Source organism: Enterococcus salsurae (assembly GCF_054784955.1).
Genome location: NZ_BAAHWY010000002.1, coordinates 114,562 through 229,904 on the forward strand (window position 1 = coordinate 114,562; position 115,343 = coordinate 229,904).

The following is a 115,343-nucleotide window of genomic DNA, read 5'->3' on the forward strand; positions in this document are numbered from 1 at the left end:
ACTATTTTCTCACGTCTATCGTATTTTAGCACATATCGCTTCGGATAAAAATACGTTTCTTGCATTCATAAGAAAAAGCCAAAGTGGTGACTTTGGCTTTTTCACAAACAGCGATTATTTATCGTCACCGTCTACTTCTTCGAAATCGGCGTCAACCACATCGTCTGCGCCGCCTTGTGCAGCTTCTGGATTTTCTTGTGCTTGTTGTTGTGCTGCTTGTTCATATAATTTGACCGTCAAGTTTTGGACGATTTCATTCAATGAATCACGTTTGGTTTTCATTTCTTCCAAATTATTGGCTTCAACAGCAGCTTTCAATTCGTCACGGGCTTCTTCAGCTTTTTTGACTTCGTCTGCATCTACTTTGCCTTCAAGCTCTTTCAATGTTTTATCAACAGTGAACAACAAAGCATCGACATCGTTGCGCAAGTCAACTTCTTCTTTACGTTGTTTGTCTGCTTCCGCATTGGCTTCTGCATCTTTCACCATGCGTTCGATTTCTTCATCTGATAAGCCTGAAGATGATTTGATGGTGATTTTTTGTTCTTTTTGGGTACCTAGATCTTTTGCAGAAACATTGACGATCCCGTTTTTATCAATATCGAATGTGACTTCGATTTGAGGAATCCCACGAGGTGCTGGTGGAATATCCGTTAATTGGAATCTACCTAGAGTCTTGTTATCAGAAGCCATTGGCCGTTCACCTTGCAAGACATGGATGTCTACAGCAGGTTGATTGTCAGCAGCTGTTGAGAAGACTTGAGATTTACTTGTTGGGATCGTTGTATTGCGATCGATCAATTTCGTGAAGACTGAACCCATTGTTTCGATACCTAAAGATAGTGGTGTTACGTCTAGTAACACGACATCTTTAACATCACCGGTGATCACGCCACCTTGGATCGCTGCACCCATGGCAACAACTTCATCCGGGTTAACTGATTTGTTTGGTTCTTTATTGGTTTCTTTACGCACAGCGTCAACGACCGCTGGAATACGTGTTGAGCCACCGACCAAAATTACTTCGTCGATTTCTGATTGAGATAAACCAGCATCTTTCAATGCTTGACGTACTGGAATTTTTGTCCGTTCTACGAGATCAGCAGTCAATTCATCAAATTTTGCACGCGTCAATGTCATTTCCATATGCAATGGACCTGCATCACCTGCTGTGATAAATGGTAAGCTGATTTGTGTGCTTGTTACGCCTGACAAATCTTTTTTGGCTTTTTCCGCAGCGTCTTTCAAACGTTGCAAGGCCATTTTGTCTTTGCCTAAGTCAATGCCGTTTTCTTTTTTGAATTCAGCAACCATGTGATCAATGATTTTGTTATCAAAGTCATCCCCACCTAAGTTGTTGTCGCCGGCAGTAGATAATACATCAAATACACCATCGCCTAATTCAAGGATGGATACGTCAAATGTACCACCACCTAAGTCAAATACTAGGATTTTTTCGTCTTTGTCTGTTTTGTCTAAACCATATGCCAATGCTGCAGCTGTTGGTTCATTGACGATCCGCTCAACTTCCAACCCAGCGATTTTACCCGCATCTTTGGTTGCTTGACGTTGTGCATCGTTGAAATATGCAGGAACAGTGATGACTGCTTTTTCAACTTTTTCGCCTAAATAGTCTTCAGCAAAGCCTTTGATGTATTGCAGTACCATTGCTGAAACTTCTTGCGGTGTATAGGTTTTGCCATCTACTTCTACTTTGTAGCCAGCTTCGCCCATATGACGTTTGATAGAAGAAATCGTGTGTGGGTTTGTCACTGCTTGACGTTTTGCCACTTCACCTACTTGGATCTCACCATTTTTGAATGATACAACAGACGGTGTTGTCCGATTTCCTTCTGGGTTTGTGATGATTTTTGCTTCGCCGCCTTCAAGAACAGCGACTGCTGAGTTTGTTGTTCCTAAGTCAATACCGATAATTTTACTCATGTGTTTACGCTCCTTTTCAATTTAAACGAAATAATAGTTAGATTTATTGGGCTACGATGACCATACTTGCACGCAAGACGCGGTCATGCAGTTTGTACCCTTTTTGCAAAACATTGACGATGGTATCTGCTGGCACATCTTCTGTTGCAGGTACCGTTTGAACGGCTTGATGCAAATTCGGATCAAATGCTGCACCTTCAGCTGGAATTTCTTCGATGCCTTCATCTTTCAATGCTTGACGCAAACTTTCAAGGACCATTTCGACCCCTTTTTTCAAGTTTGCTGCTTGTTCTTCGCCTACATCGGCAGCCATTGCCCGTTCAAGATTGTCAATTGCCGGCAAAAGTTTCTTGCCTAGGTCTTGCGAACGGTATTTTTGCAATGTTTCTCGCTCGTTGCGATTGCGGGATGTAATATTCGCAATCTCAGCTCGTGCGCGTAAAAACTGATCTTCTAATTCATTGTTTTTTTCTTGCAGCAATTCGACTTCCGTTTTTTCAACTTCCGCCTCAGAGATGCCTGCAGTATCGATCGCTTCTTCTGAAGGTTCAGTTGCTGCTTCGGTTTCTTGAAGCATATCTTCCTTCAATTGTTCATCTTTTTCCGTCACGCGTGTACCATCCCTTCTTTATTCAAATTCCGCTTACTCATCAGAATGATCCAATGCGCGGTAATACTCAGCTAATTTGCTGGCTAACTCGCTTCTAAAAACATCCATCAAACCAAACATCCGGGAATAGGGCATGCTGGAAGGACCCAGCAAAGCAATTGTCCCTTGTCCATGTCCTTCGATTTCATAACTTGCTTGGATCAAACTCATATTTTGCAATAAGTCGTTGCCGAGTTCAGAACCGATCCGAATTTGAATCGATTGATCTCTAGGTGCCAACAGTTGGGTTAGCTGATCCGCATTTTTCATGAAAGAATACATCGATTTGAATTGGCTGACATCTTGTGTCGGCTCAAAATCTAAGAGATTCATACGTCCGCCGACAAAGATTTTTTCTTCAAAAATATGACTCAGCATCGCATCGAATAAATCAACGATGCCGTCGGTAGTTTGGAAATACTTATGTAGTATCATAGGTATTTCTGTCCGTAAACGATGATAAACAGTCATTAATGGTTCTCCGATCAACTTATCATTGATGATGCGAACCATTTTTTCTAAATCTTCACCACTGACTGAAGCGGGTAAAGTAAAGACTTGATTTTCAACATTCCCCTTGTCTGTCACGATGATCGCAATGATTTGTCGTGCATTCAATGGGACGATCCGAAAGCCAGTCAACTTGCGTTCTTTGACATCTGGTCCAAGTGACAATGCAGTATAGCTGGTTAAATTGGATAAGATTGTCGCAGATTGTTGAATGATTTCATTGATTTCATGAAAATCTTTACCAAAAGAATGACGAATCGTTTGTAACTCCGTTGATCCAACTTGTGAAGGCTTCAATAAGTGATCCACATAATAGCGGTACCCTTGAATTGAAGGAACTCGCCCTGATGAAGAATGTGTCTTCAACAAGAATCCAGCAGCTTCTAGTGCCTTCATCTCATTACGGATGGTTGCGGAACTCGCTTCAACCCCATCCTCCATCAATCGTTTTGACCCCGTAGGTTGGCCAGTATTCGTATAATTTTGGATGATGAGGTGCAATATCATTTGTTGTCTAGCTGTCAACATTCTATCCACTCCTCAATTAGCACTCATTCCTACTAAGTGCTAATACGATTATAAATATACCACATTTGATAGGATTGTCAAGCATTTGCATCACTTTTTTAGCACTCCTTACAATCGAGTGCTAACCGCAAATAAAAAAGCAGCTTGCACTGCTTTTAGTGAATGCCTTGATTTGGGTCGATCAAAAATGCTTCAAAGACATCGTTGCCAATAAACATACCCGCTTTGGTTAAATGGACCTGATCAGCTGCTTCAGCTAACCAGCCCTTTCCAATCAAATCTTTGACAACAGAACCATACACTTCTTGAAAAGGAACAGCAAATTTTTGTTCAAAGCGGCTTTTTGAGATGCCGCTTTTTTTCCGCAAGCCTAGGAACAGCTCTTCTTCCATCTGATTTTCACGGGTCAGCTCTTCTCGCTCATGAATAGGCAATAGCCCATCTCGTAAGGGTTTGAGATAATGCTGGATGGGTCCTTTATTTTTGAATCTGGTCCGATCCAAATACCCGCTCGCCCCCGCACCAAAGCCAAAATAATGGGCATTGTTCCAGTACACCATATTGTGTTTGGATTCAAACCCCGGCCGAGCAAAATTGCTGATCTCATATTGGTTCAAGCCAGCTTGTGCCATCGCTTCGATTGCTTCATCAAACATTTGTGTTTCAGCCTCTTGCGAAGGCAGTACCATGCGGCCTTGTCTGACCCAGTTCATGAACATTGTTTTATTTTCGAGAATCAATGAATACATGGCATAGTGGGGCAATCCTAGATCGATCGCCCGCGTCAGGGTGTCACGAAAGCTTTCCAGTGTTTGACCCGGCAATGCGTAAATCAAATCAATGGTAACATTTTGAAAATCATGCTTTTCCAACATGTTGACAGTCTGATAGACGTCTGCTGCGGTGTGCTTGCGGCCGATTTTCTTCAGCAGTCGATCATCGAAAGTCTGTACCCCCATCGATAAGCGATTGACGCCGTGATTTTTGAGCACAAGCATCTTATCTTCAGTTAAATCACCAGGGTTGGCCTCTACGGTAAATTCTTTTGTTGTTGACGTTGGCAAAATCTGATGGATGCCAGATAACAAACGGTCCAACTGTTGGGCACTCAAAGATGTAGGTGTGCCGCCACCCACATAAATCGTTTCGCTGGCATCAATTGGATGTTTAGCCAGCGTCAACGCGATTTCCTTCAACAGGGCCTCAATATATTCATCAACCGGTTGTCCTTCTAAAAACACCTTATTAAAATCGCAATAGTAGCAAATATGTTCGCAAAACGGAATATGTATGTACGCAGAAATGTTTTTTTCTGATTCTTCTATCACAGGGTGTATCATATGTCGTGATTCTCCTTTATTTGAACAAGACAAGCTTGTTTTGATGCCGTCCCTCATTGTAGCACAGATCAGAAAGTTCGCCTATGATTCAAAAAGCGCATAACAAAAAAAGTTCTCCTAATTGTAAGGAAAACTTTAGACACATATGTGCTATTTGACAATACTTGCACTTGCTAAGCCCAGTCCTAAAACTGATTTTGCTCTTCTTTTCATCAGAAATCTCTTCCGTGATGAAAGCAAGAACTAACACTTCCCCCAAATTGTTAGCGCCACAAATCAATGATGCAATTGCTGACGGCTTACTTAACAAGCGCAAGACGCAATGATTGAAAAGACAGACATCGTCTTTCTTAAGTTAAGTATACTCTTTCTGACAAACTTTTTCCTATCACTTTTTTCATAGATAAGTGAAAATTGTGAAAATATTCTATCAAAAGAAATATAGAATCATTTGGATCAAATAACGAACCAATCGATAGGCGATAAAGAGCAAGATAAGATTCCCAAACACGAGACGAAAGCCATTGCCAATCGAGGATTTGATCCGACGAAAGCTGAAAAAACCCGACCAGCGCTGATAGCCATTTTGTCGATTTCTTTTTAGGCGATATGCCTCATCCAGTACTGTTTCCAACATATCATAATAAAGAATCATAAATGGCTGCTTCAAAAAATACCCTTTCTGATAGCCCGCCATCAATGTCAGGCTTTTGTCCTGTGAAGGAAAATTCCGATTGCTGCGTTTTTTGATATACAACACGCTGCCATCTCCTGGATCAAATCCATAGACATCTTCAAATTCTGTCAATTGATGGACTTTTGGTGGTGAATTTTGGCTTAAATGAGCTGCGATCACTTCCTCTGCTTCGCCGAATCTTTTATACAACCAACCCGCAATGGCTAGGAGTAAGATCAGCAATAAGCCATTGATGATCAGCCCTTCGCGAAACAATAATGAATAACCGATAATGATCAGTATAGCAGTCGCGATCCCGTACAGGCGCCGCCGGTAATACACTTGATACATCTGGATCAACGAACGGTGGTAATAAGTAAAATCCTGTTGTGCAGTATCCATGATCCGCCTCCTTAAACCTTCTTATGCTTGTCAATTTACCAAATCTCTTTAGAGGTGTCAATCTTCATCAAGGAATCGTTAAGATTGTTTTGTGAAAGAAAACGTTTTATAATAAATGGTGAACCAAACATTTTGAATGAAAGCAGGTAGATATAGTGATTTTACAAGACACATTCACATTGCAAAACCAATTAAATATTCCAAAAATTGGACTAGGTACATGGCAGTCTTCACCAGAAGATGCCTACAAAGCAGTTAAAATCGCTTTAGAAAACGGCTATCGTCACGTCGATACAGCTGCTGCATATAAAAACGAAGAAGCGGTCGGAAAAGCGGTCCGTGATTCTGGATTGCCCCGTGAAGAAATTTTCGTCACAACGAAAGTACCAGCAGAATTGAAAAGTTATCAAGAAGCGGTGGACAGTATCGATGCCTCCCTCTCTAAATTGGATCTTGGTTATATCGACTTGATTTTGATCCATGCCCCACGTCCTTGGGCGATCATGCGTGATAACCCTGATCAAAAGGATTTCTTTTTGGAAAATATCGATGTGTGGAAAGCACTTGAAGAAGCGTATCTCAGCGGAAAAGTAAAATCGATCGGTGTGTCGAACTTTGACGAAAAAGATTTGCAGAATATCTTCGATCATTGTGATGTCAAGCCAATGGTCAACCAATATATTTATCACATCGGCCGTACAAACGAAGACTTGTTGATGTTCTGTAAAGAAAACGACATTTTGGTGGAAGGCTATTCGCCAATTGCCACTGGCCGCCTTTTGGATAATGAAGAAATCCAACAAATTGCGGACAGATACGATGCATCGATTCCACAAGTATCGATTCGTTATTTGTTGCAAAAAGGCATCTTACCTTTACCTAAATCTGTCCATGAAGCTTATATCATCGATAATGCCAAAGTTGACTTTGAGATTTCAGATGAAGACATGACACGATTGGAACAAATCGACGCTTAACAAAACAGCACCGCAGGAAAAAGCAGCCATCTGCTCTTTCCTGCGGTTCTTGTTTATATTCATTGTTCGAAGGTACCCCAAACTTTGATAACTTCCTCTTCAACCATGATCTGCCCATTGGCGATCACCGTATCAATTCGTAAATCTTCCTTATGCAGCAAACACAGATCCGCGTCCATCCCTTTTTCCAACCGACCTTTATGTCCAAGCTGTAAGATTTTTGCTGGATTGCAGGTGATCGCTCGCAAAGCAATTTCAAGGGGAATCTGTTCTTTTTCAACCGCTTCTTTAATACCAACCATCAACGCTTTGGAACTGCCGACACCTAGTCCAATAAATTGGTTGTTTTCATCAAAGTAAGGCAAGCTTCCTTGTCCATCAGAAGTCATAGTAAATTGATCCAGTCCGATGCCTTCATCTAATAGACGTTTCAACCCCTTGCTGAAACGTACTTCATCGTCTTCTTTTTCCCAGAAATCAGGGTCTTCACTCGCAGTGAAGTCGATAGTGCCGCCCATTTTGGCAAAAGCGATACTTGCTTCGAACAGCTCACTTGTCCGATTGGCATGGGTTGGCAAAAATTGACTGATTGGAATTTCTGTTTCGGAAACCGTTCGTAAAATCAAATCGTATTTCTTTTTACCACCGCCAAGATGGACATTGATAATCCCTGCTTTTCCAGAAAGCATACCACCAACACGGGCATCGGCTGCTGCTCGCGTAAATTCATCAAAGGTCGGTTGTGAAGAACGATGATCGGAAATGGCAATTTCACCGATACCGATAATCTCTTCGATCGTAAGGAAATCTTTGATCAACGAATCCGTCACTGGGTCTAGCGGCAGTCTGTATGAACCATCATACACATATGCAGAAATTCCTTCCGCCTTCAGCCCTTTTGCTTTACTGATCAAAGCAGTCATATCCCGACCTACACCATCAGTGCCCAGACAACCGACAACAGTTGTCACACCTGCGCTGGTCAACTGACTTAGTTTGACTTCAGGGGTCCGGTTTTGATAGCCGCCTTCCCCACCGCCGCCTAAAATATGAAAATGACAATCAATAAATCCTGGCGTGGCCAACATGCCTTTCCCATCGATCACATCTACTGTAACGCCTGTCACATCGAAACGAATCTCATCTTCGATCGCAACGATTTTGTCATCGCTGATCAATATATCTTTGATGCCGATATGATCTGGCGTGAAGACATCGATTTGTTTGATCAATTTCATTTTTTTCAACTCCTTATCTCAAATTTATTGCAACCCGATTGCCACAGCGATCACAATGAAAATCGTACCTAATACGAATAGAAATCCTTTCATCTTGATTTGGAATTTGGCCCATTTTGCCCAATCGATCCTTGCCACACCAAGCACACCAATCAAACTAGCTGAAACGGGTGTGAAGTCATCCATGAACCCAGAACCCAACTGATAGGCTAGGACAGCGATCTGACGCGAAACGCCTAACAGATCTGCTAAAGGTGCCATGATCGGCATGGTCAAAGCCGCTTGGCCAGAATTCGATGTGACCACCAGATTGAATAAACTTTGGAAGATATACATAAACCAAGCACCGATCACTGCCGGTACATGATTCAGCAAACCACCAATGCTATGAAGAATCGTATTCAAAGCTGAAGGCATATTGGCATCTGAACCACCCAGGACGAGCAAAATCCCTTTGGCCATACCCACGACGATCGCGGTACCTGCCAAATCAGCTGCCCCTGATTGGAAAGAACTGGCAACATCGTTCAAGCCCATATTTTCCAATTTGAAGATGACCGCAATCAAGCCTGCCCCAAGACCCATAACAAAGAATTGTGAAGCAATCTCTGGGATGTAATATCCCTTTTGCGTCACGCCCCAAACGATCCAAATCAACACGGCCAACATTTCAACTAAAATCAGCTTATGTCCCAATAAAAATGGCTTTTGTTCATTTGACGTTTGTTCCAAATGATCTCGAAAATAAGCATCAGATTGGTAGGTCAATGACTTTTCTGGCTGTTTACGGATTTTTTCAGCATAAACCATCAAATAAGCAGCGGATAGCGCTGTAATCACGACCCACATAATAATTCTAAAAGTGGCCCCTGAAAGTACAGGAATCCCAGCGATCCCTTGTGCGACAGCGACACTGAAAGGACTCATCCAGGATGTCGCATTACCAATCTGGGAAGCGACATAGGTAACAGTGACTGCAACGATCGAATCATAGCCCAAGGCAATCACAAATGGCACCATCACCATTGAAAATGGAATCACTTCTTCGGCCATACCAAAGGTAGCCCCGCCAAAAGAAAAGGCAAAAAACAGCAACGGCAAGGCGAAGCGTTCCAACCCGCGGGTTTTACTGATGAAGGCAAAGATCCCTGCATCGATCGCTCCAGTCTGCATGATGATCCCAAATGCACCACCAACCACCAAGATCAATGCAGCAATCCCAACTGCAGAGCCATACTTATCACCAGAGACCAATCCTTCAAACACAAAATTCAAAAAGCCAAACCCACCGAAGTCATCTGTGCCCCAGACCTTCGCTGTTTTGTGTAATTTTTCTGACGTGTCATAGATTTGATCGCCATACAAATCGTACAATACATCATCGGTCAACCCAATGTCATCTAGCTGGGTCTGATCCAATGCATCTGCACCATTGGCAAGCAGCGTTTCCAAAGCTTCTGGATCAACGGATAAAGCAGTTGTTTTCGCTGTATCTTCTTCCAAAGCTGTTAGCTGTTCAAAAACGAACGCTTTTTCTAAGGGATACGCATAACGAAATGAGTCTTGTACTAAGACGGTTCTCGTACTGATCTCGCCATTCGCATCCGTATATTCAATTTCTTGTGTACTAAATTTTCCAGCTGGTATCAAGAATGTCAATAACCAAGCCAATATGACCACACCAAAAATAATCACATACGTATGCGGTGTTTTCATCTTTGTTACATCTTTTCTGTTGCCTTTTTTAAACACTTTCCCCACATAAATCTCCCTTTCGTTATACATGAACTTGCATAAACTATCACAAATTCGCTAAATTTAGTATAACTAAAATCAGAAGATGACTCATTGGGAAATCATTAGAATTTACGAAAGAGTTCGTTTTTCTGGATTAGGATAAATATTTATCCGACTGTCAAACAACACGCAAAAAAGAGATGCCAAGCATCTCCTCTTCTCGTGACGCACTTCATTTATCCCTTTTAGCTAGATAGAATCAAGCGAAATAAGCTTGGGTATCCCGCTCGTCTTGCTTTAATTGCTCGATCAGCGCCTTTGCGCCGTTGAATGCAACTTGATCCCTCAGAAAATGATGCCACCGGATGTCCACTGTCTCACCGTAAATGTCTTGATGAAAATCTAAAATGTAGATTTCTACTGTCAGCTGTCTGCCTTGCCCGAAAGTATCATTATGGCCAATCGATCCCATAGAAGGATACCAGCGATCACCAACTTTCAGCTCAGTGACATACACGCCTTCTTTGGGTAAACGGACCGTACTTTTGACTTTGATATTGGCCGTCGGAAAACCCAATTCACGGCCTCTGGCATCACCATGGACAACGATGCCTTCGAATGCATAGACATAGCCGAGCAGACGGTTCGCTTCAGCCATTTCGCCATTTTGCAAAGCCGCACGGATACGTGTTGAACTGACTTTCTCCTGATCGATCGATTTTTGCGCTACTGTGACCACCTCGAATCGGCCTTGTGCGTATGTTGGCAATACAGTCATATTGGCCGTCGCTTTTTTGCCATAGGTATAATCAAATCCAGCCACAACCACTTTCGCATGCAAGCCAACCATGTACTGATCAACAAAATCTTGCGGGGCTAAATTGGCAAAGGCAGAAGTGAACTCGACTTCATACAAGTAATCGATCCCTAATGCGGCCATATGACTTTCTTTTTGCTGTAAACTGGTCAAATATTGCATCGCATCTGGATCTACTTTTTGAAAGACAATCGATGGATGCTGATTAAAAGTCATGAGCGCCAACTGATAACCTTTTTCTTCAGCCAGTTTACGCCCAGTTTCAATCACCTTCTGATGCCCCAAATGCACGCCATCAAAAAAGCCTAATACCAGGACGACGTTATCTTCAGGAATCATATTTTGGTCGTATGGGTGTCTAATTTCAATTATTTCCATTCTTATTCTCCTATTTCTGTCCGTATCACTTTTGCTGGTTTTACCATATCATGATACTTATCATGCGCTTTGTAAATACTCACCAATTGTTTTTGATAAAAAATAGCAATCAGCTGATTGGGGCGAGCAGTCAGCCCGAAATCTTGATAAGGCAGCCGCATACCATTGCGGACTTTCAGCCACAAGTCTTCATTGATCGTCACTTGTTCAAAATCGGCCACACCATATTCAATTGGCAGCAACAACTCGGCGATCGAGTCATTGGCTATAGCTTCCTTTACTTGATCGATCGTTACTGCTTGTTCTTTGGTAAATCCGCCACTTGCCAATCGTGTCAAATCCGACATATGCGCTGGCATCTCCAGAAGCCGCCCAGTATCGACAGCCAATGTCCGCACATACGTGCCTTTACCGCAAGATACATCGAATCGCCACGATTGTGTCTTTTGCTCTGCATCATAGACAGGTTCTGAGATTCGTTTAAATTCGGCGATCACCGCTTGGCGTTTTGGCCGTTCAACAGTCTCATTGTTTCTAGCATATTCATATAACCGCTTGCCATTGACTTTGACAGCAGAATACATTGGTGGAATTTGGGTAATCGTTCCTGTCATCTCGGCCATCGCGCGATCGATTTCTTCTATTGTAAAAGGTGTCATGATTTTTTTGGCCGCCACCATTTCTCCAGACGCATCTTCGGTCGTCGTGCTGAAACCTAGTGTGATCTCTCCTGTATAGCGTTTGCCGGAATCCACGAGATATTCAACAACTTTCGTTCCTTTACCAATGCAAATCGGCAATACACCATCAACATCTGGATCAAGCGTCCCACTATGTCCGACTTTCTTTGTTTGTAAAATTTTTCTTAGTTTAAAAACGCAGTCATGACTGGTTTGTCCACGCTCTTTCCATAACGGTAAAATACCATCCATAGAATCCCTCCGATTCGTTTCAACTTGATTATTATACCATAGAAAAAAAACCAGACCCACATCAAAATCCTTTCCGCTGCATCAACTCTCATGCTAAAATATAGACATAGGGAGGTTTTTGCATGGTGTTTTTGACGCTCGTTTCGACTTTAGGCTTTGTTATATTCTTGATATTGATCCAATTAGGTATTCTTCAACAAAAAGAAGAAGCATTCGCATCATCACTGATCAAGAATCGGACACCTGCTTTAACACGAATGATGTTATTCTTTACCAATCTGGGAAAAGCAGCACCCACGATCACTATTGGTTTATTATTGTTTGCTTTCCCTGATACAAGGGAATCGATCGCGCCGCAAACAGCGACCAGTATCTTTGTGGTTTCTGGTCTGGCGTATCTCATCAAACGACTCGTTCGACGAGATCGACCCATCAACCATCGCTTAGTAGAAGAAAAAGACCATAGTTTTCCTAGTGCACATGCAGCCACTGCTGCTGCTATGTACGGGACGATTGCGATGACGATCGGCAGCCTAATGCCCCAAGCAGTGCTTCCTATGGCAATCTTTGCTTGTTTGATTGCTTTTCTGATTGGCTTTAGCCGCGTCTACTTAGGAATCCATTTTCTGACTGATGTGCTAGGCGGCTGGTTTTTAGGCACAGCTATCGCAGGTTTGGTCACTTTGCTCTTTATGACCTAAGCAAGCCAAATAAAAACGGCTATACCTTTTCGGTATAGCCGTTTTTATATTACTCTTCCGTATGCAATTTACGAATCATTTCATCGATTTTGCTTCCATATTGAACGGATTGATCCAATTCAAATTGAATTTCAGGGACTTTATAGAGGGACAAAGCCTGTCCTAGCTCTCGACGAACCAATCCAGTCGCTTTTTCAAGACCGGCTTGGGCTTTTTGCTTATCTGATGCTAGATCTGTCAACGTACTGTAATAGATCGTTGCTTGCTGCAAGTCACCTGTTACCCGTACATCAGTGATCGTTACATCTTGGACCCGTGGATCACGGACACTTTTACGAAGAATCTGATTGACTTCTTTTAATATTTCTTGTGCAACTCTTCGATCACGATAGTTAGCCATTCAAAATTGCCTCCTTACGTTTTATGCATTTTTTATTTGACTGGAACTTCTTCCATCACATAGCCTTCGATGACATCATCAACTTTGACATCGTTGAAATTCTCGATCATCGCGCCACATTCGAAACCTAATTTCACTTCTTTGACATCATCTTTAAAGCGTTTCAGACTAGCCAATTTGCCTTCGAAAATCACAATACCGTCACGAATCAAGCGAACACCGCTATCTCTCTTGACACTACCTTCAGTGACATAACAACCAGCAATCGTGCCGACTTTAGAGACTTTATAGGTTTCACGAACAACCATTTGACCAGTGATTTTTTCTTCAAATTCTGGATCAAGCATCCCTTTCATCGCTGTTTCGATTTCTTCGATTGCTTTATAGATGATTCTGTGCAAACGAATATCCACAACTTCGGCATCGGCTTGTTGTTTGGCTTGCGGCGTAGGACGCACATTGAAACCAATGATGATCGCATTACTTGCTGCAGCTAAAGTGACATCACTTTCATTGATCGCACCAACCGCTGAATGGACGATATTCACACGAACACCTTCAACATCGATTTTCTTCAGTGAAGCAGCCAATGCTTCAGCCGAACCTTGTACATCTGCCTTGATGATGACATTGACTTCTTTCAATTCGCCTTCTTTAAGGCTTTCAAACAAGTTATCCAATGTCACACGGCTGTTTGATGAACGTTGCTCCATCAATGCACGTTTGGCACGTTCTTCACCAGCAGCACGAGCTGTTTTTTCGTCTTCAAAAGTAACAAAGCGATCGCCTGCTTGCGGCACATCATTTAAACCAGTGATTTCAACTGGTGTTGCCGGTCCAGCTGTTTTATCACGGCGACCTAAGTCATTGGTCATGACCCGCACTCGACCAAAGGTATTGCCGACAACGATTGGATCACCAACGTGTAATGTTCCTTGTTGCACCAACAAAGTCGCAACTGGTCCTTTTCCTTTGTCTAGGCGTGCTTCGATTACAGTACCGATCGCACGTTGTGTAGGATCAGCTTTTAGATCTTCCACTTCCGCAACCAATAAGATCATTTCTAATAATTCTTCGATATTTTGACCGAACTTGGCAGAGATCTCTACAAAAATCGTATCGCCGCCCCATGCCTCAGGAATCAATTCGTGTTCACTTAATTCTTGCATGACATGTTGCGGATTGGCACCAGGTTTGTCGATTTTGTTCACAGCAACAATAATTGGCACTTTCGCTGCTTTTGCATGGTTGATCGCTTCAACAGTCTGAGGCATGACACCATCATCTGCTGCAACGACCAAAATCGTGATATCAGTGATACTTGCACCACGCGCACGCATGCTAGTGAAGGCCGCATGTCCTGGTGTATCCAAGAAAGTGATTGGTTTGCCATTGATATCGATCTGGTAAGCACCAATATGCTGTGTGATCCCGCCGGCTTCGCCACTTGTTACACGAGAATGACGTAAGGTATCAAGCAATGTTGTTTTCCCGTGGTCAACGTGACCCATGATCGTAACAACTGGCGGACGAGAAACAAGATTCTCAGCTGTTTGTTCTTCAGGTTCAAAGAATTTATCAATATCAGCAATATCGATTTGAACTTTTTCTTGAGGATCAATCCCATAATCAGTTGCCAACAATTCGATCGTATCTTTATCAAGTGGTTGGTTTTGATTGACCATTACCCCCATCATAAAGAGTTTCTTGATGATTTCAGCTGGTTCACGGTAGATTTTTTTCGCAATATCCGCAACGTTCATGCCTTCTGTATATTCTAATACTTCTGGCAACTCACGGAATTTACGTGCTGGAACTGGTGGTTTTGGTGTTTGGTTTTGACGGCCTTTTTTGCCTTTTTTATTGAATTTATTGCGGTTATTGTTATTGTTAAAATTATTGTTTCGTCCACCGTAATTTGATTTGCCACGGTTGTTTTGGTTGCCCCCGCGATTTTGGTTGTCGCTGGTTGAAGGACCATTGGTGTTTGAACGAGCAGCCCCTTGATTATTGCTTGCTGGACGGTTTTGTTGTCCTTGGTTTGCTGGACGATTTTGTTGTCCTTGGTTTGCCGGACGGTTTTGTTGTCCTTGGTTTGCTGGACGGTTTTGTTGTCCTTGGTTTGCTGGACGATTTTGTTGTCCTTGGTTCGCTGGACGGTTTTGTTGTCCTTGGTTTGCTGGACGGTTTTGTTGTCCTTGGTTCGCTGGACGGTTTTGTTGTCCTTGGCTTGCTGGACGGTTTTGTTGTCCTTGGCTTGCTGGACGGTTTTGTTGTCCTTGGTTTGTTGGACGATTTTGTTGTCCTTGGGTGTTTCTATTATTTTGGTTATTCACTCGACTTTGACTTCCTTGGTTATTTGGCCGTTGTTGATTTTCTGCATTGTTGCTGCGCTCCACTTGTCCTTGACCAGAAGGACGTTGATTGCTTGCAGTGGAACGTTGTTGATTTTGATTGTTGTGACGGTTTTGGAAGTTAGGATTATTTCTTTGCGTTTTAAACTTCTTTTGTTCTTGTTTTTCTGGCTGGTTGGCTGGTTTCTGATTTGCGGGAGTTGATTTTACTGATGATTGATCATTTGGTTTGCTGCCCAATGACTGCTGCAACGTTTTTGCCTCTCCATCTGAGATGGCGCCCATATGATTTTTCACATCAAAGCCTAAAGATTGTGCTTTTTCGACAATCTCTTTACTCGATTTATTCCATTCTTTTGCAAGTTCGTAAATTCTTTTTTTCCCCATGCAATCACCTTCCTAACCTAATATTAATTCCTGCACCTTCCTTGCAAATCCTTGATCTAAGATGCCTATCACCATTCTTGGTTTCCCAATGGCAGCACTGATTTCATCAGTAGAAAATACATCTAGGAGCGGAATTTCGTAATAAGAACTTTTGTCCTTGATTTTTTTTTGTGTATTTTTACCAGCATCACTGGCAAGAATGACCAAAGCCGCTTTTTCATTGCGAATCTCTTTCAACGTCATTTCTTCACCCGTGACCATTTTCCCAGCCCGCATGGCTAGTCCTAACATATTTAATGCTTTCGTTTTATTCATTTGCAAATAACTCTTTTCGCGCTTTTTGATGGGTTACGTATTCTAGCAGTTCTTGATAAAATTCATCCGTCAATTTAGCTTCTAACACGCGATCGAGGATTTTCTTGTCCCAAGCTTTTTGTGCTTCTGCTGGATCAATCGCGATATATGCGCCGCGACCAGGCATTTTACCTGTTGGATCCATAGAAACAACACCTTCTTTGGAACGAGTGATCCGCAACATTTCCTTCTTTGGCAGCATTTCACCGGAAACCACTGATTTGCGCAACGGAACTTTTCGTTTTTTCATGACGATGTCACCTCACCTATTTTTCGTCAAAATCGATGTTTTCGTAATCATCTGCTGTCATATCAGATGCAACAATGGCTTCATCGACTGCTTCTTCTGCTGCAAGCGTTTCGTCGACAGCTTCATTGTTGCCTTCTTCAGGGTTATATTCATCGATATAATCACCTTCATCTAATTTCGCATAAAATTCTTCCATATCTGATTCAGACTTGATATCGATTTTATGGCTAGTCAATTTGGCAGCCAATCGTGCATTTTGGCCACGTTTACCAATAGCTAATGATAGTTGGTAATCTGGAACAACGACTGTACATGCGCGTGGATTTTCTACATCAAAAATCACATCGCTCACTTCTGCAGGGTTCAAGGCATTTGCGATGAAAATTGCTGGATCTTCATTCCATTCGACAATGTCCATATTTTCACCTTTTAACTCATTGACAATCGCTTGGACCCGTTGACCTTTAGGTCCAACACAAGTGCCCACAGGATCAACATTGGCATCAAATGAACGAACAGCGACTTTTGCACGATCGCCGGCTTCTCTAGCAATGCTGACGATCTCAACTGTACCATCATATACTTCAGGTACTTCTTGCTCAAATAAGCGGCGCAATAAATCTGGATGACTGCGGCTAACGAAGACTTGAGGCCCTTTAGAGGTATTTTCAACACGAGAAACAAATACTTTGATCCGATCATGTGCTTGATAAAATTCATTTGGCATTTGGTCTTGTTTTGATAACACAGCTTCGATCTTACCTAAATTTACATAGATATAGCGATTGTCTTGTCGTTCAACGATTCCTTGTAAAATATCTTTTTCATAGGCACTGAACTCATTATAAATAATGTTGCGTTCAGCTTCTCTCACACGTTGCAAGATCACTTGTTTCGCTGTTTGGGCAGCGATCCGGCCGAAATCTTTTGGTGTGACTTCAAAACGGATTTTGTCCCCGATCTCATATGCTGGATTGATCGTCATCGCTTCTTTTAACGACACTTCCAATTGCGAGTCCATCACTTCTTCAGTTACTTCTTTGACCGCATACACATGGATATTGCCTTTTTTTTGGTCAAATTCTACTTCAACATTTTGTGCTTGACCGTAATGGCGTTTATAAGCGGATACCAATGCTGCTTCTAATGCATCAATAACGATCTCTTTTGAAATGCCTTTCTCTGCTTCTAATGCATCCAATGCATTCAACATTTCTTTACTCATGATTCTTTCATTCCTCCGTGATTAAAATTGAATGGCTAAACGAGCTTTGGCAATGTTTTTCCGTTCGATCGTCCGTTCTTTTTCTCTGGTTTTGACACGTGTCTTGATGACCAGTTGATTTTCGTCAAGAGATTGCAAAAATCCGTCAAATTGTTTTTCTCCATCGACAGGCTGATATAAAGAAATATGGATATATTCTCCGACAGCACGTTGATAATCGGCTTCTTTCTTAAGCGGACGTTCTGCCCCAGGGGAAGAAACTTCCAAAAAATAAGCTTGTGGAATTGGATCGGGATCGATTTGATCAAGCTGTTCACTCAAATGTTCACTGACAAAGGCACATTCTTCAATATCAATGCCACCTTCTTTATCAATAAATACCCGCAAAAACCAGCTTTTGCCTTCCTTGACAAACTCCACTTCAACTAACTCAAAATTTTGTGCATCCAGAATTGGTGTCACGATTTCAGTGACGGTTTCCACTACTGCACTCACACAACATCGCCTCCTTTAGTTCTCATCGAAACGAACTTCATTCCATTAAAAAGAGTGAGCGAAAAAACCGCTCACTCACTCTAAGTATCATTACATTGTTAATATAACACAAAATCCAGTTAATTTCAACTATTGGCGCATTTATCGCGGTTTTTCTGAAAATAAAATAGGATTTCTTAAAGATTTCATCCCAATTCAAGCAACTGATCGATCCCCATTTCTTGGCTCAAAACAAACTTGAAATCAATCGTGGAATCACGGCATCGGCATCGAGATCCAACGGGGCTTGATGAGGAAAATAGAGAACCAGACGAGCGATATAAACTGTAACAACCAAAATCATTGTACCTAACCAGAATCTTTGATTGCGATAGATCTTTGCAATCAGCGGTTTGTGTTTGAAAATCATGACCACGATTAAAATCGGAACGAGCCAAAATAATGGATGAAAGTGAAAGGCCCCTGCTATATCTCCATCTGCAAGATGTAAAAATGCCCTAGTCATCCCACAACCAGGGCAAGGCAAACCAGTCACTGCTTTAAATGGACAAATCAATAGTCTGTCCAATCATCGAAGTCTGCAGCTTGGTTCGGAATGGTTTGATCCGCTTTTTCCCAAAGCTGATTCATATCTGATTGCAGGATCGCCATATTGATGATATCCAAGCCAAACAAAGTCAAGACCACGAACAAGATCTTATTGTCATTGAGACGAGGGTATTTCGCTTTTTGCTGCGCACTGATAAAGATATCTGCGATACGATACCACCAATAGATCTGATAGAAGCCGCAGGTCACGATCGTTAGGACGATGGAGAGTCCTGGAGAGAGTCGATAATCCTCACTGTATTCTGTCAATTCCTTTGTAGTTTGATAAAACCAATAAAAATAGTAAATACCACAGGTCACGATCGTTAGTAAAATGACCATTAAAATAGAACGTTGTTGCCTTACATAATTTCCACCCAAATCAAACGCCTCCTAAACAACTTTTCAATTCTTTCATTAATTATACCTGATTTGGATGAAGAAGAAAGCGTTAGACGATGATTTAGCTGCATTTATTAAAAACATTGATGAAAAAAAGACAGAAACCATGATGATTTCTGTCTTTCACTTTATTTAGCGGACAATGATTCATCCAATTAAACCCGGCTATAATTCTTCACTTCCGCAGCCATTGCGTCTACAAAGAGATTCAACTCTTCAACATGGGTTTCCTTGCTTCCGTAGCGACGGATGTTGACAGTCGCATCATTGACTTCCTGATCACCAACAACGATTTGATACGGAATTTTTTGTGTTTGCGACGCCCGGATCTTGTATCCCATTTTTTCATTGCGGTCATCGACTTCTACCCGCAGGCCTTGTGCTTGCAAACGTTCTTTGATTTCATAAGCATAATCGCTATGGGCCTCCACTGACACTGGAATGATCGATGCTTGGATCGGCGCCAACCAAGTAGGGAATGCGCCTTTGTAAACTTCTGTTAGATAGGCAACAAAGCGTTCCATTGTTGAAACGATCCCACGATGGATCACGACTGGACGACGGTTATTTTCGCCATCTTCCCCCACATAAGTCAAATCAAAGCGTTCTGGCAGCAAGAAGTCTAATTGGATCGTCGAAAGCGTTTCTTCCATACCTAAAGCTGTTTTGACTTGCACATCTAGTTTTGGACCATAAAATGCTGCTTCACCATCTGCTTCGAAATAATCCAATCTCAATTCATCCATGGCTTCTTTTAACATCACTTGGGCATTTTCCCACATTGCATCGTCATCAAAGTATTTTTCTTTGTTTTCAGGATCGCGATAGCTTAAACGGAAACGGTAGTCTGTGACGTTGAAATCTTTATACACTTCGACCATCAAGTCCAATGTTCGTTTGAATTCTTCTTTGATTTGGTCCGGTCTAACAAACGTATGGCCATCATTCAAGGTCATTTCCCGTACCCGTTGCAAACCAGATAATGCGCCAGATTTTTCATAACGATGCATCATGCCTAATTCAGCGATACGAATTGGCAATTCGCGATATGAATGGATATCATTTTTATAGACCATCATATGATGCGGACAGTTCATAGGACGCAACACAAGCATTTCGCCATCACCCATATCCATTGGCGGGAACATGTCTTCATGATAGTGATCCCAGTGTCCAGATGTTTTGTAGAGATCAACATTGGCCATGATCGGTGTATAGACGTGTTGATAACCTAAGCTGACTTCTTTGTCGACAATATATCGTTCGATCGTCCGTCTGATGGTTGCGCCTTTTGGCAACCAGAATGGCAAACCTGCGCCGACTTCAGGTGATAACATAAACAAATCAAGCTCTTTACCTAATTTGCGATGGTCCCGTTCTTTGGCTTCTTCACGCAACCGGATGAATTCTTTCAAATCTTTTTTGTCAAAAAAGGCTGTACCATAAATCCGCTGCATCATTTGATTGTCCGAATTGCCGCGCCAATAGGCTCCTGCTACTGACAATAATTTGTAGACTTGGATCCGTCCAGTCGAAGGGACATGGGGGCCACGGCATAGATCAACAAACTCTCCTTGTTGATACGCTGTGATTGTTTCGTCCTCTGGCAGATCACTGATCAATTCGACTTTATAAGGATCTTCTGCAAATACCTCTAGGGCTTCTGCTTTTGTTAACACGCGGCGCTCGATTGGCAGATTTTCCTTGATGATTTTCATCATTTCAGCTTCGATCGCTGGTAAATCTTCCGCAGTCACTGGATTTTCTCCATTATCCGTATCGTAATAAAAACCACTGTCAATCGCTGGACCTACACCGAAATGGATCGATGGATAGAGGCGGCGCATGGCTTGTGCCATCAAATGTGCACTTGAGTGACGCAATAACTGCAATGCATCTTCATGATCCGGTGTAACGATTTCGATTGAGGCATTTGCGTCGATTGGTCGATTTAAATCGATCAATTGCCCATTGACTTTGCCAGCCAACGCCTTTTTAGCTAGACTTTTTGAAATACTTTCAGCAATTTCCTTAGTGGTTACGTTCACTGGAAATTCTTTGACCGCACCATCTGGAAATGTAATTGATATTGACATGAACATGTCCTCCTTTATAGTTTTGATTGAATAAAAAAAGTCCTAGTATCTATGAAGATACTAGGACGATCACTCGTGGTTCCACCTAATGTTTGAAAACGATTTGTTTTCCTTGGACGTGTTAACGGTACGACCGCCTTTGTTTCAACAAAGGTCAAAAAAAGTGGTCATCCTTTGGTTTTCTTCTAGGAAACTTTCAGCAAGCATTTCCCTCTCTTATCGAAGACTCTCAAGATCAGCTGTCTTTTTTATCAATCAATTATGGCTTAATTAAACCACTCATAGCAAAAAAATGCAAGCACTTATTTCCAATCACCGTTCACTGCATAAGTACCTTTTTTCATTTCGTTGACAATCACATGGATATGTTCTTTTGGCGCGCCAGTATTTTTATGAACAGCTTCAGTAATATCTTTCATCATGGCACTTAATTGCGCTTCTGAGCGGCCCTCTACTAATTCGACATGAATAAATGGCATGGTAACGACCTCCTTTGATTTTCATCAGTATACACCTTTTTTCTTCCCTTTTACAAGAACCTCTCGTCTTTACGCCTGATATAAGCAGCGAAAGGTTTCGCATACACAAGGAATCTGATGATCAAATGCTAATCCTGCTGCTTGATATGCTTGACGAAAGAAAGCTTCATGCACTTCGCGCCAGTATGCTAAAGAACGGTCCCCTTCGCCTTCTTTGTAAGCAAACGCTGCTGTGACTTCATCGAAAGAAATGATCGTGACTGTTTCCGTATAAATGACCGCGCAAGGTTCTTGTTGGCCATTCAATAAAATACTGTATGTATCAGCTTTAGGTAACGGTTCATTCTCGATCGTGTACAATGCGGCAGCTGAGGTGGTGGCAGTTTTCTTACCAATCAAGACGAGCTGTGCCAATTCTTCTGCCATTTCCGAAGAATTTCCAAAAGCCCAAGGTTCTTCATACATTAAGTCAGATGGTAAACCAGGATGATTCTGCAAAAACCTCTGCCAAAAATCAGTCACCTTCGCTTGAAAGGTGTGGTGATTTTCCATAGATATGTCTGTCATTTTTTTGACTCCTTTACGTGGGTTGTTATCTGGTGAATCCGTGATATTCTTTGAACCATTCAGGCCAATACTCTGGCATGGGTAAGGAAAGCTATTGCTTTCTTAAAAGTTTAGCACACTTTTTATTTTTTAACGACAACAGCTCCTTTTATATGCTATAATTTTATGTCGCAATTTTTTTAAGGAGGATCCCTAGTGAACGAACGTCAAAAAGAACAACAACATATCGATGAAACCATTGCATTGATCCATAAAGAACAAACGATCCTTTCACAGCAAAAACAAGAACTTGCGAATAAGATGGAAGATCAATTAAAAGAAATCGCTGATAAAAAAATTCGAGGTGGCGATAGTGAAGCCTTCTATGAGTCTGTCATTGAATATCAGCAACATGAACAAGAACTGCTGATCAAATATCAGACAGCAGAATCACAAGAAAAACGGGTCAAAACCTTAAGTACGATGGCCAACAACCCTTATTTCGCTCGGATCGATTTCCAAGAAGAAACAGAAACGGAAACCCTGTATCTAGGTATCGCCTCATTACGAGATAAAGATGAAGAAACAATTGTCATCGACTGGCGGGCACCGATCGCCAATCTGTATTATGAAGGCGAATTGGGTGAAACATTTTATGAAACAGATACTGACCGCTTTACAGTCGATTTACTTTTGAAACGTCAATTCAAGATCCAAAACGGCCAATTACAGTCGATGGTTGATACCTCAGAGATCATCAACGATGAATTTCTACTAGAAATCTTAGATGATGCGTCTTCTTCACAGATGCGCAACATTGTTTCCACGATCCAAAAAGCCCAAAATCAGATCATTCGCGATACAAATCACCGCTTCTTGCTGATTGAAGGGATTGCCGGAAGTGGCAAAACGTCTGCGCTGCTGCAACGTGTTGCTTACCTGCTTTATCGCAACCGCAAATGGCTGGATGAGAAACAAGTGCTCTTGTTTTCACCAAACCATTTATTCTCAGATTATATTTCTATGGTCCTACCTTCATTAGGTGAAAGCGAAGTGCCTACCCGCACCTTCCATCATTTCCTGCAATTGATATTAAGAGGATTTGAAGTGACCAAAGAAACCCAGCAAGAAGCCAATTTTTTGAGTGGTGATGATGATGCGATCGAAAAATTAAAAAGCAGCTTGACGCTCGTCAAAAAAATCCAGCAATATGTACAGGCGATCGCGCCGATCGGTCCAATGTTTAGAGACTTAAAAATCCAAGGACAAACTTATATCACTAAAGAACAAATCAGACAGTGGTACCAAGATACCAACGATGAGCTGCCTATCTATCAAAGAAGCCAGCTGCTGCAAACAAAGCTTCTGAAGAAAGTCGCTGGGTTAGAAAAAGATGAAGCCAAGAAAGATTGGGTCAAAGAAGAAGTTGAAGAACAACTGCAACAAGCCTTTGCCAATGATCCACATCAAGAGTATTCAGAAGAAAATGAGCGGCGGATGCGTAAGAAACTACGACAGCAGATCGTCCGCAAAAAATTCCGTTCATTGACCCGCGGCGTCAAACAGTTTCAATTTATCAACCAGCCGAAACAATATCTCCATTTTTTACAATCAGTTTTGGCAACAGTTCAGAAACATACGGATATATCAGCAGAAACCTGGCAGGAATCAATGCTTGCCATCAAACAAGACTTGCGTCAGCGCCGATTAAAACAAGAAGACGCTGTTTTATTTTTCTTGTTGATCAAACAGCTTTATCCAATCCATGTGGAAGAAAAGGCGCGTTTTATCTTTATTGATGAAATGCAGGATTTCCCTCCAGCACAGGTAGCCATGTTGCGACAATTGTATCCAAAAGCCGGTATCACACTTTGCGGCGATTTAAATCAAAAAGTGTATGACAATGAATCGATCGTCGGCTCCCTGGATGACCTCTTCCCTCAAGATAGTGTCAAAAGGTATCAATTAAAAACCAGTTACCGTTCAACCAAAGAAATCACTGATTTCGCGAACCAATTTCTGACTGGCGATGACCAAGTTGAACTGACTGCCCGCGGGGGAGACTTGCCAACTGTGGTCACAGCTGACTCTACTGCTGCATCTTATACTTTAATTGAGGACAAAATCAGTGACGCTGTCAACAATCAACAGTGGCGAACAGCGATCATCTGTAAAACAGCAGCGGATTGCCAGAAATTGTATCAGCAATTGGCCCCTAGCAGCCAAGACAACGTCCAGTTGATTATCTCCGAAGAAGACTTCATGAAGCGCAACGTCATGATCTTCCCTGCTTTCCTGGCAAAGGGTCTGGAATTCGATCAAGTGATTGTGTGGACACCAAATGTGACTTTCGATGCACCGCAAGACCAATTGATTTTCTATACGATGGCGACCCGCGCCATGCATCAATTGACTGTGATCGCAGACCAGCAGTTGCCGATTTTAGACAAAGCAAACCCAACAACCTATCAAGCTATCCATCAATAGAAATATAAATAGTACCCATACTTCTATCATTCAGGGGACTGAAGAATCCGTTTTGATTCTTCAGTCCCCTGTTCATTTTACCTATGAAAAAAACAACTTTGATTTCACTTCATACTTTTCCATTAACCCTTATCGACAAAAAAGCCCTTGGCTTCGCAAAGGGCTTTAAACATTTGGTACGTATCACTTTGTCTTATGTCGTGAATGGCTATTCATCCAATGCAAAATCAGCACTTAAAAATGCCTTGGAGCTATTTTTCTTTTGTTCGATCGAGCAAATAGTCGACACTTACATCAAAATATTCTGCGATTTTGATCAATGTTGGTGCGGTCCACTCGATCTTGCCTGTTTCATATTGAGAGTATGTATTTTGAGAGACATTTAGAAACGCGGCCATTTCCCGTTGTGTAATATCGTTGTCTTCTCTTATTGAACGTATATTTTCATATTTCATGATCATCACCCATTTTTATTATAAATATCTGGAATATAGATATTGAATTATATCTGAAATACAGATATAATTAAGCTATCAAAAATAAAGGGGCGACAATCATGGCGGACACACAAGAAATGACACTGGTCACGAAGAAGCAGCAACCCGTTAAAGAAATTATCCACCAAGACATCTTTCATTTACAAGAAACCATCGAACACTTGCATGCTTGGTCTGAACTACTGCACTCCCTCCAAACTTTTTTTGATCAAAAAGAACTACCCTTGCATAAGAAAAAAATCATCAAAGATTATCATGCCTATGCACAGCTATTTACTATTTTTCATCAGGATTACAAACATATTTTGACCACATTAGACGAACAAGTAGATGACTTGCGCGCGCGTCCGAAAGTGAGAGTTTAGCTTTTTGTTAATGGAAGGCACCTCCTGTTGCATGGGAATGTGACGCTACTGTCCAAATGAATGAAACAATTTCCCTCCGACCTCATTGATAAAGAACAAAAAAACATCAGTCAATCTTTGCATCCGCTACGGACAAGATTGGTTGATGTTTTTACCCTTTTAATTCACCAATAAATAAGTGCATTTCCGGATAACGCAAGCCAACGATGGATAAGATCATTTGCAATTCTGCGATATTTTCAGCATTTTCAGGATCAAAAATTTTGCTATGCCGACCAATACTGCCATTGTCGATCAATTTATAGGTACGATTCCAATCACTAAACGCCTCAATGGTTTGAAAACGGCTAAGTGGAAAACCCGCTCCATCTAAAATTTCCGTCAAGCGAAAGGCGATAAATGAGCTATCAATGACATATTCTTTATTTGGCTGGATGCCACGGCTTTTTTGAAAATCAATAATGGCCTTTTCGGGTCGATGAAGCAACAACCACTCTAAAAGCAAGAAAAACCCTTCCATTCGATAGTCTTCCAAAAAAAGTTGTTCCGAAGCTTCTGTCTGGCGAAAAACCAATGGAATCAAAAATTGCTTTTTATAAATCAATAATGGCGCCCGATCGACAGTCACATTTAAATAACGATTTAAATAGGTTGCCCCGCGATAGCCGCCTAAACGATAGCCTTCCACACCAAACTTTTGATACTTTCGACATAAAGCAGAACAGTCAGCCACTGAAACAGACACTTCTGCAAGCTTTTCATAACCGCTTAAAATACGGTTGAATGGTTCTAAAACTATTTTTTCTTCCATGTCTGCCTCCTTGCGCTATGCATTCTCTAATGCCTAAATCATAACATATAAAACAGCCGGAAACCAACAGAAAAGACAGCGGGTCGACGAATTATTTTTTTATTTAACGTAAGATTTTTTTATATGACATCCCTATGGCAAATAAAAAAACCAGCCAAGTATACACTTGACTGATCAATGGTTTCTCCAACGTTCGCTGTGAAAAGGATCGTTATTCTTCTGCGTCCGCAACATTGTGATAGACATTTTGCACATCTTCTAAATCTTCTAAAACATCGATCATTTTTTCAAATTTTTCTAAGTCCTCACCGGTCAATACTACTTCGGTTTGCGGAATCATTTGCATTTCAGCAATTGTAAAATCGGTCACACCTTTTTCTTTCAATGCTTCTTGAATCGCATGGAAATCACTTGGTTCGCCATGAACGATGATTTGTCCATCTTCTTCGATCACATCTCGGACATCGATTTCTTTGTCCATCAAGTATTCAAGCACTTCATCCGCATCGTTTCCGGCAAAACCGAATAAAGCGGTGTTGTCAAACATGTATGCAACCGCACCTGAAACACCCATATTGCCGCCATTTTTCCCAAAGGCTGCCCGCACATCTGCAGCTGTCCGATTGACATTGTTGGTCAATGTATCCACGATGACCATTGAGCCATTAGGACCAAAGCCTTCGTATCTCAATTCTGAATACTGTTCGTCGCCAGAACCTTTGGCTTTTTCGATGGCTCTGTCAATAATGTGTTTTGGCACATTATAAGTTTTGGCACGTTCAATGACAAAGCGCAATTTTTGGTTCGCATGAGGATCAGGATCACCTGATTTTGCTGCCGCGTAGATTTCGATTCCAAATTTTGCATAAACTCGGCTATTGTTTGCATCTTTAGCTGTTTTCTTCGCTACGATATTTGCCCATTTACGACCCATGATTTCACTTCGCTTTCTAGTTTTTAAAAATCCCTATTTATTATACTTGCCAAATCAGCTTATGTGAAGCTTTTTTTCTCATTCGGAATAAAAAGCGGCTTACGGCCAAAATTCTGTTCTCTGATTTGTTGACTCGCCAATTGATACACTTGATCCACCTTCAAAGAAAGTGCATACTGTGTTCCTTCTTTTTTACCAAACTTCGCCACTAAGGGCATAGATAGATCTGCCTTGATCTGTTTGAGGTATGCTTGTCCTTGGCTAGTATAGCCTAGAACACGAATATAGGGCTGCTTTTGTGCTTCTGTCATCTCATCTGTTGTAATTTGAAACAATACATAACACAGCAAGCGCTGCAAGCGAACAAGGGAATACCGTTTGGTTTTTAGTTGTTGGATAAAATCGTCAAAACTACGGGCAGTTTGCGCACATGCTTTGATCCGATACTCTAACCCTTCGACCATTTGGTAAATTTGCGCCATTTCATGTAAGGGCATCACCATGATCTGATAGTGCAGCAGCGGCCAAAATGCCTGCCAATCAACCACCTTCCCCTGTAGGTTTTTATACGTTTGTACTGGCACAAAAGAGGTGATATCAGTATTGTTTTTTATCCCTTTGCGGATCGCAGTTGCACTTGCGATGGATGCATGATGTAACGCTTCAGAATGATAGGCAGCAGCTTTCCTTGCAATCGCAACGATCTCCATTGGCGCATCGTAGTGCAATAACGCCTTTGCATATTCCATACCTAGAATATGGTTCGGTTGCTTGCTATGTGCAGCGTAGGCAGGATATAACCTGCTGAGTACCGTGTCCATTCTCTCATTATAAGTAGCATTCGCTTTGTCTAATCGTTGAAAATCAGCATCGATTTCTTGACGATGGCGTTCTTCAAACTGCGCAAATGCCTGATAATCAAAAGGTGCTTGTGCGTCTGTGCCAAAGCACAACCATTGGCATTTGAGTGCTTGTAACAGAGACACAGCGCCTGACGCGAACAAATCAGCTGGCTGAACGGCCCAAGCAGCAGGCAGTTCGACGACGAGATCGGCGCCATTGGCCAACGCTGCTTGTGCTCTTTGCCATTTATCAATCACCGCTGGTTCGCCTCTTTGCAAAAAATTACCACTCATGACCGCAACAACGACATCAGCACCTGTCTTGCTTTTGGCTTGCTCGATATGATAGCGATGGCCATTATGGAATGGATTGTATTCAACGATAATGCCACATGCTTGCATCTATACACGCCTCCTTACGATGAACAACGATCATTTATGGCAAACAAAGAACCAGCGACGACTTTTTTCATTTGGTTCAACATCGATAAAATCTGCATAACAAGAAACAGCAGAGAAACCGGCATTTTCTAACATTCTGATATAGGTTTCTAAAGGATACGTTCGTTCTTGATGTAATTCATCCAGACGGTTGAACTGTCCATTGTCTTCTTGAACGAAGAAAGTCAAGAAATGCTCGATACTATGCTCAACTTCTCCTTGGTAACTTTCCCATAAGAAAGCAAAGTCATCCGTTTGATAATGATAGCTGTAATCTGGAAAGACCTCATCGATTTGATACGTGGAATGGACATCAAACAAAAAGACCCCATCCTCAACCAACGATTCAAAGACACCATCGAATACTTGCTGCACGCTCTGCGCATCTTCCATGTAACAAAGTGAATCGGAATAACAAGTAATGGCCTCGTACTGGCCAACATCAACGAGATCAAGCATATCCCCTTCAACGAATTGGATCGACACATTTTCCGCTTGAGCTCTTTGACTTGCGATCATCAGCATCTCTTCAGATAGATCTAGCCCTGTTACTTGATAGCCACCTTTGGCAAATTCCACTGCCAAGGCACCAGTTCCGCAGGCCAGTTCCATGATTTGTTTCCGTTCTCCTAAATGACGGCAAGAAAAATCCAGCCACTTTTTATAGAGACTGGAATCCATTACTTCGTCATAGACAAATGCGAAGGTTTCGTAAGCCATTACGCCACGACCCATTCGTTAAGATCCACAAGCGGTGCATCTGACCATAGTTTTTCTAAATTGTAAAAGGCACGTTCTGATGCATTGAACACATGGACAATGACATCGCCTAAGTCGATCAAGACCCACTTACCGCCATCTTTTCCTTCCACACGGCGAACGTCAACTTGATTTTCTTCTTCTTTGTCTAAGACTTCATCAATGATCGCGTTGATCTGACGTTCACTATTCCCTGAACAGATCACAAAGTAATCTGCCAAAAGTGAAATTTCTCGTACGTCTAATGCCATGATATCCTCTGCATGTTTCGAATCAGCGGCACGAACTGCGATTTCTAATATTTTCTGACTATCTATGGTAATTCCCTCCTAAAGTTAGCTACCCAATGATTGTATGTTTCGATCGTTTTTGGGTAAATGACTGCTTCTTGATTGATCAAGTGCAGCAGTGTATGTTTTGTTTCATAAGCAACGGCTTTGTCCAAATCGACTAACGCAATTTCTCTGGCTTCTTCGACGCCCGGAAAGTTGCGGCCAGGTTCGATGTAATCTGCCACATAAATAATTTTATCCAGCAAACCCATGTCAGCAGCACCGGTCGTATGCAGTCGAATGGCTTGAAGAATCTCTTCATCATCGATCGACAATTCTCTTTGAACAAAATCTGCACCCACAATACCATGCCAAATGGCATTGTTCCAGTGCAATAAATCTAAATCAAAGCCATTTTGACGAATCACTTGTATAAATTCATCATCACTGCGTTCTTTGGCATAGTCATGGGTCAATGCAGCGATACTGGCTTTGATGGGTGATGCACCATATATTTCTGCTAAGGCAACTGCTGTTTTTTCTACGCCCAATACATGCTGGAATCGTTTGTTGCTCATTTGCATTTGCACTTTTTGCATCAACGCTTCTCGCTCAGCATGTGTATAATGACTAGACATCATCCAAATACAGCTCCTTTTCTTGAATATAGTGTAACACATTTTCCGGCAATAAATACCGTACCGAACAACCTTGTTCCACTTTCTTACGAATTGTAGTGGAACTGACATCCATCAATGGTACATCGATCCAAATGATTGGATAGTCGCTTTCAATTGGATATCCTGGTCTGCGTACACCAACAAAGGTCACCAATTGCATCAATTCATCAATCTGATGCCATTTAGGCAAATACTGTACCATATCGCCACCAATGATAAAGTAATAATTGGTATCTGGATGCAGTGCAGTCAATTCCCGCATCGTCTCCACTGTATAGCTTTTGCCTTTTCTTGCCAATTCGATTGTTTCTACAGCAAATCGTGGATTGTCCGCGATGGCTAATTCCAGCATGGCTAACCGGTGCACAGCAGGAATCGTTTCTTTCTCGTCAATATGCGGTGGTAAATATTCGGGCATGAAATAGACCTTTTCTAATCCTAATGCTTGTCCCACTTGTTCTCCCATGACCAAGTGTGCATAATGCACTGGATTAAAGTTGCCGCCAAGAATGCCCACTTGTTTCTTTGGTACAAGTTGTGCGCTTTGAAGCGCTGCAACGGTCTGTACCTTGTCAAATGAATGTCCTTGCATGCCGATGCCTCCTATATCGAACGAACTTTTGCAGAGATCGTTTGATATTTTTCTTTACTTGAAGGTTTGAACAAGACGATCACTCGTCCGATGATTTGAACGATCTCGCAATGAATGTGTTCTTGGATCGCAAGCGCCGCTTCTTCGGCTACTTCATCCGTGTTTTGCAACAAAGAAACTTTGATCAATTCACGTTTTTCCAATGCTTCTGCGATTTGGAGAATCATGGCCTCATTCAATCCGCCCTTGCCGATTTGAAAAATCGGATTTAAATGATGCGCTTCGCTGCGCAAAAATCTTTTTTGTTTTCCTCTTAATTCCATGTTCTTCCTTCTTTCTTATACTAATGCTTTTCTTCTGATGACATCAACACCTTTTGGCGCCCAACCTGCGATCACGCATGGTTTGGTGACTGTGATCCAGCCAAGGCCGGCAAAAACGATGTCCGTTTTGTCTTTGATCGAAAACTCAAATCGGACCAACTCTGGGAAAGCTTCGACTTCGTCTTGACGAGGCGGTTGCAACAGACCGCCGACATGTTTTTGATAAAAGGCATCTGCTTTTTCAAGTTTGGTGCGATGAATCTCTACATCATTGGCCACATAGGCCACAAAGGAACTGCGCTCACCTTGAACGAAATCAAAACGAGCCAAACCGCCTAAGAACAGGGTCTGCTCAGGGTTCAACTGATACACTTTCGGTTTGATTTCCTTCATTGGTGCTGCAATTTTCAAATCTTGTTTTCCTAAATAATGGGCCATTTGATGTCGATGGATGATGCCCGGTGTATCAATCAAGAAATGACCGTCATCTAATGGAATCTCGATTTTATCCAACGTCGTACCAGGGAATCTGGAAGTGGTGATCAATTCTTGGACGCCGGCGGTTTGTTTGATGATTTGGTTGATCAATGTTGATTTCCCCACATTGGTCACACCAACCACGTAAACATCCCGACCTTCACGATACTTTTCGATCATTGTCAACAGATCTTCCATTTCGCCAGCTTTTTTCGCGCTGGTCAGCAAGACTTCCACAGGTCGAAGACCGGCTTCATGAGCACGTTCTTTCATCCATTGTTTCATCTTTGATTTCTTTAAGGACTTCGGTAAGATATCAACTTTATTTCCGACTAACAAGACTGGGTTATCCCCAACAAAGCGATGCAAGCCGGGAATCAAGGAGCCGTTGAAATCAAAAATATCTACCACATTGACGATCAAGGCATCTTTTTGACCAATCTCATTCAACAAACGCAAAAAATCATCGTCTGTCAGTGCAACATCTTGGATTTCGTTATAGTGACGCAAACGAAAACAACGCTGGCAGTATACTTCTCCAGAAGCCAATCCTTTTTCTAATGCTGATTGAGGGGTATAACCTAATTCATTTGGTATCGTTGTTTGGATCAGTGCACCACATCCAATACAATGGATTGTTTCGTTACTTTCAGTCATTTAAATTCCTCCACGCCATTTTAACTCTGGGTTATGTTTTAATAAATAATGCATGATTCTGCGTTCAGCAGCACGATTGATTTGGGTTTTCCAAGAATCTGTCGGAATGACAGGCTGGACCAAAATACTGCGAACCCCAGCGCCATTTGCGGCTTTGACATCGGTCATGATTTGATCTCCGATCATCACAACATCTTCTTTTTCCAGGCCTAACATTTGATAGCCCTGCTTGATTCCTCGAGAGAAAGGTTTCAAGGCACGATGAACATATTGCAAGCCAAATGGCGCGACCGCTCTGGCCACCCGCTCACTATTGTTGTTGGAAACGACAACCACCGGAATACCTGCATTCTTCATCTCCAATAGCCAGCTTTTAAGTTCTTCCGTGCCATCGGGGTTGTTCCATGCAATCAATGTATTATCGAGGTCTGTCAAAATCCCTTTGATTCCTTGTTTTTTTAATTGGCTAGGGGTGATCTTGTAGATCGCATCCACCATCCAAGTTGGTTTGTAATTTGAAAACATAGAAACTCCTCTATTTAATTATTCTGGTTACAGCTATGATAAAAATGACTCTTCAACCTGTAATTATACAATAAATTCTGGATGAATACTAGCAAGCAAGCCAACTTCTGTATGCTACCCAAAAATAAAAAACATCCCGCAGGATGTTTTTCACTGGATTATAAAACTTTACTCAAGAAGTCGATCGTACGAGGATTCTGCGGGGTATCAAAAATTCCAGCTGGTGTGCCTTCCTCCATGATGACACCTTGATCCATGAACAACACGCGGTCAGCCACCTCTTTAGCGAAGCCCATTTCATGTGTCACGATCACCATTGTCATGCCTTGTTGCGCTAAACGCTGCATCACCCCTAAGACTTCTCCAACCATTTCAGGATCCAGAGCAGATGTTGGTTCATCAAAAAGCATCACATCAGGTTCCATCGCCAAAGCACGGGCAATCGCGATTCGCTGCATTTGGCCGCCTGACAAACTCCGAGGAAAGGCGTCAGCTTTATCAGGTAAACCGACATCTTGAAGCAATTGCTTGGCCAACGTTTCTGCTTGTTTCTTGGCCATTTTTTTTACTTTGGTAGGGGATAACGTAATATTATCTAATACGGAAAGATTGGGAAACAGATTGAAATTTTGAAAAACCATTCCCATTTTTTTCCGCATTGTATAAATATCATTTTTAGGATCGGTAATATCCGTTCCTTCAAAAATGATCGTTCCTTTGGTTGGCACTTCTAATAGATTCAAACAACGTAAAAAGGTACTCTTCCCTGAACCGGAAGGGCCGATCACAACGACGACCTCCCCTTGGTTGATGGTTGTTGAAATGCCTTTTAATACGTGATTATCACCAAAACTTTTGTGTAAATCCTGGATATCTAACATCATCTTTTTTCTCCTTTTAACGACGGTAACCTTTACCCAATTTCTTTTCCCACATGTTCAACAAGCGTGAAGTTGTAAATGTCAAAATGAAATAAATGACAGCTGCAACATAAAAAGGTGTCAGCGGCTGGAAGGAACTGGTCACCACGATTTGCGCACTGTTCATCAATTCATAGATGCCAATCGTTGACAACAACGATGAATCCTTGATCAAAACGATAAATTCGTTGCCCAGAGGTGGCAGAATATTCCGCAATGCCTGCGGAAATATCACATAGCGCATCGCTTGCGCTGGCCGCAAACCTAACGAACCAGCTGCTTCAGACTGACCAAAATCAACTGCATTGATCCCAGCACGGACGATTTCAGCAACATAAGCGCCTGAGTTTAACGACAATGCGATCACACCAGGCAGTAAGCGGCCGAAGTCTAAGCTTAGTACGCCAAAAGAAATCGTTGGCAAGGAGAAGATTCCTTGCAGCAAACCAAAGGCGATCAGTATTTGGACCAACATTGGTGTCCCGCGGATGATCTCAATATAGGCATTGGCAAACCAGCGAAAGACGTTGATTTTAGATAGTTTCATCAAAGCCAATAAAACGCCTAAAATCGTGCCAAAAATCACTGTGATGATCGAGATAACAATCGTGATCAATACACCGGAAATAAAATAGGGGTAATACGTCGTTAAAAAGGATAAATCCATCATTTGTTCTGCTCCGTTCTATCTATTGTGCTGCATTATCGTTGGCTAAATCAGTATTCTTTTGTACATAATCGCTGATTGTACCATTTTCATCCAATTCTTTCAAAATCTTATTCAATTCAGCTTGCAATTCAGTACTGCCTTTAGGTAAAGCAATGGCATATGAATCATCTGCGGATACTTCTAATGCAACATCAGTCACCATCAAATCATCATTTTGGGCAACATAAGACTCTGCTACTGCACTTTCTAAGACCAGACCATCAATGGAGCCTTGCTTCAATTCATTGATCAAATTCGGTACTTTGGCGATCGATACGAGTTGTGAATCAGCCAATTGATTTTGAACGATTGATTCTTGGATCGAACCTTTTTGCGCACCGACTTTTTTCCCTGCTAAACTGTCGATCGATGTGTAAGCATCTTGGTTGTTCTTGTTGATGACTAATTTTTGTTCTGGAGTGAAATAATTATCCGTAAAATCAAAAGTTTGTTTTCTTTCATCTGTTGCCGAAATACCTGAAACAGCAATATCAGCTTTGCCTTGTTGCAATGCTGTCAATACCGCATTGAAATCTAAATCTAAAATATTGACAGTGACACCTAATTGATCTGCTATTTCATTGACTAAATCAATATCTGCGCCTACGATCTGATCTTTGCCGTCAATCAATGCGTGAAACTCAAATGGGGCAAAATCCGCTGAAGTTGCTACATTGATCACCCCTGCAGCTTTGATTGCTTCCAATTGGTTGTCAGCTGAAGCTGTGCCGCTTGAACTGTCTGAACTGCTGGAACCGTTACTTCCACATGCACCTAGTACCAAAACGCCTGCCAATACGATCAATGAGCCAAATAATTTTTTCATTTTCCATTCTCCTTCTCAAAAACAAATATTTATACAATTTATACTTAGTATATTCAGAATATATACATATTATCACATTAGTACCTTTTTTAAAACAAAAATTTTAATAAATAATCTTAGTATTTTATAACTATTCATTGCGTTTGATTGCCGAAACCTGCGCTTCTCTTTTTTAGGCAGCAAAAAACCTACTGAAAATAGCCCGTAATCAGTAGGTCTTTGCATTAAAATTTTCTAAAACGCTGGTAACGTTTCTGGATCAACTCATCCTTAGTCAATGCGGATAATGCAGTTAATTTGTTTGAGATCATTTGTCTAAGGTCCGCTGCGATTGCTTCCTTGCTCAACACTGTTTCTCCTTGTGTTTCAGGAATCACTGACTCGACTACCCCTAATGCTTGCAACTCGTGGGCTGTGATTTTCATCAAGCCGGCTGCTTCTTTGGCACGACTGCCATCTTTCCACAAAATCGAAGCAAAACCTTCAGGAGATAAGATCGCGTAGATCGAGTATTCCATCATCCAGACCTCATCCCCTAGGGCCAATGCTAACGCACCACCGCTGCCGCCTTCACCAATGATGATTGCCAGGATCGGTACGCGCAGATCAGACATCTCAAATAAATTGCGGGCGATTGCTTCGCCTTCGCCTCGTTCTTCTGCGCCAATGCCGCAAAAAGCCCCTGCAGTATTGATCAAGGTGACGATTGGTCGACCAAATTTCTCGGCTTGCTTCATCAAACGCAAGGCTTTACGATAGCCTTCTGGATGGGGAGCCCCAAAATTGCGTTTCAAATTTTCAGGCAAATTTCGGCCTTTTTGGATCCCGATGACGGTGACTGGTTTATCATCAAGACAAGCAATTCCCCCTACCACAGCTTCATCTTCGCCAAATAAGCGATCACCATGAAATTCTTCAAAGTCAGTAAAGACGGATTCAAAGTAATCCAACGCAGTCAAGCGATCTTTGTGGCGGGCCAGTTCAACGATTTCATCTGCTGTTTTATGCATGACTGCCCCACCCTTTCATTGTGTGTAACCGAATCAAATGATCGATCTTTGATTTTAATGCTGTGCGTGGCACGATTTGATCAACAAAACCGTGCTGCAGCAGAAACTCTGCTTTCTGGAAATCCTCTGGCAATTCCTGACGGATCGTTTGTTCGATCACACGACGGCCGGCAAAGCCAATCAGCGCTTGCGGTTCAGCTAAGATGACATCGCCTTCCATCGCAAAGCTGGCAGTCACACCACCTGTTGTTGGATCTGTTAAGACCGTCAGATAGAATAAGCCAGCATTGCTATGGCGTTTGACCGCTGCCGAGATCTTGGCCATCTGCATCAAGGACATGATTCCTTCTTGCATCCGAGCACCGCCTGAAGCAGTGAAGAGGACGACAGGTAATTGTTTTTCCATTGCCCGTTCAAACAAGCGGGTGATTTTTTCACCGACGACAGTTCCCATGCTGCCCATAATAAAATTGGCATCCATGATACCGATTGCGACGGATGTGCCTTCGATCTTGGCTTCACCTGTCAAAACCGCTTCATGTAATCCCGTCTTTTCTTGCATCACGGCAATCTTCTCTTGGTAACCTGGAAAATCGAGGGGATCTTCTGTTACGACATCTGTATCCCACTCGTCGAAACTCTTTTCATCAATAGTGATCGCGATCCGTTCCCAGGCGCTGATTCGAAAATTATACCCACAATGAGGACATACTTTTTCAGCCCCCATCTCCTTGGTGTATAAGGTTCGTTTGCAACTAGGACATTTCGCCCATAAGTTATCCGGAACTGTTGGTTCGTTGGTTGGCAATTGACCACGATTAGGATTGATACGAATGTAGTTTTTCTTTTTGAATAAGGCCATTCATTTTCCCTCCTATTGTTCAGGTGACCAATTTGGCAAAAATTCTTCTTGTAAAAAGGCCGTTGTATAATCTCCTGCGATCACTTTTGGATGGCTGATCAAATCCATTTGAAATTCTGCATTGGTGATCACACCATCTGTCACAAGTTCTGTTAAAGCCCGTTGCATTTTCATCAAGGCTTCAAAACGATTTTCGCCGTGAACGATCACTTTGGCGATCATCGAGTCATAATACGGTGGAATCGTGTACCCTGAGTACATGGCGCTATCCACCCGCACGCCTAGACCTCCTGCTGGTAGAAACAGATTATTGATTTTACCTGGAGATGGGGCGAAATTAAATGCTGGGTTCTCGGCATTGATTCGACATTCGATGGCAGCACCGGTCATTTTGATGTCCTCTTGTTTCAGTCCAAGCGGCTCGCCGCTGGCAATCTCCAATTGTTTTTTCACGAGATCGACATTGGTGACCATTTCGGTAATTGGGTGTTCGACTTGGATACGGGTGTTCATTTCCATAAAATAGAATTCACCTGTATCGGACATCAAAAATTCGATCGTACCGGCATTTCGATAAGAAACGGCTTCAGCCGCTCGAACAGCAGCTGATCCGATTTCGGCCCGCTTGCTTTCGGAAATCACCACGGATGGAGATTCCTCTAAAACTTTTTGGTTGTTTCGCTGCAATGAGCAATCCCGTTCACCTAAATGAATGATCGAGCCGAAAGAATCACCTAGAATTTGGACTTCAATATGTCGGGCTGGATATACGATTTTTTCAATATACATTTCATCATTGCCAAAGGCTGCCTTCGCTTCCTGTTGCGCGGATGCGAAGTGTTGCGGCAATGACTCTTTGTCAATGACTTTACGGATCCCTTTTCCGCCACCGCCCGCTGCGGCTTTCAACATCACTGGATAACCGATCTCCTCAGCGATCGTCAATGCTTCAGTCACATCGGAGATTGCCCCTTCGCTGCCAGGTATAACGGGAACATTGGCTTCGATCATCAATCGACGGGCGTTGATTTTATTTCCCATGGCATCGATCGTTTCGCTTTTTGGTCCGATAAAGACAATATTGCACTCTTCACACATCGCCGCAAAACGGCTATTTTCTGACAAAAAACCGAATCCAGGGTGAATCGCTTCAGCCTTCGTAACGATGGCTGCACTCAAAATTTGCTGTACATCCAAATAAGAGTCTGCTGCTTTTGCTGGTCCAATACAGATAGCTTCATCCGCAAGTTCGGTGTGCAGTGCTTCTCGATCTGCTTCCGAATAGACAGCTACCGTTTGAATACCTAGTTCGCGACAAGCGCGAATAATACGTACGGCTATTTCACCGCGGTTTGCGATCAATACTTTTGAAAACATCTTTCACCTATCCAATCATGAAAGTTAATTCTGCTTCAGCGACTTTTTTGCCGTCAACATAAGCAATCCCTTTGCCGATGCCAGCTGCAGATTTCACTTTGATTATTTCTACTTCTAAGATCAATGTATCGCCTGGTGTGACTTTTTTACGGAATTTCGCTTTGTCTAAACCGCCAAAATAAGCAGTTTTGCCTTTAAAATCAGGCAAGGACAAGAGTGCAACAGCACCTGCTTGCGCCATCGCTTCAACGATCAACACACCTGGCATCACTGGTTCGTGAGGAAAGTGTCCTTGAAAGAATGGTTCGTTGATGGTCACATTTTTTTTGGCAACAACACGTTTGCCTTCTTCTAATTCTTCTACGCGATCTACCAATAACATTGGGTAGCGGTGCGGAATGATTTCTTTGATTTCTTGGATCGTTAATGCAGTCATAGATTACCCTTCCTTTATCCGGAACAATGGTTGATTGTATTCAACGATTTGTTCACTTTCTACTAGAACTGATACCAATTCGCCATCAACGTCGCTGACGATCTCATTCATGACTTTCATTGCTTCGACAATACATAAGATATCGCCTTTTTTCACTTGATCGCCAACTTGTTTAAAGTTGTCTTTATCAGGGCTAGGTTTCAAGTAAATAACACCTACCAATGGTGAGACTACTTCTTTCCCATCAGGAATCGTTTTTTCCGTTGAAACAGCCTGTGCCGTTGGCGCGGCAGCAGTTGCCGTTTGGATCGGTGCAGCTGGTGCGCCAACAGGTGCGGCCGCAGACTCATTTGCGGCAGGATGATAGCCACTAGTGGTATTTTTATTGAAATATAAATCAAACGTATCTTTTTTCAAATGTAATTCAGTCAAAGTTGATTGATCAAATTGTGCCAACAAATCTTTTACTTCATTTGTTTCCAATTATGCTTCCTCCCAACGTTTCAAAGCAATGACGGCATTGTGTCCGCCAAATCCTAGTGAGTTGCTTAATGCATAGGTTAATTCTGCTGGTTGACTTTGGTTTTTGACCACATTCAAATCAATCGCAGGATCTTGTTCTATGACGTTGATGGTTGGTGGGATAAATTGATGCTGCAAAGCCAACAATGATGCAATGGCTTCGATTCCACCTGCTGCACCTAATAAATGTCCTGTCATTGATTTTGTGCTGCTGACATATGGCTTGCGGTAATCTTCGCCTAAACCATATTGGATCGATGTCGCTTCTGCACTATCATTGGCTGGGGTGCTTGTTCCATGAGCATTGATATAGCCTACTTCAGCTGGCGTGATGCCCGCTTCGTTCATAGCCAATTTCATTGCTTTTCCTGCACCAGAACCATCTGGATTCGGCGCTGTCATATGATAAGCATCGCAATTGGCGCCATAACCGACAACCTCACCTAAAATCGTTGCGCCCCGTTGCTGCGCATGTTCTAAAGATTCAAGGACGAATACACCCGCACCTTCTCCCATGACAAAACCACTACGGTCTTTATCAAATGGCACAGAGGCTTTATTCGGATCTGTTTCTGTCGTCAATGCTGTCAATGAAGCGAAACCAGCGATACCGATTTCACAAATCGTTGCTTCTGATCCACCAGCAATCATCACATCAGCATAGCCGTGTTTGATATTGCGGAATGCTTCGCCAATGGAATGCGTACCGGAAGCACAGGCAGAAACGGTTGTTGTGCAGATACCTTTGGCCCCGACACGCAATGCAATATTCCCTGCAACCATGTTGACGATCGACATGGGCACGAACATTGGTGATACACGATTGGCACCTTTGTCATGCATGCGAATGACTTGATCTTGGATCGTTGGCAAGCCGCCGATCCCAGAACCGACCATAACACCAAAACGATCGGCATCGATCGATTCTGCATGTAAATCGGCCATATTCATGGCTTCTAAAGCTGCATAAATCCCGTAGATCGAAAATAGATCCATTCGTTTGGTATCTTTTTTGACAAAATATTTTTCTAGCGGGAAATCTTTGACCTCTCCTGCCAAAGTGATCCCAGTCGCTTCTGCATCAAATTTGGTGATTGGCGCGATGCCGTTGGTTCCATTTTGTAAACTTGCTAAAAAGGTTTCTGGATCATTTCCGATTGGAGATGTGACCCCATACCCTGTAATGACAACTCGATTCATATTCTTTTCCTCCTAGCCTTGCATTGCCATGCCACCGTCTACACTGAGGACTTGACCTGTGATATAGGGGCTTTTGGCTAAAAATACCGCTGTATTTGCAACATCATCCGTTGAGCCAAATCGTTGTAACGGAATTGCTGCGATCGATTGTTCTTTGACCTTGTCTGACAACACTGCTGTCATTTCTGTTTCAATGAAGCCAGGCGCGATGGCGTTGACCGTGATGCCTCTAGCAGCGCCTTCACGGGCGGCTGATTTCGTAAACCCAATGACACCGGCTTTGCTAGCTGCATAATTGGCTTGGCCAATGTTGCCGGTCAAACCAACGACACTGGTCAAATTGATGATCCGGCCTTCCCGCAGCTTCATCATTTTTTTGATTGCATGTTGCGTCATATTGAACGTTCCGGTCAAATTGATTTTGATCACCGAATCAAAGTCTTCAGGCTTCATACGCAATAATAATTTATCATTGGTGATTCCCGCATTGTTGACCAATATATGAATAGGTCCAATTGTCGCTTCGGCATCTGCCAGCATTTGCGCTGCTTGATCAAAGTCAGCAATATCTCCATTGATCGCGACACATTTGACGCCAAAATGGGTGATTTCTGCAATCAATTCTTGCGGAATCTCTTTGCGTCCATTCAACACGACATTGGCACCTTCTTTGGCAAAAGCTTTCGCAATCGTGAAGCCGATTCCGCGAGAACTGCCTGTAACAAAGACATTTTTGTTATGTAGCTCCATATATTCCTCCTAATTGAACTTTGCTAGTGTGTCCGCCAGTGTTTGACTGTCTTCTACACGCATGGTTTGGATATCTTTATCGATTTTTTTCATAAATCCGCTCAAGACTTTGCCTGGACCGATTTCTACGATTTGCTCAATCCCTAAGGCTTTCAAGGTAGCAATACTTTCATAGAAACGAACAGGTGACTTGACTTGACGGGTCAGCAAGTCTTTGATTTCTTCGTAGGCCATTGGTTCTGCTGTCGTGTTGCTGATCACTGGTACTTGCGGCTGATCGAAACCGATCGTGGTCAATTCGCTGGCTAACTGCTCTGCCGCTGGTGCCAACAATGCTGTGTGGAATGGGCCACTGACATTCAATGGAATCATCCGTTTGCTGCCTGCCGCTTGCAATAGCGCAACGGCATGATCAACTGCAGGTGCTTCTCCACCAATGACGATTTGTTGCGGTGTATTGTAATTGGCTGGCGAAACGATCCCAACACTTGATGCTTCTGCGCAAATGGCTTCAATCGTTTCTGCGGGCGTGTTCATGACTGCCACCATTTTCCCAGTGCCAGCCGGCGCCGCTTCCGTCATGAATCTGCCACGCTTTTGTACCAACGCTACCGCATCAGCAAATGTCACTGAACGGCTTGCCACCAAAGCTGTATACTCGCCTAAACTAAGGCCAGCCATCGCCTCTGCGTGAATCCCTTGTTGCTGCAGTACACGCCAAAAACCGACACTAACGGTTAAAATCGCCGGTTGGGTATATTCAGTTTGATTTAAACGGTCATTTTCTTCAAAGCATAGCGCAGCCATGTCATAACCGAGGATATCACTGGCTTCATCAAAGGTTTGGCGTACGATCGCTTCTTGTTGATACAATTCCTGGCCCATCCCTATATACTGCGCGCCTTGTCCGCTAAATAGAAAAGCTGTTTTCATCTTGGACTCCTTTATCTTTACATCATTTGGATTGGAGAACATGGTTTGATCGCTGAGACTGATCAACGTGTTCTTACAACATGAAAAGGAAAGGCTAGGCTGTTTGCCTAGCCTTTGTTTTATGCTTGTTGTTTTTCTACATATTTAACTAAATCTTCAACTGTTTTGATACCATCTTCAGTTTCGATTTTCACATCGAACTCGTCTTCGATCTCGTTGATGATTTGGAATAAATCTAAGCTATCTGCTTCTAAATCTTCTTGGATATTTGTGTTTAATTTGATTTCTTCTTTTTCTTTACCTAATTCTTCTGCTACGATTTCTTGAATTTTTTCGAATACCATGTGTTGTTTCCTCCAATGTGTGTTGTAATCTTATTTTTTCGTTTTTTATATGTGAACAGGTTTATAAGGCTGCGAGCATGGTTCCCCATGTCAATCCGCCGCCAAATCCTGAGAACACCACGTGTTGTCCACTGCCCAATGTCAGTGTGCCTTTTTTGACTTCTTCATCCAGTAATAGTGGGATCGAAGCCGCTGAAGTATTGCCATAATGCTGCATATTTTGTAAGAATTGTGCCCGAGGTTGTTTTAACTTACGCGCCACTTTATCCAATATACGGGCATTTGCTTGATGCAGCAGATAATAATCAACTTCTTCATTTTCAATGATTTCGGCAATCGATGAAACGACATCTCTTGTTGCAAAGTCAAAGATTTCTCGTCCTACCATTTGCATACAAGCGTGATACGCCGGTGCATTGGTTGAAAAAGGATTCTGATTGCTGCGAAAGCCAGAGGTCAAAGACATGCCTCTTGTGCCATCAGCTTTAAGGCTTTCTTTGATGATATGCTGCTTGGTGGATGCTTCTATTAAGACGCCTGCTGCACCATCACCGAATAATACGGCGGAAGAACGATCTTCCCAATCTAATACTTTTGATAACACTTCGCCGCCGATCACCAAACCTTTTTTCGATCCGGTCCTGATCAACTTCTCTGCCATTGACAAGGCATAGACAAATCCTGCACAGGCAGCACTGATATCAAAAGCAAAAGCGTTTGTTGCGCCAATCATCCCTTGCACTTGGCAGGCAACTGCCGGTGTATTGAAATCAGGTGTGATCGTGGCCACTAAAATAAAATCAAGTTCTTCAGGATTGACATTCGCTTCATCCAGTAGTTTGACAGCTACTTTCCCACAAAGATCTGATGTATTCTCTCCAACAGATATGCGTCTTTCTTTGATGCCTGTTCTCGAATAGATCCATTCATCTGATGTATCCATCAAATGAGATAAGTCATCATTCGTGACGATCTTATCAGGTACGTAACTTGCAGTTGCGGTAATTTTTCCAAACATATTCATCAACTATTCTCACTTATACTCTTGTAAAAAGCTGTGCAGGTTTTTTAGTGCTTTCAGTAAAGCTTTCTCTTCTTCAGCATCCATTTGACTCAGCACGCCTTTGACCATCTCTCGATGGAAATGCTGATGGACCCGAAAAAGCAGCTTTCCTTTTTTGGTCAGCGCCAACTTAACAACGCGCCGATCATCTTCGCTGCGGATGCGTTCTACATATTCTTTCTTTACCAAACGATTGATCGCGATGGTCAATGTCCCAACAGTGATTGATAGTTCTTTTGCAACTTCAGTCGTTGTCTTCTTTTTGTACATCCCGATTGCTTCGATGGTATGCATTTCAGTAATAGAAAGATCATTAAATTCTGATTTTTTCAATTCAGATTCTTCGATCACTAAAATATCATTAAAGACACTGACTAAATAGTCATTGACTGTTTCTAAATTGGGTTCCATAGTGTTCACCATCCGAATACTTTGATAATCAAATCATTTGATAGTCAAACTATATCGAAAGTCATTAAGAATTGCAAGAACATTTTTAAACTTTTGCTTTTTTTAAGGACATTTTTATTTTTCCACCCATTTTCTAAGAAATGATTCCCTTTGAGTTGACAAATCTTTTGACTTACGCTTGCCAACTTTCTTTGATGTCCAAAGTAATCCTCCATTCTCCATTGATTGCACAGCTTTTTGATTGAAAGCCTTGCTATCAAAGGGTTCTTCTGCTACGATTTGAGATGAAACGAGGGAACCACATGAATATACATATAGAAGAACTGAAGCGAAAAGCGAATGCTTTGCCTGAGACGCCAGGAATTTATCTAATGAAAGATGCACATGGAAGCATTGTCTATGTCGGCAAAGCCAAATCCTTGAAAGCAAGGGTCGTTTCTTATTTTCGAAAAAACCAACAACATACCAGTAAAACCATTCGGATGGTCCACAATATCACTGATTTCGATACCATTGGCGTTGATACCGAGCTCGATGCTTTGTTATTAGAATGTCAACTGATCCAAAAACTGCATCCCATGTATAATCGCCAAATGAATCATGTAGCCAATTATGCTTATCTTGATCTTAGTCATCATACATTTCAGCCACAAGCTGCAAGAACATCAAATGCCGTTGGACCATTTAGACGTGTCAAGCAACTGCCGCTGCTGGCAGAATTGCTTAGCGAAACGTATCAGCTCCAGTGCATCAACCCTGTGACCCGTACGCGGGTCGAGGCACAGCTGCCTTTAGTCAAAGCCTTATCAGAATCGGATAAATGGCATGAAATCAATCAGTTTTTTGCCGGAAAAGAGACAGGATTTTTTGATTTGTGTCAACAACGCCTCAGCTATTTGACAGATCACTTATTATTCGAAGAAGCACAAAAGCTGCATCAACGGTGCAAGGCGGCCCGCAGCTTTTATCAAGAAGTCTGCAAGATCAATACTTTTTGGCATAGTCCAGATTTGCTAGTCACCGCCCCGCTTTTATCAAAGGAGGGTTCTGACAAACAGTTGATCAAATGTTATCAAATCCAATTTGGACAAATCGTTCATAGCGAGATCTGTCGTGGGATTGACCGGTTTCAACCGATCAACTATGAGTCGAAACCGCGCCTGATGACCAATGCCGACCTTGATCCAGTTTGTATCTTGATTCATTTTCAAGGTGATACCCACATGCGAGAGGCTTTCCGACAGGAAAATAGCTAAAAAAAGGAACTAAAAGGGATCATCGATCTCTTTTAGTTCCTTTTGATATGATTGGATGATACTTGTATAGAAAGGGGATGCCTTTCTTATTGGATCAAATCATAGATTTCCATGGCTACAATATCAACATTGTCAAACTGATAAGGTTGATTTGTTTCTGCTTCCGTTAATTCAAACGTTTCAGTAGAATGATCATACGTAACGGTACATTTTTCAACGCCTTCTTTTTCAAAACGTCGTACTTGAACTTCACTGTCTTGCGCTTCGACCATCGCTTCTAAACGTTTGATGATAGCGACTAATTGCGAACTTTTCATTCGTAAGCCTCCTTTTTCTGTCCGTTATATTGTATCAAAACATCCTCTAACATGCATTGATTTTTGCGATTTTTTTTGAGATTTTACGATTTTTTTCCATCTTGCCACCAAAGTTTAATCAGGGCTTGGGTACCATCATTTTCAAAGCCTTTATCCGCCAACTGATCGTAGAGTGATTTGGCTAATCTCGTACTTGGCAAATCTAGATTCATTTTCGCCGCTTCATCTAAGGCAATCCCTAAATCTTTGATGAAATGTTTAACGAAAAAGCCCGGTGAATAGTCTTCTTTTAAAATTCTCGGACTGTAATTGGTCATTGACCAATTATTTGCGCCGCCGCCAGATAAGGTTTGGATGACTTGCGGTAAGTCAAGGCCTGCTGCTTGGGCATAGACGAGCATTTCGGTCAAACCAGTCATGGTACCTGCGATCATGATTTGATTGGCCATCTTGGTATGCTGTCCTTTGCCTGGGCCACCTTGAAGTTGATAACTTTTCCCTACGATCTTAAACAAAGGGAGTACGCGTGCATAAGTAGCCTGATCTCCCCCGACCATGATGGTTAGTGTGGCATTTTGTGCCCCTAAATCTCCGCCTGAAACAGGCGCATCAAGACTAGCGCCACCTTTACTTGCGGCTTCTTGAGCAATTTTTTCAGCTAAATCTGGGGTACTAGTCGTAAAGTCTACGAGCACTTTTCCTTCGATATCCGTTCGAAAGATCCCTTTGTCTCCGAAATATACTTCTTCAACATCACTAGGATAGCCGACCATTGTAAAAACAATCTCACTATGCGCCGCCACATCTGTTGGGGTATCATACCATGTTGCACCTTTCTCAATCAAGCTGTCTGTTTTGCTTTTGGTACGATTGTACACAGCGACCTGATGCCCAGCTGCGAGTAAGTGTCCTACCATTGATTGACCCATGACGCCTGTTCCGATAAAACCTAAATCCATGATCATTCCTCCAATTAAAAAAGTTCATGCTTTTAGTATACGCTAAAACCATGAACTTGAGAAAATATTCTGTTTATTCCCCTGTGCGTCGGAATGATTTCAATCTAACTTTAAATTTTTCCAATGTTTGTTCTGTTTCTTTTGCTAATTCAGCTGTTTCATAATAGGCCACCATATCATGATAGAAAGAAAGCATGGTTTCACCAAACCGCAATGCGGAGATTTCATACATTTTACGGCGCAAGACCTCAGGATCTGAAGGAATCTGTTGTTGCGCATACGCGATAAAAGTTTTGGCAAAATCCTGATCTGTCTGATACGTGACACCTAAGGAAGGATCATCGATCAATGTGTTGAGGTAATCATTGCCTTCGACCACTAACGGCGTTCCAGCTGCCATCGCTTCTGTATAGGTCAGACCTTGTGTTTCAGAAGTTGATGCACTTACGAAGTAATCAGCTGCGTGATAATAAATGGCCACTTCATCATTTGGAACTTCGCCAACAAAATAAATATGTTCAGATAATTGCATGTCAATGACTTTTTCTTCGAGTTTCTCTTTATGGGGACCTTTGCCAACGATCACCAATTTAGCATTCGGAATCGCAGCAATGATTTCTGGCATCCCATCAATGATCGCTTGGATATTTTTCTCATAAGAGATTCGACTGAGGGATAAAAGCATAGGTTGGTCTTCATCGATCGAAAGTTGCTGTCGCAAGGCGTTTTTCATATCTTCTGTAATATCCGCCCGCCTAAATTTCTCGACTTCGATCCCCGTAGGAATGATCCGCATTGGGGATACCACGCCATAGCCCCGTAATGTGTCGATCACCCGTTCGCTAGGGCAAACCACACCGGTACTATGGTTGGCGAACAAGCGGGACAAATACTTGACGTGGGCTGGACGCAAGACCTTCCCATTGGCAATATAATGCAGGTAATCTTCATACATCGTATGATACGTATGGATCACTGGGATCTGCATTTTTTTGCCGACCATCTTCCCTAACATGCCGGCACCAAATTCAGTATGGGTATGGATCAATTCCAGTTCCAACTCTTTGGCGATCAAATAGGCGTAAAGCATGCCGCGAACAACGATTCGCCGGTCCTTAAAAGAAACGAAGGGGACGCTTGGCATCCGAATGATATCTTCTTCATCTAATGCTGCATTGGGATCGGTTGTCGTAAAGATGTAGACTTTATGGCCTTTGTTTTCTAACTCTTCTTTTAAAGTTTTGATTGATGTCGCGACACCACTAACTTGCGGAAAGTAAGTGTCTGTAAAAAAACCGATTTTCAAAACGGTACCTCCAAACTCTGCATGATTGCTAATTCTTTGTCAATACTTCCTGATAGACTGATTGCAGCTCCTTGCCGATGGCATCAATACTTTTCTCTTGCGCTGTACGATAGCCGGCATCTGTTAGGTCAGGCAATTCATTGTTGAGGAGGGCCTTGATCTTGACTGCAAATTCAAGGTTATTTCTTCCCATATAGCTATTTTGACCATCTTTGAGCCAACCTTGATACACAGGGATGTCTCTTACCAAAATTTGCTGTTTGCTCGCCAGCGCTTCAAGTACGACGATGCCTTCTGTTTCCTCATATGAAGGAAAAAAGAATAAATCAGCCCCGGAATACGCGCCTTCAATAATGTCTCCTTTAATATAACCTGGGAAGCGCACATTGCTTGGATGATCACCGTTGACGAGATCACGTATTTTTTTGGGGATCGTCATCATCGGCGTGTGACCAAACCAGATAAAGGTATATTCTGGCAATTGTTTGGCAATCTCCACAAAATCTAAAATTCCTTTTCGTTCAAAAAACAACCCTACTGAAATGATGACTTTTTGGTCTGGATCAATCTGAAAATAATTGCGAAAGGCTTGTTCTTTTTCAGCATTGGGTTGATATTTTGCCAAATCGATGCCGTTGGAGATCGCTTTGATAGGGACAGTCAAGCCATATCCTGTTAATAATTCTTTAGAATAAGGGGTCGGGGTGATCAACTGATCGGCTCTGGCATATAAATTGATCAAATATTTTTTGTATAATGGCGATAACTGATTCGAACCAATAAATGAATTCCGAAAATCCTCTTCTGTTGAATGGGCGTGGTAGATGACTTTCTTTCCATGCCGTTTGGCTTTATTGACCATGTGCAAACTATTCACACCATAGGTATTGATATGCAAAATATCATAATCCTCTGCGTGTCGGTCTAAAGTATAGTCGATGCCTACATCGGTCAATGCTCTTTGCTGGTGGGCTAGAGCTCTGCCTATTCCTGACTTCGCTAATAATTTTTCTCCTTCAAAATAAAGAAGTACTTTCAAACATAACTCCTCCTTGTGCTGCGGTTGTCTACATATAAGTATAGCATAGCCAATAGCAGACACACTCCTACCAAGGTCCTAGATACTGGGTGTTCCTATTCTCCATGATACTGGAATCACTAAAAATAGCAACGATTATAGGTAGGATATGACAAAACTGTTCGTTGATTCACCAGGTGTCAACATATAAAAAAAGACAGTAAGCCAAAGCTTACTGCCTTAATATGTTTGCTTATTTGACATACTCTTCGATCAATGCCACAACGTCTTCCATTGTGTCACAATCTTCTAAAGCACGTTTTGCTAATTCTTGCATATCTGTAGTAGATAAGCGTTTCATCAAGCTACGTGTTTTTAGTACAGAGGTTGCACTCATTGAAAATTCATCTAAGCCCATACCTACAAGCAACGGTACAGCTGTTTGATCTCCAGCCATTTCGCCGCACATACCAGCCCATTTACCTTCAGCATGCGCTGCATCGATCACGTTTTTGATCAAACGTAAAATTGATGGGTTGTATGGTTGGTACAAGTAAGATACACGCTCATTCATTCGGTCGGCAGCCATTGTGTATTGGATCAAATCATTGGTACCAATACTGAAGAAGTCAACTTCTTTAGCAAATTTGTCTGCTAAAACAGCCGCAGCTGGAATTTCGATCATGATACCAACTTGGATATCATTAGAAACTTCAACACCTTCATCGATCAATTTTTGACGCTCTTCATCGTACATTTTTTTCGCAGTCCGGAATTCTTTCAATGTTGCCACCATTGGGAACATGATACGTAGATTTCCATGTGCAGATGCACGAAGCAAAGCGCGTAATTGCGTACGGAACATATCGTCACCTAGTTCAGACAAGCTGATACGCAATGCGCGATAACCTAAGAATGGATTCATTTCATGAGGCAATTTAAGATAAGGAAGTTCTTTATCTCCACCGATGTCCATTGTGCGGACAACAACTGGTTTTCCAGCCATTCCTTCTAAAACTGCTTTATATGCTTTGTATTGGTCTTCTTCTGTTGGGAAATCAGGAGAATCCATGTACAAGAATTCAGTACGGTATAAACCGACTGCTTCTGCACCATTGTTATGCACACCTTCTAAATCTTTAGGTGTACCGATATTTGCAGCCAATTCAAAGTGCTTGCCATCAGCGGTCACTGTTTCAGCATCTTTCAATTTTTCCCATTCTGCTTTTTGTTCAGCGTAAGCTTCGCCTGCTTTGATAAATTCAGCTGATTGGTCTTCTGTTGGGTTCACGATCACATCGCCAACGATCCCATTTACAGCTATAATATCTCCTGCTTTCACTTTTGCGGTGATTTCCATCGTTCCAACGATTGCTGGAATTTCTAAAGACCGCGCCATGATTGCAGAGTGAGATGTACGTCCACCGATATCTGTAACAAAAGCTTTGACAAAGTTGCGGTCCAATTGCGCTGTATCACTTGGTGTCAAGTCATGGGCAATCACAACGACTTCTTCATCGATCATTGAAGGATTCGGCAAGGTTACATTCAGCAAATGCGCCAAGATACGTTTTGCAACATCTTTGATATCCGCAGCCCGTTCTTGCATGTAAGCATTGTCATCCATTGCTTCAAACATACCAATATACATGTCAGTCACTTCTTTCAATGCTGCTTCAGCATTGACTTTGTTGTCTGCCACGTTTTGTTTGATTTGACCGATCATTTCTGGATCTGAAAGAACCATTAAATGTGCGTCAAATACTTGTGCTTCTGCTTCGCCTAGTGTTTGCGCAGCTTTGTCGCGGATTTGTTGCAATTCCGCTGTCGACTTAGCTAACGCTTCATCTAAACGTGTTTCCTCTGCTGCCGTATCTTCAACTGTTACTTTCGAAAAAGATAAATCAGGTTGTACTAACAGGTAGGCTTTCGCAACGGCAACGCCATCACTAGCAGCAATTCCTTTTAGCATCTCAACCATTATTCAGACAAACCTTCTTTTTTCATTGTTTCAACGATTGCAGCGATTGCATCTGCTTCGTCAGCACCTTCAGCAGTGATCGTTACGTCAGAACCTTGGCCAACGCCTAATGACATAACACCCATGATTGATTTAAGGTTTACTGATTTGCCTTTGTATTCTAAGTTGATATCAGAGTTGAATTTGCTTGCTGTTTGTACTAATAATGTAGCTGGACGTGCGTGGATACCTGTCTCAGCAACTACGTGAAAATCTTTCTTTTCCATATTGATCAATCTCCCTTATGAACCATTTTTTTGTGTGAAGGCATCTTTTTAATCGTGGCAAAAGCACGATAAAAAAATTACCCTTTCAACTGTTAAGATTACCATTTTTTTCTTAGTTAGACAACCGTTTTCTCTTAAATAAACGATTGAAATCGATCGCTTATTTATTTTCTGGCAGATATCGATAAATGATATTTCCATTCAGACCAGCTTCTCCAACGAATTTGACCCGATCTTCACATTGCAGCCAGACATCGCGGAAAGCCAAAAATTGCGGTTGCGTCACGAGCAGCTCTTTGATCTCCCCACTTCGTAATTGATTGATGCTGGTGTTGAAATCGATGTTTTCCATAAGTTATCGTTCACCTCTTTGCTTCTATTATATGCGATATATGACCACTTGAAAAGTTGCTTAAAAAAGGCAGCCGCTGTCTTAAAATGATCAAGTTTAAATGGTTGCAGTCTGACAAAAAGTCAGTATAATAGAAGTATGGTCAGTAAAGGTCAATGGTTACATTGATGAATGACCCTCCCTCATACACTCAGCCAAAACATTGGCGGAGATTTAAGGGATGCAGGATAAACATCAGAAAGGTCGTGTATCTATGCTTTGTCAAAATTGTGGTAAAAATGAAGCGTCGATTCATTTGTATGCCAATGTCAATGGTCAAAGAAAACAATTAGATTATTGTCAAAGTTGTTATCAAAAATTAAAATCTCAATCAGGAAATGCTGCCGCCGCGATGGCGCAAGATCCATTTGGTTTTGGAAACTTAGATGATCTATTTCGTCAAATGTCACGCCAAATGCAGCAAGGAAACCCCTCCGACCAAACGCCTCCGACGCAAACAGGCGGCAATGGCTTTATAGGCGGTCAACCGCCACGTACCAACCAAGCAGCCAATGGTTTATTAGGCGAATATGGCATCAATATCACCCAAATGGCTCGTGACGGTGAAGTTGATCCCGTTGTCGGGCGTGACAATGAAATCAAACGGGTGATCGAAATCTTAAATCGCCGTACCAAAAACAATCCAGTCTTGATCGGTGAACCAGGTGTCGGTAAAACGGCTGTTGTTGAAGGATTGGCCCAAAAAATCGTTGACGGCGATGTGCCGCAAAAATTAATGGACAAAGAAGTCATCCGATTAGATGTGGCTTCCCTTGTTCAAGGCACCGGGATTCGCGGTCAGTTTGAAGAACGGATCCAAAAATTGATTGAAGAAATCAAACAAGCGGAAAACGTCATTCTATTTATCGATGAAGTCCATGAAATCGTCGGCGCAGGTGCTGCCGGTGATGGCAACATGGATGCCGGCAACATTTTGAAACCAGCACTTGCGCGCGGAGAATTGCAAATGGTTGGGGCAACTACCCTCAATGAATACCGCATCATTGAAAAAGATGCAGCATTAGAAAGACGTTTGCAACCAGTTCGTGTTGATGAACCAACAGTTGAAGAAACCATTCGTATCTTGCAAGGTCTGCAACCGCGATATGAAGATTATCATCATGTGCGGTATACCGATGAAGCGATCAAAGCTGCAGCAACTTTATCAAATCGCTATATCCAAGATCGTTTCTTACCAGATAAAGCGATCGACTTATTGGATGAAACGGGTTCAAAGAAAAACTTAACGATCCAAATCGTCGATCCTAAAATGATCGACAAAAAACTGCAAGAAGCTGAAGCGCAAAAACAAGCTGCTTCTCAAGAAGAAGACTTCGAAAAAGCGGCCTATTATCGCGATCAGATCAATAAATTGCAAAAAATGAAAGAACGTCAGATCAGTGATGAAGAAACGCCTGTTATCACAGAAAAAGACATGGAACAAATCGTTGAAGAACGGACCAATATCCCTGTCGGTGATTTGAAAGAAAAAGAACAAACCCAATTGAAAAATTTAGCGGATGACCTGAAAGCCAAAGTTATTGGTCAGGAAGAAGCCATCGATAAAGTAGCCAAGGCCATTCGTCGCAATCGCGTCGGTCTAGGCAAACAAAATCGACCAATCGGGTCCTTCTTATTCGTGGGTCCAACGGGTGTCGGAAAAACGGAATTGGCCAAACAATTGGCCTATGAATTATTCGGTTCCGCAGATTCAATGATTCGGTTTGACATGTCGGAATATATGGAAAAACATAGCGTAGCAAAACTGATTGGTTCGCCTCCAGGTTACGTAGGCTATGAAGAAGCTGGTCAATTGACTGAAAAAGTCCGTCGTAATCCATATAGTTTGATTTTATTGGACGAAGTCGAAAAAGCCCATCCAGATGTATTGCATATGTTCTTGCAAATTCTCGATGATGGCCGATTGACTGACGCGCAAGGCAGAACCGTCAGCTTCAAGGATACGTTGATCATTATGACCAGCAATGCAGGTACAGGCAAAGTCGAAGCCAATGTTGGTTTTGGTGCCGCCAGAGAAGGTATCACCCGCTCCGTCTTGAACCAATTGAATAATTACTTTACACCTGAATTCTTGAACCGCTTCGATGGAATCGTCGAATTCCAATCATTGAGCAAAGAAAACTTGTTATCGATCGTTTCCTTGATGTTGGATGAAGTCAACCAAACGCTGCAACCGCAAAAAATTTCGATCGATGTTCCACAAGATGTCCAAGAAAAATTGGTCGACCTCGGCTATAGCGCAACTATGGGGGCCCGTCCTTTACGTCGGACGATCCAAGATCAAATCGAAGATGGCATTGCCGAGTATTATCTTGAACATCCAGACGTACGTACACTGCAAGCAGCAATCGATGATGAAGACAAAATCATCGTGACCGCAAAAAGTACTGCGGAGGAACCTCAAGAAATCACAAGTGAAAAAGAACAAGAATAACTTGACTATGCGTTCATAAGTCAATCCCTCGACGCCAGACAACTATGTTACCCAAAAAATTTGGATTTTCTGAGTTGTCTGGCTTTTCTTTTGAAAAAAAACGCCCTATAATGTTATTAATAAATACATAGAATGTGAGGTGAGTCTGGTGAAATTGATTAATGTGACCAACAGCCATTCTCGACTAGTAATGAATCAGTTAGAAAATACGGATGCGGAACTTGTAAAGGTTTACACTGCTGGTGATACAACGGTGATCTTTACTTCTGCCCCATACCACAATGAAATTTTGCTGATCAACAAAAAACGAAATATCCGTCCGACGGAAATCGACGAGATCAAAGATTATTTCCTGAAAAAATTACCTGAAGGCTCATATGACCCTGCCAGTATTTCAGTGATCCAGATGCCGGACGTAGTAGAGATTTCGATCCAAAAAAATTTAACCTCTTCTAGCAAATAAAAAAATATCTATAAAAGGTGACTGTTGCAGCCCTCTTTTATAGATATATTTTTTTGCCTTCGATCAACGATTCTTACATCAAACTCTTCAGTTCAACATCCGGATACTTATCTGCGAACCAACGCATCGCAAATTGATTTTCAAATAAGAACAGCGGTTGGTTAAAACGGTCTTTAGCTAAGATATTACGGCTTGAACTCATGCGTTCATCTAAGTCTTTCGGATCGATCCAGCGCGCAATTTTATTCCCCATCGGCGTCATGATGACTTCTGCATTGTACTCGTTCAACATTCTGTATTGGAATACTTCAAACTGTAATTGGCCAACGGCACCAATGATATATTCATCACTCAAGTAAGTTTTGTATAACTGGATCGCGCCTTCTTGAACCAATTGATAGATTCCTTTATGGAATGATTTTTGTTTCATCACATTTTTGGCTGTGACTTTCATAAACAATTCTGGTGTAAAGGAAGGCAATTCTTCGTAAGCAACTTTTAATTTTCCTTCGTAGATCGTATCACCGATTTGATAGTTTCCCGTATCATATACACCGATAATATCTCCGGCAACGGCTTCTTCAATATTTTCTCGCGTATCCGCCATAAATTGCGTTACATTACTCAGTTTCATTTTCTTGCCTGTCCGTTCTAAAGTCACATCCATCCCTCGCTCAAAGGTACCTGAGCAAATGCGGACAAATGCGATCCGGTCACGGTGGGCTGGGTTCATATTGGCTTGAATCTTAAAGACAAAGCCGGACATTTCTGGTTCATAGGGACTGACTTCTGTATCCGCCAATGTTTTGTGCCCATAAGGAGCTGGTGCAAATTGTAAGAACGTTTCTAAGAATGTCTGCACACCAAAGTTTGTCAATGCTGAACCAAAGAAGACAGGTGTTTGTTCTCCCCGTGCAATTTTCTCGGTATCAAATGAATCGCCGGCTTCTTGCAGCAATTCTACTTCTTCTAAAACTTGCTGGAAAAGACCATCTTGACTAAATGGATGGTCAGCAGGCAAATGCCCTTCGTCATCCAAGGTTACTAACCGTTCGCCGCCATGGTTGTCCGGGCGGTAAAACTCAATCCGTTGATTGTGGATGTCATATAAACCTTCCAACCCTTTCCCCATACCGATCGGCCAGTTCATTGGAAAAGATTCAATCGCCAATAAATCTTCTAATTCTTCTAACAGCTCTAATGGTTCACGACCGTCACGGTCTAACTTGTTAATGAAAGTAAAAATTGGAATACCGCGTTTTTTCACTACTTGAAATAGTTTTTTGGTTTGGGCTTCGATCCCTTTGGCACTATCGATCACCATGACTGCACTATCGACAGCCATCAATGTTCGATAAGTATCTTCTGAGAAATCCTCATGTCCAGGTGTATCCAAAATATTGACCCGTTTGTCTTGATAGTCAAATTGCATCACAGAACTAGTGACTGAGATACCCCGTTGTTTTTCGATGTCCATCCAGTCAGATTTCGCAAAGTTGCCTGTCTTTTTCCCTTTGACAGTTCCTGCTTGACGAATGGCGCCACCAAACAAAAGCAGCTGCTCAGTGATGGTTGTTTTCCCGGCATCCGGGTGGGAGATGATCGCGAAGGTCCGACGACTATCAACTTGTTGTTTTAATTTTGGGTTATCCATTGTTTATGTAACTCCATTTCTTTATTTACGTATGAACAGAGGAACCCTCTGTAAGATTTCCGACCAAATCAGTATATCATGGAAATAGGCCAGAAAAAAGAAAAAAAGCAACAATACCCATTTCGTTCTTCTGTAAAGAAACGTCGAAATGGGTATCATCGCAATGCCGTCGATCAAAAAGCTGGCACCAATGTATCACTATGGTCTTTTTCTAGAAATTCTTTGACCTTGTCGCTCGTCATTGCTTTTCGCAAGACCTTGATCTTCTCAGAATCTTGATTGTCTTCCCGAGCAACTAATGAAATGGCAAATCGATCATCGATGGTTTTTTCTAAAAATAGCGCATCCTCAGGTTTCAACCCGATTTTCGCGATATATGTGGGATAGTTATAAACCAAGGAAACGTTAGGCTCTTCATAAGCTTCGGCTAGATTCAGCAAATCTACCGACAACCACTCAAAATTCTTCGGATTCTCTGTGATGTCTTTCAATGTGCCGTTAACACCAACACCGTCTTTGAGGGTGATCAATCCTTGTTCGGCCAAAATCGCCAATGCACGCCCTTCATTTGACACATCATTTGGCAGTGCGACTTTCGTGCCTTCTGGGATATCGGCAATATCTGTGTACGCTTTTGAATAGAAGCCGACTTTCGCATTGTAGATTTTATCCAATGCCACTAAATGGGCGTCTTTTTCTTCATTAAATTTTTCCATATACGGTTGATGCTGCGCAAAATTAGCATCTACTTCATTATTGTTCAGCAACTCGTTGTACTGAATGTTGTCATTGACTTGCACCAGCTCGATCGTCCAACCTTCTTCTACTGCTTCGCCAGCCACTTTGACCACATCGGTCATGGGGGTGGTTTGCGATGCCACTTTAATGACTTTATCATCACTGCTCTCATTATTCGTTGAGCCACAAGCAGCCAACAAACTTAATGCCAATACCCCTACACTTACTACCAAACCTTTTTTCATTTTATATGTCCTCCTATTTTCGTTTATCTAAATGTTTCGCTGTTGTATTCCCCGCCCATTGCAGGATAAAAACCATTACGATCATAAGTATGATCGCGAAATACATGACACCATACTCATAGCGTTGATAGCCGTAACGAATCGCAAAATCTCCAATCCCCCCGCCGCCAACGATTCCCATGACAGTAGAGTAAGAAACCATACTCACGATCGTCGTGGTCAAGGCCAAGACCAAGCCGCTCCTTGCCTCTAGTAACAAAAAAGATCGAATAAATTGCCAGCGAGTGACTCCTAATGATTTGGCAAGCAAGGTCACATCTTCTGGAACATCTAAGAGCACTTGTTCCGTCAGACGCGCATAGACGCTGATAGCCACGATACTAAGGGGAAAACTAGCTGGGATCGGCCCAAACGAACTGCCCAAGAGCATTCTCGTAAACGGAATCAAGGCGACCACAAACAGCAAGAATGGAAAGGAGCGGATGATCGTGACAATCAAATTTAACCCTTCATACGCCAGAGAAAACGCTTGTTTCCTAGTCAGATACATCAACACCCCTAAAGGCAAACCGAGTAAAATCGCTGCACTGATGGAAATCCCCATCATGATGCCCGTTTCGCCTAAAGCTTGCCATAGCTCTGGTAAGTAGTAACGAATACTTTCACTGATCGACATGCCGCAAACTCCTCTCTACCTGTTCCACATAAGAAAGTGCGGATGTGTTGATTGGTTGCGGCTGATGTACAAATTCAGCTGTAAAATGTCCCGACTCAAGTACATAGACTCGATGGCACAATTGTCGTACAACAGAAAGTTCATGACTGACAAAAACAACTGCTGGTTTAAAAGTCTGTTGCACCTTCTGTAAAAGCGCGATGATGTCTTGCTTGGTGTCTTCGTCTAGGGCACTTGTTGGTTCATCACAAAGCAAGATTTTCGGTTCTCTGACCAACGCTCTGGCAATAGCAACTCTTTGTTTTTCGCCCCCACTTAACGTAGCGGGATAATCTTGCGCTTTATCTGCCATTCCGACAAATGCTAAGAGTTCCCCAACAGGTTCACTGGAACGCCCCGCTAATTTTAGTGGTAAATAGACATTATCGAAAACCGATAAATTACTTAATAAATTATACTGTTGAAAAACCATACCTATCTCTCGTTGACACATCAGCCGCTGTTTTTGATTGAACTGATTGACCTTTTGCCCATCAATGATGATCTCACCTTGATCTGGTTGTTCGATCAAATTCAACAGGCGCAGCAAAGTCGATTTGCCTGACCCGCTTTTGCCTACCACACCCACGATTTCACCCGCAGCTACCGAGAAAGACAGCTGATCTAAAACCGGTTGGCTATATCTTTTTGCTATATCTTGAACGGTTAACATGGCGGCCTCCTTAGTGGAACAATAAATCGAGAAAATCAGCGTGTGTCATTTGATGAATATACTGATCCAATGGTTGCTTCAACAAGATTTCTTTGACCGTATCATATTGAAACGGCACCCCTACTAATGCATCTTGCAAATGCTTGATTCCTTTCTGCCCAAAAAAATCACCATTGATCCTTAGGTCAGTGATCACCCCTTTGGCAACAGAAAAATTGATTTCCACAATGCCTACACGCGCATAACGTTTTCGTTTCTGCCAGTCAAAAGCAGGTGCTTCATCAAAGATCCATTTGGGATTTGCATAGCGCTCATGATAGATCGCCTCAATAGCTTGCTGATCCTCATCGGTCAGTTGCAGTTCTTGTGACTTGATTGCCTCAATTGATCCAACACCATATATGTGGCATAGCAAGGCATCCCGAAAGGCATAGGTATCTAATGCTTGATAGGTTGCTGACAAATAAGGCTTGATATTGGTCACACTTTTGCGGACAGATTTTGTCGCTTTTGACGCGATTTTTTCTTCAGCAACATGCAAGACTTGGGTCAATGCATCCAAGTCAACATCGAACATCAGCGTTCCATGGGCATACGTACGGTCTTTTTTGGTATACATTGCATTTCCTGAGAATTTTTTGCCATCGATATAAAGATCATTGCGGCCGTGAACCGTGACGCCTTCAGCCCCCATCGCAGCTAACCCTTTCATGATCGGTTGGGTCGCACTCTGATAGTCGCCAAATCTGCCGGCATCTTTTTTAGTCACAAAACTAAAACTCATATTGCCTAAATCATCATAAACTGCCCCGCCACCCGAAGTCCTGCGTGTCAAAACAATTGATTTTGACTGCAAGTAGGCTAAATCAATTTCTTGATAGGCATTTTGATTCCTACCGATTATAACACAAGGTTTTTGGATATATAACAGCAAACAAGGTTCTTGAACATCTACGTTATCCATCAAATATTCTTCAGTCGCCAAATTCATACGAATATCATCACTAGGCATCCGAAAAAATTTCATATTATGTACCTCCATTCATTTCAATACGTTATATAGGGTCGCTTGATTAGACAGTAAAAGCAACTCATTTGTTTATAATTAAATCAAAAATGTTCTTTTATCTGTTTTTTGTCTGTACTATTTTATTCTTCTATCCTACATGTTCCACGTCTATAATGCAAGGGCATTCAATCAATTGATACAAAAAAAACCAACACACGAGGCATTGGTTTCAAAAAATCATCTTCTAGGTTCATCTTCTTCAAAATCTTTACGGAAATAACGCCGTTCTTCTTCAGGTTCGATGTCGCGATCTTCAGGATCGTGGAACTTCACCCGAATCTTCAATACACGAGAACCTTCCATTTCTTCAGAGATCAACGTGACATTGTCCACTTCAAAAGAAAGCTTTTCTCCATCATCTGGAATCAATCCTAAGGCCGTGATCAAATAGCCAGCCATTGTATCGACATCACTCATATGCAAACTCATATGAAAGGCTTCGTTAAAATCATCGATCAACATCCGCCCTTGGATCACATATTCTTGATCAGAGATTTTTTCATATAACTCTTCGACTTCATCCGACTCATCATCGATTTCACCAACGATTTCTTCCAACAAGTCTTCTAAAGTAACCAATCCAACGACGCCGCCATATTCATCCAGCAAAATCGCCATTTGATTTTGGGTCTTCTTCAACTCATACAGCAAATCATCGATAAAGACCGTTTCAGGAACAAACAATGGCTCTTGCAGGATCTGTTGGATGTCCATTGATTCAAATCCATGCTTATACGCACATTTCAAAAGATTTTTGGTGTGCAATACGCCAACAACTTTATCTTTGTCCTCATTATATACAGGAATACGAGAATAGTTTTCTGCTAAAATTTCAGTCAAAATTTCTTCTACTGAATCATTGATGTCAACCATGAAAGCAGATGTACGTGGTACCATCACTTCACGGGCAACTTTCGTATCTAACGAGAAGATGCCTTGCAGCATTTCCAGTTCATCTTCTTCGAACACACCTTCTGTTTCCAACATGTACCGCATCTCATCACGGGTCATTTTGGTATCTTCATCGTCAAATTCCATTGGCGTGATCCGCGCCAGCAAGCTCGTTGATGCAGATAAAAGCCAAACGAAAGGTTTTGCGATCGTACCAATCACACGAATCACCCCAGAAGTAAATTGAGCCACTTCTTCTGATTTGTTCATTGCAATACGTTTTGGATACAATTCTCCAAACACAATCGACACGTAAGTCAATATCGCCAATACGATGATATTAGCCAAACTTCTGGCCGCTGATCCTCCACCTAAGTAAGGTGCTAATTTCGTTGACAAGTTATCAGCTAAGGATGCCCCAGATAAGATATTGACCAAAGTGATCCCAACTTGGATCGTTGACAAGAAATTCGTTGGATTCTCAATGATTTTCAATAATTTTTGTGATTTGACATTTCCTTCTTCCGCCTTTTGTTCGACACGGTTTTTGTTGACTGAAACAACCGCAATTTCAGAAGCCGCTAAAAAGGCATTGATTAGTGTCAAAACAATCAACAATAAAATTTGCGCTAGAAGCGACTGACTCTCGGGGTCAGCATTCATAATAGCATTCTCTCCTTATTTTCCATTTTTTCTAAAAAAAATCGTGGGCTATGCCCACGATAAAATCGTATCACAAACTATTTTCCTTTGCAATAAAAAACATCAGTCATCCATTTTCAAATAAGCGTTCTTGATTCTTTTTACTTTTGTCATCTCGTACAAGTCGAACAATAAAAATAACGATGGTTCGACAAATCGCATAAAAAGGAACCCCTAAAAAGATCCCTAACAGCCCAGCCAGATTGCCGGCAACCAATAAGACTAAAATAATCGTTAACGGATGGATCGCTAAAGATTTGCCAATCACATTAGGATAAATGATATTTCCGTCTAGTTGTTGAACGATCAACACCACCAAACAGCAGAGCAATGCGCGAAACGGTTCATCAAAGATCGTGACGAGCACCGCTGGGATCAAACCGAGATATGGCCCAAGATAGGGAATCAGATTGGTGATCCCTGCGATCACACCAAAAAGAAAAGCATAATTGACACCTAAGATCCAATAACCAATAAAAGTAAATGTCCCAACAAAAATACATTCGATGGCTTGACCGCTAATATAATTCGACAGCGTCTTATTCAGATCATTCAACAGGCCAACGATTTGCTCCCGCCTTTTTTCAGGAAAGACTGACTGAATATTCGGTACCAATTTCTCACCATCTTTCAGCATGTAGAACAAAATGAAAGGAACTGTCACGATGATCATCGTGGCAGAAGCGATCGTTCCAACGATCGACCCTAAACTTGTCGATACACCGCTTAAAAACTGTTGAATGATCGAGCCATAAGAAAGATTCAAGTTTTCAAGCTGCTGTGCAATATCGATCTGTTGAAAAATCGGGTCATCAGCTAAAGAATAGATCCAACTTTCCATGTTACGGGCAAAGCTAGGAATATTTTCAGCCAACTGTGAGATTTGATTGACCAGATTAGGGATAAAGCTAAAAAACATCAAAACGATCGCGCCCAGCAAAAGAAAAAGCACACTGATCACGGCAAATACTCGTTTCATTTTGATTGTCTTCATCAGAAAGACAACGATTGGATTCAGTAAATAGTATAGAAACCCCGCAATCAAGACCGGGGCAAATAATGTAGAAAAGAACGTTCCTAATGGTGCAAACAAGAAATTGATTTTACTCAAAACGAAAACAAGTGTGACGATAACCAAAGACTCTAATGACCAAAAGAACAGTTTTGATTGTTTGATTTTATCGAACAAAAAATTCCCTCCTTTTTTCTACATTATAGAATACTTCTGCAAAAAAAGCTTGCGACTTTAGAAGGAAAAAGTTATTTTAATATAAAAAATGCTATACTAATAAAAAAACAAGAAAAACGTGTTGAGGTGAAGGAACATGCATGTTGCACAAACAAAAGATACATTAAGCGATATCTACCTAGCTTCTTTGAAAATCAGAAATACGGTCTTTGTCAAAGAACAAGGCGTGCCGCTCTCATTAGAAGTCGATGAAAACGAAGCACTGGCGATCCACTTTGTTTTATATGATGATCAGAATCAAGCTGTTGCAACTTTACGCTTCTTGCCAATCAGTGATCAAGTAATGAAATTACAACGCATGGCAGTGCCCAAAAGCCATCGTGGCCATGGGTATGGACGAATCTTGATCGAAGGCGCCGAAACATTTGCGCGAAACCACCGCGTCGAGAAAATCACACTAGGCGCGCAATTGACCGCGAAAGAGTTTTATCAAAAATTAGGCTATCAGCCTGAAGGTGATATTTTCTTAGATGCGGACATGCCTCATATCAAAATGACGAAAGTATTGGCTTAATCAAAATAATCCAGGTCGGACTATCAATAGTCAAACGTGGATTTTTTTGGTTGCAACTGAACCTCAATTCGCCGCAACCATCTCTTTCAATGCTGCAAGCAAACCTGAGGCAACTTGTGCCGCGTATCCGTCCGAAGTGATCACCTGCAGATCGTGGTCGCTATTCAAATAACCCAATTCAATCAAAATCGCTGGAACATATTGTTCGCGAATCACAAAATAGTTGCCGAAACGTGACCCATTACTGACCAAGTCAACGTGAGAGACCAACTGATCAGCAATCGTCGTCGCGATCGTTTCATAGAAAGGATAATAATAATAGACAGTAAACCCTTGATTGCCATTTGGCACATTGTAATTGTCATAATGAATACTCAGAAACAAGTCTGGTTCAGCCTCTAAAGAGATCGCTGTGATATCGGCTAAAGCTAGATATTGATCCTCTTGCCGGGTATAAGACACTTGCACGCCGGCATCACTTAGGGTTTGCCCGATCGTTAATATGGTCTGCAACGTCAGATCTTTTTCCATGATCGTGCCATCAGTAGACAAGGCACCGGAATCGCTGCCCCCATGTCCAGCATCTAAGACGATCTTGAGATCTGATAAGGTTTTGGGGGCATCGTTGATTGTCACTTCAGAGATCTCACCATTGGCTTGCGGAATGTAGCCAGTCAGCCCATCATCGGTTCTGATTTGGATCAAATCAGCCGTTTGAGACAAATACTCAACCCATGAACCCTGATGGACTTTCCCCACGACAGTGGTCATATCCGTTGTTTGATACAGTTGAACATAGTCGCTTTCGCTTTCCACCGTTGCGTCATAAAGAGATGGATCGACATAGATCTGAACTTTCTTTATTTTTTGCTGTGTTCTCGTCGTTGTTTCTGTCAAAGAGGACGTAGTGGTTTCTGTTGCCTCTTCACTTTGTTCCCCTTCGGAGGCATGCCTCGTTTTGACTACCAGCAACACAGTCACTGCTATCACCAAAATCAACGCGGCAAATAGTTTTGCTTTTTTCATTCTCAACATCCTTAATCGATTGCTGTTCTTCAGATTACCAATGATAGCTTAAACCAAACTTAACCTGCTCTTTTCATTATGGACCAAAAAACAAGCAGTGACCAAAGATACCCTCTATTCTCAGAGGAACAAAAAAACTCCAACCATTTCAGTTGAAGTTTCGCGGTTAAATGAGTAAGTCTACTCATTCGCCTTATTTTTGAGACAATTGCTTGTAGCGATCATACCAAATGTCCACATACCCTGGTGAAAAGGGGCCTTTGCCATTATTGATCCAATCTACTAAAATCTTGACATTTTCTTTTAAAATAAAGTCAGTGTCTTGCGGATATTGCATGATTTTGCTGTGCAATTCATATTCATCCACATCTAGTAAACGTTTCTCGCCATCGGGAAATACTTTGATATCAAGGTCATAATCGATATATTTCAAAGCCTCTTCATCAAGTAAATACGGTGAAGCAAGATTACAATAATAGGAAACCCCCTTTTCTCTAATCATTGCGATTACATTAAACCAGTATTTTTTATGAAAATATACAATTGCTGGTTCACGGGTAACCCAGCGTCTTCCATCTGATTCTGTCACCAATGTATGATCATTGACGCCAATCACTGAAAATTCGCTGGTCTTTAAGACCATCGTATCCCGCCACGTTCGATGCAAATTGCCATCATGTTTGTAACTTTGAATGCTTACAAACTCTCCTTCTTTTGGAACTCGCATAGCAACCCTTCCCTCAGCAAGTGACCTTGCGTTTTGTTTGGGTGTTCATTACACCGACATCGGTATAATTATAGCAATAAAAGACTCCTTTGCCTAGAAATCTTTATCGAGTTTCTGATATTTCTTTAATTGGGCAACTAATTTTTGCTGCGGCTTTGGAAAAACATACGTATCAAAAGCCTTTTCCTTGACCCACTCTCCTGATGCGGCCTCGAAAGATTGCCGCTTGACACCATAAAAAAGCAATATATGCCATTTTAAATGGGTGAACAAATGTGTGACCTCTCCAAAATGACGTTTTTGCCAAATGACTGGCCATTCAGGGAAAACATCCGGTGTCAGCTCTTCAGCAATCAAATCGAGCTGGCCGGGTTGTTCTGCTTTATCCCAGAGCGAAGCCAGATGCACGTACTCTTTTTTGGTGACTTCACGCAAGGGAAAATGCCACATCGATGCCAACAAGCCCGTTTCTGCACGCTGCGTCAGTAAAAATGACCCGTCATCTTCAATTGCACCTGCGACAAAATAGACATCTTTTGCTTTGGCTTTCTTAGATTTCACTGGATAATCCGTTTGTTTATTTTCCGCAAAAGCCAGACAATAACGACGAATTGGGCATTCTTCGCATTTAGGCGACGTTGGGGTACAAATGCTTGAACCCAGATCCATAAATGCTTGATTGAATTCCCCTGGTTCACTTTCTGACATGATCTGCCGCATCTTTTGATCGAAGATCGGCCGACTGCTGGCTTTGGCAATATCTGCATCAATACAAAACAAACGGCTAACAACCCGCATCACATTGCCATCAATGGCCGGTTCCGGTAAGCCGAAAGCAATACTGCCGATGGCCCCCGCTGTATAAGGACCAATTCCCTTGAGGGATCGGATATCTTCTACTGTTGCAGGCATTTTTCCATCATATAAAGCCACGATCTGTTGGGCAGCTGCTTTTAAGTTGCGGGCCCGAGAATAATAGCCTAATCCCTCCCAGACTTTTAAAAGTTTTTGTTCTTCTGCCTGGGCCAAAGCATCGATTGTTGGGAACTCTTCCATGAAGCGATAAAAGTAGCCAATCACCGTATCGACTCTGGTTTGCTGCAGCATGATTTCTGAGATCCAGATAGCATACGGATCATTGGTTGCCCGCCACGGCAAATTCCTTTTCTCTAAATGATACCAGTGTAAAAAGTCTTCTTGAAACCCGCTGATTTTTTCTTGAGACCAATCGAATTCCTGTTTACTCATCCATGACTTCCTCATCTAAAAATTGTTGAATATCTTCAATTGAAAAACCTTTTTGATACAACGCTTGTTTGATTTTCATTTTGCGCTTTATCAAAGGCAAGCGCTGATGGCGTCGAAGCAGACGGGCGCCTTCTTTTTGTAAGGCACTATCTTCTTGTTCTTGGTCCTTTTCCATCGGCAATTCATCAAGAATCATCTGAATCACTTGTTGCTGAAACCCTTTTTGCATCAAATGGAGTTTCAGTTTTTGGATCGTTTCCTTATGACTTTTGTTTTGGAAACGGCGCAATGCCTTTTCAGCAGTGTGATAGCCCACGTCAAATTGCAGCTCTTCGGTATATAGTGGCAAGACTTCTTGGATCACGGTTTCTTTCAAGCCCTTCTTTTTTAACTGCTGTCCGACGACGATCGGCCCTTTATCGCTGATCCTGATTTGGGTCCGAACGTAACTTTCTCCATAGATTTTGTCATCGATCAAGTTTAAGTCTTTTAAACGATCGATCACTAGCTGTCGATCGTGGCTGTCAATTTCCTTATCCTTGAGATATATCCGTACATCCATTTCAGAACGTAGTTGATAACTGATATAGTTCATTGCCTGTTGCAAGCCTAGATCGAACCCCGCACTTTTTTTGATTTCTTTGATCTCTTCTTTCGTGAGTTCTTTGCCTTTTAAAAGTCTGAAGCGAACAAGCAGATCTTCAGAGACCCTCAGTGTTTCCCCTTCCGATGTTTTCACTTCATAAAAAGGACCTTTGCCTTTATTGATTCGAATAATTGTTATCATTTCTTCACCTCGCGAACGTACATTCTATTTTAACATAAGTTTGGGGATAATCCCGCTAAAAGAATTCAATTTTTGTGGTAGAATAGGTTGAATACATATCAAAGGAGTTCCCATGGCAAACATTCAAGTTGAACTAGGACAAAAACTACAGTTAACCATCAAGCGATTGGGTATAAATGGAGAGGGCATCGGCTATTATAAAAAGCTGATCGTATTTGTTCCCCGCGTGCTTCCTGGTGAGCAAGTGATCGCCGAGGTGACCAAAGCCTCCCCGCGTTTCGCTGAGGCCAAAATGACCAAAATCATCAAAAAAAGCCAAGACCGCATCCAACCTCCCTGCAAATTCTATGATCGCTGCGGGGGATGCCAATTACAGCATTTGGTTTATGACAAGCAGTTGGATTTTAAAAAAGATCTATTGAAACAAGCCTTAGAAAAATTCAAACCGCAAGGCTACCGTCAATTCGAGTTACGTAATACCTTAGGGATGGACGAGCCTTGGCATTATCGCAACAAAGCCCAATTCCAGTTACGCTACAACGCCCAATCGAAACGTGTAGAGGCGGGTCTGTACGAAATGGAGTCCCATCGTCTGGTAGCGATCGATGACTGTCTGGTCCAAGAAAAAGATACGCAAATGGTCATCAATCGGGTCGTGCAATTATTGAACAAATACCAAATCCCCATTTACGACGAACGCAAAAACAGCGGCATCCTTCGGACATTGATGGTACGGGTGGGTGTCGCAACTGGCGAGATCCAACTGGTGTTTATCACCAATTCACCGAAATTGCCGCAAAAAAATGCACTGATTCGGGAAATCAATCAACGCATACCTGAAGTTGTCTCGATCATGCAAAATGTCCAAAGCAAAAAAACGTCATTGATCATGGGGGATGACACGATCCACCTTTGGGGCAAAGAAGCAATTGAGGAACGCTTGAACGAATTAACCTTTGACTTATCTGCCAGAGCCTTTTTCCAATTGAATCCGCAGCAAACCAGCATTCTTTATCAAGAAGGGATCAAAGCCCTTGCTCTGACAAAAGATGAAACCGTCGTTGATGCCTATTGTGGTGTCGGCACGATTGGCTTAAGTGTCGCCAAGCAAGCCAAAGAAGTTAGAGGAATGGACATCATTCCTCAAGCTATCGAGAATGCCAAAGAAAATGCCAAAAGAATTGGTGCAGCCAATACCCACTATGAAACAGGTACTGCTGAAGAATTGTTGCCAAAATGGTTTAAAGAAGGCTTTAAGCCAGACAGTATCATTGTTGACCCGCCGCGGACAGGCTTGGATGACAAATTACTGCAAGCAATCATCCAGCAGCCACCTAAAAAAATGGTGTATATTTCCTGCAACGTTTCGACCTTGGCTCGAGATCTGGTAAAATTGGCCACTGTCTTTCGCGTCGATTATCTGCAATCCGTCGATATGTTTCCTCAAACTGCACGATGCGAAGTCGTCGTTAAATTGACACGTCTTTGATTCAACATTAAAAGGCGAAGGGCGCCGAAACAGGCCCCTTCGCCTTTTGTGATGATTGAGATGATTGATAAGATGCTCTATTCTTGCCCTAGTCGTTCTTGTTTCACTTTATGATCCACGACATGGCGTTTAGACAACTCTGATTGGATCTCTGGAAAGGGAATATCCAGTTCAGCCAATAAAACCAGCAAGTGATAAATCAAATCCGCACTTTCATAGATCGTCTCTTCATGGTCTTTTTTCAACCCGGCAATAATGACCTCTGCTGCTTCTTCGCCAACTTTCTTTAAGATCTTTTCAAGGCCTTTTTCAAACAGATAACTGGTGTAACTTTCGGCTTGCGGTTCTTTTTTTCGTTGCAGGATCAAGTCGGATAAATCATTTAAAGATAAGAATTCCGCTTGCTTTTGATAGATAACCTTCGTAAAGCAACTCTCAGTCCCCAGATGACAAGCTGGCCCGTCTTTGATTACTTTAGCCACCAAAGCATCTTGGTCGCAGTCAGCAGTGAGTGTGACCAAATGTTGATAATTGCCGCTAGTTTCCCCTTTGCGCCACAATCCCTGTCGGCTGCGAGAATAAAATGTCAGCAATCCTTCATTCAATGTCAGCGTTAAACTCTCTTGATTCATATAAGCCAATGTCAGCACCTGATTTGTATAAAAATCTTGCACGATAACTGGTACCAAACCTTGGGTATCAAATTTGATATCCATTGTCACGCCTCTCTTTCTTCATTTAGATACGCATTGGCAGATCATTGGCCGCCAAATATTGTTTGAGTGGGCCAATCGCCACTTCCTGATAATGAAAAATCGATGCGGCCAATCCGGCATCGATGCCCGGCAATGCGAATAGTTCAAGAAAATCCTCCATCCTTCCTGCGCCGCCTGAGGCAATGATTGGCAGTGAGATACGTTCTGTTACACGCTGGAGCAAAGGCAGATCGAATCCACTTTTCACGCCGTCGGCATCCATACTATTGATGACCACTTCCCCTGCCCCATAAGCTTCACCTCTTTGCAACCACTCAAGCGCATCGATCCCCGTGTCTTTGCGACCGCCATGGGTAAAAACATGGTAGGCATCCCCGACTTTTTTGACATCTACACTGAGCACGACACATTGACTGCCATAACGTTTCGCAGCTTCTTTGATCAAGAGAGGATTGTTGACAGCGCCGGAATTGACACTGACCTTATCTGCCCCACACTGTAAGACGCGTTCAAAATCTTGAACTTGATTGATACCACCACCTACAGTTAATGGAATGAAGACTTCTGAAGCAGTGCGCTGTAAAATATCTGTGAACAATTTTCTGCCTTGCACTGAAGCCGTAATATCATAAAAGACCAATTCATCCGCACCTTGCTGGTTATAATAAGCAGCCAACGCTACTGGATCATGGACATCTTTCAAATCAGCAAAATTGACCCCTTTCACCACACGTCCATCTTGAACATCTAGACAGGGAATGATTCGCTTGGTGATCATCGCAGTTCCTCCTTTGTGGGCTTTCCGGAACGACGAAGCACTTCCCTCAACGAAAGGGAACCATTATAAAGTGCCTTGCCGATAATCACCCCTTCAACACCAATTGCCGCCAGTGTATCGATATCTGCTACACGCGCAACACCGCCGGAAGCAGTGATCGCTAAACCAGGGATCTTCTGCAAGTCTTGATACAAGGGACCATTGATGCCCAAACCGGTGCCATCTCTTTCGATTTCTGTATAGATGATTCGCTGGCATCCCCAAGACACGAGCTCTTGGCAAAAATCGCGGGCTGGGCGTTCTGTCCTGGTCTCCCAACCATCGACTGCGACCATTCCCTGTTTGGCATCCACACCGATCACGATCTTCTCCCCGTACTTGCGCAGTAACGCTTTGGTCAATTGCGGGTCTTTGGCCGCAATCGTGCCTAAGATCACCTGACTGACACCACAGTCCAGATAAGATTCTACGGCAGCTTGTGTACGAATACCGCCGCCAACTTCAACCTGCAAAGGGGTTGCTGACACGATTTTTTTGATCGTATCAAACTGGGCTTGCTGTCCATTGCGTGCACCATTCAAGTCAACCACATGTAAATGGGTTGCCCCTTGTTCACTAAAAGACTGTGCAAACACGATGGGATCCGTACCAAAAATTTCTCTTTGCTGATAATCCCCTTGCGTCAGGCGTACCACGTGGTCATCCAGTAAATCAATCGCTGGGTATATAATCATCCTTTATTCACCTCCGCAAAAGCCTTCAAAATCTTTAGGCCTGTATCTCCACTTTTTTCAGGATGAAACTGGGTACCATACACGTGACCCTGTTGGACGATGCCAGGAATCGATAGGCCATATTGACTGTCCGCTATCAGTGCTTCCTGACACTCAGTGGCATAGTAGCTGTGGACATAATAGACAAATGAATCTTGGCTGATATATTTCGTGATTGGCGATGATCGATGCTGTGCCAGCGTATTCCAGCCAATATGAGGAACTTTTAAATCGAGATGCTGGGCTTGAAATTGACTTTTCAATGATGTGATTTTTCCTTTGATCAAACCTAAGCCTAGATGTGAACCAAACTCTTCACTCTCTTCGAACAACAATTGCATCCCTAGACAAATCCCTAATAAGGGCGTGCCTTGTGCCACCTGGTTACGGATCACGGGGATCAATCCACTGCTGTCCAGCATCGCTTTGGCATCTCCAAAAGCACCGACACCAGGTAAGATCAACTGATCAGCGGCTTCTATTTCTGCCGCATCTTTAGAAATACAGGAAGCAATCCCTAAATGCTTGAGAGAACTCTGGATACTGAATACATTGCCTACACCATAGTCAACGATCGCCAACATGTGTGCCACCTCTTCTCTTTTTGATTATAAAATCGTGCCTTTGGTCGATGGAATGGCGTCGGGGGCTGTTTGATCAATCGCCACTGCTTGTGCTAACGCCCGACCAAACCCTTTGAAACATGCTTCAACGATATGATGGCTGTTTTTGCCGTCAATCTGATGCAAATGGATCGATGCCCCCAGTTCTCTAGCGAAGGCCACGAAAAATTCTTCCACAAGCTCGGTCGCAAAAGTGCCGATTTGTGGTGAAGGAATCGCTAAATCAACCACGGCTATCCCGCGACCACTGATGTCGATGGCACAGACGACCAATGCTTCATCCATTGGCAAATGAAATGAACCGTAGCGGAAGATGCCTCTGCGCTCCCCTAATGCCTCGGAAAATCCTCTTGCAATCACGATTGCTGCATCTTCGACAGTATGATGGGCATCGACATGTACATCGCCATCAACCGTCAGATCTAAATCAAAACGACCATGGCGTACAAACAATTCCATCATATGATCAAAAAAACCAACATGCGTGTCAATACGTTGTTTGCCGCTTCCATCAATCTGAAGCAGCATATCGATCTTCGTTTCTGTTGTATTTCTGGTGATCCGTGCTTCTCTCATCGAACTGCCTCCTTCAAAATCTGCTGCACAGACTGGACAAACCTATCCATTTGCGCGCTTGTACCAATCGTCACCCGCAAGTAGTGGTCAATCAGCGGATGATCGAACCATCGGACATAGATGCCGTCGGCTTTTAATTTTTCGAGAATTACTTTCGCGCTGACTTGCGGATGGGCGATGAACACAAAATTGGCAGCACTATCCGTGACTTGAAAACCCAATGACGTCAACTTGTGTTTCGTCCATTCTCTCACTTGAATAACTTTTTCAATTTGCGTATGGAAGTACCGATCATCCGCTAGCGCTGCCGCGCCGGCCGCAAGCGTCAGTGAATTGACATTATACGGATTGACGGCAAATTTCAACCGGTTCAAGTCAGCGATCAAGCTTGGATCCCCTACCGCATAACCCAAACGGGCACCGGCCAATTGCCGTGATTTAGAGAAGGTGCCTATGACCAATAAATTCGCATATTGCTTCGTATAAGCCACCATTGATTCTCCACCAAAATCAACATACGCTTCATCAATGATCACCAAACGTTCTGGGTCTTCTTTCACCAATTCCTCCAAGGCTGACGCAGAGAGCGTCAATCCGGTTGGGGCGTTCGGATTTGCGATGACGATGGTTTGAGTCAATGACCGATACAGATCTAAATCAAGGGTAAGATCCACCTTCAGCGGCACAACGTGTGTCTCGACTTGATACATATCGGCGAAAACTTGATAAAAACCATAGGTGATAGTGGGAAATACAACCCCCTTTGCCATAAACGCTTGAAATGCCAGTGACAAGACTTCATCACTGCCATTGCCGATAAACACTTCATCGATTGTCACATCGAAACGTTCCGCCAACGGGAGACGAACTTGCAGACAATCTGCGTCAGAATATTTGGCCAATTGTTGCGCTGCTGCTTGAACAGCTGCTGCAACGCCCGGAGCTGGCGGATAAGGATTCTCATTGGTATTCAATTTGATGATCGTTATTTGTTTCGGCTGCTCTCCTGGAACATATGGCACGAGATGCTGGTATTTAGGATTTAAAAAAGTCATGCGCCACCCTCCTTTCTGATAGCCATTGAACGCGCGTGCCCACTCAAGCCTTCTGCTTCTGCAAATTGAATCACAGATTCACAGACCGCTGCTGCGGTCTCAGGACTGTAATAGAGATAACTGCAGCGTTTCACGAAATCTTGTACAGAAAGACCTGAAGAAAAGCGGGCAGTTCCTTCTGTTGGCAAGGTATGGTTTGGTCCTGCAAGATAATCACCTAAAACTTCAGGTGTATGATGACCCAAAAAGGTGCTACCAGCATTGCGGACATAGCCTAAAAGCGCAAAGGGGTCAGCCACTGCCAATTCCAAATGTTCGGGTGCGATTTGATTGGCGATCGCCATGGCTTCTGGCAAATCACGGACGAGAATCAGTTTGCCATGATTGATCAAGGATTGTTCGGCGATCGTTTGGCGCGGCAAAGCAGCGACTTGTTCTTCGAGGGCATTTGCCACTTGATCGATCAATGCTGCTTCTGGCGTGACCAATATCGCTTGGGCTTGTATGTCATGTTCAGCTTGTGCCAGCAGATCAGCAGCAAGCCAACTAGGATCAGCTGTGTGATCGGCAACGATCAATACATCACTCGGACCTGCGATCGTATCGATACCAACGATACCATTCACTAATTTTTTTGCCGTTGCCACATAAATATTCCCCGGGCCAACGATTTTATCCACTGGTCGAATCGTCTCCGTACCATAGGTGAGTGCGGCAATCGCTTGGGCACCGCCGATCGGGTAAATCTCAGTGATACCAGCTAAATGAGCCGCAGCCAAGACGGCTGGCGTGATCTCCCCTTGTGCATTTGCCGGGGTCACCATCACGATTTCTTCCACCCCAGCAATCAAGGCCGGCAAGACAGTCATCAAGACAGTACTCGGATAAGCAGCCGTGCCGCCTGGAACATAGACACCCACACGTCTTAACGGAATAATCTGTTGCCCCATGACTTGACCAGGCTGCGATTGAATGAATCCTTGCTGCAGTTGTTGCTGATGAAACCTACTGATATTGCCTTTGGCTTGCTTCAATACAGCTGCAAGCTCAGGTGCTATTTCGTTGATTGCGGCCGCGATTTTTTCCGGCGGATACGCCAGATCGACCAATTGATGCCCGTCAAAACGCTTCGTAAAGTGCCGCAGTGCTTGGTCTCCCTCTCTTTGGACCGCTTCTAAAATCGCAGTCGTTTCCGCTACCACATTTTGCGTGCCATGGCTTTGCCGCTGCAAAATCTCGGTGATTGTCTGCTGACTGCTATCAAACCGTTTGATCATAAGTTATCCCCCACCTTTTGAATAAAATCTTGGATCGCAGCTTCTTTGAATCGCCAAGACACTGGATTGACGATCAAACGGGCAGAAGATTCCAAAAATTCTTGCAATACCACAAGATGATTTTCTTTCAACGTTGTGCCGGTCTCCACGATATCAACGATGACATCAGATAAATCTAATAAAGGCGCCAATTCGATTGATCCGTGAAGTTCGATCAACTCAATCGATTGTCTGATATCGTTATAGTAATGCCTGGTGATTTGCGGATATTTCGTTGCAACCCGCAATGGTCTAGTTGAGTCAGCCTGGAAGTCAGCTTTGCCAGCCACGACCATCTTGCATCTGCCAATCTTTAAATCTAGCACTTCCAAGACATCTGTTTCACCTTCCATCAAAACATCTAGACCTACCACACCAATATCTGCGGCTCCTCGATCAACGTATTGATCGACATCACTCGGTTTAACGAGAAAAAATCGAATCTTGTGGCGATCATCTTGAAAGATCAATTTGCGACTATCATCGAATAAACCAGCACTGACAAGACCTGCATCTACCAGCAACAGATAAATTGCCTTACCCATTCGGCCTTTCGGCAACGCAATATCCAAGTATTGATTAGTAACAGCTTCCTGTCGATGACTCTGACGATCGATCCCATTTAAATACATCCCAAACCCAATTGCACCTTGTTGTGCACCATGGGCTTTGAGCAAGTGATCGTACCTTCCTCCAAACAAGACAGCATGAGGAATCCCCTCCAGAAATCCTTGAAATAATAATCCACTATAATAATCCGTATCGTTGACGAAGGAAAAGTCCAAGCGCAGATCGATCGTTGCAGCTGCAGGACAATGGGCTTGCAGCTGGTCGTATAATGCAATCAATTCAACCATGGCTTGACGGGCTTTTGGAAAAGGTGTCACCAAAGACTCGACTTCAACAGCAACCTCTCGAAAAGAACCCGAAACAGTGGTCAAGCGAGTCAACGCCAATGTCAGATCTCGACTCAGCCCAGCTTGTTTACAGACGGCGCGCATCGTGTGAGGGCTTTTGGTTTGTAATGCCATCAATGCCCGTTTTTGCAAGCCATAAGGGGCAAATTGTGCCACAATATCTTCAACCAAACCAATATGAGAGATATCCAATGCTCCCTTACCAGCCACTGCTAAACTCTCCATCGCCAATTGAACCACCTGTGCTTCACTTTCAGCATCGATCTTGCCGATCATTTCTAAACCAATTTGGTTGATGCGTTTATATTCACCGTCTTTGCGATCATGCCGATAGACATCTTCATTGTAGTAGACTTTCCGAGCTTCTCCGATCGGGGTATTTTTGACGATCGATAAAGTCACATCAGGGTTCAATGCCATCAGCCGGCCATTGTTACCAGTAAATGTGATCGGATCTGAATTCGTCAAAAAAGCTTTATTTTGCAAATACAAATCATATTCTTCAAAGCTGCTCAATCGAAAAAGATGGAAGTGTCGATGCTCGTACAACTCCCTTAACTGAAGTGCAATGCGTTCTTCTGGACGTAAAATGTTCAATAAATCTTCCATCAAATGCTCCTTTCGATGCGCTGCCTAATGACAACTTGCAAAAATGTATTAAAAACATCTTAAATTTCTTTAAGTAAATAGTCAACATCAAATTTCAAATATCACATTTTGCATCAAGTTTTGCCATTGTTTTCAAAAAAAACCTTTGACACACGCGTATAGGCGCTGCATCAAAGGTTCAAATTTTGCTTTATTCTCTTTTATTGAAAAAACTATTTCGTGATCAACGCATCTAAGCTGGCAACAGCCAAGCTCATTTTGGCGATTTTATTCAACAAAGCAAATCGGTTGCGTCTAATTTGTTCATCTTCGACCATGACCATCGTTTGGTTAAAGAAATCCTCGATCAGCGGACGCAGACCAACCAATTTTTGATAATTTTCTTCCAACGTTTGTTGCGCAAACTGATTCTCAACAGCTGTTACTGCTTCATACAAATCACTTTCTGATTTATTCTCAAACAACGTTGCATCGATTTCTTCTTCATCTAGTTCTGCTTTCTTGGCCAAATTGATGACACGGGTCAAAGCTTCCATAGACGGTTTGAAATCTGTATCACCCAAGTGACTACGCAACAATTGGGCCGCTTCAAACAGCATACTGATATCCCCTTGTGGCGAACCTAAGACTGCTTCGATCACATCATGACGCGTATTCTGACTCATCAAGAATTGACGCAGGCGGCCTTTCAAGAATTCTGCTACTTGCTCTTGACCGGCATCTAATTGAAGACCAAACACAGCTGATTCACTGTTGATTCGACCTACGATTTGTTCTTGGATTTGAGCAAACGGGAAATACCAGCGCTTATCGGCTAAAATCCGAATGATGCCATAGCTTTGACGACGTAACGCATAAGGGTCATTCGATCCGCTTGGCACCATACCGACTGCAAAGAAGGATTGCAAACTATCTAGTTTGTCTGCGATCGCCAACACTGCCCCAATAGCTGATTCTGGTAAAGCACCGTCTGCTGAAATCGGCATGTAGTGCTCGCGAATCGCTTGTGCAACCGCTGGGGATTCACCTTGTAACAAGGCATACTTCTCTCCCATGATGCCTTGTAATTCAGGAAATTCACCAACCATATTGGTGACCAAATCAAATTTATAAATTTCAGCTGCACGTTGCAGATCAGTTAGTTCTTCTTCCGTCAATCCAACTGTTTCGCCAATGATTCGTGCGTCCACCGCTGTCCGTTGCATTTTTTCATAGACGCTGCCGATTTTTTCATGGAAGGTCACGTTCTTCAATTTTTCGACACATTGTTCGATCGTCAGCTTCTTGTCTTCGTTATAAAAGAATTCCGCATCTTCTAAACGCGCCGTCAGCACTTTTTGATTGCCCTTGATCACATTATCGATCATATCAGCATTCCCATTGCGGGCAGAAATAAAATAAGACAATAATTCGCCATCAGCATTTCGCACGTCAAAGTAACGTTGATGTTCTTTCATAGAGGTCACCAAGATCTCTTCTGGAATCGACAAGTATTTGTCTTCGAAATCACCTACAAAGGCGGTTGGGTATTCAACCAGATTATTGACTTCTTCCAATAAATCTTCATCCAGATCGATGCGCCAATCGTTGGCTTGGGCGATGGTTTCAATTTGATCAACAATCATTTGTTTCCGTTTTTCAGGATCTGCGATCACAAATTGATCCGCTAATTTGGTTAGGTATTCATCGGCGTGATCAAAGCGGACTTGCGCACCTAAGAATCGATGGCCACGTGATTCTCTTCCAGTTTCGACATCCACGACGTCGAAAGGAATCACTTCGCTGTCATACAAAGCAACGATCCAATGAATCGGACGAATATAGGCGAAGTCATGGTTCGCCCAATGCATAGTCACAGGGAAAGTCAAACTGGTGATGACGTCTTTTAACCCTTTTAATACATCTTTGGTCGCCAGGCCTTTGGTTTCTTTTTTGACATAGACATATTCGATTCCTTTTATTTCCTTAAATGTGATATCTTCAGTGGTAAGTCCTTGTCCTCGCACAAAACCTTGCGCTGCTTTTGACCAGTTGCCGTTTTCATCTAAAGCGATTTTTTTGGCTGGTCCTTTGACTTCTTCTACCGTATCGGCTTGTTTTTCAGGCAATCCTGTCACGTAAACTGCTAAACGCCGAGGGGTGGAGTAAGCTGTAAGCGAGGTATATGCCAATAAATGTTCCGCTAAGAAAGCGGCGGTTTTATCCGCTAATTGTTTCATACTTGGTGTGACGATATGTGCTGGTACTTCTTCTAATCCAATTTCTAATAATAGATTCGCCATCTTATTTATCCTCCTCAATCAATTTTTGGGCAATTGCAGGATCCAATAACGGATAGCCGAGATTTTTGCGTTCAGCGACAAATAATTTTGCGACTTGTCTAGCCATATTTCGGATCCGTGCCAGATAGCCAGCCCGTTCTGTGACTGACACCGCTCCTCTAGCATCTAACAAGTTGAAGGTATGGCTGCACTTCAAAATGTAATCATACGCTGGATGAACCAAACGAGCATCGATACAACGCGTCGCTTCTTTTTCAAAACGATCAAAATTTCCTAATAACAACGCTTGATCACTGATTTCAAAAGAATATTTCGAATGCTCAAACTCTGGTTGACGGAAGATCTCGCCATATTTTACACCAGCAGACCATTCTAGATCATAGACACTTTCTACTTCTTGGATATAAGAAGCCAAACGCTCCAAACCATATGTGATCTCAGATGTGACAGGTTTGCACGCCAAACCACCCACTTGTTGAAAATAGGTGAATTGTGTGATTTCCATCCCATCCAACCACACTTCCCAGCCTAAACCAGCACAACCCATGGAAGGATTCTCCCAGTTATCTTCAACAAAGCGGATATCGTGTGTCAATGGATCGATGCCTAACAAACGTAGACTTTCCAAATATAGTTCTTGAATATTGTCTGGTGAAGGTTTCATCACCACTTGAAATTGGTGATGTTGGTACAACCGATTTGGGTTTTCGCCATATCGGCCATCAGCAGGGCGACGAGAAGGCTCCACGTAAGCCGCATTCCAAGGTTCAGGTCCAATCGCTCTCAAAAAAGTATATGGACTCATGGTGCCGGCACCTTTTTCTGTGTCATAAGCCTGCATCAGCATACAGCCGTTGTCTGACCAAAATTTTTGTAAAGTCAAAATCATCTCTTGTACTGTTTTACTCATTTTTATCTTCCTCTCTTTTTAAAGGGCATTGACAACTGGATAAAATTCCACGACTGAGCCCGGGATCAATTTCACTTCGACTAGGCTGTCTTCTGACAAATATTCAGCCAGATCATACATCATTTGATCCGGAACTGTTGTGAATTGATAGGTCACTTGATCAAGCTCTTTGATCATCACCTGCAAAGGAATACTTGCTAAGACCTTTAGTTGTTTTTGTTGAAACTCGCTTGCTGGAATCGTCATATCGAATAACATGCTGCGCCTCCTTCATTTTGATTGTTGAACCATATGCAAGGGAAATAGCTGCACAAAAAAGTCCCTATATCTATACTTTTCGCATAGATATAGGGACGATAAAATTCGCGGTTCCACCCTACTTCCGTTGACACGGCAGCTTCATTCGATTGTGCTCACGGACGCCTGAGTAAACAAGTTTCCTGCTTGGCTCTCACTATTCCAAGTTCGCTGAATGGAAGGATCTCATTTCTCTTTTCCGATCAAGGCACTGATTCAATTACCCTTATCATAGTAGCTAATAGGGGTATTTGTCAATCAAAATATCGTTCTTATTGACGAGGACCTAAATCTGCTTGATCATGGAAGATGATTTCCTCGCCTGTCACGCCATCACTTTCAAATACAATAATCTCATTTTCTCCTTCTTCCAGAAATGGCGCTGGAATATACAAGCGCTTTTGCGGTCCTTTTTGCCAAAAGCGACCGATATTGTGCCCATTGACTGTCACAAATCCTTTTCCCCAATCTGGTAATTCGATGAAGGTATCCGCCGGATCTTCGATATTCAATACAAAACGGGAAAAACTCGGCTGACCTGCTTCCCAGGTCCCAGAGAAATCGATCGCCGACAAATTGTCCATCGGCAGCGGATGAATCGTCCATTCGCTTTGGAAAGCACCGTTGACAATGACACCATCTTTGATTCCTTTGTATTGATGATTCATATGAACGGAATAGTTGACCCGCCCCATGTTTTCAACTAATATCCCCAGCGCGTTGTCCTCAGCAGTTAAATCCAATGTGTTTGTTTTGCCGAGATCGTGGTCATAGTCGATCCGGACAAGTTGATCGTTGATAAACGTATGGGCACGATCCATGCAGTTGATCAACCGATAATCTTCAATCTTTCTCGCTTTGCCAATCGCTGAACGATAATAGATATACCCAGTGGCTTGATTGACCTGTTCCATCGATAGCGGGTAATTGCTTTTGATCGGCTGGCTGATCCTATCAAGGGTAGCGAACAAGGACACACGGGCTTCTGCCCTTAACGCACCATACCCCTTGCGCTTGATGGTCGTACTCAACGGAAATGTTGGCAGTGTGACAGTGCGACCAATCACTTCACGGAATGCGTAATATTTGTCCGTTGGCTCGCCCCATTCCGTCAACAACGCATCATAATCATAGCTTGTGACATCTGGTGCCAGCTGTTGATAATAATTGGCCCCATTCATAAATCCAAAATTAGTCCCGCCATGGAACATATAGATATTCACTGAACCTTGTGCTAAACAGTCTGTCAACTCTTTAACAGCATCTTCTGTTGAGGTGGTATGATGATGATCATCTCCCCATGCATCAAACCAGCCAATCCAAAACTCCATCACCATCAATGGTTTCTTCTCACCGTGGAATGTCTTCAAGCGTTCGAAATGCTCTTTGATCTTAGAACCGCAATTGATCGTTGCCAATGCCACATCTTGGATACTGCCGTTTTCCAGCATGTCATGCCAAGGGCCATCAGATGTCACCAAAGGCGTGTCGACCCCAGCCGTCCGCATCGCGGCAGCCATCTTTCTTAGATAGTTTTTGTCATTGGCATAACCGCCATATTCGTTCTCAACTTGCATCATTAAGATTGGACCGCCATGGGTAAATTGCAAATCATTGACTTGTGGAAAAAGATGGCTGAAATACCTTTCGATTTTCTCCATAAATGGCGGATAATCAAAGCGTAATTTCATGTTTGAATCCTGCAGCAGCCAATAAGGTAAGCCGCCAAATTCCCATTCTGCACAAATATAAGGCGCTGGACGCAAAATCACGTAGAGACCGACTTCTTGGGCTGTTTGAATAAATCGACGCAAATCCAATCCGTCGTCAAAACAATATTGCCCTTCCTGCGGCTCATGCAGATTCCAGGGCACATAAGTTTCAACCGTGTTGCAGCCCATCAAACGCAATTTTTCTAAGCGGTCACGCCAATATTCCGGTACTACACGGAAATAATGAATCGAGCCGGAAATGAACTTGAACGGTTTTTGATCGAGATAAAATTCATCGGAAATTGAAAAAGTTGTCATAGGTGTCGCTCCTCTTTGATGATACACGTACTATATTGCGGCAATTGCTGCTTGTCTTCCAGGGTCATGCCAGATAGTAGATCGACTTTACCTGCAAAACGAGCCGGCAATGTTTGCGGTGCTGATTGAAAGTTGATCAAGAAATAATAATCATGACTCTCACTTTGTCGCCGCGTGATTTCTAATGCTGTCTGTTCTGCTAAAATAGGCTCGATTCCTGCAGTTTCCTTCACGTCGTTCATGATATGATCAAAGGAAGCTGGATCTAATCGCGTCCCAAAATAAAAAACAGTTCCCTTTCCATAGGCATGTTTCGTGACAGCCGGCATACCAGCATAAAAATTGCTCGTATAATGGGCCAATGCTTCCGCGCCTTCCAGATGAATGATGTCACTGACTAGATAGCTGCTGCCTGATAAGTGATCATTGATGCGCACTTGATTGACTTGTTCTGGAGCCAACGCATCGATTTCTTCCACCCAAATACCAGCCAACTGCCGCAATGGACCAGGATAGCCCCCTAGATGGACATTATCAGACTGATCGACGATCCCACTCATATAAGTCGTGACCAAGGTACCGCCTTTTTCCACAAATGCCGTCAGTCTTTTGGCGACACCCGCTTTGACCATATATAAAACAGGTGCAACCACCAAGTCATAGCCTGTCAAATCATCCATTTCTGAAACCATATCTACTGGAATATTGCGGTCATAAAAATAGCGATAATATTGATGGATCTGATCGACATACGTCAGGTCGATCGTTGGTCCACTTGTGTATTCTAACGCCCAATAATTATCCCAATCGAAAAGGAGTGCGGTTTTCCCATGGTTTTCCGTGCCCATGATTTCTGACAATTGGCTTAATTCTTTGCCTAAATCTGCTGTCTCACGGAAGACACGGGTATTTTCATGTCCGACATGTTCAATCACCGCGCCATGAAATTTTTCACACGCGCCAATTGAACGACGCAATTGGAAAAATTGGATCGTATCTGCGCCATGCGCGATGGTTTGGTAGCTTTGCGCCCGCATCTGGCCTGGTTTTTTCAGGGAATTATAGGGTTGCCAATTTTGCTGCGACGGTGTTTGCTCCATCAGCATAAAGGGTTGTTTTTTCAAACCTCGCATCAGATCATGGGTCATTGACACCAAACTCCACGGTGTATTGTACGCGGGGTAATTATCCCAAGAAACAATATCCATTTCTTTGGCCCATTTGAAGTAATCCAACCCTTTGAATGTGCCCATCAAATTGGTAGTCACCGGTGTGTTGGGATCAAATTTTCGGATGGCCGCTCTTTCCATTTTAAAGTTTTCTAAAAGACTATTGGAACTAAAGCGTCGATAATCGATCGAAATCCCTGCAAAGGCTGTTTTATCCTGCCCGATCCCTTCGGATAATGCATTCGGCAAGACGATTTCATCCCACTCATACACCGTATGGCCCCAAAAGGACATATTCCAGGCTTTATTCAACGCGTCGATTGTTTGGTATTTGTCTTTCAACCAGACACGAAAGGCTTTCTCGCAATTGTCACAGTAACAATCCCCTTGGTATTCATTGTTGATATGCCAACAAATCACATTGGGGTTGTCGCCATATCGTTCAGCCAACTTACCGGCAAGAGCAGCAGCATATTTTTGATAAACCAAACTATTGGGACAAGCATTATGTCTTTGACCAAATTTATGATGCCGCCCTTGATAATCCGTACGGCCGACTTCTGGATAGGTCTTGAACATCCAGGCTGGCAACGCACCGGTTGCCGTAGCTAATACAATCTCTTTCTTTTCTTTGCTCAGTAGCGCCACGATTTGATCGAGTTCTGCAAAATCATACTGGTTTTCTGATGGTTGAATTTGCGCCCATGAGAACACATTGATCGTTGCACTATTGATATGTGCTTTCTCAAACATCGCCATGTCTTCTTGCCAAATATCTTGCGGCCACTGATTGGGGTTATAATCTCCACCAAATAAGATTCGGTTGAATATCGGTTTCATAATTACAATTGCCTCCTTTAAACTATTTACTTACTCCCATTGTAAGGCTTTACATTTTTGTGTAATATAATACTTATAACAGCAATTTATTACTTTTCGAAACAAGGAGGCCTATATGCCGATTTACTTTTATCCTTCGAGTCACCACCTGCCCCTCAACATTGAGAGTATTGGCAATCAGTGGACTCAAGATACTGTGGGAAGACCCCAAGGTTATCCTTATTACCATTGGCTGCAAAGCAACCACGGTCAAGGAAAAATCCAGATTGGCGACCAATCGATCCTATTGGCTGAAGGTGCCGGGATCTTGCTATTTCCTTTCACCCCACATCACTATGCGCCAGTCTATCATCAATGGCAAACCTCTTTTGCGACCTTTTATGGTTCATTGGCGAGTGATTTACTGCAGCCTTATGGACAAGAGGGCTATTTGATGATTGAAAACAAACGGCACCTATCCGCCGTTGATTGGATCGATACGTTGATTGCTGAAGATCAGCAAAGCGGGACCGATCCTTTGCGTTCTTCCAGCCGATGCTATCATTTCTTATTGACTCTTTTGCAAGAAAAGCAAGGAATCTTGACCGAGCAGCATCCCTTATATCAGCAAATATTGGCACCTGTTATAAAAGAAATCGAAACAAACTATGATCAAAATCTGACGATCAGCCAATTGGCCGGCATGGTCTATGTCTCTCCTCAATATCTCTCGCGCTTATTCAATCGATTTTTGGGGCAATCCACCTCGCAGTACTTGTTGAATTACCGGATCAACCGAGCCAAAGAGTATCTGGTTGCGCAAAAGCATGTCCCGATCCAGCAAGTCGCCTTTGCAGCAGGATTTCAAGATGCCAGTCATTTTACCGCTTTGTTCAAAAAAAGAGTTGGCATCACTCCTATGAAGTTTCGCCAACTCTATCATTGATCTCTTGGTTTCAAAACATCTTGCCAAGTACCCATCTGATCGATAAATTTTTTGCTTTTTAAATGTATGCCAACATATTCATCATATAGTGCATCCAAGAAGGTGCGAATGGCTTGTTTTGTCGCTGCCTTTAATTGGATCGAGGCAATTTGCTCATAAGAGATTTGCGCAAAGAGTCTGGCAAAATGAATGGCTTTTGGCTCTGCGTGATATCGGTGATCATCTTGAGACCAATGCTGCTCACACAGCACCCCATTATATTTTGACGAATAATCAAAACGGCCTTCTGTCTTGCCGCAAACTGCACAATGCGTCCAATTTGGCGATACACCAAAACGCTGCAGCAATTGGATCTCAAATATATTGGTGATGATCTCTGGATCATTGCCTTGATCCAACAGGGTCAGCGCTTCATGTAAAAACTGATACAGATGTGGGTCATAGACCCGATCCTCAATAGCGACATCTGTCAAACTTAGTAAATAAGCGGCATAGCCAGCGATAAAAATATCTTCTTGAATGCCGCGAAATGGATGAATATCTTTGGCATTGTTCAAAAAGGACAACCCTTCATCGCGAATCGTTCCAATATAAACGGCTTCTGTGTATGAGATCAGCGCCGGTGCGAGTGGATTATTTTTACGATGGGCGCCTTTGACATAGAACATTTGTTTTCCAGCAGATTCCGTAAAGATCTTGACCAATTTGTCTTTTTCCTTATGGTCACGGGAAAACAAAAGAATGCCTTTGGTTTCAGCTACGTTCATTTTCGATTCCTCCTAAAAAAAACTGACACAGCGTCTGACTGGTCAGTTTTTTCATCGTGCAGGTCACATTTACTTGCCCTTGACGAGGGACTCAATATTCATCTTGACGATAGCCATAATCGGTCAAGAAAGTTTGCTTGTCTCGCCAGTCTTTTTGGACTTTGACCCATAATTCCAGATAGACCTTATCATCTAATAAATGTTCAATGTCTAGACGTGCCTTCGTGCCGATCTGTTTCAGCATTTTGCCGCCTTTACCAATAATGATCCCTTTTTGACTATCTCGTTCTACCACGATCGTCGCTTGGATATGCACTTTATCATTGTGGTCGCGTTTCATGGAATCGACCACCACAGCCACAGAGTGCGGTACTTCATCTCTGGTCAACAGAAGGACCTTTTCACGTACCAATTCAGAAACGATAAAATATTCCGGGTGATCAGTGATTTGATCATCTGGGAAATATTGCGGTCCTTCAGGCATGCTATCTGTCAGCAACTCCATCAATTTCTCGAAATTATTGCCTTCAGTTGCTGAGATTGGCACAACTTCAGTAAAGTTCATTTGTGCTGTATAGTCTTCGATGATCGCTAACAATTGATCCGGATGGACTTTGTCAATTTTGTTGATCACTAGAAAGACCGGCGTATTGCTTTGACGCAGCCGTTCGATAATAAAGTCATCCCCTTTACCGCGTTTTTGATCGGCGCTGATCATAAACAAAGTGACATCCACTTCTCTAAGGGCACTATAGGCTGTTTCGACCATAAAGTCGCCTAGACGATGTTTCGGTTTATGGATCCCTGGTGTATCAATGAAGATCAATTGGGCATCTTCTGTGGTGTAGACCCCTTGGATCTTATTTCTTGTGGTTTGTGCTTTGTCACTCATGATCGCGATTTTTTGTCCGACCACGCGATTCAATAATGTTGATTTACCAACATTTGGGCGACCAACGATCGCGATAAAGCCTGATTTGTGTGTTGTCATTTGTGTTCCCCTTTATATGTTTTATAACCAATTGGTGACTAAAGTGAAGAATTTAGGTATGAAAATGATCGCGGCAACCACTAATGCGAAAATAGCGGTCATCAAGACTGCGCCAGCTGCCATATCTTTGATTTTTTTGCCAATAGGATGAAAATGGAAATCGGTGAACATATCCACCACATTTTCGAAAACCGTATTGATGATCTCAACGATCCAAACCAAAAATACGGCCAATAACAGCCAGAGCCACTCCATTTGATCTAAACGGAACACAAAGCCCGCAATGATCGCAATGACACCAAGCAAGACATGCTTGCGCATATTGCGTTCTTCTTGGAAAACCGTTTTGATGCCAGTTGCCGCAAATTCAAATGAAGCGATGAATTGTTTGTTCTTCTCAACGTTCTTATCTTTTGAGTCCATAGGCATCCAATATTTCCTTTTGCAGACCGAACATTTCCTTTTCATCTTCTGGTGTCATATGGTCATAGCCGTTGATATGCAAGAAACCATGTAAAGCCAAAAAGCCTAATTCACGGTCATAACTATGCCCATATTCCTCTGCTTGCTCTTGGGCCCGCTCGATAGAGATCATGATATCCCCTAAATCTCGAGGCATATCCGCCATTTCTTCATCAAAGATGATCGGTAATTCATCCGTTTCTTCTTCAAAAGCAAAACTGATGACATCAGTTGGCATGTCTTTGTCACGGTATTCTCGATTGATCACCTGAATGGCGGCATTGTCCATAAAAGTGACCGACATCTCAGTATCTTCCGGTAGTTGAAGATACCCAGCAGCAAATTGCAGCAATGCATCGATTTCTTGTGTTTTGTTCTCTCCTACTGAATTGGTTTCATCTAAAAAGGTAATCTCCATTAGCGCTCTCTTCTTTCTTGTTCTTCTTTCATCTTCTCTGCTTCTGACTTCATTTTAGGATATTTGATCCGAGAATGGAAGGTACTGCATAGTCCATTGACCAATGATTTTTCGATGATGCGAATCTCTCTCAAAGTCAAACCACTTTCGTCTAATTGACCATCTAAAATCCGGTCGTTGATCAAATTCGCAACAAATTCTTGGATCTTTTGATTGGTGGGATTATCCATTGCGCGGACTGCTGCTTCGCAACTATCGGCAATGCTGACAACACCGGCTTCTCTCGTTTGGGGTTTTGGTCCTGGATAACGGAAATCCGCTTCTGTTATATCAGGATTGCGCTCTTTGGCTTTGACATAAAAATAGCGCATCAATGTTGTACCATGATGTTGGCGACAAATATCAATGACCATTCGCGGCATTTTGGCTTCTTCCAAAATCACTGCCCCATCGATCACATGACCAAAAATGATTTGTTTACTGTCTTCCGGCAACAAAAAGTTGTGGGGATTTTCAGCGCCGGCAGGCAGGTTTTCAACGAAAAAGTTGGCATGTTTGACTTTGCCGATATCATGGTAGTAACAAGCAACCCTTGTCAGTAAACTTTGTCCGCCGATCTCAGCGACGGCATTGGCACTTAGATTGGCGACCATCATACTGTGATGATAGGTACCTGGCGCTTCTTCCAGCAACTGCTTGAGTAAAGGATGGTTCGGATTGCTTAACTCGTTCAACACGATCATACTCTCATCAGAAACCAGCAATTCAATGTAGGGATGCAAGCCCATCGTTAGTAAGTAACTCAATAATGAACCAGCAAGTGCACAAAAAATCGTCGTCCATGTATTGCCGCGAGCGAAATCCATTCCTTGGAAAATCACGAGCATCGTACTTAGCAAGAATGGAAAGACGATGACCCACATAATGGCTGTCTGCCCCTGACTCGCGATCCGTACGCGTTTGACCATCGTCCCCATCAAGCCAGAAAACAGATACGTGACCAATACAGTGGTCAGCAAGTTGGTCCCGCTGGAATCAAAATAGATAAACAGCGCTGCGATCACTTGAAAAGCTGCCGACAAAATCCCTAATCGCCGACTGGAAAATATACTTAAAATCAGCGGCGTAAATGCTGCCGGGAAGAACAAGGGAATAAACGTTACTAGTTCTGATTGGAACAGTTGGAAAAATTTCATCAGCAAGATACTAAAGACCATCGAGATCACATAAAATGTGACAGCATTCAAGCGTTTTTCATTGTCTTTGGTTTGCCGTGTATAGTAGAAAACCATCAGCATTTGCAAAACCATCGCCAACAGCAATGCAATCAGCGGAAAAACTGAAAATGTTTGGTTGGTCATTCCGAGTAACTGTAATTTTTCTAAGGCATTGGCGTCGATCTGAGAGCCTTCACGGACGATGATCTCTCCTTGATAGATCATCACCGGCTGCACAGCATCCATTGCCGTTTGTCGTGCTTCTTCTGTCCGTTTTTCATTGGGGAAGTCATTGACAACGATCCCCTGGTTGACGATAAAACGCAACACACTGCCCATATCTGATGTCACGTCTAGAAATTGCACTTTGTCCACGGCTTCAGAGCGAAAAGAATTTAACTCAGATTGGCGGATTTGCTTCGCCATCTGCTCATCCACCAGTTGCAAAGCATACGTCTTCACGGTATCCAGTTCATCATCATTCAATGAAAACAGGGTCGTCAAAAAGTTGGTGGTCAATGCTTGATAAAAATCAAGTTCATCGTCGCTCAGTTTTTCAAACTCTTTCTTAAGCGCAGCGATATACTCTCCCGTATCAGGTTTGGGTACGTTGGTATCTTCATCTACGTCGGCGACTTCCTTGTCATAGGCTGCTTTGATTTCGCTGTTGACTGTTGCCACCAATTCAAAAAGATACGCCACCCGGTCATGCTGCGTTTGGGCCAACCCATCTTGATAGGTGTATTCAGGCGACACTGCTTCTGCCGCTAGCGTGCGTTTTTGCTCCGTAGCTGTGGTATTTTCAATCGTTTTATTGGCACGAATGTTTTCTTCAGCCACTTGGCCTTCGCTGTAATCGACGTTATTTTGCTGGACACTGCTGTACATTATCCCCACGGAAAACACAAAAAAGAATAACAACAGCACTGGCAAATAAAACTTACCGAGGCGTTCGCGAAATTTCTTTAATGGTTGAATGATCATATTATCCCTCCCAAAAGACGATTTTTAGCGTTTGTCTTTAAGATCTGCTTCATCATAAGCTTTGATGATGTCAGCTACAACTGGGTGTCTGACGACATCCGCAGCATCAAAATGGGCAAAAGCAATTTTCGGTATCGCTTTTAGCGTTTTTTCAGCATGGATCAAGCCGCTGAGTGTGCCCTTAGGCAAATCGATCTGGCTGGTATCGCCATTGACGATCATTTTTGAGTTAAAGCCCAGACGCGTCAAAAACATCTTCATTTGTGCGATGGTCGTATTTTGTGCTTCATCGAGAATCACAAAGGCATCTTCTAATGTCCGCCCACGCATATAAGCTAACGGTGCAATCTCAATGACGCCTCTTTCCATCAAACGATTGGTATGATCCATCCCAAATATTTGGTATAGGGCATCGTAAACTGGTCGTAAATACGGATCGACTTTTTCCTTTAGGTCACCGGGAAGAAAACCGAGATTTTCACCGGCTTCAACTGCAGGTCGAGTCAGAATGATTTTTTGGACTTGCCCTTTTTTCAATGCAGCGATCGCCATGACGACTGCCAAAAAGGTTTTGCCTGTTCCAGCAGGTCCGATTCCGAATACCACATCATGTTTGTTGACGGCATCGATATATTTCTTTTGACCAGCGTTTTTGACACGAATCGGTTTCCCCGTACGGTCTTTCACCAACTCTTCTTCATACATATCTTTAAAATATTCTAAGCTGCCTTTGTTGACCATATTCAAAGCCGTAATGACATCTGGCGTACTGATATTGATCCCGCGTTTGATCAGCTCTTGCAACGCGTGAATCACAGCTTCCGCTTGATGGGCAGCCTGTTCTTCACCAACGATTTGGATCAATTCACCTCTCGTGTGGATCAAGGTACCGGTGGAATCTTCAATGACTTTGATGTGTTTATCATGGGCACCTAGCAATAAACGAACATCATCATTCTCGTTTAATTTGATATCGATTGTTATTGTTTTGTCAGTCAAATAGTCTACAGCTCCTTTTTAGGCATTCTCACTTATCATACCATATCTTAGTAAAAAGCAAAATTACTTCTGCTGTATGAAGGCGTTTCACGAACGCTTTATCTTTTTTTTAAGAATTGGCGTCCCTCTATTTCAGGCACAAAAAAGCCGCAAGCATGAACACATACTTGCGGCGTGATCTCACATTTGATCTAATAATTCTTTGACGATCGCATTGACTTGATTGCCATCAGCTTTGCCTTTGACTTGAGGCATGACAGCACCCATGACTTTACCAAATTCTTTGGCAGAAGTCGCGCCCGTTTTTTTGATCGCGCCAGCTACGATTTGACGAATTTCAGCTTCATCCAACTGCGCTGGCAAATATTTTTCAACAATTGTAATTTCAACTTTGACTTTTTCAGCAAGATCATCACGGTCTGCTTTTTCGAATTCATGCAAAGAATCGCGACGCTGTTTCATTTCCCGCGCCAATACTGTCAATTCTTCTTCATCATCCAATGCTGCACCTTTTTTGATCTGCTCATTTTGAATCGATGCTTTCAACATGCGAATCACCTGCAACGTGTCTTTGTCTTTGGCTTTCATCGCTGTCTTCATGTCATCATTCAGTGTACTTAGTAGTGTCACACTACCAGCTCCAATTCTCAAAACAGTAGAAAATTAGAATTTTTTGCGTTTTCTAGCTGCTTCAGATTTTTTCTTACGCTTTACGCTAGGTTTTTCGTAAAATTCACGTTTACGAGATTCCTGTAAAGTACCCGCTTTTGACACGGAACGTTTGAAGCGACGAAGAGCATCGTCAAGTGATTCGTTTTTGCGAACGACTGTTTTTGACATGTAAATTCCCTCCCTCCGAGCTTAAAAAGTAACCGTAGTTGTTATTGAAATTAAATCCCAAAAAACACGACTGTCCTTTAAAAATTATAGCTAACCCCTGAAAAAGTGTCAAGGCATTCTGACAAAAAAAACGTACTTGTCGCAAATATTGTTCAGGTTTTCATTGGCAGTCTTCACAACGGCCTAATATTTCAAAGCGATGGCTTTCAATTGTACATCCTGGTATTTGTTGTTGAAAAAAGTCCATCGGGCAAATATTCAATTCTTTGGTTTTGCCGCAAACGGTACAAATAAAGTGATGATGGTGATGGTCATCTAGTTCTGCACAACAATTATATCGAAATTTCATCTCGCCATTTAGTTCGGTTTCTTCTAAGATGCCAATTTCCGAAAAGTCATGAAGATTCCGATAAATCGTGTCATAGCTCAGACCAGGATACTCCTGAGACATAAATTCATGGATCTCTTTTGCCGGCAGATAGCGGTTGCGTTTGACGAGATAGGTGATGATCGCCTCACGCTTTTTCGTATACTTAAAGCCATTTTCCTTCAATATCGTCATGGCATGTTCAATCATTGGTTTATTTTCCATAGCAACCTCCAGTTAAATCAAAATCATTCCGATTTTTATTGGTCTTATGTATGGTATAATGAAATCATCAAAAAAGCAAGAAAGGAATGTCTCTATGACCTCAAATGACCAAACAGTTCAACCTGCATCCGAAAAAGCGACTGAACAGACGCCAGTCGTCACGATTTTTGTGCTCTCTGATTCTGCTGGCGAAACCGCATCTAAACTTGCGCAAGCGACCATGGCGCAGTATCCAAATGTCGAATTCAATCTATTTCGCCGCACGTTTATCCACACCAAAGAATTATTGATCAAAGCGTTGTCTGATGCAAAAAAACACAATGCCATCATCCTACACACCTTGATCAATGATGATTTGGTCGACTTGACCAATCATTTTTGCGAAGAAGCCAATCTCTATCATTTTGATGTGTTGACGCCACCAGTATCTGAAGTAGAACGCCGTACAGGTATCGCCCCCTCAAGGGAACCTGGTGCGTTGCATCATCTCAATGAGAATTATTTCAAACGGATCAAAGCCATGGAATTCGCTGTCATGTATGATGACGGCAAAGACCCGCGCGGTTTTCTGGAAGCCGATGTTGTCTTGCTAGGGGTTTCGCGAACCTCAAAAACCCCTTTGAGTTTATTCTTGGCCAACAAGAATTTGAAAGTGGCGAATCTGCCGTTGGTTCCCCAAGCCCATATTCCCAAACAATTATGGGAGATCGATCCACAGAAGATCGTTGGCTTGACCAATGATCCCAATGTTTTGAACAGCATACGTAAAGAGCGCATGCGCTCTTATGGACTTAATCCAGATTCGGCCTATTCAGATATTGAAAAAATCAGAGCAGAGTTAGCCTTTGCTGCTGATTTATATGAAAAACTAGGTTGTGTGGTGATCAATGTGGCTTCTTTGTCCATCGAAGAAACAGCCTCAATGATTCTCAATGCGTTAAATCTAGAAGATCACAGCTATTACAGTTCAGATACCAAAGATTAACCATTTGCCGCAAAAAAAAAACCGATCGATCGTTTAGAAGAAGTCTTAGGCTTCCTCAAGAAGGTCGATTGGTTTTTTTTGACTCATTTTCAGAATACTTGGACGCCTTCACGTTCGATTTGCAGCAGTTCGATCGATGCTTCAGGTTCTAGGGCGCGAAGCAACCGCAGGATCCGTTCTGAATGGTCTTCTGGTACGATGGCCAGCACAGTGGGACCAGCGCCGCTCAAGAAACAACCATAGCCGCCTTCTTCTTCACAAATTTGGCGAATCGTTGATAGGTGCGGTACCATTTTTTCACGATACATTTCATGGAATCGGTCTTGCTGCATCAATTGACCAGCCAAAGGCAAATTGCCATTGATCAAAGCCGCAATCATCACATTGGCGATTGCACTGGCTTCAACTGCTTGTTGAAACGTCAGTTCTTTCGGCAAGACGTGGCGGCTGGTTTCAGTCAATAATTCATGGTCTGGGATATAGGCAATGATATCACACTCTGGAAAGTGATGTTTGACCAAATAAGTATGTTTGGTTTGGTGGTCATATGCCGTTACCGCAAAATCACCATAGATCGCTGGACCGACATTGTCTGGATGGCCTTCGATCGCCGTAGCGATTTCTAACTTTTGGGCAGCACTTAGATTCATATTGCCCAAACGGTTGGCCAACTCGATCCCGGCCACGATCACAGAAGAACTGCTGCCTAATCCTCTTGCCAGCGGAATATCAGAGGTCATTCTGATTTGATGCGGCTTCATGGCCGGCGCCAACTTCAAAGCGACCCTTAACAATAGATTTGTTGTGTCTGTCGGTACATGGGGGCCTAGATCATGAAGGATTTCCCATTCTGAACTTTCTTTTACTACTTCAATCACCAAATACTTGGAGAGAGCTATCCCGCAGGAATCAAAACCAGGGCCTAGATTGGCGCTAGTCGCAGGAACGCGGATCTTCATAATTGGGCAACTCCTTCACGTAAATGTTGGCGCATTTCTTCTAGATCACTCATTTTGTTGATGGTTACTTCTGTCGCTGAAATAGCTGTATCTGGATCTTTCAACCCATTGCCTGTGAAGACAGCCACAACTGTTTCACCGGCCTTGATCTTTCCGTCATGGACATGTTGGATGACACCTGCCAACGAGGCAGCTGAGCCGGGCTCGATAAAGACACCATCTTGCGCGGCGATTTTTCGATAGGCATTTAAGATTTCTTCATCCGTCACAGCGTCGATATGTCCCTTTGATTCGTCCCGAGCTGCTTCAGCTAAATGCCAGCTAGCAGGGTTACCGATCCGAATCGCAGTTGCGATCGTTTCAGGTTGGTCGATGACTTCGCCACGGACGATTGCCGCCGCACCCTCTGCTTCAAAGCCATGCATTCTTGGCAGAGTGGTCCCGTTTTTTTCATGCCATTCTTTGAACCCTTTCCAATAAGCAGAAATATTGCCGGCATTTCCTACAGGGATCGCCAACACATCAGGCGCTTGTCCCAATTGTTCACAGACTTCAAAAGCCGCTGTTTTTTGACCTTCCAAACGATAAGGATTGACTGAGTTGACCAAAGCAACCGCCTCGGTTTTGGCAATATCCCGCACTGCTTTCAACGCTTCATCAAAGTTGCCTGGAATCGAGATGATATCCGCACCATAGATGATTGCTTGTGCCAATTTACCCATCGCGATCTTGCCATCAGGAATCACCACATAGGCTTTGATACCTGCTCTTGTGGCGTAAGCTGCCGCAGCCGCACTCGTATTTCCAGTTGACGCGCAAACGATGGCTTTAGCACCTTCTTCTACAGCTTTGGCCACCGCCATCACCATGCCGCGGTCTTTAAAGGAACCAGTCGGATTCAAGCCTTCATATTTACCGTATAACGTGATCCCCAGTTCTTTAGACAAGCTAGGCAAAGGAATCAAGGGTGTATTGCCTTCGGCCAATGAGAGTTGCGGTGTTTGTGCTGTTACTGGTAAGTAGTCTTTATATTGATGTAATAGTCCTTGATACATTAGAATTCCTCCATTACTTTCATCATTTGGATGCCAGCAACATTGCCGAAACGCTCTTCTGCGAGCTGCTGACTGATTGGTTTTGTTAGATATGCAGTCATACCGTCGGTACGTTGCGGCGCAATAGCCGGATCGATCATGTCAGCGATCGTTTCTGACAAGTCAATGTCCACAGGACAAGATAGATAGTAACGATCGACTTTTTCTGAGGCTGAAGCCAACTTGGTTGGCGCAGCAAACTGAATGAATGGTGTCACGATCCCTTCAGCTTTGTGCTTCGCTAATTCCGTCAAATCTGCCACCACACTGGTAGCTGTTGGTCTAGAACCCGCACCTGGGCCATACACCATCGATTGACCGATTCCGGTACTTTTGATAAAGACACCATTGAATTCTGATTTGATGGATGCCAACGCATGGCTTTGCGGCACTAGGACGGGGCCGACAGAAACTGCCAGTGCGCCGTTCTTGTTCTTTTGTGCCCCGCCAATCAGTTTGACATCATAGCCAAAGGCTGCTGCTTGTTGGATATCATCGATCGATAGACCGCGAATACCTGTGATATCGATATCTGTTAACGCAATCGTCATGCCGAATGCAAACTTTGTCAAGATCACCATTTTATAAGCGGCATCAATCCCGTCGACATCATTGGTGGGATCTGATTCTGCAAAACCTTTTTCTTGGGCTTCTGATAAGGCCGTCTCATAAGATAGCCCTTCAGCGACCATTTGGGTCAACATGTAATTGGTGGTCCCATTGATGATCCCGAAAATACCGGTGATCGTATCTGGTAAATAGTGGGTACTGAGTGTCCTCAGAATAGGGATCCCGCCGCCAACACTGGCTTCAAAATACAAAGACACCCCTGCTGCTTCAGCTGCGGCCATTAATTCAGGACCGTGGGTGGCAATCAAATCTTTATTGGCCGTCACGACATGCTTCTTGTGTGTCAATGCGGTAAGAATAAATTCTTTCGCGGGATCGATTTTGCCAATCAATTCCACGATCACATCGATTGCTGGATCTGCGCAGATCTCTTCAACAGAAGTTGTCAATGAAAAGCCGTACGCTTCAGCGAAAGCTGATTTATCCTCATAAGGTGAAGCCAAGGCTTTGGTGATCGTGATCTCCACCCCAGTCCGAGCTTTGATCGCTACTTTTTGTTCTGCCAACACTTGGCAAACACCGCTTCCGACGACACCCATCCCTAATAATCCGACATTCAATTGCTTACCCATAATGCCCCCTAACTGAAAACGTTATTAAAAACCGTTCATCTGATTTTAATTTTTCTACTAGCATACCAAAAAGAATGAGAAAAAACTAGGACTTTCGAGAAATTCTCGTCCTAGTTTTAGCGGTGATGAATATGTTCGAATGTTTTTTGCAAAATATCGACAACATGTTTGTCATCTAGACTATAAAGCATCGTTTTTCCTTGTCGTTCAGATTTAATGATGCGATTGTCTTTCAATAGTTTCAGCTGATGAGAAACCGCTGATTGTTCCATATGTACTTCTTCTGCGATCGAGGTCACATTTCTTTCGCCTTCTTGTAAAGACAGCAAGATCTTTAAGCGGGTTGGATCACTCAGCATTTTGAACATTTGTGTCACTTGCTGGATTTCCTCTGATTGCGGGGTTGTCATAGGCGGTAGCCTCACTTTCTTGTAGCATTTTAGCGCGCCGCAGCTATTTTTGTCAAATTGAATATCAAAGCACCCAGAAATAGCTTCCTGGGTGCTTTGGTCTTATTCACCGGTAATTTCTTCGATCGCAGCTTGCAAATCAGCAATTTTTTGTGCCGCATCTGCATCAGACGCACCTTTGACCCCAATATAAAACTTGATCTTCGGTTCAGTTCCAGAAGGACGAACAGCGATCCAGCTTTCATCTTCTAATGTATATTTCAATACGTCAGAAGGCGGTGTAGTCATTTTTTGCATATGACCATCTAAGCCTACGCGGGTCAATAATTTAAAGTCTTCTGTTTGCACAACAGCAGTACCTGCAAAAACAGACGGTGCTTTCTCACGGAAGGTCTTCATCAAAGCTGCAATTTTTGCGGCACCTTCCATACCACTCATCGTAACCGAAATGGTTTTTTCAGCATAGTAGCCGTATTCCTCGAAAATATCTTGCAAACCATCATACAATGTTTTGCCAGATTGCTTATAAAATGCTGCTACTTCGGCTAAAAGAACCAATGCTTGAATCGCATCTTTATCCCGCACGAAAGGTTTCACTAAATAGCCGTAACTTTCTTCAAAGCCAAACATAAAGGTTTGTGAATGATCTTCTTCATATTGTTGGATTTTTTCGGCGATAAATTTAAAGCCAGTCAGCACATTGAACATCGCCACATCGTAGGATTGAGCGATCGCTGTTGGCAATTCACTTGAAACGATCGATTTCAAGACAGCCGCATTTTCAGGTAAGGTACCGGCATTTTTGCGGGCCTCTAAAATATAACGAATCATCAAGGCGCCGATTTGATTTCCAGTCAATACTTGATAGTTGCCATCGGGCATTTTGACAGCAGCCCCTAAACGGTCGGCATCAGGGTCGGTAGCGATCAACAGATCAGCCCCTTCTTTTTCACCTAATGCGATGGCGTATTCAAATGCCGAATGTTCTTCGGGATTTGGTGATTTAACGGTACTAAAATCAGGATCAGGTTCCCCTTGTGTCGGCTCGATCACAAATTGTTCAAAGCCAGCTTGGGTCAAGGCTCTTTCACCCAACATTCGTCCAGTTCCATGTAATGGTGTATAAACTAATTTTAAATCTTTGCCAGTTGAAGCGATCAATGTTTGATCGATCGTGACACTTTTGATTTCCTCTAAATAAGCTTCATCGATCTCAGATCCGATGATATGGATCAAATCACTGGTTTTGGCCTCAGCTTCAGAAAGCACTTGGATCGATAATGGATCATCGATCTCACGCACGAACGCTGTCAATGCATCTGCATCGGCTGGCGGCATTTGACCGCCGTCCTCGCCATAGACTTTGTAGCCGTTGTAAGCTGCTGGGTTGTGGGAAGCCGTGATCATAATTCCAGTAAAGGTTTTCAAATAACGCACCGCAAATGACAACTCCGGTGTTGGGCGCAAGCTTTCAAAAACATACGCGGGAATATCATGCTGCGCCAATGTACGGGCTGCTTCCATCGCAAATTCTGGTGAGAAATGACGAGAATCGTAGGCGATCGCGACACCTCTTGCTTTGGTTTGTGCATCTTGGGTATCCATAAAACGAGCCAATCCTTCTGTGGCTTGACGAATCGTGTAGATATTCATCCGATTGATCCCTGGCCCTAAGATCCCACGCATGCCTGCTGTGCCGAATTCAAGAGGCATATAAAACGCATCTTCCAACATCTCAGGATCTTGCTCTAACTCAGTAAGTTGGTTTTTCAACGTTTCATCTAAATATTGACTAGATTTCCATTGTTTATAAGTTTGTTCCCATGACATAAAACAACCGCTCCTTTTTCTTTCAATCACTTTAAAAATAGTATAACACTACTTTAATCATTCGCAAAGAATAACCCTATACAAAATAAAACAAGCTGCTATCAAAACCGCAGGGGTTTTAAAAATAACAGCTTGTTGTTCTTTCTATTGAACGGTCTCGATATCTTTTTGGCTTTCGATAAAGTCGAAGACTTGTTGTCCCGCGATACTGCCATCACCAACAGCTGTGGTGATTTGACGTAATCCTTTTTCTCTGACATCGCCGACAGCATAGACACCTGGAATCGCCGTTTCCATTTGATCATTCGTCAAGATCCAGCCAGCTTCATTGGTGATATTGCTAGCTTTGAAAGGTTCAGTCAACGGATCTAAGCCGACATAAATAAAGACGCCGCCAGCCGCTTCTTCCGTGACTTCACCAGTCTGAACATTTTTGATTTGGACGCCAGTAACGACCATATCATTGCCTAGGATTTCTTCTACGACAGAATCCCAAATAAATGTCACTTTTTCATTGGCAAAAGCCCGATCTTGAATGATCTTTTGCGCCCGCAATTCATCACGACGGTGAACGATTGTGACTTCAGAAGCAAATTGCGTAAGGTAAATAGCTTCTTCAACAGCAGAGTCACCACCGCCAACAACGATCAAGCGTTTGTTGCGGAAAAACGCGCCATCACAAACAGCACAGTAAGAAACCCCGCGTCCAGCAAATTCTTCTTCGCCTTTCACGCCTAATTTTCTATGTACACAACCAGTCGCAATAATGACGGTTTTTCCTTGATAGGTTTTGTCTTCTGTCACCACTTCTTTGAATGAACCTTGGTCATTGATTCCTTGCACGATCCCATATGCATTTTCTACGCCAAATTTAATGGCTCCTTCATACATTTTAAAAGCCAGTTCTGGGCCCATGATCGATTCAAATCCAGGATAATTCTCGACTTCTGCAGTATTATTCATTTGACCGCCAGGCGCGCCTCTTTCAATCATCAAGACCGATAAGTTCGATCGTGATGCATATAGTGCTGCAGTCATCCCTGCAGGACCTGCACCAATGATAATTACATCATACATACTATTCCCTCCATTTCGGACTACCCATACTTTACTGTCTAATGCAAATTCTTTCAACTGATTTGCTTACAAAAAATAATAAGATATTCCGGTATTTTCTTTTGAAAATTACATTGACTTTATTTTCAAATTTTGTAAAATTTTCACGATACATCTATTATATAGAAAATAAGGAGTCCTTACAATTGAATAAGAAAAAACTTTTAGGCATGTCTGACCGCGAGCTCCTCTTCTTGAGTTGGCCGATTTTCGTTGAATTATTCTTACGGGTCGTCATCGGCAATGTCAACGTCTGGATGATCTCGCATTATTCCGAACCCGCTGTTGCTGCTGTTAGTGCTGCCAATCAACTATTAAATTTAACTGTCTTTATTTATGGCTTTATTACCGTTGGTACCCAAATCATCATCGCCCAACTCATCGGTGCCAAGCAACGAAACAAAATTCCCACAGTAATCAATACTGCCTTATTCGGCTCTTTGTTTCTAGGGATCTTGATCAGTTTGATGTTCATCTTTGGTTCCACCTATTTGTTGCGCTTTATGGGACTGGAAACAGCGCTTGTTGATCTAGGCCGCGGCTATTTGCAAGTCTATGGCGGCAGTTTGTTTATATCTTCCTTAACTGCTGTGATCATCGCTGTCATGCGCAGCCATAGCTTCACGAAACCAGCCCTGTTGGTGCCCATGTTTGCCAGTATTCTAGCCGTCATCGGCAACTATTTCGTTTTGTATAGTCCATTTGGCCTGCCAAACTTTGGTGTCACTGGCTTGGCATTTTCAAGTGTTTTCGGCAATACGATTGGCCTGCTCATTGCTGCTTATCTATTAAAAAAACACGTGAATTTCTCCGTCCTATCCGCGCATTGGAAACACGCCTCTTGGCCAATGATGAAAAACATTTTGACCTATGGACTGCCATCTTCTGGTGAATCATTGTCTTATCAAGGTGCCCAAGTCGTTGTGACCATGATCGTTGCGCAATTGGGTTCCAGCGTCTTGATCGCTAAATCATATGTCACCGCGATCACTCAGTTCGTCTATTTGATTGCTTCTGCATTAAGTCAAGGGAACCAAATCATGATCGGTCGGAATGTCGGTGCTGGAGAATTTGACCGCGCCCATAAACGGGGCATGCGGACAATGGTGATCGGTATCATCGCCTCTGTCTTGATCTGTCTATTGACCTATGTCTTTATCGAACCCATCATGGGGATCTTCACAACCAATCAAGAAGTGATCGAGATCGCCAAAGGCGTGTTCTTGGTTGAGATCGTTTTAGAAACCGCACGGGCTGTCAATATGATCTTGGTTGGCTCACTGAACGCCAGCGGCGATGTCAAATTCCCATTGATCTGCAGCTTAGTGGTTCTCTGGATCATTAGCCTGCCCTTCTCCTACTCACTAGCGATCGTTTTCAAATTCGGTCTGATTGGTGTGTGGATCGCTTATGCCATCGATGAAGCCCTGCGCAGCATCTTGATGATCTATCGTTGGCACTCAGGGGTTTGGAAGACAAAATCGGTGGTTCATCCCAAAGAACCTGAAACCAACGTACTTTCAGAAATCTAAAAACTTTTGCTGCAGCTTGTTCCCCGGCTGCAGTTTTTTTCATGTCTCGAAAGAACAACCCTTGGGCCAAGAAGTATCTTTGGTGATTTTCCCTTAATTGACTTATACTTATGTCAACGACAGATTCATAAAGGAGATTTTTTCTATGTCAATCTATGATTTTACTGTAACCAATGAACAAGGTGAATCGTATCCATTATCACGCTATCAAGGCCAACCGCTGATCATCGTCAATACCGCCACCAAGTGCGGATTGAGCCCCCAATTCAAAGACTTGCAGGCGCTTTATGATACCTACAAAGCACAAGGCTTGATGATTCTTGGTTTTCCATCTGATCAGTTCAAGCAAGAACTATCTTCAGCCGGTGAAGCGGCAGAAGCCTGCCGCACCACTTATGGGGTTGATTTCCCGATGCACCAACTTACCGTCATCAACGGCAAACAAGCCGATCCATTATTTCAGTATCTCGAAGAAGAAGCGCCAGGTACACTAGGCAAAGCCATCAAGTGGAACTTTACCAAGTTTCTGGTGGACCGCCAAGGCCAAGTCGTGGAACGCTTTGCACCAAAGACCAATCCGATGAAGATGACAGAGAGTATTGAGAAAGTTCTTTAAAAGTTTTTAAAAAAACTGCGCCGAATAAACCCTATCCCGTTTTTCTGTAGGAATAACCCGGCTGGATGACAATGTATATACTTGGAATGAGGTGCTTACATTGGATTTGTTACCGATAAAAAAATGGGGAAATAGTAACGGACTTCTATTACCAAAGTACATCATGGATTATTTTGATCTGCATACAGACGATAAAGTAAAATTGACGCAAGAAGAAGTCAATGGAAAAAAAACGGTTAATTCTCGAACCAGTCTTATTAGAAAAAGACCTGACTATTGAAGAGTTATTTGCAGATTATAACGGAGAAAGACATCATGTAGATATCCAGCAACTGGGTGAAGCAACAGGTCATGAAAAATGGTGAGTATTCCTCGTCAAGGTGATATCTTATTGTTAAATACAGCGCCCCGAGCTGGTCACGAGCAAACTGAAAAAAGACCATATATTGTTTTAAGTCATGATATAATAGCAGATTATATCAATGTGGTCGTCGTCGCCCCGATTTCAAGTACTGACAGAGACTATCCATTATACATCGAAATCCCTTTAAATTTCGGCATGAAAACTAAAGGAAAAGTCTTATTAGACCAAATAACGACGATCGATTATGAGGCAAGAAAATGTATCTTCCTTGAAAAAACACATGCTCAACTGGTTGATGAATGTTTGAAGAAAGCTAGAGCGGTATTCCAAAAGGTATAGAGATAAATATTCACCCATGCATGAGCTGAAAGCGAAGATAACCACTAAAAATGAAACAGCATGATCACTTTTCCATAGATGATCATGCTGTCTTTTATTTTGTCTTATATTTCTTTTTTCGAGACTTTTTAACAAAGTGACTGAGGACGTAAAGAACCATTCCTATACCGATAGCAAAGTAATACTGATTCATCGAATCGGACAACGTTCTACAAAAAGTTAAGATAGACATATTAATATTAGTTACAGATGGAATGATTCAAAAAAACCGGAGAAAGACTACACATAGTAGAAAAACTGTGAATCATCATATTCAGTTACATGCAGCAATAGAAAATTAAAAAAATTTTTAATTAGCATTTTCTCCTCATAAAAAAACGGCAATTCCTAATCCATCAAGGACCACAGGAACTGCCGTTATCTGTTTAATTATTCGATAAGTCTTCACCGTTCGATGCAATTACTTGTTTGTACCAATCAAATGATTTTTTCTTCGTCCGTTTCAAGGTGCCGTTGCCTTCATTGTCACGGTCGACATAGATGAAGCCATAACGTTTTTTCATTTCACCTGTTCCAGCAGAAACCAAATCAATACAGCCCCATGTAGTATAGCCCAGCAAATCAACACCGTCTTCTTCGACAGCTGCTTTCATGGCATCGATATGTTCAGCTAAATATTGGATCCGGTAATCGTCTTCTACATAGCCATCTGCATCTGGTGTATCCACTGCACCTAAGCCATTTTCAACGATGAACAATGGTTTTTGGTAGCGGTCATAGATGTCATTCATCGTGATCCGCAATCCTAGTGGATCGATTTGCCAGCCCCATTCGCTTGCATCCAAATAAGGGTTCTTCACAGATGCGAAGATGTTGCCTGCAGTTTGTTCCAATAATTCAGCATCAGTTGTTGAAACCCGTGATGAATAGTAAGAGAAGGAAATAAAATCAACTGTGTGGGCTTTCAATAATTCTAAGTCGCCTTCTTCCATTTGGATCTCAATGCCGTTGCGGGCCATTTCTTTCAATGCATATTGTGGGTATTCACCACGAGATTGTACATCAATAAAGAAATAGTTTTCGCGGTCTGCCTGACGAGATGCCCAAACATCTTCTGGTTTGCTTGTATATGGATAGTACGCACCCGCTGCTAACATACAGCCGACTTGGTTTTCAGGATCCACTTCATGGGCAATCTTTGTTGCGATCGCAGAAGCCAACAATTCGTGGTGAGCTGCTTGATATTTGACTTGTTCCACGTTGTCGCCTTCTTCGAAGTACAGACCTGCACCCATGAATGGTGCGTGCAAGATCATGTTGATTTCGTTGAATGTCAACCAGTATTTAACAAGACCTTTGTAGCGGTTGAAGATAACGTTACATAGATTTTCATAGAAGCCAACAAGTTCACGAGAGCGCCATGCACCGTATTTCTCAACTAAATGCATTGGGCAATCGAAGTGGGTGATCGTTACCAAAGGTTCGATCCCATATTTATGACATTCTTTAAATAGATCTTCATAGAATTTCAAGCCATCTTCATTTGGTTCTGTTTCATCGCCTAATGGGAAAATTCTGCTCCATGCGATCGATAAGCGGTATGTCTTGAAGCCCATTTCGCCGAAGAGCGCGATATCTTCTTTGTAGCGATTGTACATATCGATTGCTTCTTTGGCTGGATAGAAGTGTTCATCATCAAAATCGAACATTTTCATCTGTCCAGTGATCACTGGAAAACGATCTTCGCCGATCGGCACGACATCCACGTTTGCTAAACCGCGGCCGCCTTCTTGATATCCGCCTTCACATTGATTGGCAGCTGTTGCGCCGCCCCATAAAAAGTCTTTTCTAAATCCCATTTGTTCATTCCTGCTTTCTGTCTATTTTACGAGCGCACGGTCTAGATCCCGTGCTACTTCATCTTGTACTTCAATGCCTTCTTTTTCTAAACGATCAATCGTTGCTTTGAAATTCGGCAAATGTGCTTTATGGGCAATGAATAATTCATCCATGACCCGTTTCGCTGTTTCGCCAGAAGGGACTAAAGGATTGATTGTGAATGCTTGCAGCGCCGTATTGTAATCACCGGTCACGGCTGCTTCGATCGTTAATAATTCCATCGCTTTCATCACTTGCAGCCAGCCTTTTTCTGCAGTTGGCAATTCGCCAAAGGCAACATTACGGGCACCTTGACCACCGACATACGCAGTGACTTCCACTACACAATCTGCTGGTAGATCTGGTACTGCTCCTTCATTTTTGGTCGAAACCACGATTTGTGTATTTTTATTGGCATAAATAGATGCAATCGTTTCACAGGCAGCATCTGAGTAATAGGCCCCACCACGTTTTTGTAATTGTTCTGGTTTGTGATCCAACTCAGGATCTTTATACAATTCAAACAATTCAGCTTCAGTTTGTTTGACCTGTTGTGCCCGGGTACCGATAGTCTTGTATTCTTCCAAAGCGTGATTCAGCATTTCTTCTTGGCGGTAGTAATAACGGTGATAGCCGCAAGGAATCATCTTCATTTGTTCTAATTGCTCACGATAGAACGGTACATCGAAAATATTTTTTGGCAAACCATTGTCTTCTTCATACATTTTGTCAATGATGTCCATCGTTACGTCATTGCCGTGATTATCCGCAACTTTATGCCAGTGGAAGTGATTCAAGCCGGCAAATTTGTAAATCAATTCATCTGGTTCTTTGCCGATCAATGCTGGTTCGATCATCGTGGCCATAACAGGCACATTACAAAGACCAATGACTTTGTCCCATTTGCCATAACGGACGATGGCTTCTGTTACCATACCACTTGGGTTGGCAAAGTTGATCAACCATGCATTTGGACATAAGCGTTTCATATCTTCGACGATGTCCAAAATGATTGGAATCGTGCGGAAGGCTTTGAACATGCCGCCAGGTCCGTTGGTTTCTTGTCCGATCATGCCATAATATGCTGGGATCCGCTCATCTTTGACACGTGCATTCAGCAAACCGACACGAAATTGTGTTGTGACGAAGTCTGCATCTTTCAATGCTTCTTCCCGATCTAATGTCATATGGATTGTGACATCATAAGGTGAAGCATCCCACATCCGTTGCGCCATCTTGCCAACGATTTCTAATTTTTCTTTTCCTGCTTCGATATCCACCAGCCAAATTTCACGTACTGGCAACTCATCATAGCGTTTGATAAAACCTTCCATTAACTCCGGAGTATAACTGCTGCCGCCGCCGATTGTTGCGATCTTGATTCCTTTAGTCATTCTATTGCTCCTTTGCTGTTTTATTTACATTCTTATTATCATTTATAAAAAGCATGATTTCAATGTAAATAGCGATCTTTGAAAAAGCGTTTGCAAAAACTTGCTATTCTAGCCGATATTTTGTAAAATTTGTTTACAAGTGAATATATGTCAAGTGTTTAAAGGTTTGACACCACGGAACACTTTATATTTACCGCTATATAAAACAGTATAATTATTTACATAAAAAAATATTATTTGTAAAAAAAGGAGAAACAATGTTATTACGAGAAAAAATGCGCCAAATCAAACTAGCTCCTGCCGAACGTTCCTTGATTGATTATTTGCTTGATCATCCGTCAACCATGTTTGACCAAACCATCAAAGAATTATCTGAAAAAACCTATGTCCATCCTTCCACATTTATTCGGATCGCCAAAAAACTAGGTTTTGATGGCTGGGTCGACTTAAAGAAAGCCTTTAACGAAGAGCAAACGTATATGAATAGTCACTTTACCGATGTGGATGCGAATTTCCCTTTCAGCTCACATGATGGTATCATGACGATTGCCAAGAAAATCGCCAAATTAGAACAAACAACCATTGAAGATACCCTATCGCTGATTCATCACGATGATCTCCAAAAAGCCAAACAAATCCTGCTGAATGCTTCCGTCATCAAAATTTTTGGCAGCAATGCCAATACGTTGATCTCACAAGATTTCGTGTTGAAAATGCGCCGTCTAGGCAAAGCAGCGATCGTTTGCGATACCTTTGGTGAAAGTGCCTATGAAGCATCCAACTGTTCGAAGGACACAGCAGTGATCTTGATTTCCTACACCGGCGAGAACAAAATGACCAAAGTCGTTGCCGATATCCTAGCGAAAAAACAAATCCCTATGATCGGCATGACTAGTATCGGGGAAAATACGCTGGCCAAAACCAGTGATTGTGTCTTGAACATTACCACCCGAGAAAGACTGTATTCCAAAATCGCCAATTTCACCATCAATACGTCGATCTGCTACTTACTGGATTTATTGTATGGGGTCGTTTTTTCTGAGCATTACGAAAAAAATCTGCAACACTTGATCGATATCGGTATGGCTTACGACAAGCGACCAACATCTTCAACAATTATCGCCGAGCCGGATTATGATGAAAATCTCTTCTATAAAGACTCTTTATTTCCTAATTAAACAAACCGCTTGGTCAACGAGACCAAGCGGTTTAGGTTTGTGGGAGGACACTTGTCAGAATACCTCCAACAACATTCAATCGATCAAGGATGCGTCAAAAAATGCATCAAGTGAAAGATTTTTCACATCAGAATTCTCCTCTACATTCACTGGAGTTTTTGTAAAAAGATATTTTAGCGTTTTGTATTGATTAAAATAATCTGCTCGATCTTTTAAAACGTCTATCGTTTTAGTGACTTTGAATGAATTTCTCCAATTGCATTCGCCAACTAGCAACGCATTGCCAGTCACAGATGCAACAACGATGTCAAGTTCCTGTACATTCCCTTTCTTATCTCTTCCCCACCACTTACCAAATGACTTAGCAATAAACGGCAATTTCCCATGACCATTCAATCTACGAAGAAACTGAAGTGTCACTTCTTCAAAAATAGGTCCGATAAAATCCGGTAAAGCCTCTAATGCTAAAGAGAAGTATATGTCCCCATTTCCACGTTCTATTTCAGACCTGACAGAAAAGATATAGCGATACCAAAATGCGATGAAGTTTTCAGTGATTTGATAATGGCTTGTCTTACCCTTCAAGGGATTTGAACCAAACGGAATCACGCGTTCAATATAATTGAGATCTTGTAAAGTGATCAGATATTTTGAAATCAAACTACTTTCTAATTTCGTAAATCCTGCAATTTCGCCTAAAGTATTTGAACCACTTGCAATAGCTTGGAGCACAGCATTGTAGTTGGCGGGCTCTCTAAATTCTTGTTTCATTAACAAGACACCTTCATTATTCAAGTAGCCGCTAATCTCAAAATAAAGTTCGCGAAGATTCTCCTCAAAAGGCAAATCCGGATCTATCAGCGAAAGATAGTACGGGGTTCCTCCGATACAAGCATAATACTTTATTTTTTCTTCATTGCTTACATTGGGATAAAATCGCGCCGCATCATAATAGTCTAGTGGGTTGATTTTCAATTGTCCTGTTCTTCTTCCAAATAACGGACTCTTTTCCCCCAGCACTTGGTTTTCCATGAAACTCATTGATGAACCGCATAATATAAAGAAAATATTCGTATCCTTAAATGAATAATCAATGACATGCTGCAAAATCGAGTTAAGTGATTTATTGGCTGATGCCGCGTAAGGATATTCGTCAATAACTATGACCAAATGCTTATCACCTAACTGCTCTTTGATAATACTGAAAAAACTATGCCAATCATCAACCGAAGGAAAATGATCAATGCCAAGTTTTTCACCTAATAATCGAGAAAATTTCTGCAGATTAAGAGAATCATTCACCTCTTCTGCTGGAAGATACAAGGCATTCTTGTCTTTAATAAACTCATTCAATAAGAACGTCTTCCCAATGCGACGACAACCATAAACTACAGCCATTTGAAAACTTTTTTCTTATACATTCTCTCAAGCGATTCGAGTTCTTTTTCTCTTCCTAGAAACATATCAACCCTCCATTCATTTTACTACTTATGATTATTATAATCTAAAGTAGTAAAATTACAAAGGACGCCTCTCCAATTCACCACAAGTATTTTTTCTAACATTTATTTATCGATTCTTTATTTCCTAATTAAACAAACAAGGCGTGATACATGTATCCACATCGAGTGACTACAACCAAACCAAATACTTCTTTTCTTTATAAGTCCAATCAATAACGATACACGCTTTTATTGTAGAATATCTTCTAACATTTAATGAAATTTTTGCTTATCTGGTTTACCCTTTTTGATATAGTCATAGATACTTTTTACAATTAATGACATAATCAAGATTATATAAAAAATATTGCGGTACAAATTTTGATCATATTTTAGAAATATTAAAGCTAATATAAAAACAATGACTAAAATTATATGATAAATTTTAAATTTAGAAATTTTCACGATAGCTCACCCTCTTTTTTATTGCCATTCAAATCCCCATGGCATTGAAGTCCCACTATATGTCATGCCAGGTACGAATATGGTAGTATGAATCATCATACTGCAGAAACTCTTTTTTTCGTTAAGCGTGTCTCGTTAAAGTTCATTTTCGTTCATGTTATTTTTTTAAACTTTTTAAAAGATAATTAGAAAGTGCATATGATATCAGAAGAAGAATTACCCAATAAATCATACTTAGTATAGCTCCAACTACACTAACAGGAAAAGCTGAAGCTAAGAAAGGTGAAATAATTCTGTCTAAAGCCAAAAATATAATGATCGTTAGAATTCCTATTTTCATACATAAAACTCCAATTCAATAAATTAACAATGTCAACTACACACTTAATATTATTACATAAGCATGAACACTCAAATAAATTTTCAGACATAAAAATACCTTACTTTTATATATATAATACTATCACAACAAATATGAAAAAATTTAAAAGGTAATGAAAGTTCTTCCGTCTTTTGCTTTACTTCTATAATTAATGTGTTTCGTTATGGTTGCTCTACATAATTTTTCATTGATCACACACTAGCTTATTGTTATGTACATCCTTACATTGATCAGTTACTTTTATTCCTCTGAACGTATTCCGATGGGATTGAGTCAGCAACAGTATCAGCATTTGCCTGTTGTACCGATAAACTCAGAAACGGTAATATTAACGATACAAGACCTAACAAAACACAAAAACTTTTTCTAAATTTCTTTCTATCCATCATACTTTATTCTCCATTATTTGTTAGTTATATACGTGTAGATAGTTCTTAAAATGATGCCTGCTAACAATCCAATAAAACCAATCAATATATTCTTACGCGTCTCTTTCTTCAAACAATCACATCCAAACTATAAAATATCTTTTAGATCAGCTACTTTCAATTACTCACTGTCAAAGTCTACAGTTTCATCATTGCCAGATTCTTCAAATTTAATTAAAGTAGGCGTATATTTGACCTCAAAATTATTCAGGAAATTGATTACTTCAATTTCCTCCGTAAGCCCTTCAACATAAAAATAAAAAATCGTTTCTTCCATTTCTAAAGCAGCTTGATAGAGTGTTGGAACAAATATTTGACAATATTGACAACTTTCTCGCCCTATATATACAAGAAATCTATCACTATTACTATCGTGGGTGATCTTAAGGTTCGTTTTGCATCCATGTAATATTGTCATAGTAAAAACAACAACAATAAAAAAACAAGAATATTTTGAATTCTGAAAACGCTTAACTTATTCTAGTGATTTTATTTAAACAAATCATTATCCCTCCTAGCCTAAAAAATATATTTCAAGAGTAACACATTAAATTTAGCGCTTCCAATAGGATTACTATACATATTTAATGTAACGTATCACTAATTTATTTACAAATAAAACCATTATCAATTTTAACCATATTTTAATTTATTGTAAGTTCAAAATTACGGAAAAGCGGATATATCAGTTGTATATACTTTTAAAAAAACATAAAAACAGGTTAAAAAATTCATATTAATTATTGTGGTTCTAGAATTTATGGAACTGATGAATCAGAATTGATTCTTCAGTCCATTTTCAGGTTTGGTATTAAAAAACATATCGTTCTCTAGTATGATTAAATCACCGCAAAATAAACAGTGGATCCACAGTGAAAGACTGCTATGGTAAAACAATAATTGTAAGAAATGGGAAGAAAAAACTACTGTACGTTTTGATGAATATATCCATATGCCGATGGTAATACATAAAAAAAAGCAGCACTACAAATGTAAAATTGTGAAACCTATTGGACTGCACAATCTTACTTTGTTCTTCCAAAGCATTCTATTGCAAATCTTTTAATTGAAGCGAAATAACATAAAAACCAAAACAGATTTGTTCTCATCTGTTTTGGTTTCACTTAAATCTATTCCATCAGTCATTATTGACAAAGAGCTCTTTTTTCCTAATTAAACAAACCGCTTGGTCAACAAGACCAAGCGGTTTAGGCTTATACTAGAGCGGTGATCAAATCATCTGAACATACGACTTCTTTTTTGTCAGATTCGATAATATCTAAATAATCACCTGTATTTGTCACGAGAACAGGCGTTTCGATCGTGTAACCGGCTTGAACAAGTGCATCTTTATCGAATGAGAGCAATTTCTGTCCCCGTACAACCTTTTCGCCTTGTTGGACATGAGCTTCAAAATATTCACCATTCAACTGCACGGTATCTAGACCGACATGAATCAATAATTCCAATCCATTTTCCGAAACCAAGCCAATAGCATGTTTTGAGGGAAACAACGTCATCACTGTTCCATCAAATGGTGCGACAACTTCGCCTTTGGTAGGATGGATCAAGATGCCTTTACCTAATATTCCTTGCGCAAAAGCTTCATCTTGCGCACTGCTCAACGGTGCGATGGTGCCTTCAATTGGTGAAGTGATCACTTCTTTGCGAACTGTCATTGCAGGTTGTCCTTCGACAGCTTCTTCAACAGTATCGTCTTTCCAAAAGGCCATCGTCAAACCAAAGCCAATGGCAGCCGCCAATAAAATAGCCATGACAGAAATCCACATGCCCCCTGCATCACCTTCTGGCGTAATATAGTTGAATATACCAAAGACACCCAATCCTCCTGATGTATAAGCTGTTGCGCCATTGATCATCAAGAATGCACCTGAAATTCCGCCGCCGATCATGGAGAAAACAAATGGCGTTTTTTTCGGCAAGGTGATGCCGTAGATGGCAGGTTCTGTCACACCGAAGATGCCGGAAATGATTGCAGGCGGACACAATGATTTCATTTTTTTGTCCTTCAATTTAAAGTACATAGCCAATACAACAGCGGTTTGGGCAAAACTAGCCCCAAAAGTTCCGGCCAATATTTGACTAAATCCAAACTGGGTGATTTGCATGATATGCAACGGAACGACTGACCAATGCAAACCAAAAATGACCAATACCTGCCAGAAGAAACCGAGGAGTAATCCATAAACGACTGGTGAAAAGTCCATCAATCCTTGGAATCCTGCACTTAACAAATCTGTCAGCATACTAATAACCGGACCAATCACCAAAAAACCGACCGGCAACGAAATCAACAAAACCATAAATGGCACGACAAACGTTTGAATAACTGGTGGAATGATTTTTTTAGCCAAACGTTGAATTTGCGCAGCAAAGGCAACAATAAAGATAATTGGTACTACACTACTTGTATACGTTGCGCCTACCCAAGGGATACCCAAGAAAGTCTCATATGCAGGCAAACCGAGTAAACTATATGGTGCGGCTGCACCTTCCGCAGCCGTTGCAGTAAATGCTGCTTGCAAAGCACTACCTTGAATCGTTGGATAACATAATGCTGAACCTATGACAATGCCCACCATTGGATTTAAGCGGAATTTCTTCGCAGAGGTATACCCCAAAATGACCGGCATAAACATGAAGATCGAATCACCGATCGCGTTCAACATGACATACGTCCCTGAAGTTGTTGTGTAATCAAAGACACCCATTGTGCCGATAAAGATCAATAACGCATTGAGCCCTTTGATCATCCCCGCCGCACACAAGGCACCTAAAAAGGGTTGGAAACAACCACTTAGAATATCGATCAATCGGTTGAATAAGTTCCCGCCGGAAGCTGTTTCCTCACTATCTCCACTAATACCTGCTACATCGATCACTTCTCCATAGACGTCTGGTACATGATTGCCGATCACGACTTGATACTGACCGCCGCTTTTCATGACCGTTACCACGCCGTCCATATTTTTCAAGACTTCATCTTGTGCTATACTTTCGTCCTTCAATTTGAAACGCAACCGTGTGATACAGTGGGTCAAACTATTGATATTGTCTTTCCCGCCGACATTTTTTACGATTTTTTCTGCTAACTCTTGATATTTTCCCATTTTGATTTCCTCCAATTGATTTGATTGAAGGTTTAGCCAACTGAATGTCACTATCCAAGGGGTTTACACAATATTCAATTTGCGCTCACTAGATGAACGCACTTCTCCTTTCTACTTTATTTCAGCGATTCTTTTGCACCAACCGGGCAATATGAATCGTTAAATACATTTGTTCATCGCTAGACATTTGATATACATACTTTTTTAACAAAAAGGTATTGATTTTTTGTACGCACTGAAACGCATTATGGTATTTTTGTCTGACCATCGCCAATAATTCTTCATCTGTTTCATCTCGATGTTGTGTCTGATTTAACATTCTGGATACGAAAAAACGTAAATGTGTCGTAAAACGATAAAAGTAAACGGAATCTTCATCAAATGTCGTTTTGAAAAAATATTTGACGATGTTGATGATTTCTTGCATCGTTTGCGTTAGTGCGGCAATATTTCCTTGATCCTCATTCTCCGTCTGGGCGTTGACCAGATGCAATGCAACAAAGCCAGCTTCATCATCAGGCAAGTCTACACCATACATGTCGCCAATTTTTTCGATCGTTTTTTGTCCAACACGATATTCGTCAGGAAAGAACCGCTTGATATCCCATAACAGAACATTTTTGACCGTGACCCCATTCTTCGCTCTTTCGATCGCACTGTGCATATGATCTGTCAAGGAAATGTAGATGGTGTCATTGATGGGTGAGGTCAGTTCCCCTCGTGCATACTCGATGATTTGATTTGACAACTCCAGGTATTCAACAGGCAGGTCAGCTACCAACTCTTGGAATTGATTCAAAACGATGGGGTTATCTAAGCGGTATACTTTGTCCACTGTCTCTTCGGGAATCCGGTCACCCACTTTCTTCTTGAAAGCAATGCCACGCCCCATCACGATCATTTCATTTTCATCAGCATCACTAGTGATCACAACATTATTGTTTAACACTTTATTGATGATCATGGCGTTCCTCCACTCTATCACTTCGTTCAAACTTGAATATACACATAAAAAAAACCCATGAAAGCAACAAAAACAATGCCGCTTCATCAGGTTTAGCTTGCTTCTTTCAGCAATCACTATCCATTAGAACCATCTCTCAACTTCATGATAGCAAATAAAGAAAACGCTGTCAATCGAGATTCTGATATTTTATTTTCCGATTTTTTATAAACAAAAGTGTCGTGACATCAGGTAGTTACGTAGCTTTTGCTATTGTTTTGTTTAACATTATTTAGATTATTTCAAAGGTTTCAATTGGAACTATTTACTCTAATTTCTTTTTTTGTCAGTTCCACTAATATCATAGTTTACACTAATTTTTGTAGTTACGCCGCCATTTTTATTTCCACCAGAACTATCAGTTGTAGTAATGGTTCCATCTGATATTTCAATAAATACTTAATAGGTTTAGTTAGATTGGTTTCATCATTAAAACTACTCAGCTGGAATTATTTCAATAAATATTTTGTTGGAGATACATCCCTGACATTTAACTGTATTTTCTCTCCAGTTTGATCATTAATCAACTAAGCAACTGCTTCAGGAGGGCTATTTCACTGAAACCTTGGTAAACTTACGATGTAAAGAGGAGTTTCGCTAACAGCTTCCTATAGCACCGTTTAATACGGAGGACAGTTTTTTTAATTAATAGTTAAAAAATAATCGTCCATCGATTAAAGTTGACGGTTATTTCTTTGAATTCTTTTTTCGTTTCTTTTTGCTTTTATGCATAGAAGAACGAGTGTTTATAATCGTATATGCTAGTTTCACGCATGTTTCGATTAAACCAATGAAGGCTAATAAAAAAGGCGCTATTGCTAACAAAATGCCAATTATATCCGCATTTTATAAAAGGCTACTCCTTTCTTCAGATATAGATAGTACATTCATAATGCACCACCTCACTTTCAAAAACAAACCACCGTCACAAACTTTACTGTAAACATATTATGCATAGCCCATGCTAAAAACCTAGAATTACAAAGGTTTTTATCACTTTTTTTATATCCAAATTCAAGCTAAATATTTGTTACGTCAGTCGCTCCAGACACCACCAATCTTCAGAAACCATTTTGCTGTCACAACCCGAAATGATCGATAGACTGTTCGCTTTCTGATATATCTTGATCTATGAGAGTATACATAGAATGGATTGCATTGTAATCTCTTTCACAAATTTAATTCTAGAGTTATAATATAGAAAAGGAGATTAAACTATGACGAAAATATGTTTTATGCTAACTTCAAATTCTGGTATAGGAACAACTACAATATTCGCTACTCATGCTAGACGTAATATAGATGATTTATTAGCTTATTTTTCTGAATATTATAATGTAAAAGCTAATTACCCAGAAGATAAAGATACTGTCGATATACTTGTTATCCCAGATTCCTTTGGCGCATTCATTAATGAACGCAATCTACCTGTTATTAAGGTACCTACAATTTTATTTTTAGAGAGAGACTTTGAGAAAATCAAGATTTATATTGATAACTATTTTTTGGAAATTTCAAAAAATAAAATTCAGATAGACAAAATATAATGCATTATTTAACAGTAACTCTATTCAATGTCTCAGCATTTTCCATTGTTCACTCAGTTTCTTCATGTGCATGAAAGGTATTTCAAGCACATGATGGATTAAGAATACCGAGATAATGGTTGGTTAAATTTCGGAACAATGGTGGTACTTAGAGCTTTTTTACGAATGAAAAGCTATCCTTTTTTCCCTCCACGTTCCAGCCGCCTCCACCACTTAAGAGGGCAATAAATATAGACGTGCAAGGCACGTCTATAGAGTGAAAGGTTGATATTTCACTGAAATCTTGCTATACTAATTATGTAAAGAGGAGTTGCGCTAACAACTCCCCTACAGCACCATTTAAGACGGTGGCGACATTAGTTATATATAAAAAATAACCGCTGACTCGCTAAA

Annotated in this window: 114 protein-coding genes and 2 pseudogenes; 18 read left to right on the plus strand and 98 right to left on the minus strand. The window is 42.1% G+C overall.

Features of this window, described 5'->3' with window-relative positions; all coding sequences use genetic code 11:
* Positions 1-114 precede the first annotated feature (114 nt).
* The 5 genes from dnaK to ACYVRS_RS04820 form a co-directional block, all read right to left on the minus strand.
* Positions 115-1,944: a molecular chaperone DnaK gene (gene dnaK / locus ACYVRS_RS04800; protein WP_054116301.1), complete on the minus strand. Its 1,830-nt coding sequence runs from the start codon at positions 1,942-1,944 to the stop codon at positions 115-117.
* Between the two features lie 43 nt (positions 1,945-1,987).
* Complete coding sequence (gene grpE, locus ACYVRS_RS04805) at positions 1,988-2,554, minus strand: nucleotide exchange factor GrpE (protein WP_082348651.1); 567 nt, start codon at positions 2,552-2,554, stop codon at positions 1,988-1,990.
* Positions 2,555-2,587: 33 nt separating this feature from the next.
* Entirely contained in the window at positions 2,588-3,631 is a 1,044-nt protein-coding gene (gene hrcA, locus ACYVRS_RS04810) for a heat-inducible transcriptional repressor HrcA (RefSeq protein WP_313537475.1), read from the minus strand.
* A gap of 155 nt (positions 3,632-3,786) precedes the next feature.
* Positions 3,787-4,971, minus strand: a complete 1,185-nt coding sequence (gene hemW / locus ACYVRS_RS04815; RefSeq protein ID WP_313537477.1) for a radical SAM family heme chaperone HemW — start codon at positions 4,969-4,971, stop codon at positions 3,787-3,789.
* A gap of 430 nt (positions 4,972-5,401) precedes the next feature.
* Entirely contained in the window at positions 5,402-6,049 is a 648-nt protein-coding gene (locus ACYVRS_RS04820) for a hypothetical protein (RefSeq protein ID WP_461197586.1), read from the minus strand.
* A gap of 155 nt (positions 6,050-6,204) precedes the next feature.
* Between ACYVRS_RS04820 and ACYVRS_RS04825 the strand changes: the two genes are divergently transcribed.
* Complete coding sequence (locus ACYVRS_RS04825) at positions 6,205-7,026, plus strand: aldo/keto reductase (protein ID WP_461202728.1); 822 nt, start codon at positions 6,205-6,207, stop codon at positions 7,024-7,026.
* A gap of 59 nt (positions 7,027-7,085) precedes the next feature.
* On the opposite strand, the gene iadA is transcribed toward ACYVRS_RS04825, so the two are convergent.
* The 4 genes from iadA to truB all read right to left on the minus strand — a co-directional run bounded on the left by iadA (position 7,086) and on the right by truB (position 12,128).
* Positions 7,086-8,264: a beta-aspartyl-peptidase gene (iadA, locus tag ACYVRS_RS04830; RefSeq protein WP_312499257.1), complete on the minus strand. Its 1,179-nt coding sequence runs from the start codon at positions 8,262-8,264 to the stop codon at positions 7,086-7,088.
* Positions 8,265-8,288: 24 nt separating this feature from the next.
* On the minus strand, positions 8,289-10,049 hold the full coding sequence (yfcC, locus tag ACYVRS_RS04835; protein ID WP_461202730.1) for a putative basic amino acid antiporter YfcC: 1,761 nt from the start codon (positions 10,047-10,049) through the stop codon (positions 8,289-8,291).
* 211 nt (positions 10,050-10,260) lie between these two features.
* Positions 10,261-11,196 carry a riboflavin biosynthesis protein RibF gene (gene ribF, locus ACYVRS_RS04840; protein ID WP_461202732.1) on the minus strand — a complete coding sequence of 312 codons (936 nt, stop codon included), beginning with the start codon at positions 11,194-11,196 and terminating at the stop codon, positions 10,261-10,263.
* Positions 11,197-11,198: 2 nt separating this feature from the next.
* Positions 11,199-12,128: a tRNA pseudouridine(55) synthase TruB gene (gene truB / locus ACYVRS_RS04845; RefSeq protein WP_313537487.1), complete on the minus strand. Its 930-nt coding sequence runs from the start codon at positions 12,126-12,128 to the stop codon at positions 11,199-11,201.
* 122 nt (positions 12,129-12,250) lie between these two features.
* On the opposite strand from truB, the gene ACYVRS_RS04850 reads away from it, so the two are divergent.
* On the plus strand, positions 12,251-12,829 hold the full coding sequence (locus tag ACYVRS_RS04850) for a phosphatase PAP2 family protein (RefSeq protein WP_312540787.1): 579 nt from the start codon (positions 12,251-12,253) through the stop codon (positions 12,827-12,829).
* Positions 12,830-12,878: 49 nt separating this feature from the next.
* On the opposite strand, the gene rbfA is transcribed toward ACYVRS_RS04850, so the two are convergent.
* From rbfA to ACYVRS_RS04905, 11 genes are all read right to left on the minus strand, one after another.
* A complete protein-coding gene (gene rbfA, locus ACYVRS_RS04855) occupies positions 12,879-13,229 on the minus strand; it encodes a 30S ribosome-binding factor RbfA (protein WP_054116310.1) in 351 nt (116 codons plus the stop codon).
* 32 nt (positions 13,230-13,261) lie between these two features.
* On the minus strand, positions 13,262-15,970 hold the full coding sequence (gene infB / locus ACYVRS_RS04860; RefSeq protein ID WP_461202735.1) for a translation initiation factor IF-2: 2,709 nt from the start codon (positions 15,968-15,970) through the stop codon (positions 13,262-13,264).
* A gap of 12 nt (positions 15,971-15,982) precedes the next feature.
* Positions 15,983-16,285: a YlxQ-related RNA-binding protein gene (locus ACYVRS_RS04865; RefSeq protein WP_054116312.1), complete on the minus strand. Its 303-nt coding sequence runs from the start codon at positions 16,283-16,285 to the stop codon at positions 15,983-15,985.
* Positions 16,278-16,574: an RNase P modulator RnpM gene (gene rnpM / locus ACYVRS_RS04870; RefSeq protein WP_054116313.1), complete on the minus strand. Its 297-nt coding sequence runs from the start codon at positions 16,572-16,574 to the stop codon at positions 16,278-16,280. Before rnpM ends, ACYVRS_RS04865 begins: the two co-directional genes overlap by 8 nt.
* Positions 16,575-16,590: 16 nt before the next feature.
* A complete protein-coding gene (gene nusA / locus ACYVRS_RS04875) occupies positions 16,591-17,799 on the minus strand; it encodes a transcription termination factor NusA (protein ID WP_054116314.1) in 1,209 nt (402 codons plus the stop codon).
* Between the two features lie 21 nt (positions 17,800-17,820).
* Positions 17,821-18,294 carry a ribosome maturation factor RimP gene (gene rimP, locus ACYVRS_RS04880; protein WP_461202737.1) on the minus strand — a complete coding sequence of 158 codons (474 nt, stop codon included), beginning with the start codon at positions 18,292-18,294 and terminating at the stop codon, positions 17,821-17,823.
* A gap of 226 nt (positions 18,295-18,520) precedes the next feature.
* The gene (locus ACYVRS_RS04885; protein WP_054116316.1) at positions 18,521-18,862 is read right to left on the minus strand and encodes a DUF2752 domain-containing protein; all 342 of its coding nucleotides are present in this window, start codon (positions 18,860-18,862) and stop codon (positions 18,521-18,523) included.
* Positions 18,847-19,224 (minus strand): DUF4234 domain-containing protein, encoded by a 378-nt coding sequence (locus ACYVRS_RS04890; RefSeq protein WP_054116418.1) that lies wholly within the window; start codon positions 19,222-19,224, stop codon positions 18,847-18,849. The genes ACYVRS_RS04885 and ACYVRS_RS04890 overlap by 16 nt, the downstream gene beginning before the upstream one ends.
* 215 nt (positions 19,225-19,439) lie before the next feature.
* Entirely contained in the window at positions 19,440-21,380 is a 1,941-nt protein-coding gene (gene thrS / locus ACYVRS_RS04895) for a threonine--tRNA ligase (RefSeq protein ID WP_461202739.1), read from the minus strand.
* 302 nt (positions 21,381-21,682) lie between these two features.
* Positions 21,683-21,859, minus strand: a complete 177-nt coding sequence (thmT, locus tag ACYVRS_RS04900) for a 2-hydroxymuconate tautomerase (protein ID WP_312498202.1) — start codon at positions 21,857-21,859, stop codon at positions 21,683-21,685.
* Between the two features lie 69 nt (positions 21,860-21,928).
* On the minus strand, positions 21,929-22,426 hold the full coding sequence (locus ACYVRS_RS04905; protein WP_313537498.1) for an ASCH domain-containing protein: 498 nt from the start codon (positions 22,424-22,426) through the stop codon (positions 21,929-21,931).
* Positions 22,427-22,621: 195 nt separating this feature from the next.
* Here ACYVRS_RS04905 and helD point away from each other — a divergent pair, with 195 nt between their 5' ends.
* Entirely contained in the window at positions 22,622-24,892 is a 2,271-nt protein-coding gene (gene helD, locus ACYVRS_RS04910; RefSeq protein ID WP_461202741.1) for an RNA polymerase recycling motor HelD, read from the plus strand.
* 251 nt (positions 24,893-25,143) lie between these two features.
* Here the strand turns inward: helD and ACYVRS_RS04915 are convergent, their stop codons facing one another.
* Positions 25,144-25,347 carry a helix-turn-helix domain-containing protein gene (locus tag ACYVRS_RS04915; RefSeq protein ID WP_054116321.1) on the minus strand — a complete coding sequence of 68 codons (204 nt, stop codon included), beginning with the start codon at positions 25,345-25,347 and terminating at the stop codon, positions 25,144-25,146.
* 101 nt (positions 25,348-25,448) lie between these two features.
* Here ACYVRS_RS04915 and ACYVRS_RS04920 point away from each other — a divergent pair, with 101 nt between their 5' ends.
* Positions 25,449-25,754, plus strand: coding sequence for a hypothetical protein (locus ACYVRS_RS04920; protein WP_313539000.1), 306 nt, complete (start codon positions 25,449-25,451; stop codon positions 25,752-25,754).
* A 151-nt stretch (positions 25,755-25,905) separates the two neighbouring features.
* On the opposite strand, the gene ACYVRS_RS04925 is transcribed toward ACYVRS_RS04920, so the two are convergent.
* From ACYVRS_RS04925 to fabT, 24 genes are all read right to left on the minus strand, one after another.
* Positions 25,906-26,565 carry a hypothetical protein gene (locus ACYVRS_RS04925; RefSeq protein WP_054116323.1) on the minus strand — a complete coding sequence of 220 codons (660 nt, stop codon included), beginning with the start codon at positions 26,563-26,565 and terminating at the stop codon, positions 25,906-25,908.
* A gap of 211 nt (positions 26,566-26,776) precedes the next feature.
* Positions 26,777-27,499 (minus strand): YebC/PmpR family DNA-binding transcriptional regulator, encoded by a 723-nt coding sequence (locus tag ACYVRS_RS04930; RefSeq protein WP_054116324.1) that lies wholly within the window; start codon positions 27,497-27,499, stop codon positions 26,777-26,779.
* Positions 27,500-27,558: 59 nt separating this feature from the next.
* Positions 27,559-28,743 carry a nucleotidyltransferase gene (locus ACYVRS_RS04935; protein WP_313538997.1) on the minus strand — a complete coding sequence of 395 codons (1,185 nt, stop codon included), beginning with the start codon at positions 28,741-28,743 and terminating at the stop codon, positions 27,559-27,561.
* Positions 28,744-28,773: 30 nt separating this feature from the next.
* A complete protein-coding gene (locus tag ACYVRS_RS04940) occupies positions 28,774-29,517 on the minus strand; it encodes a class I SAM-dependent DNA methyltransferase (RefSeq protein ID WP_461202743.1) in 744 nt (247 codons plus the stop codon).
* Complete coding sequence (rsfS, locus tag ACYVRS_RS04945) at positions 29,502-29,843, minus strand: ribosome silencing factor (protein ID WP_082348652.1); 342 nt, start codon at positions 29,841-29,843, stop codon at positions 29,502-29,504. Before rsfS ends, ACYVRS_RS04940 begins: the two co-directional genes overlap by 16 nt.
* Before the next feature lie 11 nt (positions 29,844-29,854).
* Complete coding sequence (gene yqeK, locus ACYVRS_RS04950) at positions 29,855-30,454, minus strand: bis(5'-nucleosyl)-tetraphosphatase (symmetrical) YqeK (RefSeq protein ID WP_396170539.1); 600 nt, start codon at positions 30,452-30,454, stop codon at positions 29,855-29,857.
* Entirely contained in the window at positions 30,444-31,085 is a 642-nt protein-coding gene (locus ACYVRS_RS04955) for a nicotinate-nucleotide adenylyltransferase (RefSeq protein ID WP_313538994.1), read from the minus strand. The genes yqeK and ACYVRS_RS04955 overlap by 11 nt, the downstream gene beginning before the upstream one ends.
* 11 nt (positions 31,086-31,096) lie before the next feature.
* Positions 31,097-31,408, minus strand: coding sequence for a ribosome assembly RNA-binding protein YhbY (gene yhbY / locus ACYVRS_RS04960; protein ID WP_461202746.1), 312 nt, complete (start codon positions 31,406-31,408; stop codon positions 31,097-31,099).
* Positions 31,409-31,423: 15 nt separating this feature from the next.
* A complete protein-coding gene (gene yqeH / locus ACYVRS_RS04965; RefSeq protein WP_461202748.1) occupies positions 31,424-32,542 on the minus strand; it encodes a ribosome biogenesis GTPase YqeH in 1,119 nt (372 codons plus the stop codon).
* Positions 32,543-33,067 carry a YqeG family HAD IIIA-type phosphatase gene (locus tag ACYVRS_RS04970; RefSeq protein ID WP_054116332.1) on the minus strand — a complete coding sequence of 175 codons (525 nt, stop codon included), beginning with the start codon at positions 33,065-33,067 and terminating at the stop codon, positions 32,543-32,545.
* A 158-nt stretch (positions 33,068-33,225) separates the two neighbouring features.
* Positions 33,226-33,951 (minus strand): amino acid ABC transporter ATP-binding protein, encoded by a 726-nt coding sequence (locus ACYVRS_RS04975; protein WP_461202750.1) that lies wholly within the window; start codon positions 33,949-33,951, stop codon positions 33,226-33,228.
* Positions 33,952-33,964: 13 nt separating this feature from the next.
* Positions 33,965-34,654: an amino acid ABC transporter permease gene (locus tag ACYVRS_RS04980; RefSeq protein WP_054116419.1), complete on the minus strand. Its 690-nt coding sequence runs from the start codon at positions 34,652-34,654 to the stop codon at positions 33,965-33,967.
* Positions 34,655-34,676: 22 nt separating this feature from the next.
* Positions 34,677-35,522 carry a transporter substrate-binding domain-containing protein gene (locus tag ACYVRS_RS04985; RefSeq protein WP_461202752.1) on the minus strand — a complete coding sequence of 282 codons (846 nt, stop codon included), beginning with the start codon at positions 35,520-35,522 and terminating at the stop codon, positions 34,677-34,679.
* Between the two features lie 224 nt (positions 35,523-35,746).
* The gene (locus ACYVRS_RS04990; protein ID WP_313538988.1) at positions 35,747-36,532 is read right to left on the minus strand and encodes an acetyl-CoA carboxylase carboxyl transferase subunit alpha; all 786 of its coding nucleotides are present in this window, start codon (positions 36,530-36,532) and stop codon (positions 35,747-35,749) included.
* Entirely contained in the window at positions 36,525-37,394 is an 870-nt protein-coding gene (accD, locus tag ACYVRS_RS04995; RefSeq protein ID WP_461202754.1) for an acetyl-CoA carboxylase, carboxyltransferase subunit beta, read from the minus strand. The genes ACYVRS_RS04990 and accD overlap by 8 nt, the downstream gene beginning before the upstream one ends.
* A gap of 12 nt (positions 37,395-37,406) precedes the next feature.
* Positions 37,407-38,771, minus strand: a complete 1,365-nt coding sequence (locus tag ACYVRS_RS05000) for an acetyl-CoA carboxylase biotin carboxylase subunit (protein WP_312498238.1) — start codon at positions 38,769-38,771, stop codon at positions 37,407-37,409.
* A 7-nt stretch (positions 38,772-38,778) separates the two neighbouring features.
* Positions 38,779-39,207, minus strand: coding sequence for a 3-hydroxyacyl-ACP dehydratase FabZ (gene fabZ / locus ACYVRS_RS05005; protein WP_054116338.1), 429 nt, complete (start codon positions 39,205-39,207; stop codon positions 38,779-38,781).
* Positions 39,208-39,210: 3 nt separating this feature from the next.
* Positions 39,211-39,690, minus strand: a complete 480-nt coding sequence (gene accB / locus ACYVRS_RS05010) for an acetyl-CoA carboxylase biotin carboxyl carrier protein (protein ID WP_461202756.1) — start codon at positions 39,688-39,690, stop codon at positions 39,211-39,213.
* Positions 39,691-40,929 (minus strand): beta-ketoacyl-ACP synthase II, encoded by a 1,239-nt coding sequence (gene fabF / locus ACYVRS_RS05015; protein ID WP_461202758.1) that lies wholly within the window; start codon positions 40,927-40,929, stop codon positions 39,691-39,693. It abuts the gene before it with no gap.
* Positions 40,930-40,941: 12 nt separating this feature from the next.
* Positions 40,942-41,679, minus strand: coding sequence for a 3-oxoacyl-[acyl-carrier-protein] reductase (gene fabG / locus ACYVRS_RS05020; RefSeq protein ID WP_313538982.1), 738 nt, complete (start codon positions 41,677-41,679; stop codon positions 40,942-40,944).
* A 9-nt stretch (positions 41,680-41,688) separates the two neighbouring features.
* Positions 41,689-42,612 carry an ACP S-malonyltransferase gene (gene fabD, locus ACYVRS_RS05025; protein WP_054116342.1) on the minus strand — a complete coding sequence of 308 codons (924 nt, stop codon included), beginning with the start codon at positions 42,610-42,612 and terminating at the stop codon, positions 41,689-41,691.
* Between the two features lie 119 nt (positions 42,613-42,731).
* Positions 42,732-42,956: an acyl carrier protein gene (locus tag ACYVRS_RS05030; RefSeq protein ID WP_003126345.1), complete on the minus strand. Its 225-nt coding sequence runs from the start codon at positions 42,954-42,956 to the stop codon at positions 42,732-42,734.
* Positions 42,957-43,017: 61 nt separating this feature from the next.
* The gene (locus ACYVRS_RS05035) at positions 43,018-43,980 is read right to left on the minus strand and encodes a beta-ketoacyl-ACP synthase III (RefSeq protein ID WP_313538978.1); all 963 of its coding nucleotides are present in this window, start codon (positions 43,978-43,980) and stop codon (positions 43,018-43,020) included.
* A gap of 9 nt (positions 43,981-43,989) precedes the next feature.
* Positions 43,990-44,430: a fatty acid biosynthesis transcriptional regulator FabT gene (fabT, locus tag ACYVRS_RS05040; protein ID WP_054116344.1), complete on the minus strand. Its 441-nt coding sequence runs from the start codon at positions 44,428-44,430 to the stop codon at positions 43,990-43,992.
* A gap of 302 nt (positions 44,431-44,732) precedes the next feature.
* On the opposite strand from fabT, the gene ACYVRS_RS05045 reads away from it, so the two are divergent.
* The gene (locus tag ACYVRS_RS05045; protein WP_461202761.1) at positions 44,733-45,686 is read left to right on the plus strand and encodes a GIY-YIG nuclease family protein; all 954 of its coding nucleotides are present in this window, start codon (positions 44,733-44,735) and stop codon (positions 45,684-45,686) included.
* A gap of 86 nt (positions 45,687-45,772) precedes the next feature.
* Here ACYVRS_RS05045 and ACYVRS_RS05050 read toward each other — a convergent pair whose 3' ends face one another.
* From ACYVRS_RS05050 to ACYVRS_RS05080, 7 genes are all read right to left on the minus strand, one after another.
* Complete coding sequence (locus ACYVRS_RS05050) at positions 45,773-46,003, minus strand: YkuJ family protein (protein ID WP_054116346.1); 231 nt, start codon at positions 46,001-46,003, stop codon at positions 45,773-45,775.
* An 83-nt stretch (positions 46,004-46,086) separates the two neighbouring features.
* Positions 46,087-46,962: an NAD(P)-dependent oxidoreductase gene (locus ACYVRS_RS05055; RefSeq protein WP_461202763.1), complete on the minus strand. Its 876-nt coding sequence runs from the start codon at positions 46,960-46,962 to the stop codon at positions 46,087-46,089.
* Positions 46,963-47,035: 73 nt separating this feature from the next.
* A complete protein-coding gene (locus ACYVRS_RS05060; protein ID WP_461202765.1) occupies positions 47,036-48,268 on the minus strand; it encodes a glycosyltransferase family 4 protein in 1,233 nt (410 codons plus the stop codon).
* Positions 48,269-48,296: 28 nt separating this feature from the next.
* Positions 48,297-49,307 (minus strand): LTA glycolipid anchor biosynthesis glycosyltransferase, IagA/BgsA family, encoded by a 1,011-nt coding sequence (locus ACYVRS_RS05065; protein ID WP_313510116.1) that lies wholly within the window; start codon positions 49,305-49,307, stop codon positions 48,297-48,299.
* 232 nt (positions 49,308-49,539) lie between these two features.
* The gene (gene ptsP, locus ACYVRS_RS05070) at positions 49,540-51,267 is read right to left on the minus strand and encodes a phosphoenolpyruvate--protein phosphotransferase (protein ID WP_054116350.1); all 1,728 of its coding nucleotides are present in this window, start codon (positions 51,265-51,267) and stop codon (positions 49,540-49,542) included.
* Entirely contained in the window at positions 51,267-51,533 is a 267-nt protein-coding gene (locus ACYVRS_RS05075) for a phosphocarrier protein HPr (protein WP_003126335.1), read from the minus strand. The genes ptsP and ACYVRS_RS05075 overlap by 1 nt, the downstream gene beginning before the upstream one ends.
* A 160-nt stretch (positions 51,534-51,693) precedes the next feature.
* On the minus strand, positions 51,694-51,885 hold the full coding sequence (locus tag ACYVRS_RS05080) for a hypothetical protein (protein ID WP_054116351.1): 192 nt from the start codon (positions 51,883-51,885) through the stop codon (positions 51,694-51,696).
* Between the two features lie 253 nt (positions 51,886-52,138).
* Here ACYVRS_RS05080 and ACYVRS_RS05085 point away from each other — a divergent pair, with 253 nt between their 5' ends.
* Positions 52,139-54,379, plus strand: coding sequence for an ATP-dependent Clp protease ATP-binding subunit (locus tag ACYVRS_RS05085; protein ID WP_461203125.1), 2,241 nt, complete (start codon positions 52,139-52,141; stop codon positions 54,377-54,379).
* A 148-nt stretch (positions 54,380-54,527) separates the two neighbouring features.
* Positions 54,528-54,842: a DUF1827 family protein gene (locus ACYVRS_RS05090; protein WP_054116352.1), complete on the plus strand. Its 315-nt coding sequence runs from the start codon at positions 54,528-54,530 to the stop codon at positions 54,840-54,842.
* A gap of 73 nt (positions 54,843-54,915) precedes the next feature.
* Here ACYVRS_RS05090 and ACYVRS_RS05095 read toward each other — a convergent pair whose 3' ends face one another.
* The 7 genes from ACYVRS_RS05095 to ACYVRS_RS05125 form a co-directional block, all read right to left on the minus strand.
* Positions 54,916-56,496 (minus strand): peptide chain release factor 3, encoded by a 1,581-nt coding sequence (locus ACYVRS_RS05095; protein ID WP_461202767.1) that lies wholly within the window; start codon positions 56,494-56,496, stop codon positions 54,916-54,918.
* A 173-nt stretch (positions 56,497-56,669) separates the two neighbouring features.
* The gene (locus ACYVRS_RS05100) at positions 56,670-57,479 is read right to left on the minus strand and encodes a MetQ/NlpA family ABC transporter substrate-binding protein (RefSeq protein ID WP_054116354.1); all 810 of its coding nucleotides are present in this window, start codon (positions 57,477-57,479) and stop codon (positions 56,670-56,672) included.
* 13 nt (positions 57,480-57,492) lie between these two features.
* Positions 57,493-58,155 (minus strand): methionine ABC transporter permease, encoded by a 663-nt coding sequence (locus tag ACYVRS_RS05105; RefSeq protein WP_461202769.1) that lies wholly within the window; start codon positions 58,153-58,155, stop codon positions 57,493-57,495.
* Positions 58,142-58,867: an ATP-binding cassette domain-containing protein gene (locus ACYVRS_RS05110; RefSeq protein WP_313511189.1), complete on the minus strand. Its 726-nt coding sequence runs from the start codon at positions 58,865-58,867 to the stop codon at positions 58,142-58,144. Before ACYVRS_RS05110 ends, ACYVRS_RS05105 begins: the two co-directional genes overlap by 14 nt.
* Before the next feature lie 10 nt (positions 58,868-58,877).
* Positions 58,878-59,894: a lipoate--protein ligase gene (lplA, locus tag ACYVRS_RS05115; RefSeq protein ID WP_461202772.1), complete on the minus strand. Its 1,017-nt coding sequence runs from the start codon at positions 59,892-59,894 to the stop codon at positions 58,878-58,880.
* A 219-nt stretch (positions 59,895-60,113) separates the two neighbouring features.
* A complete protein-coding gene (locus ACYVRS_RS05120) occupies positions 60,114-61,490 on the minus strand; it encodes a hemolysin family protein (RefSeq protein ID WP_054116358.1) in 1,377 nt (458 codons plus the stop codon).
* Positions 61,491-61,596: 106 nt separating this feature from the next.
* Entirely contained in the window at positions 61,597-62,718 is a 1,122-nt protein-coding gene (locus ACYVRS_RS05125) for an AI-2E family transporter (protein ID WP_054116359.1), read from the minus strand.
* 136 nt (positions 62,719-62,854) lie between these two features.
* Between ACYVRS_RS05125 and ACYVRS_RS05130 the strand changes: the two genes are divergently transcribed.
* Positions 62,855-63,292 carry a GNAT family N-acetyltransferase gene (locus tag ACYVRS_RS05130; protein ID WP_312500038.1) on the plus strand — a complete coding sequence of 146 codons (438 nt, stop codon included), beginning with the start codon at positions 62,855-62,857 and terminating at the stop codon, positions 63,290-63,292.
* Positions 63,293-63,355: 63 nt separating this feature from the next.
* Here the strand turns inward: ACYVRS_RS05130 and ACYVRS_RS05135 are convergent, their stop codons facing one another.
* The 4 genes from ACYVRS_RS05135 to recX all read right to left on the minus strand — a co-directional run bounded on the left by ACYVRS_RS05135 (position 63,356) and on the right by recX (position 67,080).
* Complete coding sequence (locus ACYVRS_RS05135) at positions 63,356-64,318, minus strand: N-acetylmuramoyl-L-alanine amidase family protein (protein WP_461202774.1); 963 nt, start codon at positions 64,316-64,318, stop codon at positions 63,356-63,358.
* Positions 64,319-64,511: 193 nt separating this feature from the next.
* A complete protein-coding gene (ntdP, locus tag ACYVRS_RS05140) occupies positions 64,512-65,045 on the minus strand; it encodes a nucleoside tri-diphosphate phosphatase (RefSeq protein WP_054116362.1) in 534 nt (177 codons plus the stop codon).
* 93 nt (positions 65,046-65,138) lie between these two features.
* Positions 65,139-66,293 (minus strand): A/G-specific adenine glycosylase, encoded by a 1,155-nt coding sequence (gene mutY, locus ACYVRS_RS05145; RefSeq protein ID WP_461202776.1) that lies wholly within the window; start codon positions 66,291-66,293, stop codon positions 65,139-65,141.
* Entirely contained in the window at positions 66,286-67,080 is a 795-nt protein-coding gene (recX, locus tag ACYVRS_RS05150; RefSeq protein WP_461202778.1) for a recombination regulator RecX, read from the minus strand. The genes mutY and recX overlap by 8 nt, the downstream gene beginning before the upstream one ends.
* A 112-nt stretch (positions 67,081-67,192) precedes the next feature.
* Here recX and rlmD point away from each other — a divergent pair, with 112 nt between their 5' ends.
* Positions 67,193-68,569 carry a 23S rRNA (uracil(1939)-C(5))-methyltransferase RlmD gene (gene rlmD / locus ACYVRS_RS05155; RefSeq protein ID WP_312498918.1) on the plus strand — a complete coding sequence of 459 codons (1,377 nt, stop codon included), beginning with the start codon at positions 67,193-67,195 and terminating at the stop codon, positions 68,567-68,569.
* A 77-nt stretch (positions 68,570-68,646) separates the two neighbouring features.
* Here rlmD and hisIE read toward each other — a convergent pair whose 3' ends face one another.
* The 13 genes from hisIE to ACYVRS_RS05220 form a co-directional block, all read right to left on the minus strand.
* On the minus strand, positions 68,647-69,285 hold the full coding sequence (hisIE, locus tag ACYVRS_RS05160) for a bifunctional phosphoribosyl-AMP cyclohydrolase/phosphoribosyl-ATP diphosphatase HisIE (protein WP_461202780.1): 639 nt from the start codon (positions 69,283-69,285) through the stop codon (positions 68,647-68,649).
* A gap of 22 nt (positions 69,286-69,307) precedes the next feature.
* Positions 69,308-70,063: an imidazole glycerol phosphate synthase subunit HisF gene (gene hisF / locus ACYVRS_RS05165; RefSeq protein ID WP_461197610.1), complete on the minus strand. Its 756-nt coding sequence runs from the start codon at positions 70,061-70,063 to the stop codon at positions 69,308-69,310.
* The gene (gene hisA / locus ACYVRS_RS05170; protein ID WP_461197611.1) at positions 70,060-70,797 is read right to left on the minus strand and encodes a 1-(5-phosphoribosyl)-5-[(5-phosphoribosylamino)methylideneamino]imidazole-4-carboxamide isomerase; all 738 of its coding nucleotides are present in this window, start codon (positions 70,795-70,797) and stop codon (positions 70,060-70,062) included. Before hisA ends, hisF begins: the two co-directional genes overlap by 4 nt.
* Positions 70,794-71,420: an imidazole glycerol phosphate synthase subunit HisH gene (hisH, locus tag ACYVRS_RS05175; RefSeq protein ID WP_313540259.1), complete on the minus strand. Its 627-nt coding sequence runs from the start codon at positions 71,418-71,420 to the stop codon at positions 70,794-70,796. The genes hisA and hisH overlap by 4 nt, the downstream gene beginning before the upstream one ends.
* 24 nt (positions 71,421-71,444) lie before the next feature.
* The gene (gene hisB / locus ACYVRS_RS05180; protein WP_461202782.1) at positions 71,445-72,035 is read right to left on the minus strand and encodes an imidazoleglycerol-phosphate dehydratase HisB; all 591 of its coding nucleotides are present in this window, start codon (positions 72,033-72,035) and stop codon (positions 71,445-71,447) included.
* Positions 72,032-73,090, minus strand: coding sequence for a histidinol-phosphate transaminase (gene hisC / locus ACYVRS_RS05185; RefSeq protein ID WP_461202783.1), 1,059 nt, complete (start codon positions 73,088-73,090; stop codon positions 72,032-72,034). Before hisC ends, hisB begins: the two co-directional genes overlap by 4 nt.
* Complete coding sequence (gene hisD, locus ACYVRS_RS05190; protein WP_461203126.1) at positions 73,087-74,364, minus strand: histidinol dehydrogenase; 1,278 nt, start codon at positions 74,362-74,364, stop codon at positions 73,087-73,089. Before hisD ends, hisC begins: the two co-directional genes overlap by 4 nt.
* Positions 74,364-75,932 carry an ATP phosphoribosyltransferase gene (hisG, locus tag ACYVRS_RS05195; protein ID WP_461202785.1) on the minus strand — a complete coding sequence of 523 codons (1,569 nt, stop codon included), beginning with the start codon at positions 75,930-75,932 and terminating at the stop codon, positions 74,364-74,366. Before hisG ends, hisD begins: the two co-directional genes overlap by 1 nt.
* Before the next feature lie 212 nt (positions 75,933-76,144).
* Positions 76,145-78,214, minus strand: a complete 2,070-nt coding sequence (gene glyS / locus ACYVRS_RS05200) for a glycine--tRNA ligase subunit beta (protein ID WP_461202787.1) — start codon at positions 78,212-78,214, stop codon at positions 76,145-76,147.
* 1 nt (position 78,215) lies between these two features.
* Positions 78,216-79,124, minus strand: coding sequence for a glycine--tRNA ligase subunit alpha (gene glyQ / locus ACYVRS_RS05205; protein ID WP_313540809.1), 909 nt, complete (start codon positions 79,122-79,124; stop codon positions 78,216-78,218).
* Between the two features lie 18 nt (positions 79,125-79,142).
* Entirely contained in the window at positions 79,143-79,382 is a 240-nt protein-coding gene (locus tag ACYVRS_RS05210) for a hypothetical protein (RefSeq protein WP_054116376.1), read from the minus strand.
* A 311-nt stretch (positions 79,383-79,693) separates the two neighbouring features.
* Entirely contained in the window at positions 79,694-81,451 is a 1,758-nt protein-coding gene (locus ACYVRS_RS05215) for a glycoside hydrolase family 35 protein (RefSeq protein WP_461202789.1), read from the minus strand.
* Positions 81,448-83,460 carry a beta-galactosidase gene (locus ACYVRS_RS05220; RefSeq protein ID WP_461202791.1) on the minus strand — a complete coding sequence of 671 codons (2,013 nt, stop codon included), beginning with the start codon at positions 83,458-83,460 and terminating at the stop codon, positions 81,448-81,450. Before ACYVRS_RS05220 ends, ACYVRS_RS05215 begins: the two co-directional genes overlap by 4 nt.
* A gap of 115 nt (positions 83,461-83,575) precedes the next feature.
* Between ACYVRS_RS05220 and ACYVRS_RS05225 the strand changes: the two genes are divergently transcribed.
* Entirely contained in the window at positions 83,576-84,385 is an 810-nt protein-coding gene (locus ACYVRS_RS05225; protein WP_313540636.1) for an AraC family transcriptional regulator, read from the plus strand.
* On the opposite strand, the gene recO is transcribed toward ACYVRS_RS05225, so the two are convergent.
* The 9 genes from recO to ACYVRS_RS05270 all read right to left on the minus strand — a co-directional run bounded on the left by recO (position 84,379) and on the right by ACYVRS_RS05270 (position 91,655).
* A complete protein-coding gene (gene recO, locus ACYVRS_RS05230; protein WP_054116380.1) occupies positions 84,379-85,152 on the minus strand; it encodes a DNA repair protein RecO in 774 nt (257 codons plus the stop codon). The genes ACYVRS_RS05225 and recO overlap by 7 nt on opposite strands.
* A 91-nt stretch (positions 85,153-85,243) precedes the next feature.
* Complete coding sequence (gene era / locus ACYVRS_RS05235; RefSeq protein WP_054116381.1) at positions 85,244-86,143, minus strand: GTPase Era; 900 nt, start codon at positions 86,141-86,143, stop codon at positions 85,244-85,246.
* Between the two features lie 21 nt (positions 86,144-86,164).
* Positions 86,165-86,566 (minus strand): diacylglycerol kinase family protein, encoded by a 402-nt coding sequence (locus ACYVRS_RS05240; protein ID WP_200908916.1) that lies wholly within the window; start codon positions 86,564-86,566, stop codon positions 86,165-86,167.
* The gene (ybeY, locus tag ACYVRS_RS05245) at positions 86,550-87,023 is read right to left on the minus strand and encodes an rRNA maturation RNase YbeY (protein WP_313540634.1); all 474 of its coding nucleotides are present in this window, start codon (positions 87,021-87,023) and stop codon (positions 86,550-86,552) included. The genes ACYVRS_RS05240 and ybeY overlap by 17 nt, the downstream gene beginning before the upstream one ends.
* Entirely contained in the window at positions 87,023-89,224 is a 2,202-nt protein-coding gene (locus ACYVRS_RS05250) for an HD family phosphohydrolase (RefSeq protein ID WP_312499724.1), read from the minus strand. The genes ybeY and ACYVRS_RS05250 overlap by 1 nt, the downstream gene beginning before the upstream one ends.
* Positions 89,225-89,248: 24 nt before the next feature.
* A complete protein-coding gene (locus tag ACYVRS_RS05255; protein WP_054116385.1) occupies positions 89,249-90,223 on the minus strand; it encodes a PhoH family protein in 975 nt (324 codons plus the stop codon).
* Positions 90,224-90,403: 180 nt separating this feature from the next.
* Entirely contained in the window at positions 90,404-90,853 is a 450-nt protein-coding gene (locus tag ACYVRS_RS05260; RefSeq protein WP_312499726.1) for a GatB/YqeY domain-containing protein, read from the minus strand.
* 33 nt (positions 90,854-90,886) lie between these two features.
* Positions 90,887-91,063 (minus strand): 30S ribosomal protein S21, encoded by a 177-nt coding sequence (gene rpsU / locus ACYVRS_RS05265; protein ID WP_002356740.1) that lies wholly within the window; start codon positions 91,061-91,063, stop codon positions 90,887-90,889.
* Between the two features lie 160 nt (positions 91,064-91,223).
* A complete protein-coding gene (locus ACYVRS_RS05270; RefSeq protein ID WP_461202794.1) occupies positions 91,224-91,655 on the minus strand; it encodes a Fur family transcriptional regulator in 432 nt (143 codons plus the stop codon).
* Positions 91,656-91,749: 94 nt separating this feature from the next.
* Here ACYVRS_RS05270 and ACYVRS_RS05275 point away from each other — a divergent pair, with 94 nt between their 5' ends.
* Positions 91,750-92,640, plus strand: coding sequence for a pyruvate, water dikinase regulatory protein (locus tag ACYVRS_RS05275; RefSeq protein ID WP_054116388.1), 891 nt, complete (start codon positions 91,750-91,752; stop codon positions 92,638-92,640).
* An 89-nt stretch (positions 92,641-92,729) separates the two neighbouring features.
* Here the strand turns inward: ACYVRS_RS05275 and thrB are convergent, their stop codons facing one another.
* The 6 genes from thrB to trxB all read right to left on the minus strand — a co-directional run bounded on the left by thrB (position 92,730) and on the right by trxB (position 99,212).
* The gene (thrB, locus tag ACYVRS_RS05280) at positions 92,730-93,599 is read right to left on the minus strand and encodes a homoserine kinase (protein ID WP_054116389.1); all 870 of its coding nucleotides are present in this window, start codon (positions 93,597-93,599) and stop codon (positions 92,730-92,732) included.
* A complete protein-coding gene (thrC, locus tag ACYVRS_RS05285; protein WP_461202796.1) occupies positions 93,596-94,654 on the minus strand; it encodes a threonine synthase in 1,059 nt (352 codons plus the stop codon). The genes thrB and thrC overlap by 4 nt, the downstream gene beginning before the upstream one ends.
* A complete protein-coding gene (locus ACYVRS_RS05290; protein ID WP_461202798.1) occupies positions 94,654-95,895 on the minus strand; it encodes a homoserine dehydrogenase in 1,242 nt (413 codons plus the stop codon). Before ACYVRS_RS05290 ends, thrC begins: the two co-directional genes overlap by 1 nt.
* A 116-nt stretch (positions 95,896-96,011) precedes the next feature.
* Positions 96,012-96,305 carry an ArsR/SmtB family transcription factor gene (locus tag ACYVRS_RS05295; protein WP_461202800.1) on the minus strand — a complete coding sequence of 98 codons (294 nt, stop codon included), beginning with the start codon at positions 96,303-96,305 and terminating at the stop codon, positions 96,012-96,014.
* A gap of 102 nt (positions 96,306-96,407) precedes the next feature.
* Positions 96,408-98,135: a phospho-sugar mutase gene (locus ACYVRS_RS05300; protein WP_461202802.1), complete on the minus strand. Its 1,728-nt coding sequence runs from the start codon at positions 98,133-98,135 to the stop codon at positions 96,408-96,410.
* Positions 98,136-98,279: 144 nt separating this feature from the next.
* Positions 98,280-99,212 (minus strand): thioredoxin-disulfide reductase, encoded by a 933-nt coding sequence (trxB, locus tag ACYVRS_RS05305; protein WP_313539594.1) that lies wholly within the window; start codon positions 99,210-99,212, stop codon positions 98,280-98,282.
* A gap of 185 nt (positions 99,213-99,397) precedes the next feature.
* Here trxB and ACYVRS_RS05310 point away from each other — a divergent pair, with 185 nt between their 5' ends.
* The 4 genes and pseudogenes from ACYVRS_RS05310 to ACYVRS_RS05325 all read left to right on the plus strand — a co-directional run bounded on the left by ACYVRS_RS05310 (position 99,398) and on the right by ACYVRS_RS05325 (position 102,102).
* Positions 99,398-100,783 carry an MATE family efflux transporter gene (locus ACYVRS_RS05310; RefSeq protein ID WP_461202804.1) on the plus strand — a complete coding sequence of 462 codons (1,386 nt, stop codon included), beginning with the start codon at positions 99,398-99,400 and terminating at the stop codon, positions 100,781-100,783.
* A 145-nt stretch (positions 100,784-100,928) separates the two neighbouring features.
* Positions 100,929-101,399, plus strand: a complete 471-nt coding sequence (locus ACYVRS_RS05315; RefSeq protein ID WP_054116395.1) for a glutathione peroxidase — start codon at positions 100,929-100,931, stop codon at positions 101,397-101,399.
* A gap of 100 nt (positions 101,400-101,499) precedes the next feature.
* Positions 101,500-101,764, plus strand: a pseudogene (locus ACYVRS_RS05320) (AbrB/MazE/SpoVT family DNA-binding domain-containing protein).
* On the plus strand, positions 101,758-102,102 hold the full coding sequence (locus tag ACYVRS_RS05325; protein ID WP_461202806.1) for a type II toxin-antitoxin system PemK/MazF family toxin: 345 nt from the start codon (positions 101,758-101,760) through the stop codon (positions 102,100-102,102). The pseudogene ACYVRS_RS05320 and the gene ACYVRS_RS05325 overlap by 7 nt, the downstream one beginning before the upstream one ends.
* Positions 102,103-102,527: 425 nt before the next feature.
* On the opposite strand, the gene ACYVRS_RS05330 is transcribed toward ACYVRS_RS05325, so the two are convergent.
* Positions 102,528-103,961, minus strand: coding sequence for a 6-phospho-beta-glucosidase (locus ACYVRS_RS05330; RefSeq protein WP_054116407.1), 1,434 nt, complete (start codon positions 103,959-103,961; stop codon positions 102,528-102,530).
* A gap of 21 nt (positions 103,962-103,982) precedes the next feature.
* Entirely contained in the window at positions 103,983-105,374 is a 1,392-nt protein-coding gene (locus tag ACYVRS_RS05335; RefSeq protein WP_054116408.1) for a 6-phospho-beta-glucosidase, read from the minus strand.
* Positions 105,375-105,631: 257 nt separating this feature from the next.
* Here ACYVRS_RS05335 and ACYVRS_RS05340 point away from each other — a divergent pair, with 257 nt between their 5' ends.
* Positions 105,632-106,552, plus strand: coding sequence for a MurR/RpiR family transcriptional regulator (locus tag ACYVRS_RS05340; RefSeq protein WP_461202808.1), 921 nt, complete (start codon positions 105,632-105,634; stop codon positions 106,550-106,552).
* 75 nt (positions 106,553-106,627) lie between these two features.
* On the opposite strand, the gene ACYVRS_RS05345 is transcribed toward ACYVRS_RS05340, so the two are convergent.
* From ACYVRS_RS05345 to ACYVRS_RS14735, 3 genes are all read right to left on the minus strand, one after another.
* Positions 106,628-107,950 (minus strand): ATP-binding protein, encoded by a 1,323-nt coding sequence (locus ACYVRS_RS05345; RefSeq protein WP_461202810.1) that lies wholly within the window; start codon positions 107,948-107,950, stop codon positions 106,628-106,630.
* Between the two features lie 666 nt (positions 107,951-108,616).
* The gene (locus tag ACYVRS_RS05350; protein WP_312497512.1) at positions 108,617-108,799 is read right to left on the minus strand and encodes a hypothetical protein; all 183 of its coding nucleotides are present in this window, start codon (positions 108,797-108,799) and stop codon (positions 108,617-108,619) included.
* Between the two features lie 591 nt (positions 108,800-109,390).
* A complete protein-coding gene (locus tag ACYVRS_RS14735; protein WP_488193204.1) occupies positions 109,391-109,687 on the minus strand; it encodes a DUF6568 family protein in 297 nt (98 codons plus the stop codon).
* Positions 109,688-110,132: 445 nt separating this feature from the next.
* Between ACYVRS_RS14735 and ACYVRS_RS05360 the strand changes: the two are divergent.
* Positions 110,133-110,328, plus strand: a pseudogene (locus ACYVRS_RS05360) (ISL3 family transposase); the annotation flags it as partial.
* 155 nt (positions 110,329-110,483) lie between these two features.
* On the opposite strand, the gene ACYVRS_RS05365 reads toward ACYVRS_RS05360, so the two are convergent.
* Both ACYVRS_RS05365 and licT read right to left on the minus strand, forming a co-directional pair.
* On the minus strand, positions 110,484-112,400 hold the full coding sequence (locus ACYVRS_RS05365) for a beta-glucoside-specific PTS transporter subunit IIABC (RefSeq protein WP_461202812.1): 1,917 nt from the start codon (positions 112,398-112,400) through the stop codon (positions 110,484-110,486).
* Positions 112,401-112,521: 121 nt separating this feature from the next.
* Positions 112,522-113,364 carry a BglG family transcription antiterminator LicT gene (gene licT, locus ACYVRS_RS05370; protein WP_313537079.1) on the minus strand — a complete coding sequence of 281 codons (843 nt, stop codon included), beginning with the start codon at positions 113,362-113,364 and terminating at the stop codon, positions 112,522-112,524.
* Between the two features lie 1,256 nt (positions 113,365-114,620).
* On the opposite strand from licT, the gene ACYVRS_RS05375 reads away from it, so the two are divergent.
* Positions 114,621-114,950 carry a hypothetical protein gene (locus tag ACYVRS_RS05375; RefSeq protein ID WP_461202814.1) on the plus strand — a complete coding sequence of 110 codons (330 nt, stop codon included), beginning with the start codon at positions 114,621-114,623 and terminating at the stop codon, positions 114,948-114,950.
* Positions 114,951-115,343: the final 393 nt, after the last annotated feature.

Coding starts and splice junctions, on each gene's coding strand:
- ACYVRS_RS05035 (WP_313538978.1), bottom strand. CDS start 43,980: ATGAATATGTTTGGAAAAATTACCGCAACTGCAAGTTACGTACCTGAT.
- ACYVRS_RS05295 (WP_461202800.1), bottom strand. CDS start 96,305: ATGACAACCCCGCAATCAGAGGAAATCCAGCAAGTGACACAAATGTTC.
- yqeK (WP_396170539.1), bottom strand. CDS start 30,454: ATGATGTCTAGTCATTATACACATGCTGAGCGAGAAGCGTTGATGCAA.
- ACYVRS_RS04940 (WP_461202743.1), bottom strand. CDS start 29,517: ATGGGTCGTGGCGTAATGGCTTACGAAACCTTCGCATTTGTCTATGAC.
- iadA (WP_312499257.1), bottom strand. CDS start 8,264: ATGAAATTGATCAAACAAATCGATGTCTTCACGCCAGATCATATCGGC.
- ACYVRS_RS05250 (WP_312499724.1), bottom strand. CDS start 89,224: ATGATCATTCAACCATTAAAGAAATTTCGCGAACGCCTCGGTAAGTTT.
- ACYVRS_RS05270 (WP_461202794.1), bottom strand. CDS start 91,655: ATGGAAAATAAACCAATGATTGAACATGCCATGACGATATTGAAGGAA.
- hemW (WP_313537477.1), bottom strand. CDS start 4,971: ATGATACACCCTGTGATAGAAGAATCAGAAAAAAACATTTCTGCGTAC.
- ACYVRS_RS04920 (WP_313539000.1), top strand. CDS start 25,449: ATGGCGGACACACAAGAAATGACACTGGTCACGAAGAAGCAGCAACCC.
- ACYVRS_RS05110 (WP_313511189.1), bottom strand. CDS start 58,867: ATGTTAACCGTTCAAGATATAGCAAAAAGATATAGCCAACCGGTTTTA.
- ACYVRS_RS05335 (WP_054116408.1), bottom strand. CDS start 105,374: ATGACTAAAGGAATCAAGATCGCAACAATCGGCGGCGGCAGCAGTTAT.
- ptsP (WP_054116350.1), bottom strand. CDS start 51,267: ATGGTTGAGATGCTAAAAGGAATTGCTGCTAGTGATGGCGTTGCCGTT.
- lplA (WP_461202772.1), bottom strand. CDS start 59,894: ATGAAATTTTTTCGGATGCCTAGTGATGATATTCGTATGAATTTGGCG.
- glyS (WP_461202787.1), bottom strand. CDS start 78,214: ATGGCGAATCTATTATTAGAAATTGGATTAGAAGAAGTACCAGCACAT.
- truB (WP_313537487.1), bottom strand. CDS start 12,128: ATGGATGGTATTTTACCGTTATGGAAAGAGCGTGGACAAACCAGTCAT.
- ACYVRS_RS04985 (WP_461202752.1), bottom strand. CDS start 35,522: ATGAAAAAATTATTTGGCTCATTGATCGTATTGGCAGGCGTTTTGGTA.
- rpsU (WP_002356740.1), bottom strand. CDS start 91,063: ATGTCAAAAACAGTCGTTCGCAAAAACGAATCACTTGACGATGCTCTT.
- hrcA (WP_313537475.1), bottom strand. CDS start 3,631: ATGTTGACAGCTAGACAACAAATGATATTGCACCTCATCATCCAAAAT.
- fabG (WP_313538982.1), bottom strand. CDS start 41,679: ATGGAGCTACATAACAAAAATGTCTTTGTTACAGGCAGTTCTCGCGGA.
- ACYVRS_RS05215 (WP_461202789.1), bottom strand. CDS start 81,451: ATGACAACTTTTTCAATTTCCGATGAATTTTATCTCGATCAAAAACCG.
- accD (WP_461202754.1), bottom strand. CDS start 37,394: ATGGCCTTATTCAAAAAGAAAAACTACATTCGTATCAATCCTAATCGT.
- rbfA (WP_054116310.1), bottom strand. CDS start 13,229: ATGGCTAACTATCGTGATCGAAGAGTTGCACAAGAAATATTAAAAGAA.
- ACYVRS_RS05325 (WP_461202806.1), top strand. CDS start 101,758: ATGGTGAGTATTCCTCGTCAAGGTGATATCTTATTGTTAAATACAGCG.
- ACYVRS_RS05345 (WP_461202810.1), bottom strand. CDS start 107,950: ATGGCTGTAGTTTATGGTTGTCGTCGCATTGGGAAGACGTTCTTATTG.
- hisB (WP_461202782.1), bottom strand. CDS start 72,035: ATGAGAGAAGCACGGATCACCAGAAATACAACAGAAACGAAGATCGAT.
- fabF (WP_461202758.1), bottom strand. CDS start 40,929: ATGAATCGAGTTGTCATTACAGGGTATGGGGTCACATCTCCAATCGGA.
- ACYVRS_RS05105 (WP_461202769.1), bottom strand. CDS start 58,155: ATGTCGATCAGTGAAAGTATTCGTTACTACTTACCAGAGCTATGGCAA.
- ACYVRS_RS04930 (WP_054116324.1), bottom strand. CDS start 27,499: ATGGGTCGTAAATGGGCAAATATCGTAGCGAAGAAAACAGCTAAAGAT.
- ACYVRS_RS05240 (WP_200908916.1), bottom strand. CDS start 86,566: ATGGACTCAAAAGATAAGAACGTTGAGAAGAACAAACAATTCATCGCT.
- ACYVRS_RS05100 (WP_054116354.1), bottom strand. CDS start 57,479: ATGAAAAAAGGTTTGGTAGTAAGTGTAGGGGTATTGGCATTAAGTTTG.
- fabT (WP_054116344.1), bottom strand. CDS start 44,430: ATGGAACCCAATTTAGAAACAGTCAATGACTATTTAGTCAGTGTCTTT.
- era (WP_054116381.1), bottom strand. CDS start 86,143: ATGACAACACACAAATCAGGCTTTATCGCGATCGTTGGTCGCCCAAAT.
- ACYVRS_RS04865 (WP_054116312.1), bottom strand. CDS start 16,285: ATGAATAAAACGAAAGCATTAAATATGTTAGGACTAGCCATGCGGGCT.
- ACYVRS_RS05275 (WP_054116388.1), top strand. CDS start 91,750: ATGACCTCAAATGACCAAACAGTTCAACCTGCATCCGAAAAAGCGACT.
- ACYVRS_RS04975 (WP_461202750.1), bottom strand. CDS start 33,951: ATGATGTTAGATATCCAGGATTTACACAAAAGTTTTGGTGATAATCAC.
- thrS (WP_461202739.1), bottom strand. CDS start 21,380: ATGTCAATATCAATTACATTTCCAGATGGTGCGGTCAAAGAATTTCCA.
- ntdP (WP_054116362.1), bottom strand. CDS start 65,045: ATGCGAGTTCCAAAAGAAGGAGAGTTTGTAAGCATTCAAAGTTACAAA.
- fabD (WP_054116342.1), bottom strand. CDS start 42,612: ATGAAAACAGCTTTTCTATTTAGCGGACAAGGCGCGCAGTATATAGGG.
- ACYVRS_RS05210 (WP_054116376.1), bottom strand. CDS start 79,382: ATGTTATTCGATATGACGATTCCAGCAAGCGAGTTTCAACAAAAACAA.
- ACYVRS_RS05095 (WP_461202767.1), bottom strand. CDS start 56,496: ATGGATAACCCAAAATTAAAACAACAAGTTGATAGTCGTCGGACCTTC.
- ACYVRS_RS04850 (WP_312540787.1), top strand. CDS start 12,251: ATGGTGTTTTTGACGCTCGTTTCGACTTTAGGCTTTGTTATATTCTTG.
- thrB (WP_054116389.1), bottom strand. CDS start 93,599: ATGAAGATCCGCGTTCCTGCGACTAGCGCCAATCTAGGCCCTGGTTTT.
- hisA (WP_461197611.1), bottom strand. CDS start 70,797: ATGATTATATACCCAGCGATTGATTTACTGGATGACCACGTGGTACGC.
- ACYVRS_RS05375 (WP_461202814.1), top strand. CDS start 114,621: ATGACGAAAATATGTTTTATGCTAACTTCAAATTCTGGTATAGGAACA.
- rlmD (WP_312498918.1), top strand. CDS start 67,193: ATGGCAAACATTCAAGTTGAACTAGGACAAAAACTACAGTTAACCATC.
- ACYVRS_RS05075 (WP_003126335.1), bottom strand. CDS start 51,533: ATGGAAAAGAAAGATTTTCACGTAGTTGCTGAGACAGGTATCCACGCA.
- hisIE (WP_461202780.1), bottom strand. CDS start 69,285: ATGGATATCAAATTTGATACCCAAGGTTTGGTACCAGTTATCGTGCAA.
- nusA (WP_054116314.1), bottom strand. CDS start 17,799: ATGAGTAAAGAAATGTTGAATGCATTGGATGCATTAGAAGCAGAGAAA.
- ACYVRS_RS04990 (WP_313538988.1), bottom strand. CDS start 36,532: ATGCATAAAACAGCAGATGAAATCGTTGAACTGGCCCGCCACAAAGAT.
- ACYVRS_RS04970 (WP_054116332.1), bottom strand. CDS start 33,067: ATGTTTTCAAATTACAAACCAACTTGGATGGTGGATGCGATCTACAAG.
- yqeH (WP_461202748.1), bottom strand. CDS start 32,542: ATGACTGAAAGTAACGAAACAATCCATTGTATTGGATGTGGTGCACTG.
- ybeY (WP_313540634.1), bottom strand. CDS start 87,023: ATGGAGATTACCTTTTTAGATGAAACCAATTCAGTAGGAGAGAACAAA.
- hisF (WP_461197610.1), bottom strand. CDS start 70,063: ATGATCACCAAGCGAATCATTCCCTGTCTAGATGTTCAAGATGGACGT.
- ACYVRS_RS05315 (WP_054116395.1), top strand. CDS start 100,929: ATGTCAATCTATGATTTTACTGTAACCAATGAACAAGGTGAATCGTAT.
- hisH (WP_313540259.1), bottom strand. CDS start 71,420: ATGTTGGCGATCGTTGACTATGGTGTAGGCAATGTATTCAGTATCCAG.
- ACYVRS_RS04955 (WP_313538994.1), bottom strand. CDS start 31,085: ATGCAAGGACATTCATTTGACAAGGTACAGACCGTTGCAGCGCTTCAA.
- ACYVRS_RS05340 (WP_461202808.1), top strand. CDS start 105,632: ATGTTATTACGAGAAAAAATGCGCCAAATCAAACTAGCTCCTGCCGAA.
- fabZ (WP_054116338.1), bottom strand. CDS start 39,207: ATGACTGCATTAACGATCCAAGAAATCAAAGAAATCATTCCGCACCGC.
- ACYVRS_RS05300 (WP_461202802.1), bottom strand. CDS start 98,135: ATGTCATGGGAACAAACTTATAAACAATGGAAATCTAGTCAATATTTA.
- mutY (WP_461202776.1), bottom strand. CDS start 66,293: ATGAGTAAACAGGAATTCGATTGGTCTCAAGAAAAAATCAGCGGGTTT.
- thrC (WP_461202796.1), bottom strand. CDS start 94,654: ATGTATCAAGGACTATTACATCAATATAAAGACTACTTACCAGTAACA.
- ACYVRS_RS05120 (WP_054116358.1), bottom strand. CDS start 61,490: ATGAATGCTGACCCCGAGAGTCAGTCGCTTCTAGCGCAAATTTTATTG.
- yfcC (WP_461202730.1), bottom strand. CDS start 10,049: ATGTATAACGAAAGGGAGATTTATGTGGGGAAAGTGTTTAAAAAAGGC.
- ACYVRS_RS05080 (WP_054116351.1), bottom strand. CDS start 51,885: ATGGAAAACATCGATTTCAACACCAGCATCAATCAATTACGAAGTGGG.
- trxB (WP_313539594.1), bottom strand. CDS start 99,212: ATGTATGATGTAATTATCATTGGTGCAGGTCCTGCAGGGATGACTGCA.
- ACYVRS_RS05055 (WP_461202763.1), bottom strand. CDS start 46,962: ATGGATTTAGGTTTTATCGGAACAGGCGTCATGGGTCAATCAATGGTA.
- ACYVRS_RS04925 (WP_054116323.1), bottom strand. CDS start 26,565: ATGGAAGAAAAAATAGTTTTAGAACCATTCAACCGTATTTTAAGCGGT.
- ribF (WP_461202732.1), bottom strand. CDS start 11,196: ATGGAAATAATTGAAATTAGACACCCATACGACCAAAATATGATTCCT.
- rnpM (WP_054116313.1), bottom strand. CDS start 16,574: ATGAAAAAACGAAAAGTTCCGTTGCGCAAATCAGTGGTTTCCGGTGAA.
- infB (WP_461202735.1), bottom strand. CDS start 15,970: ATGGGGAAAAAAAGAATTTACGAACTTGCAAAAGAATGGAATAAATCG.
- ACYVRS_RS05220 (WP_461202791.1), bottom strand. CDS start 83,460: ATGAAACCGATATTCAACCGAATCTTATTTGGTGGAGATTATAACCCC.
- ACYVRS_RS04935 (WP_313538997.1), bottom strand. CDS start 28,743: ATGCAAGCATGTGGCATTATCGTTGAATACAATCCATTCCATAATGGC.
- ACYVRS_RS05130 (WP_312500038.1), top strand. CDS start 62,855: ATGCATGTTGCACAAACAAAAGATACATTAAGCGATATCTACCTAGCT.
- ACYVRS_RS05000 (WP_312498238.1), bottom strand. CDS start 38,771: ATGTTTTCAAAAGTATTGATCGCAAACCGCGGTGAAATAGCCGTACGT.
- ACYVRS_RS04915 (WP_054116321.1), bottom strand. CDS start 25,347: ATGAAATATGAAAATATACGTTCAATAAGAGAAGACAACGATATTACA.
- glyQ (WP_313540809.1), bottom strand. CDS start 79,124: ATGAGTAAAACAGTACAAGAGATGATTTTGACTTTACAAAAATTTTGG.
- ACYVRS_RS05330 (WP_054116407.1), bottom strand. CDS start 103,961: ATGGGATTTAGAAAAGACTTTTTATGGGGCGGCGCAACAGCTGCCAAT.
- ACYVRS_RS04820 (WP_461197586.1), bottom strand. CDS start 6,049: ATGGATACTGCACAACAGGATTTTACTTATTACCACCGTTCGTTGATC.
- ACYVRS_RS05350 (WP_312497512.1), bottom strand. CDS start 108,799: ATGAAAATAGGAATTCTAACGATCATTATATTTTTGGCTTTAGACAGA.
- yhbY (WP_461202746.1), bottom strand. CDS start 31,408: ATGGAATTAAGAGGAAAACAAAAAAGATTTTTGCGCAGCGAAGCGCAT.
- recX (WP_461202778.1), bottom strand. CDS start 67,080: ATGATAACAATTATTCGAATCAATAAAGGCAAAGGTCCTTTTTATGAA.
- ACYVRS_RS14735 (WP_488193204.1), bottom strand. CDS start 109,687: ATGACAATATTACATGGATGCAAAACGAACCTTAAGATCACCCACGAT.
- recO (WP_054116380.1), bottom strand. CDS start 85,152: ATGAACGTAGCTGAAACCAAAGGCATTCTTTTGTTTTCCCGTGACCAT.
- thmT (WP_312498202.1), bottom strand. CDS start 21,859: ATGCCATTTATTCATGTCGAATTAGTAGAGGGCCGCTCAGAAGCGCAA.
- ACYVRS_RS04905 (WP_313537498.1), bottom strand. CDS start 22,426: ATGACAGACATATCTATGGAAAATCACCACACCTTTCAAGCGAAGGTG.
- ACYVRS_RS05050 (WP_054116346.1), bottom strand. CDS start 46,003: ATGAAAAGTTCGCAATTAGTCGCTATCATCAAACGTTTAGAAGCGATG.
- dnaK (WP_054116301.1), bottom strand. CDS start 1,944: ATGAGTAAAATTATCGGTATTGACTTAGGAACAACAAACTCAGCAGTC.
- ACYVRS_RS05365 (WP_461202812.1), bottom strand. CDS start 112,400: ATGGGAAAATATCAAGAGTTAGCAGAAAAAATCGTAAAAAATGTCGGC.
- hisG (WP_461202785.1), bottom strand. CDS start 75,932: ATGGAAGATTTATTGAACATTTTACGTCCAGAAGAACGCATTGCACTT.
- ACYVRS_RS05085 (WP_461203125.1), top strand. CDS start 52,139: ATGCTTTGTCAAAATTGTGGTAAAAATGAAGCGTCGATTCATTTGTAT.
- ACYVRS_RS04890 (WP_054116418.1), bottom strand. CDS start 19,224: ATGGTCATTTTACTAACGATCGTGACCTGTGGTATTTACTATTTTTAT.
- hisC (WP_461202783.1), bottom strand. CDS start 73,090: ATGACTTTTTTAAATCCTAAATACCAGCATCTCGTGCCATATGTTCCA.
- licT (WP_313537079.1), bottom strand. CDS start 113,364: ATGATCATCAATAAAGTGTTAAACAATAATGTTGTGATCACTAGTGAT.
- ACYVRS_RS05290 (WP_461202798.1), bottom strand. CDS start 95,895: ATGGGTAAGCAATTGAATGTCGGATTATTAGGGATGGGTGTCGTCGGA.
- ACYVRS_RS04980 (WP_054116419.1), bottom strand. CDS start 34,654: ATGGATTTATCCTTTTTAACGACGTATTACCCCTATTTTATTTCCGGT.
- ACYVRS_RS05045 (WP_461202761.1), top strand. CDS start 44,733: ATGAATATACATATAGAAGAACTGAAGCGAAAAGCGAATGCTTTGCCT.
- ACYVRS_RS05030 (WP_003126345.1), bottom strand. CDS start 42,956: ATGGTATTCGAAAAAATTCAAGAAATCGTAGCAGAAGAATTAGGTAAA.
- ACYVRS_RS05135 (WP_461202774.1), bottom strand. CDS start 64,318: ATGAAAAAAGCAAAACTATTTGCCGCGTTGATTTTGGTGATAGCAGTG.
- ACYVRS_RS05225 (WP_313540636.1), top strand. CDS start 83,576: ATGCCGATTTACTTTTATCCTTCGAGTCACCACCTGCCCCTCAACATT.